General features: G+C 56.1%; 69 protein-coding genes and 1 tRNA gene. 43 read left to right on the top strand and 27 right to left on the bottom strand.

Going from position 1 to position 114,740, the window contains the following annotated elements:
- The 5 genes from BMW31_RS04755 to BMW31_RS04735 form a co-directional block, all read right to left on the bottom strand.
- On the bottom strand, positions 1-340 hold a 340-nt coding region (locus tag BMW31_RS04755), incomplete at its 3' end, for a transposase (protein WP_091821834.1).
- A gap of 121 nt (positions 341-461) precedes the next feature.
- The gene (locus tag BMW31_RS04750; protein WP_091821782.1) at positions 462-2,438 is read right to left on the bottom strand and encodes an IPT/TIG domain-containing protein; all 1,977 of its coding nucleotides are present in this window, start codon (positions 2,436-2,438) and stop codon (positions 462-464) included.
- Positions 2,439-2,460: 22 nt separating this feature from the next.
- Complete coding sequence (locus tag BMW31_RS04745; protein ID WP_091821779.1) at positions 2,461-3,798, bottom strand: glycan-binding surface protein; 1,338 nt, start codon at positions 3,796-3,798, stop codon at positions 2,461-2,463.
- 18 nt (positions 3,799-3,816) lie between these two features.
- Positions 3,817-5,577 carry a RagB/SusD family nutrient uptake outer membrane protein gene (locus tag BMW31_RS04740; RefSeq protein ID WP_091821776.1) on the bottom strand — a complete coding sequence of 587 codons (1,761 nt, stop codon included), beginning with the start codon at positions 5,575-5,577 and terminating at the stop codon, positions 3,817-3,819.
- 21 nt (positions 5,578-5,598) lie between these two features.
- Positions 5,599-8,865, bottom strand: coding sequence for a SusC/RagA family TonB-linked outer membrane protein (locus BMW31_RS04735; protein WP_177166271.1), 3,267 nt, complete (start codon positions 8,863-8,865; stop codon positions 5,599-5,601).
- Positions 8,866-9,913: 1,048 nt separating this feature from the next.
- Between BMW31_RS04735 and BMW31_RS04730 the strand changes: the two genes are divergently transcribed.
- The 8 genes from BMW31_RS04730 (at position 9,914) to BMW31_RS04695 (ending at position 18,976) form a co-directional block, all read left to right on the top strand.
- On the top strand, positions 9,914-11,200 hold the full coding sequence (locus BMW31_RS04730) for an acetylxylan esterase (RefSeq protein ID WP_091821773.1): 1,287 nt from the start codon (positions 9,914-9,916) through the stop codon (positions 11,198-11,200).
- Positions 11,197-13,506 (top strand): glycoside hydrolase family 3 N-terminal domain-containing protein, encoded by a 2,310-nt coding sequence (locus BMW31_RS04725; protein WP_091821770.1) that lies wholly within the window; start codon positions 11,197-11,199, stop codon positions 13,504-13,506. Before BMW31_RS04730 ends, BMW31_RS04725 begins: the two co-directional genes overlap by 4 nt.
- Before the next feature lie 33 nt (positions 13,507-13,539).
- The gene (locus BMW31_RS04720) at positions 13,540-13,806 is read left to right on the top strand and encodes a hypothetical protein (RefSeq protein ID WP_094148877.1); all 267 of its coding nucleotides are present in this window, start codon (positions 13,540-13,542) and stop codon (positions 13,804-13,806) included.
- Between the two features lie 8 nt (positions 13,807-13,814).
- Positions 13,815-14,981, top strand: coding sequence for a glycoside hydrolase family 130 protein (locus BMW31_RS04715; protein WP_091821764.1), 1,167 nt, complete (start codon positions 13,815-13,817; stop codon positions 14,979-14,981).
- The gene (locus BMW31_RS04710) at positions 14,968-16,350 is read left to right on the top strand and encodes an MFS transporter (protein WP_091821761.1); all 1,383 of its coding nucleotides are present in this window, start codon (positions 14,968-14,970) and stop codon (positions 16,348-16,350) included. Before BMW31_RS04715 ends, BMW31_RS04710 begins: the two co-directional genes overlap by 14 nt.
- The gene (locus BMW31_RS04705) at positions 16,347-17,531 is read left to right on the top strand and encodes an AGE family epimerase/isomerase (RefSeq protein WP_218140599.1); all 1,185 of its coding nucleotides are present in this window, start codon (positions 16,347-16,349) and stop codon (positions 17,529-17,531) included. Before BMW31_RS04710 ends, BMW31_RS04705 begins: the two co-directional genes overlap by 4 nt.
- Positions 17,532-17,589: 58 nt before the next feature.
- Positions 17,590-18,474 carry a helix-turn-helix domain-containing protein gene (locus BMW31_RS04700; protein WP_091821758.1) on the top strand — a complete coding sequence of 295 codons (885 nt, stop codon included), beginning with the start codon at positions 17,590-17,592 and terminating at the stop codon, positions 18,472-18,474.
- A gap of 244 nt (positions 18,475-18,718) precedes the next feature.
- Positions 18,719-18,976, top strand: coding sequence for a hypothetical protein (locus tag BMW31_RS04695; RefSeq protein ID WP_091821755.1), 258 nt, complete (start codon positions 18,719-18,721; stop codon positions 18,974-18,976).
- A gap of 229 nt (positions 18,977-19,205) precedes the next feature.
- Here the strand turns inward: BMW31_RS04695 and BMW31_RS04690 are convergent, their stop codons facing one another.
- Positions 19,206-20,375 carry a TlpA disulfide reductase family protein gene (locus BMW31_RS04690; protein ID WP_091821752.1) on the bottom strand — a complete coding sequence of 390 codons (1,170 nt, stop codon included), beginning with the start codon at positions 20,373-20,375 and terminating at the stop codon, positions 19,206-19,208.
- 696 nt (positions 20,376-21,071) lie between these two features.
- Positions 21,072-21,467: a fluoride efflux transporter CrcB gene (crcB, locus tag BMW31_RS04685; RefSeq protein ID WP_255404821.1), complete on the bottom strand. Its 396-nt coding sequence runs from the start codon at positions 21,465-21,467 to the stop codon at positions 21,072-21,074.
- 109 nt (positions 21,468-21,576) lie between these two features.
- On the opposite strand from crcB, the gene pnp reads away from it, so the two are divergent.
- On the top strand, positions 21,577-23,937 hold the full coding sequence (gene pnp / locus BMW31_RS04680; protein ID WP_091821746.1) for a polyribonucleotide nucleotidyltransferase: 2,361 nt from the start codon (positions 21,577-21,579) through the stop codon (positions 23,935-23,937).
- Positions 23,938-24,034: 97 nt separating this feature from the next.
- Here pnp and BMW31_RS04675 read toward each other — a convergent pair whose 3' ends face one another.
- Complete coding sequence (locus BMW31_RS04675; protein WP_091821744.1) at positions 24,035-25,396, bottom strand: alpha-L-fucosidase; 1,362 nt, start codon at positions 25,394-25,396, stop codon at positions 24,035-24,037.
- A gap of 150 nt (positions 25,397-25,546) precedes the next feature.
- Here BMW31_RS04675 and BMW31_RS04670 point away from each other — a divergent pair, with 150 nt between their 5' ends.
- On the top strand, positions 25,547-27,904 hold the full coding sequence (locus BMW31_RS04670) for a glycoside hydrolase family 3 N-terminal domain-containing protein (protein ID WP_091821740.1): 2,358 nt from the start codon (positions 25,547-25,549) through the stop codon (positions 27,902-27,904).
- Here the strand turns inward: BMW31_RS04670 and BMW31_RS04665 are convergent.
- Positions 27,886-28,497 (bottom strand): RNA polymerase sigma-70 factor, encoded by a 612-nt coding sequence (locus tag BMW31_RS04665; protein ID WP_091821738.1) that lies wholly within the window; start codon positions 28,495-28,497, stop codon positions 27,886-27,888. The two genes, BMW31_RS04670 and BMW31_RS04665, sit on opposite strands and share 19 nt — an antisense overlap.
- A 789-nt stretch (positions 28,498-29,286) precedes the next feature.
- Between BMW31_RS04665 and BMW31_RS04660 the strand changes: the two genes are divergently transcribed.
- The 6 genes from BMW31_RS04660 (at position 29,287) to BMW31_RS04635 (ending at position 38,968) form a co-directional block, all read left to right on the top strand.
- Positions 29,287-30,252, top strand: coding sequence for a FecR family protein (locus BMW31_RS04660; RefSeq protein ID WP_091821735.1), 966 nt, complete (start codon positions 29,287-29,289; stop codon positions 30,250-30,252).
- A gap of 100 nt (positions 30,253-30,352) precedes the next feature.
- On the top strand, positions 30,353-33,640 hold the full coding sequence (locus BMW31_RS04655; RefSeq protein ID WP_255404820.1) for a SusC/RagA family TonB-linked outer membrane protein: 3,288 nt from the start codon (positions 30,353-30,355) through the stop codon (positions 33,638-33,640).
- A gap of 13 nt (positions 33,641-33,653) precedes the next feature.
- Entirely contained in the window at positions 33,654-35,249 is a 1,596-nt protein-coding gene (locus BMW31_RS04650; RefSeq protein ID WP_091821729.1) for a SusD/RagB family nutrient-binding outer membrane lipoprotein, read from the top strand.
- A 30-nt stretch (positions 35,250-35,279) separates the two neighbouring features.
- Positions 35,280-36,278: a glycoside hydrolase family 18 gene (locus BMW31_RS04645; RefSeq protein ID WP_091821726.1), complete on the top strand. Its 999-nt coding sequence runs from the start codon at positions 35,280-35,282 to the stop codon at positions 36,276-36,278.
- Between the two features lie 22 nt (positions 36,279-36,300).
- Positions 36,301-37,482, top strand: a complete 1,182-nt coding sequence (locus tag BMW31_RS04640) for a DUF1735 and LamG domain-containing protein (protein ID WP_091821723.1) — start codon at positions 36,301-36,303, stop codon at positions 37,480-37,482.
- Positions 37,483-37,516: 34 nt separating this feature from the next.
- Positions 37,517-38,968 (top strand): BT_3987 domain-containing protein, encoded by a 1,452-nt coding sequence (locus BMW31_RS04635; protein WP_091821720.1) that lies wholly within the window; start codon positions 37,517-37,519, stop codon positions 38,966-38,968.
- A 99-nt stretch (positions 38,969-39,067) separates the two neighbouring features.
- Here BMW31_RS04635 and BMW31_RS04630 read toward each other — a convergent pair whose 3' ends face one another.
- Complete coding sequence (locus tag BMW31_RS04630) at positions 39,068-40,210, bottom strand: AAA family ATPase (protein WP_091821716.1); 1,143 nt, start codon at positions 40,208-40,210, stop codon at positions 39,068-39,070.
- A 723-nt stretch (positions 40,211-40,933) separates the two neighbouring features.
- On the opposite strand from BMW31_RS04630, the gene BMW31_RS04625 reads away from it, so the two are divergent.
- The 6 genes from BMW31_RS04625 to BMW31_RS04600 all read left to right on the top strand — a co-directional run bounded on the left by BMW31_RS04625 (position 40,934) and on the right by BMW31_RS04600 (position 52,709).
- On the top strand, positions 40,934-42,451 hold the full coding sequence (locus BMW31_RS04625) for an arylsulfatase (protein WP_410524426.1): 1,518 nt from the start codon (positions 40,934-40,936) through the stop codon (positions 42,449-42,451).
- Between the two features lie 179 nt (positions 42,452-42,630).
- Complete coding sequence (locus BMW31_RS04620; protein ID WP_091821710.1) at positions 42,631-43,392, top strand: DUF1573 domain-containing protein; 762 nt, start codon at positions 42,631-42,633, stop codon at positions 43,390-43,392.
- 13 nt (positions 43,393-43,405) lie between these two features.
- Positions 43,406-45,226: an alpha-L-fucosidase gene (locus tag BMW31_RS04615; RefSeq protein WP_091821706.1), complete on the top strand. Its 1,821-nt coding sequence runs from the start codon at positions 43,406-43,408 to the stop codon at positions 45,224-45,226.
- Positions 45,227-45,306: 80 nt separating this feature from the next.
- Positions 45,307-48,528 carry a glycoside hydrolase family 2 TIM barrel-domain containing protein gene (locus BMW31_RS04610; protein ID WP_091821703.1) on the top strand — a complete coding sequence of 1,074 codons (3,222 nt, stop codon included), beginning with the start codon at positions 45,307-45,309 and terminating at the stop codon, positions 48,526-48,528.
- Positions 48,529-49,489: 961 nt separating this feature from the next.
- Complete coding sequence (locus tag BMW31_RS04605; protein WP_091821700.1) at positions 49,490-50,788, top strand: alpha-L-fucosidase; 1,299 nt, start codon at positions 49,490-49,492, stop codon at positions 50,786-50,788.
- A gap of 307 nt (positions 50,789-51,095) precedes the next feature.
- On the top strand, positions 51,096-52,709 hold the full coding sequence (locus BMW31_RS04600; RefSeq protein ID WP_317039769.1) for a DUF6377 domain-containing protein: 1,614 nt from the start codon (positions 51,096-51,098) through the stop codon (positions 52,707-52,709).
- Positions 52,710-52,871: 162 nt separating this feature from the next.
- On the opposite strand, the gene BMW31_RS04595 is transcribed toward BMW31_RS04600, so the two are convergent.
- From BMW31_RS04595 to BMW31_RS04545, 11 genes are all read right to left on the bottom strand, one after another.
- Complete coding sequence (locus BMW31_RS04595; protein ID WP_091821697.1) at positions 52,872-54,896, bottom strand: glycoside hydrolase family 97 protein; 2,025 nt, start codon at positions 54,894-54,896, stop codon at positions 52,872-52,874.
- A gap of 7 nt (positions 54,897-54,903) precedes the next feature.
- Positions 54,904-56,106: a glycoside hydrolase family 99 protein gene (locus tag BMW31_RS04590; RefSeq protein ID WP_410524425.1), complete on the bottom strand. Its 1,203-nt coding sequence runs from the start codon at positions 56,104-56,106 to the stop codon at positions 54,904-54,906.
- A gap of 337 nt (positions 56,107-56,443) precedes the next feature.
- Entirely contained in the window at positions 56,444-57,970 is a 1,527-nt protein-coding gene (locus BMW31_RS04585; protein WP_091821694.1) for a RagB/SusD family nutrient uptake outer membrane protein, read from the bottom strand.
- 27 nt (positions 57,971-57,997) lie between these two features.
- A complete protein-coding gene (locus tag BMW31_RS04580) occupies positions 57,998-60,892 on the bottom strand; it encodes a SusC/RagA family TonB-linked outer membrane protein (protein ID WP_410524427.1) in 2,895 nt (964 codons plus the stop codon).
- Between the two features lie 78 nt (positions 60,893-60,970).
- Positions 60,971-62,197, bottom strand: a complete 1,227-nt coding sequence (locus BMW31_RS04575; protein WP_410524424.1) for a hypothetical protein — start codon at positions 62,195-62,197, stop codon at positions 60,971-60,973.
- A 15-nt stretch (positions 62,198-62,212) separates the two neighbouring features.
- On the bottom strand, positions 62,213-62,719 hold the full coding sequence (locus BMW31_RS04570; protein WP_091821685.1) for a DUF5004 domain-containing protein: 507 nt from the start codon (positions 62,717-62,719) through the stop codon (positions 62,213-62,215).
- Between the two features lie 354 nt (positions 62,720-63,073).
- The gene (gene hutI / locus BMW31_RS04565; RefSeq protein WP_091821680.1) at positions 63,074-64,291 is read right to left on the bottom strand and encodes an imidazolonepropionase; all 1,218 of its coding nucleotides are present in this window, start codon (positions 64,289-64,291) and stop codon (positions 63,074-63,076) included.
- Positions 64,292-64,336: 45 nt separating this feature from the next.
- On the bottom strand, positions 64,337-65,848 hold the full coding sequence (hutH, locus tag BMW31_RS04560; RefSeq protein WP_091821677.1) for a histidine ammonia-lyase: 1,512 nt from the start codon (positions 65,846-65,848) through the stop codon (positions 64,337-64,339).
- Positions 65,849-65,878: 30 nt separating this feature from the next.
- Positions 65,879-67,888: a urocanate hydratase gene (locus BMW31_RS04555; protein ID WP_091821817.1), complete on the bottom strand. Its 2,010-nt coding sequence runs from the start codon at positions 67,886-67,888 to the stop codon at positions 65,879-65,881.
- A 29-nt stretch (positions 67,889-67,917) separates the two neighbouring features.
- Entirely contained in the window at positions 67,918-69,621 is a 1,704-nt protein-coding gene (gene ftcD / locus BMW31_RS04550) for a glutamate formimidoyltransferase (protein WP_091821674.1), read from the bottom strand.
- Between the two features lie 225 nt (positions 69,622-69,846).
- Positions 69,847-69,920: transfer RNA gene (locus BMW31_RS04545), tRNA-Asn, on the bottom strand.
- Positions 69,921-70,123: 203 nt separating this feature from the next.
- On the opposite strand from BMW31_RS04545, the gene BMW31_RS04540 reads away from it, so the two are divergent.
- Positions 70,124-71,809: a S41 family peptidase gene (locus BMW31_RS04540; RefSeq protein WP_091821673.1), complete on the top strand. Its 1,686-nt coding sequence runs from the start codon at positions 70,124-70,126 to the stop codon at positions 71,807-71,809.
- 573 nt (positions 71,810-72,382) lie between these two features.
- On the opposite strand, the gene acgM is transcribed toward BMW31_RS04540, so the two are convergent.
- From acgM to BMW31_RS04525, 4 genes are read right to left on the bottom strand one after another with little or no spacing between them, the layout of a single operon-like run.
- Complete coding sequence (acgM, locus tag BMW31_RS04535) at positions 72,383-73,408, bottom strand: radical SAM/SPASM domain protein, ACGX system (protein ID WP_091821814.1); 1,026 nt, start codon at positions 73,406-73,408, stop codon at positions 72,383-72,385.
- A gap of 28 nt (positions 73,409-73,436) precedes the next feature.
- Positions 73,437-73,580, bottom strand: a complete 144-nt coding sequence (locus BMW31_RS13400; protein ID WP_177166270.1) for a hypothetical protein — start codon at positions 73,578-73,580, stop codon at positions 73,437-73,439.
- A 41-nt stretch (positions 73,581-73,621) separates the two neighbouring features.
- The gene (locus BMW31_RS04530) at positions 73,622-73,993 is read right to left on the bottom strand and encodes a winged helix-turn-helix transcriptional regulator (protein WP_091821671.1); all 372 of its coding nucleotides are present in this window, start codon (positions 73,991-73,993) and stop codon (positions 73,622-73,624) included.
- The gene (locus tag BMW31_RS04525; protein ID WP_091821668.1) at positions 73,980-74,960 is read right to left on the bottom strand and encodes an alcohol dehydrogenase catalytic domain-containing protein; all 981 of its coding nucleotides are present in this window, start codon (positions 74,958-74,960) and stop codon (positions 73,980-73,982) included. The genes BMW31_RS04530 and BMW31_RS04525 overlap by 14 nt, the downstream gene beginning before the upstream one ends.
- A 375-nt stretch (positions 74,961-75,335) precedes the next feature.
- Between BMW31_RS04525 and rimP the strand changes: the two genes are divergently transcribed.
- The 7 genes from rimP to BMW31_RS04490 all read left to right on the top strand — a co-directional run bounded on the left by rimP (position 75,336) and on the right by BMW31_RS04490 (position 85,400).
- Positions 75,336-75,803 (top strand): ribosome assembly cofactor RimP, encoded by a 468-nt coding sequence (gene rimP / locus BMW31_RS04520; RefSeq protein WP_091821665.1) that lies wholly within the window; start codon positions 75,336-75,338, stop codon positions 75,801-75,803.
- A gap of 4 nt (positions 75,804-75,807) precedes the next feature.
- Positions 75,808-77,073: a transcription termination factor NusA gene (gene nusA / locus BMW31_RS04515; protein WP_091821662.1), complete on the top strand. Its 1,266-nt coding sequence runs from the start codon at positions 75,808-75,810 to the stop codon at positions 77,071-77,073.
- Positions 77,074-77,228: 155 nt separating this feature from the next.
- Entirely contained in the window at positions 77,229-80,099 is a 2,871-nt protein-coding gene (gene infB / locus BMW31_RS04510; RefSeq protein WP_091821659.1) for a translation initiation factor IF-2, read from the top strand.
- A 257-nt stretch (positions 80,100-80,356) separates the two neighbouring features.
- On the top strand, positions 80,357-81,814 hold the full coding sequence (gene sufB, locus BMW31_RS04505) for a Fe-S cluster assembly protein SufB (RefSeq protein ID WP_091821656.1): 1,458 nt from the start codon (positions 80,357-80,359) through the stop codon (positions 81,812-81,814).
- Positions 81,815-81,965: 151 nt separating this feature from the next.
- Entirely contained in the window at positions 81,966-82,730 is a 765-nt protein-coding gene (gene sufC / locus BMW31_RS04500) for a Fe-S cluster assembly ATPase SufC (RefSeq protein WP_091821811.1), read from the top strand.
- A complete protein-coding gene (gene sufD / locus BMW31_RS04495; protein WP_091821808.1) occupies positions 82,730-84,073 on the top strand; it encodes a Fe-S cluster assembly protein SufD in 1,344 nt (447 codons plus the stop codon). Before sufC ends, sufD begins: the two co-directional genes overlap by 1 nt.
- A 70-nt stretch (positions 84,074-84,143) precedes the next feature.
- On the top strand, positions 84,144-85,400 hold the full coding sequence (locus tag BMW31_RS04490) for an aminotransferase class V-fold PLP-dependent enzyme (protein ID WP_091821804.1): 1,257 nt from the start codon (positions 84,144-84,146) through the stop codon (positions 85,398-85,400).
- On the opposite strand, the gene BMW31_RS04485 is transcribed toward BMW31_RS04490, so the two are convergent.
- Positions 85,397-85,669 carry a hypothetical protein gene (locus tag BMW31_RS04485; protein WP_091821653.1) on the bottom strand — a complete coding sequence of 91 codons (273 nt, stop codon included), beginning with the start codon at positions 85,667-85,669 and terminating at the stop codon, positions 85,397-85,399. The genes BMW31_RS04490 and BMW31_RS04485 overlap by 4 nt on opposite strands.
- Positions 85,670-85,797: 128 nt before the next feature.
- On the opposite strand from BMW31_RS04485, the gene BMW31_RS04480 reads away from it, so the two are divergent.
- The 12 genes from BMW31_RS04480 (at position 85,798) to BMW31_RS04420 (ending at position 109,106) form a co-directional block, all read left to right on the top strand.
- Positions 85,798-86,418: a ribonuclease HII gene (locus tag BMW31_RS04480; RefSeq protein ID WP_091821650.1), complete on the top strand. Its 621-nt coding sequence runs from the start codon at positions 85,798-85,800 to the stop codon at positions 86,416-86,418.
- Positions 86,419-86,430: 12 nt separating this feature from the next.
- Entirely contained in the window at positions 86,431-87,327 is an 897-nt protein-coding gene (locus BMW31_RS04475; RefSeq protein ID WP_091821646.1) for a helix-turn-helix transcriptional regulator, read from the top strand.
- A gap of 1,394 nt (positions 87,328-88,721) precedes the next feature.
- A complete protein-coding gene (locus BMW31_RS04470) occupies positions 88,722-92,036 on the top strand; it encodes a SusC/RagA family TonB-linked outer membrane protein (protein WP_091821643.1) in 3,315 nt (1,104 codons plus the stop codon).
- Between the two features lie 11 nt (positions 92,037-92,047).
- The gene (locus BMW31_RS04465; protein WP_091821640.1) at positions 92,048-93,634 is read left to right on the top strand and encodes a RagB/SusD family nutrient uptake outer membrane protein; all 1,587 of its coding nucleotides are present in this window, start codon (positions 92,048-92,050) and stop codon (positions 93,632-93,634) included.
- A 34-nt stretch (positions 93,635-93,668) separates the two neighbouring features.
- Positions 93,669-94,610, top strand: a complete 942-nt coding sequence (locus tag BMW31_RS04460; protein WP_091821638.1) for a zinc-binding metallopeptidase — start codon at positions 93,669-93,671, stop codon at positions 94,608-94,610.
- Between the two features lie 11 nt (positions 94,611-94,621).
- Positions 94,622-95,944 (top strand): DUF4302 domain-containing protein, encoded by a 1,323-nt coding sequence (locus BMW31_RS04455; RefSeq protein WP_091821635.1) that lies wholly within the window; start codon positions 94,622-94,624, stop codon positions 95,942-95,944.
- A gap of 2 nt (positions 95,945-95,946) precedes the next feature.
- Positions 95,947-97,008, top strand: coding sequence for a BACON domain-containing protein (locus BMW31_RS04450; RefSeq protein ID WP_091821632.1), 1,062 nt, complete (start codon positions 95,947-95,949; stop codon positions 97,006-97,008).
- Positions 97,009-98,021: 1,013 nt separating this feature from the next.
- The gene (locus BMW31_RS04440) at positions 98,022-101,300 is read left to right on the top strand and encodes a SusC/RagA family TonB-linked outer membrane protein (RefSeq protein WP_255404817.1); all 3,279 of its coding nucleotides are present in this window, start codon (positions 98,022-98,024) and stop codon (positions 101,298-101,300) included.
- A 26-nt stretch (positions 101,301-101,326) separates the two neighbouring features.
- Positions 101,327-102,997 carry a RagB/SusD family nutrient uptake outer membrane protein gene (locus tag BMW31_RS04435; RefSeq protein ID WP_091821623.1) on the top strand — a complete coding sequence of 557 codons (1,671 nt, stop codon included), beginning with the start codon at positions 101,327-101,329 and terminating at the stop codon, positions 102,995-102,997.
- Between the two features lie 30 nt (positions 102,998-103,027).
- Positions 103,028-103,780, top strand: a complete 753-nt coding sequence (locus tag BMW31_RS04430; protein WP_091821801.1) for a hypothetical protein — start codon at positions 103,028-103,030, stop codon at positions 103,778-103,780.
- 825 nt (positions 103,781-104,605) lie between these two features.
- Complete coding sequence (locus BMW31_RS04425; RefSeq protein WP_255404816.1) at positions 104,606-107,665, top strand: SusC/RagA family TonB-linked outer membrane protein; 3,060 nt, start codon at positions 104,606-104,608, stop codon at positions 107,663-107,665.
- 22 nt (positions 107,666-107,687) lie between these two features.
- Positions 107,688-109,106 carry a RagB/SusD family nutrient uptake outer membrane protein gene (locus BMW31_RS04420; protein WP_091821617.1) on the top strand — a complete coding sequence of 473 codons (1,419 nt, stop codon included), beginning with the start codon at positions 107,688-107,690 and terminating at the stop codon, positions 109,104-109,106.
- An 874-nt stretch (positions 109,107-109,980) separates the two neighbouring features.
- On the opposite strand, the gene BMW31_RS04410 is transcribed toward BMW31_RS04420, so the two are convergent.
- Complete coding sequence (locus BMW31_RS04410; protein WP_091821611.1) at positions 109,981-113,205, bottom strand: S41 family peptidase; 3,225 nt, start codon at positions 113,203-113,205, stop codon at positions 109,981-109,983.
- A 104-nt stretch (positions 113,206-113,309) separates the two neighbouring features.
- Here BMW31_RS04410 and BMW31_RS04405 point away from each other — a divergent pair, with 104 nt between their 5' ends.
- Positions 113,310-114,530, top strand: a complete 1,221-nt coding sequence (locus BMW31_RS04405) for an SGNH/GDSL hydrolase family protein (protein WP_091821797.1) — start codon at positions 113,310-113,312, stop codon at positions 114,528-114,530.
- Positions 114,531-114,740: the final 210 nt, after the last annotated feature.

The raw sequence follows: 114,740 nt of genomic DNA, 5'->3' as shown, positions 1-114,740 counted from the left end.
GGATGTTGAACTTCTTCTCGGCCAGGTCTATCATCGTGGAATTGGCCAGGCAGCGGAGTTTCTCCTGGGCCAGTTCCTTCTTCAGGCGCTTGAGTTCTGCTTCATGCGCCTTGCGCTCCTCGAGCAGCTGGGCGCGAAGCTCGTCGAGCGTGGTTGGCAGTTCTTCGTGTTTCATAAGCAAGGAAATTGATGAGTTGTCGGGGTGGCCGTACGCGCGGAGGTATCCGAAGAATGTCGCCACGGGAATGCCGGCATTTGCGGAAAAGGCGCGTATCGACAGGCCACTCGTGAGGTACCGACGTAATAACTCTAATTTTTCGATTTCATTGTACTGTTTCATGACTTTTTACTTCTTTTGGTTGATGTAAACTGTCAACTTATTCAGTACAGGTCAAGGGCTGCGCCGGTGAGGCGGAGAGAGGCGTTGCCGGCCAGAAGATGCGGATTCCGGAGGGTGCGGGCTACTTGAGCGTCACCTTGCTGAAGGTGAGGCCGTCGCCCGTGATGACGAGTCCGCCCTTGGTGCGCAGCAGGGTGAGGCCCTCTTCTGTCAGCGTGTAGGTCTTTGTCATTTCGCCTGCGGCGGGCGTAACGTCAATCTGGTTGTTCGGCATGTTGCCCCAGCCGTCGCCGTAGCGCAGGCTGATGCAGGCCCAGCCGGCCGTGGGGTCGTTGCACGTGAAGTAGAAGGTAAGCGTCTGGCCGGCCGTAGCCTTGGTCCAGTCGTAGCCTCCCCAGGCCAAGTCTTGGTTGCCTGACCAGCCTGCGTTGTTAAAGCTGCCGCTCCAGATGGTCTGCTCCGCCGGCTTGGCTGTTATCTTGCCTACGGTGTACTGCTTGCCGCTGTAATCGACCATGATGAGGTTGTACGTGCCTGCCGGTACCGTTGCAGGTATCTGGAAGGTCATGGAGGTGTTGGTGCGGTTGCTGAACTTGACCACTTTCGTGGTGCCTATGTAAATGGTTTCCACGTTGTTGAAGTTCTTGCCGTTCACGGTTGCGTCGGCTCCTATAATGCCTTCGGCATCTGCGGTGAGAGATGGGTCGGTGGAAGGATTGACGGTGAGGCCTGCTGCTTCAATCTTGTCGCCGTTTGCCAGGTTCAGGGTAACGTCCGAACCTGCGGCCGATGCCGGCACGGTAAGGCCGATGGCGGTTTCGGTTTGGGCCGTGAAGTTCTCGGCAGCAACGGTAGGTGCGCCTTCGCCCGGGAAGGTAACGGAGGCCACGAGGTCCAGGTCGGTACCGCGGAGCAGCACCTGGTTGCCTGCTATGAGCGAAGCGGGAGTGAACGAAGTGACCTTAGGCTTAACGAGCGTGTAGGCTACCGTGACGGTTTTTCCGTTGTTCAGGTTGAGCGTAATGTCGCCTTCCTGTGCCGTGGCGGGTACTTCTGCCGTTATCTTAGTGGCGCCGGAGGTTTTCAGCATCGACGGGTCGCAGTTGGGGAAGGTGATGTCCTTCACCAAGTCAAGGTCCTTGCCGCTGATGGTAAGCGTAGCTCCGTTCTTTACGGGAGCAGGCTCCGCCTTCAGTTCCGTTGGCACTACGGTCTCTATGCTGCCTGCAGGAATCTCGACGCCGGAGTAGGTTACGAGCGTTACCTCGCCGTCGGCAGCCGTTTCGGGCACCGTTAAGGTGAGTGTCTTGCCGTCGGCAGCTTTCTTGAGGTCGGCTTCGGGCACGATGGCTCCGTTGAACCTAACGCTCTCTATCTGGTCGAGCGAGGTGCCGCTGATGGTGAGTGTCTGCCCGGCCTTGGGCTTGGCAGGCGACAGTGCCGTGGCGGTAGGCAGGTTGACGGTGAGCGCCTCGTCGGTTTGTATCTCCGTTGCAGGCGTTCCCATGTCGGTAAGTACGAGCTTGCCCGTCTTGGCGGCCTTGGGTATGGCTACCTCGATGGTGTAGCGGTCGTGGGTGGTAAAGCTCTCTTCCTTCACGGTGTCGTTGTCTGCAAATACCACTCCGTGTATCAGGTTCAGGTAGTCGCCCTTGATGGTAACGGTCTGTCCGACGCTTCCGGTCAGGTTTCCGTCGCTTCCCACGTAGAATTTGCTGAGGGTGATGTCCTCTCGGTAGGTTACGGGTGTAACGCTCTTGATTTCTCCACCCTTGGCAGTCTTGAGGGTGACGATGCCCGGTTCGCATTTCTCTGCGGGCACCTGGATGGTGATTTCGCTCTCTCTGCCAGCCTTGATGACTTCAATCTGGGTGATGGGGTCGGCACCGGGAAGGTGAATCTCGGTTATCTGGTCCAGGTTGGTGCCCAGGAAGTGGAGCGTGCCTCCACGCAGAACGGGGCATGGACCGAATGACTGCAGGGAGATGTCGTTGCCGTACTGGTCGGTGTTCAGGTCGTCATCGTCGCTGCAGCTTGTCAGTGATAGCCCGGTAAGGGCTACCACCAACAGGATGAATAGATTATAGTACTTTTTCATAATGGTGCTTGGTTAAATGCGATTATTCTGTGTAAGGCACGAATCTAATGTTGTCAATCTTGATGATAGGCTGGCACTCCTTGCCCGTTACGCCACCACCGGTGATGAAGATGGTGAGCGATGCAAAGTCGGCTGCCGTGAGTGCAGCTCCCGTGGCCTTGCCTCCGGCCATGCCGTAGGCGAACGCCGAGAGCGGTATGGTTACGGTTTGCCACTGGTCGCCGGTGTCATAAGAGCCGGTAGACTGCCATGGCATGTAGACTGCACGCGGCAGCACGTCGTTGTTGAAGAAGGTGTTGTTGGCTCCTGCCACGGTGTTGCCGTACTGGTCGGTGCCGCCTCCGGAGTTGGTAATCTTGTCGGTTCCGGCGCAGATTATCTGCATGGCACCGGCCTGCCACGGGTTGGTGGTGGGGATGAACATGTCGAACTGGATGGACATGTTGGGGAAGTTGGCGAAGCTCGCCACGTCGTTCAGTCGGGCGCTCACGCCGTCGGTATAGGTAACGGGGTCGGTATAGTCGCCCGGCCAGTACTCGAAGGAGAAGGCGCCGTCGTCCCATCCGCCTTCTGCCGTCATCGTTGCACCCTCGCCAAAGACAACGAAGTTGCCCGTAACGGCCGTTGCGTCGGTGGTAATGGTGCGTGCATGCCAGCCGTGGTTGGTGAGTCCGGTCAAGCCGTCAAAGTCGAATACGATGCCTCTCGACTCCAGGTAGTGGAACTTGGAAGTAGTCTTGCCGTAGATGGAGGTCACGGTAACGGGGCCTTCTTCTACCCCTTCGGGAATGGTGAAGGTGAGAGTAGTCTTGGTGATGGACTTGATGTCGGTTACCGGAACGTTGTTCTCGCCGATGGTAACGGTAAGAGGCACGTTGGGATCGTTGATGAAGTAGTCGCCGCTCAGGATCACTTCGCTGCCTGCCGGTGCGTATTGGTACGACATGCGTGTTACCGTCGGGGCAGGTACAATGACGTGGAAGCTGTACGAAGTGGTGTCTCCGGCCTGGTTAACCATGAAGATTTTGTCGGAAACAGTTTGCGGAATGCCGCCCGGAACGTCTACCAAGAGCGTGTGGTCGGTAATGTAGCTGGTGTTGAGGATGGCCTTCTGGTCGTTGAAGTACATCTCCTTGATGCTGGTCAGGTTATGACCTACGAGGCAGATGGTTTGCTTCATGGAGGCCTCTGTTATCAGTGAGTCGCGTGAGTCGAAGCTACCCACTCGTACATAATTAATAGTAGGCGTGCCGTCGGTAAGCTCGAACTTGTCGGGTTCATCCTCGCAGGAAGTCAGCACGGTGCCCGTGAGGAGCAGCGCCAGGTAGGCCAGCAGGTTGATATGTTTGTTCAGTTTCATAATCGGATGCTTTTGGAATTAGTAAGAATAGGTTTCGCGGATGTCGACATGTACCGGGTCCTTCATCAGGTTGCCGTTGAAGACTACGTCCTGGCTTGGTAACGGCAGCGTGAAGCTGGAGGCCGTCACGTTGGGAGCAGGTGTATCGCTGTCGTAGCGGGTAACTTCGGGGTCTACGGTCCAGGTCTTGTAGCCGCTCTCATACCATGCCTTGTGCGGCACGTCGGGTGAGTACCAGGGGTTGCGGTGCTGGGCCTTGAGTTCTGCTATTACTCCGTTCATGTCGTAGTAGCTGCGGCGCACGAAGTCGTACCAGCGGTCGCCCTCCATAGCAAGCTCCAGGCGGCGCTCTTTCCACACGTCGGTAAAGGAAATGGAGGCCGGTCTTTCGTAAGATGTTACGGCGCGATGGCGCACGGCATAGAAGGCATCAATGGCGCTGGCGTCGGTTGTTGAGCCGTTGTTGCCAATGACTGCTTCGGCGTAAACCAAGTAGATATCCGACAGGCGCAGGATATGCGTGGCCAGACTGCTGGCCATGCGCGCTGCTGATGTGCCCGTTCCGGCCACGTGGTCGTCGTTGTTGCCGTAGAGATGTTTCACCTCATTGGCGCCTGCTCCGGTATACTGGCCTGCGGGGCCGCCTTTGCCGTAGCCGTTGGAGTCAAAGAGGAACTGCGTATAGTTGAAGCCGTTGCGCTTCTGGTCGTCCTGTTTCTTGGTCCAGAAGTATTCGTAGAAGTCGCCCGGAAGCATCATCGTAGCCTTGCGGCGAGAGTCTACGTCGTGCCGGTTGGCAGGATCTTCGATGGCGCTCACGCCAAACGCTTCCTGTAAGTCTACCGACGGACCGGCCCACTGGCCCCAAGTATCGCCGAACTCATCAAAACCAACCATGCCGAGGTCGCTCTGCAGGGTGTTTTGTGATGTCCACTGAGCGCTCACCACCCACTGCCAGGAGATGAGACTCTCCTCGTTTTTGTTGTAGGCAAGGCGGAAGTTGTCGGAGTAGTTGGCCAACAGGTTGCGGCCGGAGTTGTCGATAACGTCCTTGGCATATTGTGCGGCCTTGGCCAGGTCTTCGGTGTCGCGCTGTCCGTTGCCGTTGGCATTCACGCCGCTCTTGGTGAGGTACACCTTTGCCAGCAAGCCTTCGGCACTGTAGTAGTCTATGCGGCCGTTGCCGGGAGTCTTTACATCCTTGAGCAAATCCATGGCTTTCTCCAGCGTGAGCACAATGTATTCGTACACGTCGGCCTTCTGCACCTTGAACGTATTGCCGTAGCTGCCGTCGGCGAGCATGGCAGAATTGTCGTGAACGATGGGCACATCGCCGAACGTACGCACCAGATAGAAGTAGGCCATGGCCTTCCAGACGAGGCATTCGCCCATGGTCTGGTTCTTCACGGCTTCGGAGGCGCCGCCTCCCTTGATGTAGTTATATACGGTGTTGGCGTGACCTATCACGGCCCACAGTGAGTACGACATGTTCACCAGGTCTTCGTCGGTGTTGTTGACGGTGAGCGTCAGGTAGGGACTTGAGCCCCAGGTGTAGTTGCCCGACATCACTTCGCCCACCTTGATGAAGCCGCGCTGGAAGTCGTACCAAGGCGAGTTGTACAGATAGTTGACGCCCTGAATGCACTGCTGGTCGTTCAGATAGAAGTTGCCTGCATTGTAGCTGTCTTCTGCCGGGCGGTCAAGGAAGTCCTCGCAGGAAGTAAGGCTCAGTCCCAGAAAAGCCGTCAGCGCGATATATTTGATAGTTGAAAATTTCATATTCGATAGTATTTTAAAGTTTTAGAACGTCAGATTCAAACCGAACGAATAGGTAGTAGGCGACGGATAGCGGCCGTTGTCCAGTCCATAAACGTTGAGGCTGGCCGTGCTGACACCAATTTCAGGGTCGTAGCCGTCGTACGGCGTGATGGTAAAGAGGTTCTGGATGTTGCAGTACACGCGCAGGTTGTCGATGCCGAAGCGCGAGATGAGCTTCTTCGGGAACGTGTAACCCAGCGATATGTTCTTCATTCTCAGGTAGGTGCCGCTCTCTATGTAGCGGTCGCTTATGCGGTCATTGTCGTTTGCATCGGCAATAGTTGCGCGCGGAAGCGTGGCCGACGGGTTCGATACCCGCACGTTGTCCACGTGGTCGTACCAGTGACTGCCGTCTGCATAGACAACGTTCGGGTCGATGGGTTCCAGTATGGAGCGCCCCAGCACGTCAACCAGCTGGTTGCTCCACAGCGAGTTCATGTGCGTGAGTTTCATCTTCATGTAGTTGAATACCTTGTTGCCAACCGATCCGTTGATGAATATGCTCAGGTCAAAGTTCTTGTAACGGAAGGTGTTTGTCCATCCCCAAGTGAACTTAGGCAGCGGAGAGCCGATGTTGGTGAGGTCGTAATCGTCGATGACACCATCGGGTTTGCCCTCCGGACCACTCAGATCCTTGTACTTCACGTCGCCTACCCACACGGTGTTTGAGCGGTTGAAGACGCCGTCGGCGGGATATTTCACGGGCTTGGGGCTGTTCTGCAGGTCGGCCAGATCCTTGTAAATGCCGTCTGTCTTGTAGCCGTAGAAGCTGTAGAGGCTCTCGCCCACGTTCGACATACTTACCACGTCGCTCCACTGGCCGTAGCCTACGATGGCGGCGTTGGCCGTTCCCGAGAGGGCAACGAGCTTGTTCTTGTTGCGGGTAAACTGCACTTCAGAGTCCCACTGGAACTGACCAATGAGCGGATGCGTAGTAACCGTGATTTCGTAACCGGTGTTACGGATGGTTCCATAGTTGCCCCAAGGTGCTGCGAGGGCTGATGAGGCGTTGCCGGAGGTACCCATGTACGAGGGCAACTGCAGCGGCATGAGCATGTCCTTGGACTCCTTGCGATACCAGTCGATAGTAGCATTGATGCGGTCGTTGAGGAATCCGAGGTCCAGACCTACGTTCCACTGTTCCTGCGACTCCCACTGAATGGCCGTGTTGGGAATGTTTGCGGGGCGATAGCCTGAACCCAAGTTGGAGTTCATGATGCTAATGGTGGTTCCCCACTTGTATCCGCCGATGGAGGAGTTACCTGTCTGTCCCCAGCCCAGGCGCAGTTTGCCGTTGCTGAGCCACTTGCCGGCAAAGTCGCGTACGAACTTCTCCTCCGAGAAGCGCCACGAAGCGGCAAAGGAGTGGAAGCCTGCCCAGCGCTTGTCGGGTCCGAAGTTGGAGCTTCCGTCGTAGCGGTAGGTGTAGGTTCCGTTGTATTTGCCCTTGTAGCCGTAGGTGAGACGGGTGAAGAAAGAAGCCATGGCAGCGCTTCCCCAGCCTGCAGTAATCTGCGGGTCGCCCGATCCCAGCTGCGGATTGTGCACCTCGTCGGAGGGCAGACCGGTGTTGTAGATTGACGTGTTCTCCCATTTGCTCTCCCAGGCCTCCTGTCCTACCATGGCCGTAACGGAGTGGTCGCCGAACTGGTTGGCGTAGGTAATGTAGTTCTTAGCCGACCAGTAGGTGTTCTTCGAGTTGGAGATGCGGCTCTCGTTGCTGGCTCTGGACCATCCGCCCAGGTCAACCATCGGCTCGTAGGTCTCGCCCTTGTTCCATCCCAGGTCGAAGCCGAACTCCGTATGCCATGTAATGTGCTTGATAGGCGACACGTCAAAGTAGATGTTACCGTTGAGTTTCTGGCGGCGCAGCTTGATGTCGTTCAGCAGCGCCAGTGCTATCGGGTTGGGGTTGGAGTAACCCTTGCGCACGATAGTGGAGTAGCCGCCCTCTATGTTGTAGATAGGAATGTCGGGAGCCGTAAGCAGCGAGTAGTTGATAACGCCCTCATCGCTGTCGGCCAGCGTAAGGTAATCGTGCGTATGTGTATAGGCTATGTTCACTCCCATCTTGAGCCACTTCTTCAGTTCGGCGTTTAGATTGGTGCGGAACGAGATACGGTTGAAGGCCGAACCAACGATGGTACCCTCCTGGTCCATGTAACCCACCGAGGTGTAGTACTGCACCTTGTCGCTTCCACCCTGTGCCGAGAGCTGGTGCTGGTGCTGGAAGGCCGTCTGGAAAACGGCATCCTGCCAGTTGGTACCCTTGCCCAGGAGTGACGGGTCGCTGTAGTATTCGCTCGGGTTGGCCACCTGTCCGGTCTCCACAAAGTCGTTGTAGAACTGTGCGTACTCACGTAGGTTCATGATATCCAGGCGCTTTGTCTGGCGGTTCCATGCCATCATGCCGTCGTAGGTGAACTTGGCTTCGCCCGCGCGGCCGTGCTTGGTGGTGATGAGCACAACGCCGTTGGCGCCCTGTGCACCGTAGATGGCGGTGGCGGAGGCGTCTTTCAGAATTTCCATGCTCACGATATCGGCCGGGTTAATGGTCGACAGAGGCGAGATGGTGGACGTGGCACCGTTGCCCAGTGCATCGCCCAGACCGAGCGATGCGCCCGACGAGCCGGAGCTCTGCACGATAACGCCGTCGATAACGTACAGCGGTTCGGCGTTTGCATTGATGGTTGCCTGGCCGCGTACGCGTATAGAGGTAGAGGTACCCGGGGCACCTGAGGTGGATACTGCCGTCACACCGGCCGCGCGACCCTGCAATGACTGGTCGAGCGAGGTGATGATGGAGCCCTTCACATCCTTTTCTCCCAAGGATACGGAGGCGCCGGAGATGTCGCTCTTCTTCATCGTACCGTAGCCTACCACCACCACTTCGTCCAGGCTCTGGTTGTCTTCGGAGAGCGTGACGTCGTACGTGGAGGCTGAGCCCACCTTGATTTCCTTGTTCACGTAGCCTATGTACGAGAACTCGAGCGTGGCGCCCTGCGGCACGTTGAGAGAGTAGTTACCGTCCATGTCGGTAACAGTAGCATTCTGGGTACCCTTCACTCTGACCGTAGCACCTATAATCGGGCCTTGGTTATCAGATACAGTACCCGTCACTTTCTTGGTTTGTTGCACTGCTGCCGGCAAGTTTCGCTCGCCAGCTGCATAGAGTTGCGGAGAGTAGCTCAACAAGGTGAGCGTGCACAATCCCGCAAGCAACGTAACTTTACAGCATTTTGGACTCATAGAATTTATTTTGGTTTTTATATTAGGTACGTTTATTCCTCAGTTTGATATTAGTAAGTCTGTAGCTTTTCCGGCTCTCCGTTTCACCTTATTATATATAAGGCAGACAGCGGCATCACGCCGCCGGAGGTCGCGATGGTTCTTGTTTGATAAGCTCCTTTAACGCTTCTTTTGGGTTAGTAATACATTTTGATGCAAAGATATAAAAAATGATAATAAACTGTTTGCACTTTTTTGATAAAGAGTAGTATTATTTTGCCAATTGTGGATTTGTGATAATTTACGCCTGCTTGTTGTACTTTCTTGCTTGATAGGAGTCTACCTTCGTCCCTCCTAAAGAGAGGGATGAGGGTTGAGGACGACCGCGGGCGCTGCGAGAAGGGAAAAACGGCAAGTCTTTTACCGACCTGCAGCTCCGTGTGTGATGACTGATGTAAGGCTTTGAGCTACAATAACTTCCGCATGATTATGTGCTTTTGAAAAGGTGGAGCTATCCTTCAAGCCTCTTGAAGGATAGCTCCAAGCCCCTTGAACGATACCTTCGGCGCGCTTGAAGCATAGCTTCGGCAAACCTGCAGGCAAGCAGGCCGGCCCACGGCAGGGCGAAACGGTCAGAACGCACGTAAACAGAGGCCGGCCGTAACGCGGCCCTATATATAATAAGGTGTAATCATTCGCCCCGCTCCCGTTCCCAATCTTCACTCCTCCCTTTGGGAGGGACGGGGATGGGTCCTTTCTTTTCTCACCCCTCCCTTTGTGAGGAGAGGGGGTAGGCTCCCCAAGGGGAGGGGGTAGGCTTTTATGAATTACGGAGCACTTTTTCCCCTCACACTCTTCGTGAGGGTAGGGGCAGGCTCCCTTGTTTTCCCATAAAGTGTTGTTTTTGAATAAAAAAGTATTAGTTGTTTAGGATATTTTACCCTATCTTTGCATTGTCCTAATGACTATACTTGACAAATTAGAATGGAAAACGAGCGCTCGTTTGCCTTTTTGTGACCCTCAAACACACGGGCACGGCGGGCAGAGCAGCGACGAAAACCAACAATCTATGACAAAGCGTAAACTACTCTTCATGCTGCTTGCGCTGCTGTTTGTGCTCCCTGCAGGGGCGCAGATACGCGGCAATAACATCGTGGTGGCCGTGCAGCCCGACCATGCCGACTGGAACTACGAGGCGGGGCAGACGGCCCGCTTCAGGGTCAGCGTGCTCAAATCGGGCACCCTGATGCCCGGCGTAAAGGTTGACTACGAGGCCGGCCCCGTGATGTATCCCGACTTGAAGCGGCAGGGCGTAACCCTGAACGACGGCACCCTGGAGCTTACCGGCACGATGAACAAGCCCGGCTTCTACCGCCTCAAGGTAACGGCCCGTGTGGGCGGCAAGCGCTACGAGGGCCTCTGCACGGCCGCCTTCTCGCCCCAGCGCATCGTGCCCGCCACCCGCTGTCCGGCCGATTTCGACGAGTTCTGGCGCAAGGCACTCTCCGACGCCCGCACAAACGACCTCGACCCCACGCGCCGATTGCTGCCCGAGCGCTGTACCAAGGACATGAACGTGTACGAGGTGAGCTTTGTCAACAACCGCCCGGGCAGCCGTATGTACGGCATCCTGAGCGTTCCTGTGGCCGCGGGTCGCTATCCCGCCCTGCTTCGGGTACCCGGAGCAGGCGTGCGACCCTATGCAGGCGACACCTATACGGCGCCGGGCAAGGCCATCGTACTGGAGATAGGCATCCACGGCATACCCGTAACGATGGAGCAGCGGGTGTACGACAACCTGCTGGAGGGTGCCCTCAACGGCTACTGGGAAACCAATCTCGACGACCCCAACCGCAACTATTACAAGCGCGTGGTTACCGGCGCAGTGCGCGCAGTGGACTATATAGCCACGCTGCCCCAGTGGAACGGCACCACGCTCGGCGTGACCGGAGCCAGCCAGGGCGGGTTCCTCTCGCTGGCCGTGGCGGCACTCGACAGCCGCGTAACCTTTCTGGCAGCCGTTCATGACGCCATGTGCGACTACGAACAGGAACTGAACGGCGTGGCCGGTGGCTGGCCCCACTACTTCTATCAGCAAGCTGACGTTGACCCCAAGCGGGTAGAAGGCGCCCGCTACTACGACGGGGTGAACTTCGCCCGGCGCATCACTGTGCCGGCGTGGTTCTCCTTCGGCTATAACGACGAGGTGGTTCCGCCCGTCTCCTCTTACGGAGTTTATAATATATTCAAGGGCCGGAAGACCCTCAGTGTGTATCAGATGACCGGACACTACTGGTACCAGGAGCAGTGGGACGAGTGGCAGGACTGGTTGCGTAACGAATTGGGAGTGAAATGAAAAAACTGTTTTTACTGGCTGCAGCCATCGTAACGATTGTAGATATGAATGCAACGACCAACGGGAAGAAGCCCGTTTACAAAGACCCCAAGGCCCCGGTGGAGGCCCGCGTGAGCGACCTCTTGGGGCGAATGACGCTGGAGGAGAAAGTGGGACAGATGAACCAGCTGGTGGGCATCGAGCACTTTAAGCAGAACTCGGCCGCCATGACGGCCGCCGAACTGGCCACCAACACCGCCAACGCCTTTTATCCGGGCGTCACGGTGGCCGACATGGAGGCGTGGACCCGCCAGGGGCTGGTGTCCTCGTTCCTGCATGTGCTCACGCTGGAAGAGGCCAACTACCTGCAGAAACTCAACATGCAGAGCCGCCTGCAGATACCGCTGCTCATCGGCATCGACGCCATCCACGGCAATGCCAAGTGCCGCGACAACACCGTTTACCCAACAAACATAGGCCTGGCCAGCTCATTCGACGTGGAGATGGCCTACAAGATAGCCCGCCAGACGGCACGGGAGATGCGGGCCATGAACATGCACTGGACCTTTAACCCCAACGTAGAGGTGGCCCGCGACGGCCGCTGGGGGCGCTGCGGCGAGACCTTCGGCGAGGACCCTTACCTGGTTTCGCTCCTGGGAGAGGCCACCACGCGCGGCTATCAGGGCAATCTGGACGGCACGGACGATGTGCTGGCCTGCGTCAAACACTTCGTGGGCGGCTCCTACAGCATCAATGGAACCAACGGAGCGCCGTGCGACGTGTCGGAAAGAACGCTGCGCGAGGTGTTCTTCCCGCCCTTCGAGGCCTCGGTGAAGGCCGGCGGGGCGAGCGTGATGATGTCGCACAACGAGCTCAACGGCATTCCCTGCCACACCAACAAGTGGCTCATGGACGGCGTGCTGCGCGGCGAATGGGGCTTCAAGGGCTTCGTGGTGAGCGACTGGATGGACATAGAGCACTGCGTGGACCAGCACCACACGGCCCGCGATAACAAGGAGGCGTTCAGGCAGAGCATCCTGGCAGGCATGGACATGCACATGCACGGGCCCGAATGGATGGACGCCGTGGTGGCTCTGGTCAAGGAGGGAAAGATATCCGAGCAGCGCATCGACGAGAGCGTGCGCCGTATCCTGGCGGTCAAGTTCCGCCTGGGGCTCTTCGAACATCCCTACAGCGACGCCAAGACACGCGACAAGGTAATCAACAGCCCCGAGCATAAGGCAACGGCACTGGAGGCTGCCCGCAACAGCATCGTGCTGCTGAAGAACGACGGTGGGCTGCTGCCGCTCGACAAGAGTAAATATAAAAAGGTGCTGGTAACGGGCATCAACGCCAACGACCAGAACATCATGGGCGACTGGAGCGAGCTGCAGTCCGACGACAAGGTGTGGACGGTGCTCCGCGGACTGCGTGAGGCGGCGCCGGAAACCGACTTCAGCTTCGTTGACCAGGGCTGGGACCCGCGCAACATGAGCCAGGCCAAGGTGGACGAGGCCGTGGAAGCCGCCCGCAACAGCGACCTGAACATTGTTTGCTGCGGCGAGTACATGATGCGTTTCCGCTGGAACGACCGCACCAGTGGCGAGGATACGGACCGCGACAATCTGGATTTGGTGGGCCTGCAGGAGCAGCTCATCCGCCGCATCTGCGAGACCGGGAAGCCCGTGGTGCTGGTTATCATCAGCGGCAGGCCGCTGAGCGTGAACTATGCTGCAGCCCATGTAACGGCCATTCTCAACGCCTGGGAGGCGGGACAGTTCGGCGGCAGGGCCATTGCCGAGATACTCTACGGGCAGGTGAACCCGTCGGCAAAGCTGGCCATGACGATGCCGCGCTCGGCCGGACAAATCAGCACGTGGTACAACCACAAGGCTTCGGCCTTCTTCCATCCCGTGGTCTGCGGCACGTCAGAGCCGCTCTATCCCTTCGGCTACGGCCTCTCGTACACCACCTACAAGTATGCAGGGCTGCAACTCTCGGCCGGCCGCATGGCTGCCGACGGCAGCGTGAAGGCTCAGGTTACCGTAACCAACACGGGTAACCGCGACGGCGTGGAGATTGTGCAGCTGTATGTGCACGACTGCGTGTCGTCGGTGGCACGGCCGGTGAAGGAGCTCAAGGACTTCCGCCGCGTGGAGCTGAAGGCCGGGGAGACCAAGACGGTGGAATTTACCGTCAGCGCCGACAAGCTGGCTTACTACGACATCGACATGAAAAAGATTGTGGAACCGGGCGACTTCGAGATTCTCGTGGGCCCCAGCAGCCGCGACAACGACCTGCAGAAGGCTGTACTGACGGTTGAATAAGATATGAAGAAATTTGCTTTAATAGGTTTTTTGATGTTATCTTCATTAGGTATCACGGCGGGAAGTGACACGCCCGCCGGGCAGCTTGTGGCCCGATTGCAGGCCATCTGCCGCCAAGGTATCATGATTGGTCATCAGGATGACCCCGTCTACGAACGCTCTTGGAAGTGGGATAGGGGCCGCAGCGATGTCAAGGACATCTGCGGCAGCTATCCCGCTGTCATGGGTTTCGAGCTCGGAGCACTGGAACTGGGCGAGGCGAAGAATCTTTTCGTGAACGATATCAAGAATATAAAATAAGCATAACTATGACTGATTTTGAAGAGAAACTGCAGCAGCTGCGTGCCCGTCACGAGCAGTTGCTGACCCGCAAGAACGAGCCCGAGCAGTGGGGTAACGGCATCTATACGCGTTACCGCCATCCCATACTCACGGCGGAGCACACTCCGCTGGAGTGGCGTTACGACTTCAACGAGCACGATAACCCCTACCTGATGCAGCGCATCATGATGAATGCCACCATGAACAGCGGTGCCATGAAGTGGAAAGGCAAGTATCTGCTCGTGGTCAGGGTGGAGGGAGCCGACCGCAAGAGCTTCTTCGCCGTGGCAGAGAGCCCTAACGGCATTGATAACTTCCGTTTCTGGCCCGAGCCCATCACCATGCCAGATGACGTGGTACCGGCTACCAACATCTACGACATGCGCCTCACGGCTCACGAGGACGGCTGGATTTACGGCGTGTTCTGTGCCGAACGCCATGACGACAGCCGTCCCGGCGACCTCAGTGCGGCCACGGCTACGGCCGGCATAGCCCGCACCAAGGACCTTGTACACTGGGACCGGCTGCCTGACCTGAAGTCGAAGAGCCAGCAGCGTAACGTCGTTCTGCATCCCGAATTCGTCAACGGAAAGTACGCTTTCTATACTCGGCCGCAGGACGGGTTTATCGATGCCGGCTCCGGAGGCGGCATCGGCTGGGCTTTGGTGGACGACATCACCCACGCCGAGATTACCGACGAGCGCATCATCAACCGCCGCCACTACCACACCATCATGGAAGTAAAGAACGGCGAAGGCCCTCATCCCATCAAGACTCCGCAGGGATGGCTGCACCTGGCACATGGTGTGAGAGGCTGTGCGAGCGGCTTGCGCTACGTTCTCTATATGTACATGACGGCTCTCGACGACCCTGCGCGCGTCACGGCGCAGCCCGGCGGCTACTTCCTCGTGCCGCAGGAAGGGGAATATATCGGCGATGTAATGAACGTGGTGTTCTCCAGCGGCTGGATTGCTGACCCCGACGGCCGTGTGTTCATCTACTACGCATCGTCCGATACCCGCATGCACGTGGCCACGTCTACCGTCGACCGCCTCGTTGATTACTGCCAGCACACGCCGCAGGACGGCTTTACGACCTCGGCAAGTGTGGAAACCATCAAGCAACTTATCCACAAGAACAATGGCTGCAAGTAAACTTTCGGAGAAGATAGGCTATGGTTTCGGCGACATGGCGTCCTCCATGTTCTGGAAGATATTTTCCTACTATCTGCCCATCTTCTATAGTGACATCTTCGGATTGTCGCTCGGCGCCACCGCCACTCTGATGCTCGTAACCCGAATATGGGACACAGTATCGGACCCGATGATGGGCATCATCGCCGACCGTACGCAAACTCGCTGGGGCAAGTACCGTCCTTATCTGCTGTGGTTTGCGGCACCCTTTGCGCTGTGCGGCATCCTGCTGTTCACTACACCCGATATGGGAGAAACCGGAAAGCTGGTTTGGGCCTATGTGAGTTATATCCTCATGATGACCGTCTACACGGGAATCAACGTGCCCTACGGCTCCATGCTCGGCGTAATGACTAACGACTCGGACGAAAAAACCGTGTTTTCCAGCTTCCGTATGTTCTTTGCCTACGCCGGCTCCTTTATCGCCCTGTTCTCTTGGGAACCGCTTTGCAAGCTCTTTGCCAATGCCGGCAGCTCGGTGCAGGATGCCTGGCAGGGTGCCATGATAGTGATAGCTGTGTTCTGCTTCCTGCTGTTCCTGGCTTGCTTCCGCATGACGAAAGAGCATGTGAAGGTGCAGGCAACGTCGCTGGGGTCCGACCTCTCGTCGCTTGTTCGCAACGCCCCGTGGTGGCTGCTCACCGTAGCAGCCCTCTGTACCAATCTCTTCAATACGGTGAGAGGTGCTACCGTGGCTTACTACTTCAAGTATTACATCGGAGAGCAGGCACATATCGACCTCGGCTTCGCGAGCTTCCTGTTCTTTGCGGGACTGTTTTTAGGCGTGGGCGAGGTGTGCAACATGATTGGCGTTGTGGCCGCCGTGCCCATCAGCCGCAGGCTCGGCAAGCGCACAACCTTCGCTCTTACCGGCGTGGCACTGGCCGTATTGAGCTCCATCTTCTTCTATGTGCCCTGCACCAACGGCGGCTTCATCGTCATGTTGTTGCTGCAGATACTCATCTCCATCTGCACGGGCATCGTCTCGCCGTTGGTTTGGAGCATGTATGCCGACGTGGCCGACTACGCTACGGCCAAAGATGGATCCTCTTCAACAGGGCTCATCTTCTCCTCCGGTTCCATGGCTCAGAAGTTCGGCGGCGCCATTGCAGGCAGCGCGGTGCTGTGGATATTCGCAGCATTCGGGCTGGTTCCGAATGCCGTGCAGCAAACTGACAGCGCCATTCTGGGCATGAAACTCACCATGAGTTGGATACCCGCAGGCGTCGCCTTGCTAATGGTGGGCATCATGATGGTGTACCCGCTCACCAAAACCAGGATGCAGGAGATAAGCAACCGACTGAAAGATATCCGAAAAACTGAAGCATGACAGCAGACCTGAAGAACGAGATGCGCGACCTGGTGGAGCGCAACATCCTGCCCTACTGGATGGAGCGGGCGGTAGACCGTGAGCGTGGAGGCTTCTACGGACGCATCGACGGCCACGACCGTGTGCACCCCGAAGCCCCCAAGGGAGCCGTACTCAACGCCCGCATCCTGTGGACTTTCTCCGCTGCCTACCGCGTACTGGGCCGCAGAGCGTATCTGGAAACGGCCGAAAGGGCCAAGCGCTACGTTATCGACCACTTCATCGACCCCGTTCACGGCGGCGTCTACTGGTCGGTAGACTGCGAGGGACGGCCGCTGGACGATAAGAAGCAGACCTACGCCATAGGCTTTGCCATCTACGGGTTGAGTGAGTTTGCCCGCGCCACGGGCGACGATGAGGCGCTGGATGCAGCCGTGGCGCTGTACCATGACATAGAGCGGCACGCCTTCGACAGCCGCAACAACGGCTACGTTGAGGCCCTGACGCGCCACTGGCAGCCCATAGCAGACATGCGGCTAAGCGATAAGGACGAGAACGGCAGCCGCACCATGAACACCCATCTGCACATCATTGAGCCCTATACCAACCTCTACCGCGTGTGGCCCGAGCCCGAGCTGGAACGCAGTCTGCGGAACCTGCTCGGCATCTTTACCGGCAGGCTGCTCAATCCCCATACCTCTCACCTGGACCTCTTCTTTGATGATGCGTGGCAGGGACGGCGCAACGTGCAGAGCTTCGGCCACGACATAGAGGCCAGCTGGCTGCTGCACGAAACGGCGCTCGTGTTGGGCGATGCGGAAACCGTGGCCCGGATGGAGCCCGTGATACGGCGGATAGCCGCGGCGGCCGACGAAGGTCTGCAGCCCGACGGCTCCATGCTGTACGAACGGTGGACCGATACAGGCCGCACGGACACCCAGCGCCAGTGGTGGGTGATGTGCGAAACCGTAATCGGTCACGTCAATCTCTACCAATACTTCCACGACGAAGAGGCGTTGCAGACGGCCCTGCGTTGCTGGAACTACGTGAAGGAACACCTTGTAGACTGGCATAACGGCGAGTGGCACTGGGGCTGCGACGAAGCCGGAAACGTGAACCTCGCCGACGACAAGGCCGGTTTCTGGAAGTGTCCTTATCATAACAGCAGAATGTGTTTTGAACTGATAGAGCGTGGATTCTAAAAAAAATAATGTATATTTGCAATCGTCTAAGGACAAACAAGCACTTAAACGAATTGCCATGAACGAGAATCATGTACTCCACGAGATTACTCCGCTGATGGAGAAGGACGCCCTCTACATCGCCGACCGCCACAAGAAGGAGTTCTCCTATCCCATCCACAACCACGAAGTCTACGAACTCAACTTCGTGCAGCATGCTGCCGGCGTGCGCCGGATTGTGGGCGACAGCTCCGAAGTGATAGGCGACTACGACCTGGTGCTCATCACCAGCCCCGACCTGGAGCACGTGTGGGAGCAGAACGAATGCCGAAGCGACGACATACGCGAGATTACCGTGCAGTTCAAATTCGGCATGGAGGACGACAGCTTCTTCGACAAGACGCCCTTCTTCAACATCCACCACATGATGAAAGAGGCCCGCAAGGGGCTCGCCTTTCCGCTGGAAGCCATCATGAAGGTGTACAGCGAGCTCGACAGGCTCAGCCTGTTGCAGGATCGCTTCGAGGCACTGATGAGCTTCCTGCGCATACTCAACAGCCTGGCCAACAGCACAGGAGCACGCACCCTGGCCACCAGCAGCTACGCCAAGGTGAACATCGAGGACGACAGCCGCCGCGTGCTGAGGGTTAAAAACTACATCAACGAGAACTACATGTACGAGATAAAGCTCAAGACACTGGCCGAACTGGCCAACATGAGCGAGAGTGCTTTCAGCCGTTTCTTTAAGCTCCACACCGGTCGCACGTTAAGTGACTACATCATCGACATACGCATGGGCTACGCCACCCGCATGCTGATAGACACTACCGACAGCGTTTCGGAGATTTGCTTCAACTGCGGCTACAACAATCTGAGCAACTTCAACCGCATCTTCAAGCGCAAGAAGGGCTGCTCGCCCACCGAGTTCAGGGACAGTTACAAGAAGATTAGGATTATTGTGTAACCTCCCCCCAGCCCCCTCCGAAGGAGGGGGAGCTTTGCTCCTTACTGCTTCCTTTTCTGCTGCTGCGTGAGGTTAAAGACAGAGTAACAAAGTGTTTTTTGCGCTGCCTGCTTGGCTTAAAGACAGAGTAACAGAGTAATTATTCTGCTGCTGCGTGTTTCTTGCTGCTTAGTTCCTCTTGTATAAAGACAGAGTAACAGAGTGTTTTTTCTGTTGCTGTGGGCTTGTTTATAGATAAGAATAGGTGAGAGAAGATAAGGAAGAATACAAACAGGTATCCTCCCCTTGGAAAGGGGAGGCGGAGGAGGGGATGACCAGAAGGCAGCTTATGGCAAAGAAAGAGGATAAATCATCCCCTCCTAACCTCCCCTTTCTAAGGGGAGGATACAGGTTTGCTTTGTTGCTGGGCGGCAACTGCTTGTTGTTACTGATAATCAAGCCCGCCGGCAGCTTTAAAACTACTCTGTTATTTTGTCTCAAAACCACCGCAGCAGCAGAATAATTACTCTGTTACTCTGTCTTAAATCCACAACAGCAGCAGAATAATAACTCTGTTACTTTGTCTCAAAGCCACAACAGCAGCAGAATAATTACTCTGTTACTCTGTCTCAAAGCCACAACAGCAACAGAATTATTACTCTGTTACTCTGTCTTCACACCCCGTAGTCAGCAAAACAAATGCTTTGTTACTTTGTCTTCAAACCGCGGGGATAATCCGCGGAAAAATAAGCTTACTTGCCGCAGAGCGCGCGGATTTCGGCATCCAAGTCCTTGATTTGGGCGTCGCGCTTGTAGAGCGTGTTCTGCTTGTCTATCAGGAAGAACGTCGGCACACCCTGCACATTGTACGTGGCGGCCGTGCTTCCGTCGGCGTCGCGTACGCTAATCCAGGGCAGTGCAGCCGTCTGCGTCTTCCAGAAATGCTCGTCCGGGTCGAGCGAAACCTGGTAGATTTCAAGTCCCAGGGCGTGGTATTTGTCGTATAGACTGCGCAAAGTCATGATGCGCTTGGTGCTGCCTTCGGAGGCAAAGACGTGGAAGTCGAGCAGCACAACCCGTCCCTTGAGGTCGGTCAGGTTGCGGGTGCGGCCCTTGTTGTCGGCCAGCGAGATGTTGATAATGCCCGTCTCGTTCACCTTACTGGCCTCTATGACCTGCTTGGCCTGTGCGTTTTTGATGATGCGCACGTCCTTCATGCCCTCAATGGCGATGTTGTGCAGGTTCTTTCCACGCTCGGCCTTGGGGTAGAAGGTGTCCCAGCTCGTGGCCACAGCAGCAAAAACCTTCACGTCGTCCTCGCTGGAGCGGGGGTTGAAGATAAGGTTCTGGGCGCCGCCGAGGGCGAACGTCTGGAACAGAGCAAAGTAGGCGTAGGCCTTCATGGGCTCTTTGAAGATGTAGTTTCGCTTTACGTTGTCCTTGTAGCTGGCGAGCAGCGCCTCGACGGCCGTCTGCACGCTGTCTGCACCCATGTTGGGATTGTTCACAACGGCATTGATGCGGTTCTGCAGGTCAATCTGCATGAGGGCCAGCTCCTTTATCTTCGAGCAGTTCTCCGACCCGCTCACCTCGTACTGTGACGACATGTTGGGGTAGGAGGCCTTTACGTTAACGGCCTCGGTAGAGTCGATTGAAACGTTGATAATCTGCCCGGCGATGCGCAGGCGATAGAATTCGGGCGCGTCGGGAGTGGCCTCGGAGAACGAGAACTCACCGTTTTCGCCCAGTTTAACAGAGTCTACGACCTGCGGACCGTTAAGGCTCATGTTCTCAAAATACAAGGTCGAGTCCTTGGCGTCGCTGATGGTACCGCTCACCTGGAACTTCTTGTTGTTGCAGGAAGTAATGGCCAACGAGGCCAGGGCAATGATGGCTGCCGCAAAGAGTTTTGATATTCTCATTTTAGTTGATTTTTCTACTCAGATTGCAAAGTTAGTTATTTTAAATGATAATTGGCAAATACGGGTTTGATTTTTTACCGCCACGGTGCGCTATTGCCGTTTTTCGGAGTGCTGCAGATGGTTTTTCATGAGGCGTGAACGGTGCTCCGGAGGCGCCTGATGGGTGCAGTCACGGCAGCGTCCTGCAGGGGTAGTTTTACTGAAGATGCCTTTCAACCTCCCCGGAGGTGATGTTCAAGCGCCCTGAACATGCCCTTCGGCGGCCTTGAATGACACCTTTTCCGCTCTCCCCTTGTAAAGGGCGTTCCGCGGCAGCGTACAAGTTAGCCTGCCGCTTGCTGTTTTCTTGTTTTTAAAGACAGCGTAACAGAGTGTATTTTTGGCTGCAGTAGACCTTTCCGTTTGTAGGAATAAGTGAGAGGATGATAGCGAAAAGTCAAACTGGTATCCTCCCCTTGGAAAGGGGAGGCGGAGGAGGGGATGACCTGATGGCAGCTATTGGCAAAGAAAGTGGATAAATCATCCCCTCCTAACCTCCCCTTTCTAAGGGGAGGAAAAGCCTACCCCGGCCCTCCCAAAGGGAGGGAGACTTTGTCGTATGGATTGAATTGGAACAAAAATACCAGCCTTTCCTCTTATCCACTTCTTATCTATCGCGCCGCTCCATCCCTTTGGGAGGGCTGGGGTAGGTTCCCCTTACAGCCTCGCGAGCTGTGCTCCGGCAAACACGGCGAGCAGACCCAGAAACACGCTGGCTGCCGTGTAGAGGGCTGCGAGCAGGGCCTGGTCGGAACGGAAGAGGGTGAGCCCCTCGTTACAAAAGGTGGAGAAGGTGGTGAACCCGCCGCAGAAGCCCACGGTGAGCAGCAGCTTCAGGTCGGCATTGAGCATGAGGCCGCGGTCGGCCCAGCCGTAAATGAGGCCGATGAGCAGGCATCCGGCCACGTTAATCGTCATGGTTCCCAGGGGCAGCTGGGTAAGCACGCTGCCCACGATGAGCCTGGAGAGCACGAACCGAAGCACCGACCCGGCGGCTCCACCCACGGCTACCAATATCATGTTGCGTATCATACGGGGTGCAAAGGTAATCATAAAAAACGAAAATTATTTCGCTTTCATTCGTTTATTCATAATAAAATAGGTATCTTTGCGCCATATTTTTTTAGATGTAAGACAAAACAATAAAGTTTTAAAGATTTAGATGAACGTAATTACAAAAACAGTTCAATTGCCTGATGGAAGAACCATCACGATTGAAACCGGGAAAGTTGCAAAGCAAGCCGATGGCGCTGCGGTTCTCCGCATGGGCAACACAGTGCTCCTGGCAACCGTTTGTGCAGCCAAAGATGCAGTTCCGGGAACAGATTTCATGCCTTTGCAAGTAGATTATCGCGAGCAGTACAGCGCCGCAGGACGTTTCCCCGGCGGCTTTACCAAGCGCGAAGGCAAGGCTAACGACGACGAGATACTCACGTCGAGGCTGGTGGATCGCGTGCTCCGTCCGCTCTTCCCATCTAACTACCATGCAGAAGTTTATGTACAGGTGATGCTCCTTTCGGCCGATGGTGTTGACCAGCCGGATGCGCTCGCAGGCTTTGCAGCATCCGCAGCCATGGCTTGTTCAGATATTCCTTTTGAGTACCCAATCTCCGAAGTGCGCGTTGCACGCATCGGCGGACAGTATGTTATCAACCCGACCTTCCAACAGATGGAGGCTGCCGACATGGACCTGATGGTTGGAGCCACCAAGGACAACATCATGATGGTAGAGGGCGAGATGAAAGAAGTATCGGAGCAGGACCTCATTGGTGCCCTCAAGGCCGCTGCAGAGGCAATTAAGCCGATGTGCGAGCTGCAGGAAGAGCTCTCGAAAGAGCTGGGCACCGACGTGAAGCGTACCTACGAACACGAAATTAACGACGAGCAGCTGCGCGAACAGATTAAGACAGAGCTCTACCAGCCTGTTTACGACGTGAACAAGCAGGCCCTGGAGAAGCATGCACGCCAGGATGCGTTCGACAAGATACTGGCCGACTTCCTCGAAAAGTACGATGCCGGGCACGCTGACCTTACGCCCGACGAGCTCGAGGAGAAGCATGCAGAGGCCACACGTTACTACGACGACGTGATGCGCGACGCCATGCGCCGCTGCATTCTCGATGAAGGCATCCGCCTCGACGGCCGTAAGACCACCGACATCCGCCCCATCTGGTGCGAGGTTTCGCCGCTGCCCATGCCTCACGGAAGCGCTATCTTCCAGCGCGGTGAGACCATGTCGCTCTCTACCTGCACGCTGGGCACCAAGCTCGACGAGAAACTCGTGGACGATGTTCTGCTCAAGGGCTACCAGCGCTTCTTGCTTCACTACAACTTCCCCCCGTTCTCTACCGGCGAAGCCAAGGCCCAACGAGGCGTAGGCCGGCGTGAGATTGGCCACGGACACCTGGCATGGCGCGGCCTGAAAGACCAGATACCGGCCGACTTCCCCTATACCATCCGCCTGGTAAGCCAGATATTGGAGTCCAACGGATCATCGTCCATGGCCACCGTCTGCGCAGGTACACTGGCGCTGATGGATGCCGGCGTGCCGATGAAGAAGCCCGTATCGGGTATCGCCATGGGCCTGATTAAGAACCCGGGCGAAGACAAATACGCCATTCTCTCCGACATTCTGGGCGATGAGGATCACCTGGGAGACATGGACTTCAAGACAACCGGAACCAAAGATGGCCTCACCGCAACGCAGATGGACATCAAGTGTGACGGCTTGAGCTTCGAGATCTTGGAGAAAGCTCTTATGCAGGCAAAGGCCGGCCGCGAGCATATACTGGGCAAGATGATGGAGACCATCTCCGAACCTCGTGCCGAACTGAAGCCGCAGGTGCCCCGCATCGTGGCCTTCGACATACCCAAGGAGTTCATCGGAGCCGTGATTGGCCCGGGCGGAAAGATTATACAGCAGATGCAGGAAGACACCGGCGCCACCATTACCATCGACGAGAGCGACGGTCAGGGGCATGTTCAGGTGTCGGCGCCCAACAAGGAGAGCATCGACGCTGCTATCGCTAAGATTAAGTCAATCGTTGCAGTACCCGAGGTGGGTGAGGTCTATGAGGGAACCGTTCGCTCCATCATGCCTTACGGTTGCTTTGTAGAGATACTGCCGGGCAAGGACGGTTTGCTCCATATATCAGAGATCGACTGGAAGCGACTCGAAACAGTAGAGGACGCGGGAATACACGAAGGCGACAAGATACAGGTCAAGTTGCTGGAGATAGACCCCAAGACAGGCAAGTACAAGCTGTCTCACCGGGCGCTGCTCCCTAAACCCGAGGGCTACGTTGAGCGTGAGCGCCGTCCGCGCCCCGAACGTGGAGCCGACCGCAGGCCACGCCGCGAGGGCGAACGCCGTGACGACCATCGCCGCGATGAGCGTCCGCGCCGCTTCGAACATCATGACCGCAGCGAGCAGAGCGGTGGCGATGAGTACCATGACCCCATGGCACCACGGGAGCCGAGAGGCTTCACCGATGAGCTCGACCATAACATCGACATCGATTAATCATCGACAGTAGGACAGCAAATAATAAGCCCCTGCATCCGCGAAGGATGCAGGGGCTTTGCTTTTAGCTGATGTTCAGCGTGCTGGGATGTCGCCGTCAGCGGCGGAACTCCATTGCAACCGACTGGCTGATGCCTGCCGGCAACGTCACCGTTACGGTGTTCCCGCTCCGGCGGGTCTTCAGAGTACGGCCCGTGGAGAGCAGCTTCACGCTCCCCTTTGGCAGGTTCTTGCTCCACGAGATGGTGGCAGGAGCCGTCTCGCCCTCCTTTACCATGTAGATTGCATAGAGCTTTCGGCCGTCTTTACTGGCCGTAAACCAGGTGTTGCCATCCTGGTACACGGGCGTTGTAGTGGTGTTGTAGATGGCGCTTCCGTTAGCTTTGAGCCAACGGCCGATGGCCTGCAGTCGGCTTACTGCTTCGGGTTGGATGAGTCCCTCGGGTGTAGGACCCACGCCGAGCACCAGGTTTCCGCCTTTTGCCACAACCTCTATGAGCGTGTTAATGACCTTCTCCGGGCTCTTCCAGGTAGGATGCTGCACCCATCCCCAGTCGTTGCTGAGCGGTATGCAGCTCTCCCACGGGAAGTTGAGCTGCTGCTCCGGGACGGTGCGTTCCGGCGTCTGGTAGTTCTCGTAGGGGCCGTGGATGGTGCGGTCGACCATGATCAGGCCCGGCTGATGCCTCCTCGCCATCTGTGCGATGTGTGGCATGTCGATGTCCTGGTTGTTCTCCTTGCACACCCAACCACCGTCCAGCCACAGTATGTCGACACTTCCGTAGCGCGAGAGTATCTCCTCCATCTGGTTGTAAGTGTACTGCTTGAAGCGTTCCCAGCGCCAAGGCCACTTCTTGATGTCGTAGTTCACGTTGCGTCCACGCTTGGTTGGATAAACGTCCCACCAGTAGTCTTGGCTGTGCCAGTCGGGCTTCGAGAAGTATTCTCCTATCATGAAGCCCTTGCCACGGAAAGCCTCAAGCACGTACTTCAGCACATCCCGCCGGGCGTTATCCCTGAAGGCGTGGTGCGCGATGGAGTAATCGGTGTACTTGCTGTCGAACATACAGAAGCCGTCATGGTGCTTTGTGGTGAATATCATGTACTTCATGCCGGCCTGGCTCATCACGTCCGCCCACTGCCGGGGGTCGAACTTGATGGGATTGAACTTGTCGGCCAGCCCCCAGTACCAATCCTTGTACTGCCTGTAAGACATCGTCGTGTCGCGCGTAACCCAGTCTTCGTCGCAGATGGCCCACGACTCCACCATTCCCGGAACGGCGTAGACACCCCAGTGAAAGAGCACTCCGAACTTCTGGTCCTGCCATTTCCTGAGTTTCTCAACTACCTGTTTGTCGGTCGGCCATTCGTAGGTTTTCGACCGTTCGTACACATCGCCCTGCGCGTTTGCCGTGAGCAGCGCCGCGGCAGCAAGGCATGTAAGCATTAATTTCTTCATGATTTGATGGTTATAGCTATTCTGCCGTAAAATTACAAAAAATAGTTGAAACAGCCGGTGGCAGCGACCTGAAAAGCTGCTTGTTTCTTGGCAATGTGGAGTTTATTACTTACTTTTGCATGAAATGTTCAATCTGTCAACTTCACATACATGAAACGAATAACCATTCTGTTTACATTTTTAAGTCTGATGGCAACCCATGCCGTTGCCAAAAACGTGCTGCCGTACAAGGATTCCACTCTTCCGGTCGAGGCGAGGGTGAGCGATTTGCTCTCCCGAATGACTCTGGAGGAGAAAGTAGGGCAGCTCCGGTGCACCCTGGCATGGAACTATTACACCATCCGCGGCAACCGGGTAGAGCCTTCGGAGCAGTTTAAGAAAGACCTGCAGGAGGGCAACATCGGCATGCTTTGGGCCACTTACCGGGCCGACCCGTGGACACAGAAGTCGCTCGCCAACGGCCTCAATCCCGAGCTGGCTGCCAAGGCAGGCAATGCCTTGCAGCAATACGTCATCAAGCACACCCGCCTCGGCATCCCTCTCTTTCTGGCCGAAGAGGCTCCCCACGGCCACATGGCCATCGGAACGACCGTGTTTCCCACCGGTCTTGGCATGGCCGCAACCTTCTCACCCCAGCTGGCAGAGGCCATGGGGCGCGTCATCGGCCGCGAGATACGCCTGCAGGGAGCCCACATAAGCTATGGTCCGGTGCTCGATTTGTCGCGCGATCCGCGTTGGTCTCGTGTGGAGGAAAGCATGGGAGAAGACCCTGTACTCACGGCCGAGATAGGCTCCGGCATCGTCCGGGGCTTGGGAGCAGGCGACCTGAGCAAGCCCTACAGCACCATTGCCACGCTGAAGCACTTCATTGCCTACGGCACTACGGAGGGCGGACAGAACGGCAACCAGTCCATTGTTGGGCAGCGCGACCTGCTGCAGAACTTCCTGCCGCCGTTCCGTAAGGCCATCGGCGCCGGCGCCCTGTCGGTCATGACGTCCTACAACTCGCTCGACGGCATCCCCTCAACGGCCAGCAGCTATCTCTACACCGACATCCTGCGCAACCGCTGGAAGTTCCGTGGCTTCGTTGTGTCCGACCTTTACAGCATCGACGGCATCTGGGAAACGCACCGCGTGGCGCCCACGTTGCAGGACGCGGCCGTGATGTCGCTGCAGGCCGGAGTTGACGAGGACCTCGGCGGAAAGGCCTATGCGCAGCTGGTGGATGCCGTAAGGCAGGGCAAGGTAAACGAGCAGCTGATAGATACGGCCTGTGCCCGCATCCTGCAGAAGAAGTTCGAGATGGGCCTCTTCGAGCATCCCTACGTCAGCCCGGAGGCAGCCCGCAGCGTGCGCAGCGAGGCCAACAAGGCCGTGGCACTGCAGGCCGCGCAGGCCTCGGTCACGCTGTTGGAGAACAAGAACCACGTGCTTCCGCTCTCCCGTAACGTCAAGGTAGCCGTCATAGGGCCCAATGCCGACAACGTGTACAACATGCTCGGCGACTACACCGCCCCCCAGCAGGACGGCAATGTGAAGACGATATTGGCCGGCATCAGGACCAAGCTGCCCGCTGCCAACGTGGAGTACGTGAAAGGATGCGCCGTTCGCGACACGGCAAACGCCAACATCAGCCAGGCCGTAGCTGCCGCCCGCCGGGCCGATGTGGTGATAGTGGCCGTGGGAGGCTCGTCGGCACGCGACTTCAAGACCAACTACAAGGCTACCGGTGCGGCCGAGGCCGACGTCAAATCGGTAAGTGACATGGACAGCGGCGAGGGCTACGACCGCGCCACCCTCACCCTCCTGGGCCGCCAGCAGCAGCTCCTCGAGGCGCTCAGGCAAACGGGCAAGCCGCTCGTTGTGGTCTACATAGAGGGCCGGCCGCTCGATAAAGCATGGGCATCGGAGCATGCCGACGCCCTGCTTACTGCCTACTATCCCGGCCAGGAGGGCGGACAAGCCATTGCCGACGTGCTCTTCGGCGACTACAACCCCGCCGGGCGCCTGCCCATCTCCGTGCCCCGAAGCGTGGGCCAGCTGCCCGTTTACTACAACAAACGCGTGCCCCGGGCCCACAACTACGTGGAGCAGACGGCCAAGCCGCTCTATGCCTTCGGCTACGGACTAAGCTACACCACCTTCGCTTATTCCAACCTGTCGATAGAGAAGACCGGAGCGCAGCAGGCGCGCGTATCGTTCAGCGTAACCAACACGGGCTGGTGCGACGGCGACGAGGTGCCCCAGCTGTACCTGCACGACGAGGTGGCATCGGTAAGCCAGCCCCTGATGCAGCTCAAGCACTTCGCGCGCGTGCATATAAAGAAAAGAGAAACCAAGCGCATAACCTTCGACCTGACGCCCGAAGACCTCTCGCTTGTTAACCGCGACATGCAGACGGTGGTGGAACCGGGCGACTTCAAGGTCATGGTAGGCAGCTCTTCCGACCGCATCCAGCTAACAGGCACCCTCACCGTGGCCGCCTCCGCTCAGCTTGCCAGCCACTGAAGCAGCGCCAAACCCACCACAGAAGCAGGGCTCTGGCTGATGTTCTTACGGAACAGAGCCAGCGCCTTGCTGATATGACGCTCAACTATCTTGACCGAGATGCCCAGCTGCTGGGCTATTTCCCGGTTCTTCATTCCCTCCGTCCGGCTCATGATGAAGATCTGCCTTGTACGTGGCGAGAGCCTTTCCATGACGTGGTTAATCTGCCGCTGCAGTTCATCATAGAGCAGTTCGGTGTCGGTGGAGTTCAGCATGTCGTAGTTGTACAGCCGCTCCTCGCCCGCAACGTGAGCCAGATGAACTGTCTGGTAGCCGTTTACAATGGCCTGGTGCTTCAGGTAGTTGATGCAGCCGTTGCGCACCATCGTGAAGAGCAGCGCCTGGAGCGACACGTAGGTAAGCGTCTGCCGGCGCTCCCACAGGCGCACGAAGCAGTCCTGCAGAATGTCTTCCGTATCGTCTACATCGGCAACAAAGTGCGAGGCATAGTTTCTGAGGCGGGGATAGAAAGTCTTGAAAACAAATTCATAGGCTTCGGCCTTGCCCTCGCGAACCTCGTCTATCAGCAGTTCATTGTCCGTATAATAGCGCATGTTACCCGGTTAGAGTTTAATCATGCAAATATAATCAATATTCGGTACACCCCCAAAAGTTTGCCTTTCTTTTCATCTAAAAGCATCGTCGCGCCCGTTGGTCAGCTGTTTTGGCAGCGCTGCTGTTACCCTGCTGCTCTGTCTTTCGTCTGTTTCAGACAGAGTAAAGTTATTCTGTTACTGTGTCTTTTGTCTTTTTCAGACAGAGTAACAAAGTAATTTTTTGCAGCTACTGTTATTCTGTTACTCTGTCTTTCGTCTTTTTCAGACAGAGTAAAGTTATTCTGTTACTGTGTCTTTTATCTTTTTCAGACAGAGTAGCAAAGTAGTTTCTCGATAGGAAAGAGGTTTGGCAGAAAGCTGCAAAGCCTGTTCCATTCGCTGCAGATATCATCCCCTCCTCCGCCTCCCCTTCCAAGGGGAGGAACCGTTGGGTATCTATCTGCTTATCAGTAAGGACAAACAGAAGGACTATAGTTGTAAAGTAAACTGGTATCCTCCCCTTGAAAAGGGGAGGCGGAGGAGGGGATGATGCCCCAGCAGCAGGTCTTTTGAAAGTGAACCGGCAAACTGTTGGAAATCAACAGCTTACAAGCAAGGTTGTAAAAGCTGTCATTCAAGGCCCTTGAATGGCACCTTCAAGGTCGTTGAAGGATAGCTTCAGGGAGCTTGAAGCATAGCTCCGGCAAAACCGTCGGGCAGAAGGCAGGCCGCAAGAGAAAAAAACAGCCATGTGGGGGGTGGGTATCGGGACGCCCGGTTGTTATAAGAGTAGACAGTAACCTAAATATGCCAGAAGATATCAAACAATTAGCCGTCAGATATTTCGAGGGAGTCATCACCCGCGACGAGGAAAGCGCGCTGCTTGCTTACGTGGAGCAGAGCGAGGAAAACCGTGCGCGGTTTCGCCAATGTGAGGCGGAGTGGAACGCCCATCAGTCGGTCAGCCTGCCTACCAGGCAGGCGTGGGAACGGCTGCAGGGGCGCCTGATGATGCTGGAAGAGCGCCCGGCTCGTACCGTAAGGCTGTGGCGCCGCGTTGCGGCAGCCGTTGCCGTGGTGCTGTTGCTGGCCGGCACAGCCGCCGTTACGTGGCGGCTGGCAGGCAGCAGGGCCGAGAGCTACTGCACCCTTACGGCCCCCATGGGCAGCAAGTCGCGCCTCGCGCTGCCCGATGGTTCCGTAGTGTGGCTCAACGCCGGCTCTACGCTGCGCTATTCAACCCTCTTCGGCCACAAGAACCGCCGCGTTGAGCTGAGCGGCGAGGGCTACTTTGAGGTGGCAAAGCATAACGGAGCCGAGTTTACCGTGCACACCTCGGGCTACGATGTGGTGGTAAAGGGCACCAAGTTCGACGTCTCCGCCTACAGCGACGACCAGTTCATAACCACCTCGCTCATGGAGGGCAGCGTGCTCATTAACCACGGGCGCGACCACCTGATGATGAAACCCGGCGAGATGGTGACGCTTGACACCGCCACCGGAGAGTTTACCAAGACCGCTGTAACCAGTGACGGCAGGGCCTGGCTGCACAACATGGCCGACTTCGACGACATCACCCTGGCCGACCTGGCCAAAATCCTCTCCCGCCAATACGACGTGCAGATACACATCAAATCGGCCCAGGCAGCTGCTGTAAGGCTCTCAATCTCGCTGCGCAACAAGGAGACCATCGACGAGGTTCTTGATGCCCTGCAGAAGGTAACGGGCACCCGCGTGACGCGGCACGACAAGGATATCTACATCAGTCAGTAGCACCGGCCCCTGCGAAAGCTGCCGGCAAAGCTGACATGAACAGAGATTATACGAACTATCTAACTTAAATTTATTGTAAAACACTATGAAGGAAAAGCAAATGAAATTGCTCAGACTCTTTCTTTTCGCTGCATTGTGTTTCGGCGCTGCAGGCGTTCGGGCCCAGAACGTGACAAAAACGTTCAGGAACGAGACGCTCAGGAACGTGCTGAAGGAAGTGGAACGACAAACAAAGATGTCCGTTATCTACAAGGTAGACGAGGTGAACGCAAACAAGAAAGTTACCGCTACGTTCAGGTCTACGCCTGTTCGCGAGGTGTTGAGTAAGGTTCTGGACGACGGTCTCGACTACGAGATTGACAACCGGATGATTACCATCCACCGCCGCGATGTGCAAACGGCGAGACAGGTTAGGCAGAACGACCGGAACAAAACCGTAAAAGGGCAGGTGCTCGACGAGAAGGGCGAGCCCGTTATCGGCGCCACCATCAAGGTAAAAGGCACCACGCTGGCCACCGTGTCGGATGTAGACGGCAACTTTGCCATCACCGTTCCCGAAGGCAGCAAGCTCACAGTGTCGTACCTGGGTTATGCCGACAAGGAGATTGCGGCCGACCAGAGCAACGTTACTGTCAGCATGTTGCAGGATGAAAAGATGCTTGGAGAGGTTGTGGTAACGGCACTCGGCATACAGAAAGAGGCCAAGGCGCTGTCGTACAACGTACAACAGATAAACAACGACCAGGTTACCGGCGTGAAGGATGCAAGCTTCATGAACGCACTCTCGGGCAAGGTGGCCGGCGTTGAGATAAACTCCAGCTCGTCAGGTATCGGCGGTGGAGTGAAGGTTGTGATGCGTGGTGCCAAGTCAATCAGCAACAATAACAATGCTCTCTACGTAATCGACGGCATTCCCATGCCCTCACTGCAGACGGCGCAGCCATCTGATTATTTCTCTGGTCAGGGCCAGTCGGGCGATGGCGCCTCAATGATTAACCCCGAGGATATAGAGGCTATCTCCGTTCTGAGCGGTGCCGCAGCCTCTGCCCTCTATGGCAGCGAGGCCCAGAACGGCGTCATTATGATTAAGACCCGCCGCGGTCAGGAAGGCCGCACCACGGTAACCTATAGCAACAACACTTCTTTCTTCAGTCCGTTTGTTACGCCCGAGTTTCAGAACACCTATGGTGCTGCAGCAGGCGAGTTCAGCAGCTGGGGCGACAAACTTGGCACTCCAAGCAGTTATGACCCGCTCGACTTCTACCAAACGGGCTACAACGTGGGCAACTCCGTTACCCTTTCAACGGGCACGGAGAAGAACCAGACCTTCGTGTCGCTGGCTTCTACCAATGCCGAGGGCATTGTGCAGAACAACACGCTGGCACGTTACAACTTCGCCATACGCAACAGCACGAGCATGCTGAACGACAAGCTGCACCTTGACTTGAGTGCAATGTACATGAACATACGCGAAAATAACATGGTCTCCGAGGGCCAGTACATGAACCCCATCGTGCCAGTGTACCTGCTCTCGCCCAGCTACAGCCTTGAGACTTACCAGTTGTACGAAATGTACAACGAAAGTAGAAACTTCAAGACCCAGTACTGGCCGTGGGGCAACCAGGGCATCGGCATGCAGAATCCGTACTGGATTACCAACCGCGACAACCTGACCAACCACAAGAACCGCTTCATGGTGAGCGGCGGACTGACCTATGACATCGTTAAGGGACTGTCGTTGGCTGCTCGTGCCAAGATGGATTACACCTCTGCCCGCTATGAGAAAATGTACAGCGCGACCACCGACGGCATCTTTGCTGACAAGTACGGCTACTACGGAAAGGATGATGACACCACCCATCAGCTGTACGGCGACGTGATGTTGAACTTCGATAAGTACTTCGGCGACTTCTCTCTCACGGGCTCGGCCGGTGCCAGCATCCAGGATATCGACTACAAGTTCTTCTCTTTAGGGGGCAACTTGAACTCCGTGCCCAATGAGTTCTCATTCAATAACCTTAACGTGTCGAGCCTCAAACCGGTTGAAACACGGTACCACGACCAGGTGCAGTCGCTCTTTGCCACTGCCCAGGTGGGCTGGCAGAGCAAGCTCTATCTCGACCTGACGGGCCGTATTGACTGGGCTTCGGCACTGGCATGGACCGATGCAAAGTCGGTGGCTTACCCCTCGGTGGGTCTCACCGCCATTCTCACTGACCTCATACCGGGGCTGAAGAACAACGTGCTCTCGTTTCTGAAACTGCGCGGCAGCTACAGCGAAGTAGGTAATGCGCCCAAGCGCTTTGTACCTTACCAGACCTATCCGTTCCAGTCGGGCACGCCCTCAACCACCACTACGTATCCTAACAACGACATCAAACCCGAACGAACCAAGGCTTGGGAAGTGGGAATGGAGTCACACTTCTGGGGCAACAAGGTCAACCTGAACGTTTCGCTCTACAAGACTTCAACCTTTAACCAGCTCTTCAATCCTATGTTACCGAGCACTTCGGGCTACAAGTCCATATATATAAACGGTGGCCGGATAGACAACAAGGGTATTGAGGTGAGCCTCACGCTCAATCAGCCACTTGGTCCGGTCGACTGGTCTTCAACCTTCACCTACTCTCTTAACCGCAATAAGGTAGTCAGGTTGCTCAAACCTACCACGCTGTCAAACGGGCTCACGGTGTCGCAAGACCATCTGGACCTTGTCAGCCTGGGCAATGTGAAGAGCATGATAAAGGAAGGCGGCTCCATGGGGGACTTATATGTAACGGCCCTGAATACTGACTTCCACGGTTTTATTGATGTTGACTTTGTGAACAATACGGTATCAATCGATCACAATGCAGGCCCTTATCACGACGGCTACATTTACGCCGGAAACTCTCAGGCCAAGTATCGCATGGGATGGCGCAATAGCTTCAGCTGGAAAGGTCTGTCGCTCGGCTTCCTCATCAACGCCCGAGTAGGCGGCGTGGGTGTATCCATGACGCAGGCCATGATGGACAACTTCGGCACTTCTAAGGCATCAGCAGATGCGCGCGATGCCGGTGGCGTGTACGTGAATGGCGGCCTGGTACCGGCCGCACAGAAGTGGTTCCAGACCGTTGGTGCAGGCGCCGGTTCTATGTATGTGTACAGTGCAACCAACGTGAGGCTGGCAGAACTCTCGCTGGGTTACGATGTTCCAATCACCCAGTGGGTGCCTTGGATAAAGGGATTGAACCTTGCTTTCACCGGCCGTAACCTGCTGATGTTCTACTGCAAGTCACCTTTCGACCCCGAACTGACGGCCAGCACGGGCACCGGATTTGATGGTATGGACTACTTCATGTTGCCAAGCCTGCGAAACTTAGGCTTCTCTGTACGTGTTAAATTCTAAAAGTAAGAAGATAATGAAAATGAAATCAAGCAATATACGCTCCTTAGGAGGCTTCCTGCTTGCCGGCGGCTTGCTGCTCAGCTCATGTACCGGCGAGTTCGAGAAGTGGAACATCAATCCCGATGAAGCCACGAAGGAAGACATGACACACGACAACCTGAACACCGGCTCCTACTTTTCGCAGATGGAGCGAGGCGTCTTCGTAGTGGGCAAAGACATGGGCGGCGAGTATCAGATTACACAGGCACTGGAGGGAGATCTCTATGCCAGCTATCTTGCTCCTACCATGAAATGGAACAATGACAACCGAAACGACCAGTATGTGCTATACATGCCGTGGTGCAACGCTCCCTTTAACGATGCTTATGAACGAGTGATGCAGCCCTGGCTGGAAATCAGGAAGGTTTCTGAAGATAACTCGCCGGCGCTGGCCATGGCAACAGTCATTAAAGTGCTGGCCATGCAACGCGTCACTGATACATACGGACCAATCCCTTACAGCAAGTTCGGTACGGCCGTGCAGGTTCCCTACGACAGCCAAGAAGAGGTGTACAACCAGATGTTCAAGGAACTGGCAGATGCCATCAACGTGCTCACCGCCTATGCCAATGGTAGCTCCGACAGCTACTTGGCAGACTATGATAACGTCTACTCTGGCAATGTTGTCAAGTGGATAAGGTTGGCCAACACCCTTCGCTTGCGTATGTCCATGCGTATATCTTATGTCAACGAGGACAAAGCCAAGCAGGAAGCACAGGCTGCCATCAACAATACTTACGGCTTAATGCAAACTGCCGATGATGATGCCGTGCTGCACCAGTCAACCAAACTCACATTTATTCATCCGCTCTACGAGATTGGCACCAGCTGGGATGATGAGCATATGAGCGCTACTATGGAGTGTTATCTCAACGGATATGCCGACCCTCGCGTGGCTGCTTATTTCCTTCCGGCCACTGCCACGTCACTTTACAAGGGCATACGCAATGGCAAATCGAACATTCAGAAGAGCCAATACCAGTCTAATACCTCGCGTATGAATTATGGAGCAGGCACAGATATGGAGTGGATGCACGCCGCCGAAGCCTACTTCCTGATGGCAGAAGCCAAGCTGCGGTGGGATATCGGCACGATGACAGCTCGCCAGTATTACGAGCAGGGCATACGAGTATCGTTTGCATCGGCCGGCGTTTCGGGTGCCGACAGTTACCTCTCCAATTCCGAGAGGCTGCCTCTGAGCACCTATGTCGACCCAGCCAGCAACCGGTCTACTGATGTTTCGTCCATGCTCTCCATGCTTCCGGTAGCCTGGGACGATGCTGCCAGCGCTGAAACAAACCTCGAACGTATCGCCATTCAGAAGTGGATAGCCACCTATCCTGATGGTCAGGAAGCCTGGAGCAACATGCGTCGTACGGGCTGGCCGGGCTGGGTTCGCATTGAGACCTACCGTTTCCAGAACGAAGTAAGGGATGGAGAAATGATTAGCCGGCTTAAGTTCCCAACCACTGAATACACCAACAACACCGACAACACGAATGCTGCAGCAAGCCTGCTGAATGGTGCCGATGCGGCCGGTACACGCCTGTGGTGGGATGTCAAGAGATAAACGTCAACGTAATACAAATACAGCAAGAATATGAAAGCAATCAAATATATAATGGCTCTGGTACTGGCAGGGGGCTTGATGGCCGCTTGCGACACGGACGTCGAGAACAGGGAGGTCCAGAAACCCCTGACTTACGACGACCTCTACTACCAGAACCTGCGCGATTATAAGGCCAGTGACCACTCTATCTCGTTCATGTGGTTTGCTCAGTACGGAGCACAGAACTCCATGGCCGTACGTTTTGCCGGTCTGCCCGACAGTCTCGACATCTGCTCCCTGTGGGGTGGAATACCCGCAAAGGAGAACACCAAGCTGTGGGATGAGTTGCGTTTCTGCCAGCAGAAGAAAGGCACAAAGATGCTGGTAGTGGCCATCACGCGTATTGATGCAGAAACTGATGACCACTCGTTCAAGCAGGCCTACAACGAAGCAAAAGCCATGCCGGAAGGTGAAGAACGTGAGGCAGCGCTCAAGAAGGCTGTCGAGATGTACGCCGATTACTTCATCGACCAGGTCTTCGAGAACGATCTTGACGGCTTTGATGCCGACTATGAGCCTGAAGGCGACTTCCTCTCGGGCAACTACTTCAATGAGTTCATGCAGCATATTGCCCTCTACATGGGTCCGAACCCCGAACAGACGAAGGCCGAGAGGTTAAAACTCATCCAGCAGCGTTACGGCAACGGCGTTACCGATACCGACAAGCTGCTCTGCGTAGATGCCCCGGGTTCGCCCTCAACCGAGCTGGTTCCCATCTGCGACTACTACTTCAAGCAGGCTTACGGAGGCGGAACGTCCGAGGGCGTGTGGCCCATCGAGAAAACCGTTTTCTGCGAGAACGTGGGCGACAACTGGGCTACAGCATTGCAGGGACTCATCAACCAGGCCAAATTCCAGCCGCAGCAAGGCCGCAAGGGAGGCTTCGGAGCCTTCTTCGGACACCGCAACTACAATGTAACGACCTACAACCCGGAGCCTTATAAGATATTCCGCGACTGCATACAGTACCAGAATCCGGCTATGCATTAATAGAACCTAAGAACTTAAGACAATGAAGAAATATTTGTTTTTCGCACTAACCATCCTGTTGGGGCTGACCGGATGCAAGGATACACCCGACTTTGGCGACGCCGTCTTCGTTACAGGCACGCTCAGCTCTGCCAATATCCGCTTCCTCGTCGACGGCCAGTCGAGCATGGCCCTCACAGTTTCGTCGAGCGCAAAGGCCACGAGCAACGTCGATATAACCATCTCCGCCGACCCTGGTAAGCTCGCTTCGTACAACGCAACAACCGGGCGCCAGGCCATCTTGCCGCCAGAGGGAAGCTATTCGCTGAGCAGCGACAAGGTAACTATTGAGGCCGGAAAGGCTCAGTCATCATCAGTTGAGATTACGGCCGATGCCGACAAGCTCCAGGAAGGGCAGGCCTACTGCCTCCCTGTGTCTATAACAAAGGTGTCGGGGGGAGATCTCGACGTCCTTGAGGCATCCCGCACGGCTTATATCGTGTTCTCTAAAGTCATCAACATCAAGGCTGCCGACCTCAACAAGAGCGGCTCTTTCGATATTCCAGGCTTTGCCGGAGAGGCCAGCCCGGTACGTGCACTGTCGTCTATGACGCTGGAGATGAAGATTAAACCCGAGTCTTTTGGCGGCATCAGCTCGCTGGTGGGCTGTGAGGAGAACTTCCTCTTCCGCTTTGGTGATGGCGCCGGAAATCCTGACAACAAGCTTCAGCTGGCCAAGGCCTCTATCGGCACGCCCACTCATCCAGACAAGAAGGACCACTACGAGGCATGGGCAGACGATCCGTTCGATACCGGACGCTGGCATCACTTTGCCGCTGTGTACGACGGAACCTATCTGCGCACCTATCTGGATGGTGTTCAGATACAGTCGGTTGAAACCAAGGGCGGCACCATTAACCTGAGTATGGCCTACGACGGGCACTCTTGGGACGATACGTTTGCCATCGGCCGCTCCGTTGGCCATCAACGTCTCTTCGACGGATTGGTAAGTGAGTGCCGCGTGTGGAACGTGGCCCGCACCCAAGCCCAACTGCAGGACGGCATCTGCTACGTCGATCCAAAGTCAGAGGGCCTTATTGCCTACTGGCGCTTTAACGGCCAGCTGCAGGACGACGGCACCGTTCTCGACGAAACAGGTCATGGCTACAACGCCCATCCATGGGGCAACATACAGTGGGTAGACAACCAGAAATGCCCGTTCTAATTAATGACTAACCTACTTAAATCCCAGTAAGAATATGAATATAAGAAACATATTAACGCTTGGCTGCGGACTGTTGGCAGGACTCACTGCCCTCACGGGCTGCAGTGACGACGAGAGCTACGACGTAGTAGGCTCGTCGGCAAACAGGATATTCCTCAATCCCTACGAGCCTGCTACACAGGAGAACCAGATTTACAACACTCCTGCAGGCGTGTTCGGACTGGCTGGTGGAGCCTTCAACGTAAAGGCCCAGTACGCCACCAACGCCACAATAACCGTTGGAGCCGAAGTTGACAACTCGCTTGTCGAGGCCTTCAACGCCAAGAACGGCACCGAGACCAAGGTCTACCATGCCCTGCCGGAACAGGCGCTCAGTGCCCTCCAGGTTACACCTGCTGTCATCCGCCCAGGCCAGTCGGTAGGCGATACCACGCTCATCGTTAACGTTCCCACCGAGGCAGCTGCCTCTCTGACAGAGGAATACTATGTGGTGCCGTTCCGCCTGAAGGTGGAAAACGTAGACAAAGGTGACTCTCCTTACACGCCCCAGCTGCGTGACACCTTCACAACAGCCTATGCCGTTATTCACAATGCAGGCTCCGACTACGTTTACACCGTAGGCAGCTTCACCCAGATCAATGCCATCGTGAACACGCCCGTGGGCGTTTTCGGCGGTGTTGACGCTGAGTTCAACGTTGCCGTACGTGCCAACGGCGATGCCGCCTTCACCGTTCAGGCCGAAGCCGACAACAGTCTGATAGCCTCCTACAATCAGGAACACAACACCAGTTACCAGCAGCTGCCTGCCGATGTGGCAAGTAAACTGCAGATAACCGATGGAAAGATTGATGCCGGAAAGCTGCAAACCAGTCCCGGGGTCAAGGTAACTGACCCCACGGGGGCAGCCAAGAACCTGCAGGGAAGCTACCTGCTGCCGCTCAAGCTCAACTTTGTTTACCCCAACGGAACCAAGGCCGAGCTTCCTGCTGCTTATCTTATCATTGAGACCAAGAACTCATTTATCAAGGATGATGCCTCCGAACTCAAGGGCGCCAAGGGCAATGGCGAAGGCTGGCGGGCCATTGACTGCTCGGCCGACTTTAACCCCGCCACCTTCGGCAGTCTCTTTGCCGGCGGCTGGAACAGTCGGTGGGCTTTGGAGGGCGATGAAGACACGGGCCACTTTACCGTCGACCTGGGAGCCGAAAAGAATCTTGCAGGCTTCTATCTCGACAGCTACGTGCTTGGCAATTATAATGTCGACGTCAGCACCGACAACCAGACATGGACTTCGCTCGGCAATACAGATGGCCATCAGCCAGTGAGCAAGTACGATGAGAACTGGAACCAGCAGAGCGAGTACGTGCTCTACGGCTCGGTCAGGTGCCGCTACGTGCGCTTCAGTATTAACTTCGACACCTCCGGCTGGGCCTGGGGCTACGGCTACTATAAGGCCATCAGCGGGCTGAGCCTGTACTTTGAATGAGCCTCACGATAACTCTCCGGGCCACCCGTGGCCCAGGGCAATGAAACCAAACAACCCGCTTCCTCATCATGCAGGAAGCGGGTTGTTTGGTTCTCGGCATCAGTCCTGCCACGCGAGCCATTCGCCCAGGAACCTGTCGTACACGCTATAGCCGGCCTCGTCGGCATAGAGAAGCTCCTTGTCGGTGAGCGCCGTCAGCATGCCGCTTACGCTGCTGGCCGCTCCCAGCCGGTATTTGGACAGGAAGGCGCTGCCCGTGGGCGCCTTCACCTTGCCCTCCCGGGCCACGGCTTTCAGCAGGGCGGCCTGCTTGTCGGTTATCAAGCGGCGCAGGTGTTCGTAGTAGGGCGTGTTCTCGTTTACTATTTCAAGTATCACCCGGCGGGCCTGTTCCGTCTGCGTAACACTCATGTAGCGCTCGTAGAGGCGGTTTAGCACGGCCTGCACGTACCACGTGTGGCCTTCGTAACGGTTGTAAATCCACTCAAATACCTCGCGTTCGAGCCTGCCGCCGCTGCTGCCGAAGAAGCCTGAAGCAAAGTCCTGGTATGCCGACAGGCCTATGGGGCCCAGGTTAACCAGCTGTGTACTCTGGTAGAAAGGCCGCTTGGCCGAGAGAAACATGTCCGAGATGAGGTGCCTGATGCTGCCCGAGAACACGAAGTGCACGTTGGGCAGAAACTGCATATAGCTGCGCAGCAGGGCCTCGAAGCCCTTTTCGCGGTAGGCGGTAATCTGCTGGAACTCGTCGATGGCAATGAAGAAGTGGCGCCCGTTCTGCTTCAGATAGCCGAAAACCTCATCGAGCGACTGCTCGGTCTGCGTGTGCGCAAAGTCCAGTCGTACCGTCAGTTCGCCCGTCATGCCGTTGGTACTGACGGCAGGCTTGCACGAACGGAACAGCGTTGCGGCCTCCTGCAGAAAGTGCTCCGACCGTGTGAGCGCCTCCTCAATCACCCTCGCGCCGAAAAGTTGTGTAAACTCGTAGGCACTGTTGGTAGAAAAAATGTCGAAATAGATGCACACCGCGTCGGCATACTGGCTGTGCAGCCTGTGGAACACGTTCTTGATGAGCCCCGTCTTGCCCATTCGGCGCGGTGCTATCAGGGTGATGTTGCGGCCGCTGAGCAGTGCCGAAGTTATCAATTCTGTTTCCTGCAGCCTGTCGCAGAAGTATTCCGGACCCTCGTACCCGTACATCAGGAAAGGGTTCTTCATGGCTTTTACGTTTCTTTTTATCATGATTCCGAAGTTTTCGTTACGAGCTTTTCGTAACGCAAATATCGTAATTTTAGCTGATACTTCCAAATTTCGGCCCGCTTTTTTCACTTTTTCCGCCCCAATGGCCGTTGTCTTCAGCCATGCTCCTGCTTGTGTTTGCAGGGGCAGGAAACAGTTGCGAGCCCGGTTTGAGGACCGTATGGCGGCATGAGAGCCCTCCTGGTGGCCCCTCCTGGCATGGGGTCGTGATGGCTGGAGGGCACCCCGTTGCGGGCGCCTTGGGGCCTGCGTGTAACTGGCTGATAATGAGCAGTTCCATTGAACGTATGCTTTGAGCCCCTTGAAGCTATCCTTCGGCGGCCTTGAAGCTATCGGTCAAGAGGCCTGAATGCCACCTCCGGCGTGTCGCCTTCTCCTCCCTCCCGCCGCCGCATGCCCGTATCGCCCCGCCCGCCCTGCACCGGCCAAGGCGCCGGAAGCATCAAAATAAAGCCTGAAATTTTGTGAATATCATTTAAAATACTACCTTTGCGTGCAGTTAGTTGTTTCTGTGTTCAGTTGCGGAACCTATGCTTTTGGGCGGCCATTGCTGCGCGGCGGAAACGCAAAAGCGATGGAGCAGAAACGTAAAAGCGTGGGGGAGGGGGCAAGGAAGTGGCCTGCCAGGGCGGCGGTTCTGATATTTATGCGTATCTTTGCAGTGGAGCGGGGGAGCGATACTCCGGCTTTTAAAATCTTCATGGCATGAAAATGAATCCTGAAACGCTGCTCATGGGGCTCCTCTCCATGACGGCAGCGGGCGGCTACGCTAAGAAGGCGTCGCGCCCAAACATTATTTACATCATGTGCGACGACATGGGCTACGCCGACCTCGGCTGCTACGGGCAGCCTTATATACACACGCCGAACATTGACCGAATGGCCTCCGAGGGCATGCGTTTTACCCAGGCGTACGCCGGCTCGCCCGTGAGCGCTCCGTCGAGGGCCTGCCTCATGACGGGGCAGCACGCGGGTCACACTCTCGTGAGGGGCAACAAGGAGTACTGGGGTGGCTCGCCCAAGGTGATGTACGGCGACAACGAGGACTACAGCATCGTAGGTCAGCACCCCTACGACACGCGCCACGTCATCCTCCCGGAGATACTGAAAGACAACGGATACACAACTGCCATGTTCGGAAAGTGGGCCGGCGGCTACGAAGGTTCGGCCTCTACGCCCGACAAAAGGGGCTTCGACGAGTTCTACGGCTATATCTGCCAGTTCCAGGCTCACCTCTATTATCCCAACTTTCTCAATGAGTTCAGCCGCTTGAGGGGCGACACGGCGGTGCACCGTGTGGTGCTGGAGGACAACATCAGGTACCCGATGTTCGGCCGGGAGTATTCAAAACGCACGCAATACTCGGCCGACCTGATACACCGCAAGGCCTTGGAGTGGCTGCGCGGGCAGGACGGCAAGCGCCCCTTCTTAGGCATCTTCACCTACACGCTGCCGCATGCAGAGCTGGCGCAGCCGGAGGATTCGCTGCTCGAGGGGTACAAGAAGCGGTTTTTTACGGACAAGACGTGGGGCGGACAGCCTAACTCGCGCTACAATGCAGTTGAGCATACGCACGCCCAGTTTGCTGCCATGATAACGCGGCTTGACAAGTACGTGGGCGAGATTATGGCCGAGCTGAAGCGCAAGGGGATGGATGAGAACACCATCGTGATATTTACCAGCGACAACGGCCCGCACGAGGAGGGCGGTGCCGACCCGCAGTTCTTCGGCCGCGACGGCAAGTTGCGCGGCCTGAAACGCCAGTGCTTCGAGGGCGGCATACGCATTCCGTTCATCGTGCGGTGGCCCGGTCACGTGGCTGCCGGCAGCGTGAACGACCATCAGCTGGCGTTTTACGACGTGATGCCTACCTTCTGCGACCTGGCTGGCGTGCGCAACTACGTGAGCCGGTACGCCAACCGCAGCCTGAAGCCCGACTACTTCGACGGCATCTCCTTTGCGCCCACGCTCCTCGGAAAGCCCGGACAGCGGGAGCACGAGTTCCTGTACTGGGAGTTCCACGAGACCGACCAGATGGCCCTGCGCATGGGTAACTGGAAGATGGTGGTGGTCAAGGGCGTGCCCAGACTCTACGACCTGGCCTCCGATTTGCACGAAGACCACGACCTGGCGGCCCAACATCCGGAGCTGGTAAGGCAGATGACGGCCATCATCAGGGCACAGCACACGCCCTCGGAACTGTTCAAGGTAACACTCCCCTGAGGGCTGCCGGCAGCCTGCTGATGTTTTTTCTTTGGCATGGGGCATGAATGTTAGGGTGTTATTCTTGGTCTTGTGACAGATTTTCCGTATTTTTGCAGCGGATATACTGTCCCCGTGCGGCCGGGTGAGGGCGACCTCTTGGCCCGCGGGTTCTGTCTGCATCGAAAACAACAACCTAAATGAAGCGATACCTCTTACTGCTGGCAGCCGTGCTCACCCTCGTCGTGGCGGGGGCGCAGGAGGATGGTCAGCCCCGGCTTCTCAATACTTTCGTACCCGACCGGCGCGTGTTCAACTTCGGCACCATAGCCGAGCGCGACGGCAAGGTGAGCCATGTGTTCAGGTTCCGGAACACGGGCAGGGAGCCTGTTGTCATCACCGCAGCCAATGCCTGGTGCGGTTGTACGACCACGGACTTTACCCGGCAGCCCGTTCGTCCGGGCCAGGAAGGCAGCGTAACGGTAACTTACAACCCCAACTACCGGCCCGGCAAGTTCTCCAAGGAGGTTACACTCATACTCAACAACGGCCGTAACTACGCGCGTTGCTGGGTCAAGGGCAACGTAAAGGGCTATCTGCATCCCGTTACCGAGGACCATCCGTACAGCTTCGGCCGCGGCCTCTACATGAGCCAAAGGGTCATTCCGTTTGCCAGCTTGCAGGCAGGAGAGCGCTCAACGGTAACGCTGCGCGTGGCCAACAACACCCGGCAGCCCATGAAGGTGGTGTTCCGCAAGACACCGAACAATACCGTGCTGAAGCTGCCCGGCCAGCTCTCGCTCAAGCCCCTGGAACGTACGGAGGTGCAGGTAAGCTACCGCCACGTGCGTGCTTATGCCTACAACCGCCACATCTACGTGCAGGTGTACGTGAACGGGCGTAAGGTCAGTCCGCTTAAAGTGGTGTGGTTCGGCACTGAAAACGTACTTCACATGAAATAAACACACAAAAGATATGCTATCGAAGAAACTCTTCCTGTCTCTCGTCCTCATGGCTCTGGGCCTTCATTCCACCGCCCAGCCGGGCGCTCCGGCACCAGTTGCGCCGCTGCCTTCGGCCAATCAGGTTAGCTGGCAGCGGATGGAAACCTACGCATTCATCCACTTCGGGCCCAACACCTTTGGCGACCGCGAATGGGGTTACGGCGATGCTGACCCCATGAAGGAGTTCAACCCCACGCGCCTTGACTGCGAGCAGTGGGCACGCACCGTGAAGGCGGCCGGCATGAAGGGTATCATCCTCACGGCCAAACATCACGACGGCTTCTGTCTCTGGCCCTCCCGGTACACCGACTACAGCGTTCGCAACAGCCCGTACAAGGGCGGCAAGGGCGACATAGTTGGCGAGCTGGCCGCTGCCTGCCGCAAGTACGGGCTCAAACTGGGGCTCTATCTCTCGCCGTGGGACCGTCATCAGGCTTTCTACGGCACGCCGTTGTACGTGGAATACTTCTACGCCCAGCTGCATGAACTGCTCTCCTGTTACGGCGATTTGTTTGAAGTATGGTTCGACGGAGCCAACGGCGGCGACGGCTATTATGGCGGTGCACGCGAAACGAGGACAATAGATCGCCGCACGTACTACGACTTTCCGCGGGCGTGGAAGATGGTGGAGGAGCTTCAACCCAAAGCTGTCATCTTCTCAGACGGCGGCCCCGGCTGCCGCTGGGTAGGCAACGAGAACGGTTTTGCCTATGCTACCAACTGGTCGTTCCTGCGTTCCAAGGAGGTTTATCCGGGCTACAGCAAGCACTGGGAGCTGCAGTCGGGCCATGCCGACGGCGATGCCTGGGTGCCTGCCGAGTGCAACGTGAGCATCCGTCCGGGCTGGTTCTACCACGCCAGAGAGGACAACAAGGTGAAGACAGTTGACCAGCTGGTCGACCTCTACTACCGAAGCGTGGGCCACAACGGCACTCAGCTCATCAATTTCCCAGTCACCAAGGAGGGCATCATTCATCCTACAGACTCTGCAAGGGCAGTGGCAGCGTACCGGCAGATAAGCTCCGAGCTGAAAACCAACCTGCTGCGGCAGGCCCGTTTGCAGGCATCGGCCACGCGGGGCAAGGCCTTCGGCGTGCGCAACTTGACCGATGACGACTTCGATACCTACTGGGCAACGCCCGACGGGGTGGTGAAGGCCGACCTCACCATCCGCTTTTCCAAGCCCCGGAAGCTCAACCGCATGAAGCTGCAGGAGTACATTCCGCTCGGCCAACGTGTCAAGTCGTTCACCGTTGAGTATCTGGACGGCGGCAACTGGCTGCCGGTAAAGCTGAACGAGGAGACCACCACCATCGGCTACCGGCGCCTGCTGCGCTTCAGAACCATTGAGACGCGCCAGCTGCGCATACGCTTTCTCGACGCCCGCGGCCCCTTGTGCATCAACGAACTGGGCGCTTACTACGCCCCCAACGCCCGGGACAGCTACGTTGAGGAGGACGGCGTCCTGGAGAGTTTGCCCTTTACAGCCACGCCGGAGCACGATGCCGTGACGCTCGACCTGGGCAAGGAGCAGCTTGTACGCGCCTTTTTCTACCTGCCCAAGCAAGGAACAATGCCCCAGGGACTGGTCTCCAACTACGAGATTTATGCCGGACAGTCGCTCGACAACATGCAACTGGTCAAGAGCGGCGAGTTCTCCAACATCCGCAACCACCCCGTTATGCAGGATGTCTACTTCACTCCTGTCAACGCACGGTACATCAAACTCAAGGCCACCCGCATGATTCAGCCCGGCGAACCCATGGCTTACGAGAACCTGGCGGTGCAATGACAACAGACCGAAAACAACAATCATCAATAAAACCGGAATCATTTGATTTCTCAAAAACCTTCTAACACGATTAACGTTCTATGACAACGAAGAAACTATTTACCGCCCTCGCCGCCCTGGCCTGTGCGTTGCAGCTGCCGGCCCAGCAGTATCACCTGGACCTGCACACCACCCACGTGAACACCGAGCGGCCCCGCACGGCCTTCATGACCTATGCCGACGCGGCCCGGGCGCATACCTTGCGCTTTGAGCAAAGCCGCTGGTACAGGTCGCTCAACGGTACTTGGAAGTTCTTTTATGCCGACACCGAGAGCCAACTTCCTGCCGATGCAGTGGCCGACAACGTAAATACTGCCGCCTGGCACGACATCACCGTGCCCGGCAACTGGGAGGTGCAGGGCTTCGGAACGGCCATTTACACCAACCAGCCCTACGAGTTCCAGCCCGTTAACCCTAACCCCCCGCACCTGCCGGAGGCCAATCCGGTGGGCGTGTACACCCGCAAGTTCACCGTTCCCGACGACTGGAACGGCCGCGACATCTATCTGAACATCGGCGGAGCCAAGTCGGGCGTGTACGTTTACATGAACGGTCAGGCCGTTGGCTACAGCGAAGATTCCAAGACGCCTGCCGAGTATCTCGTCAACAAATACCTGCACCGGGGCGACAACACGCTCACTCTGAAAATCTACAGGTGGAGCACCGGCTCCTATCTGGAGTGCCAGGACTTCTGGCGAATGAGCGGAATAGAGCGCGATGTGGTGCTTTGGTCGCAGCCGAAGGCCGCCGTGAGCGACTTCAGTGTGAAGTCCACGCTCGACGACAGCTATCGCAACGGCATCTTCCAGCTCACCTGCAGCCTGCGCAACCGCACGCCGAAGGCGGTCAAGATGCGCGTAGACTACGAGCTGACCGATGCCGCCGGCACCCGCGTATGGCAGCACTCGGCCGAGCGGAAGATAGCTGCAGGCGCCGAGCTTACCGACTCAACGGCCGCAGTGACTCTGAACGACGTGAAGACTTGGTCGTCCGAGCACCCCAACCTCTATACCTTATATATACGCACAACGGTGGGCAAGCAGACCGACATCATCCCTTACCACGTCGGCTTCCGCCGTATTGAGATAAAGGAGATTTCCTACAACGCCGGCAACGGCAAGCCTTACGTGTGCCTGTTGGTAAATGGCAGGCTGGTGAAGATGAAGGGCGTGAACATACACGAGCACAACCCCGAGACCGGACACTATGTAACAGAGGAGCTGATGCGCCGCGACTTCGAGCTCATGAAGCAGAACAACATCAATGCAGTGCGCCTTTGTCACTACCCGCAGGGCCACCGTTTCTACGAACTTTGCGATGAGTACGGCCTCTATGTGTACGATGAAGCGAACATAGAGAGCCACGGCATGCACTACGACCTGGGCAAGGGAGGCACCCTGGGCAACAATCCGGAGTGGCTGGAGGCCCACATGTACCGCACGCGCAACATGTTCGAACGCGACAAGAACTATCCCTGCGTAACCTTCTGGTCGCTGGGCAACGAGGCCGGCAACGGCTACAACTTCTACAACACCTACCTCTACGTGAAGCAGGCCGACCGCAACATCATGGCCCGACCTGTTAACTACGAGCGCGCACAGTGGGAGTGGAACTCCGACATGTACGTGCCCCAGTACCCCGGAGCAGGCTGGTTCGAGCACTACGGGCGGCAGGGAGCCGACCGTCCGCTCATGCCTTCGGAGTATGCTCACGCCATGGGCAACTCCACGGGCAACCTCTACGGACAGTGGAAGCCCATCTGGAACTATCCTAACCTTGCCGGTGGCTTCATCTGGGACTGGGTAGACCAGGGCTTGCTCGTTACTCCCGGCGGCCGGCTGAAGGCAAACGACAAGCACGAACGCCCCTTCTACGCCTACGGAGGCGACTTTGGAACCAACGCGCCGAGCGACGGCAACTTCCTTTGTAACGGCATCGTGAACCCCGACCGCACACCTCACCCCGCCATGGCCGAGGTTAAATACTGCCATCAGGACGTGGCTTTCCGCCTCGTAGACGCCCAAGCAGGCAAGTACAGGGTGTACAACCGCTTCTGCTTTACCAACCTCAAGGACTACAGCATCAGCTGGAAAATCATGGCAGAAGATGACTCTATCGCTGGCGGAGAGCTCAACCTGGACGTGGCTCCGCAGGATTCGGCTGACTTCACGCTGCCGGCAGAGGTCGGAACGAACGTAGACTTCGCCGTGCGCAGCCGCAACCAGACCCTCGGCATACCGTCAGGCCACGTGGTGGCGATAGAACAATTGGCCCTTCCTGCTGACATTGCAGTGGCCGACAGCGCCGTAGCAGTGCCCCGGCTGCAGGTGGCCAACGGCGCCGATGCCATCACCCTGAGCTCCAACGGGTTCAGCTTTACCTTCAACAAGCGCAGCGGCGTGGTTACGTCCTACCGCGTGCGCGGCACCGAATACATACACGACGGCTTCGGACTGCAGCCCAACTTCTGGCGTGCTCCTACCGACAACGATTACGGCAACGGCCAACCACGCCGCGCCCACGTGTGGAAGGAAGCCAGCCGAAACTTCAAGGTAGCCTCTGCCCGCTACGATGCAAAGAACGCCAAGCTAAGCATCGTGTACCTTTTACCTGCCGGAAACAAGTTTGAAGTGAGCTATACGTTCGCCTCCGACGGCTCCTTCACCATCGCGGGCCACTACAACGAGGCGCCCAAAGGCACGGCCGAAGTGCCGCGCATCGGCCTCCGCTTCCGCCTGCCTGCTGCCATGCACCGCGTTTCGTACTACGGCCGAGGCCCGCAGGAGAACTACATCGACCGCAACCACGGCACGCTGCTGGGCCGCTACACCGCCACGGCAGAGGAACTCTATTACCCCTACGTGCGCCCGCAGGAGAACGGTCACCACACCGAGGTGTCGGACCTTACCCTCTCCGACGGCACCCACGGGCTCACCATCACGGCCGCGCAGCCCTTTGAGTTCAATGCACTGCGCAACAGCGTAGAGGACTTTGACTCCGAAGAAGCCCTGCCGCGGCTGCGCCAGTGGACCAACTTCAGTGCCGCCGAGATAGCCTCTCACGACGAGAACCAGGCCAAGAACGGCCTGCGCCGCCAGCACCACATTGACGACATCGTACCGCGCGACTTCGTGGAGGTGTGCCTCGACCACCGCATGCAGGGCGTTGGCGGTTACGACAGCTGGGGTTCGCGGCCAGAGCCGGTGTTCCAATTGCCGGCCGATAAGCCCTACAGCTTCCTCTTCCATGTGCGTCCGCAGTAACGGCACAGCCCTTGGGCAAGCGCGCTTGCCGTAGGCAGGCCCTGCTAAGGCCTCTGTCAACAAACCAAAAGTACAATACCATCCCCGTTGGTATTGTACTTTTTTCTTTTCCCCGTTGCCTGTCAGTTCATCCCCTCCTCCGCCTCCCCTTTCCAAGGGGAGGTTACCAGTTAGCCTTCTCGCTGTTTTTCTCGCACTCACTTCTGCTAACAACCAACCCAACAGCAGCTGAAAAATTACTCTGTTACTCTGTCTCAAATCCGCAAAAGCAGCAAAGAGAATACTCTGTTACTCTGTCTTAAAATATCAGAAGCAAAGTTGCAAAGAGATTACAGCAGCGGTTCCTCCCCTTAGAAAGGGGAGGTTAGGAGGGGATGATTACAGCTGGAGTGTGGCAAGGGTTGGCTAATTCATCATCCCCTCCTCCGCCTCCCCTTTCCAAGGGGAGGATACCGGTTAGCCTTCTCGCTGTTTTTCTCGCACTCGCTTCTGCTAACAACCAAGCCAACAGTAGCTGAAAAATTACTCTGTTACTCTGTCTCAAATCCACAAAAGCAGCAAAGAAAACACTCTGTTACTCTGTCTTTAAAAAACAGGAAATAACAGGCAGCCGGCAAACTTGCACGCTGTCGTGGAACGCCCATTGCAAGGGAAGAGCGGAATATGTGTCGTTCAAGCTCCTTGAAAGGCACTTCCAAGCCCCTTGAACGACAGCTCCGAGAGGCTTGAAGGACACGTCCAAGAAAATGATACCAGTGCAGAGCGGGCGAAAGTGGGTTGAAAACGGATTGCGATATGCCCTGCCGCAAGTTCCCGTTGTGGACTTCAGGCACCGTTGATAGCGGCAGAACAAACCGCCGGGGGGCGGCCCAGGGTAAGGCGGAAGCATTTTGGGGGCGGGGCGGCTTTGCGGTTTCAGGATTTTGCCTTATCTTTGCAGCTGTAACTTAAAACGTGTATCATGAAGCGAATCCTACTCTCTCTGCTCGTTGCTGCAGCCTGCCTGCAGGCTTCGGCACAGTATCAGCCGTCGGCGGAAATCAGGAAGGCGCAGGCCGAATTCCGCGACAACAAGTTCGGCATCTTCCTGCACTGGGGCATCTACTCCATGCTGGGCGACGGCGAATGGGTGATGAACAACAAGAACATCAACTATGGCGAGTACACGCATCTGGCTGATGGCTTCTTTCCTTCCAAGTTCAATGCCGACGAGTGGGTGCAGGCCATCAAGGCGGCCGGCGCACGCTACATTACCATCACATCGCGCCACCACGACGGGTTCTCGATGTTCAAAACCTCGACTTCGGCCTACAACATCGTTGACGGCACGCCCTACGGCCGCGATGTGCTCAAGGAAGTGGCCGCGGCGTGCCGCAAGTACGGCGTAAGGCTGCACGTGTACTACTCCCATCTGGACTGGCACAGGCCGGATTATCCGCTCGGCCGCACGGGCCGCAAGCTCGGTCGGCCTACTGACAAGCAAGACTGGAAGAGCTACTACGGCTTCATGAACACGCAGCTACGCGAGCTGCTGACCAACTACGGGCCGCTGGGCGCCATCTGGTTCGACGGCTGGTGGGACCACGACAGCGACCCCAAGCCCTTCGACTGGCAGCTGGAGGGGCAGTACAAGCTCATACACGAGCTGCAGCCTTCGTGCCTGGTGGCCAACAACCATCATGGTACGCCCTACCCGGGCGAGGACATCCAGATTTTTGAACAGGACCTGCCGGGCGAGAACACCTACGGCCTATCGGGGCAGGGCATCAGCCGGCTGCCGCTCGAAACTTGCCTCACCATGAACGATACGTGGGGTTACAGCATTACCGACAAGAACTACAAGACCTCCGACGACCTGATACGCGAGCTCGTGCGGGCTGCCGGCAAGGACTGCAACCTGCTGCTCAACATCGGTCCACGCCCCGACGGGCAGCTTCCTGTTGAGGCTCTGGAGCGGCTCAAGGCCATAGGAAGCTGGCTGAAGCAGAACGGACAGACCATTTACGGCACCCGCGGCGGCCTCGTGGCACCCCATGACTGGGGCGTGACCACGCAGCGCGGCAACACCCTTTACGTGCATCTGCTCAAGGGACAGGACCGTGGACTCTTCCTGCCGCTGGCCAACCGAAAGGTGAAAGGGGCGCGGATGTTTGCCGACGGAGCGCGGGTGAAGGTGGTGCCTGTGAGCAACGGCGTTACGCTCCTGCTGCCTCAGGCTCCCAAGGGCGTAGACACGATAGTGGAACTGCAACTGAAATAGAGCCCGTAAAACGTGCCTCTGTGTTGCGCATGGAGCTTTAACCGCGGTCGGGGTGTTGCTTCTCTGCGAATGCGCGGGCATCTGCGGCTGTGTGGTTACGGGCCTGGCCTGCCCACGGAGGCCGCGAGCCGCCGGCTCTTGGGCTCTATGAGATGGGCGTGAATTTCTTGCTTGAAGAAGCAGTACGCCAAAAGGGAGGAGGATGGAATAAATCGGCTGAATGTTTAGCCGTTAAGGATTTTTTCCCTTATCTTTGCATTACAGCGCCGCGGATGAAACGGCGGGAGAACGAACTAACCATTTGCACATGAAAAGAAAAACATTCTTCCGGATGCTTCTGATGATGTTGATGCTGGCTGCCGCCACCGAAGGCTGGGCAGTAACCAGTGGGAGCAATCCTGAAACGATGCTGATTCAGCTGGACAACAGCCTGAAGGAAAAGAACAAATACGAAAAACAGAAGCTGGAGAACATAGCCCGTATCAAGCAAAAACTCAAGTCGGAAGCCGGAACCGGACGGTATGCTGTCGTCAGACAGCTCTATAGGGAGTATTCTTCATACCAGTACGACTCGGCCTATGTATATGCCCGGGAAATGGGACGGCTGGCCCGGAGCTTGCGCAGTGCCGACTATCAGGTGGAAGGACAGTGTGCCATCGTGTTCTGCCTGCTATCGGCAGGACTCTACAATGAGGGCTCTGATGCCCTCGACTCTATCGATATCAGCCGGGCTTCGGCCCCTTATCGCAAGATATTCTTCACCACGGCAGCCCGTTTCTACTATGATATGGCCGACTTCACCCATGCCAATCCCTATATGGACCGGTATGTCCGCCAGGGTGGCATCTATACCGACTCCCTGTTGCACTATCTCTCGGAGGGCAGCCGAGACTGGCTTTATGCCGTTGGCATGAGGGAAATGAAAGAGCGACACTACGATACCTGCATCCGTTATTTCAATGCCTTGCTGAAACGAACGGACACAGATACCCATCTGAAGGCCATTGTCACGTCGAGCTTAGGATGGATTTGTTTGTTCAAACAGCAGAACGAAGAAGCCGTGAGTTACCTTGCCCGTGCTGCCGTTTACGACAACCAGGCCGCTACACGCGAAACTACGGCTCTGTGTACGCTGGCACGCTTGCTTTATCAGCAGGGCGACATACAGCGTGCTACGGAATATGTAAGGCAGTCGCTTGCCAATGCCAACTTTTACGGAGCCCGCCAGCGGATTATCGAAGTGAGCGGAATTCTGCCCATCATCGAGCAAGACCGTTATAGCATAATGGAGAGTCAGCGCAACGCCATGGCCACAACGGCCGTCATAGCCGTGCTCTTCGTAGTGGCACTTCTTGTGTCTACGTGGCTCATCCGGCGGCAGATGAAGAAACTCAAGCAGGCCCAGAGTGTCATCGCCGAGCGCAAGGCACAGGTTGAACAGAAGAATGCCCAGCTCACGGAAGCAAATAAGATAAAGGATGAATATATCGGGCAATCGTTCTATACCAATGCCGAATACATCAACAAGGTAACGAAACTCTACCGCACCATTGACCAGAAGATTGCTGCCCGGCAGTATCAGGACCTGCGATCTCTGCTGAAAGAGAGTGAACTTATAGCCGAACGCAAGTCGATGTTTGCTGACTTTGACAAGACGTTTCTCAACCTCTTCCCCCATTTCATCGACCAGTATAATTGTCTTTTTGCCGATGCAGGTGACAAGGGCGGTGCCGACAAGTCGAAAACACTTACCACCGAGATGCGTATCTTTGCCCTTATCCGGCTGGGTATCACCGACTCTGAACGCATAGCCAAGTTTCTCAACTACAGCATTCATACTATCAATACCTACAAAACGCGAGTAAAGAACAAGTCGCTTGTAGACAACGACCAGTTTGAGGCACGAATTATGGAAATCTGATGCCCAGTGGACAGACAGGCACTCCTGCCTGTTCAATACGGAAGGTACTATATATAATAATGAGAAACCTCTGCAAACCTCTTTAAAGAACAGTCATCATACCGAAAGGCAAGTGGCAAATGCTGATTTAAAGAGAGCTTGCAGAGGCTTCTGTTTGTGTTCTTACGGTCTCAAAGGCAGTTTCAGGAGCTGTATGGCAAAACCGCCGCTTTTGGCCAGATGAATAGGTAATACCGTGTGGCAGTCGATAGTCAACCGGTCTATGGTCAGCGGATAAGGGTTTGTGTCGTAGGCTGCGGCGGGCCCGTCGCGATAGACAATGGCCTGATACTTGGCATCTTTGTCAAGGAAGTCGAACTTCACAGACAGTTCGCGCGCATCGGCATCGGTCATGCCTCCTACGTACCAGTTCTCACTGTCGCGCTCTTTGCGTGCCGTAACGATATATTTGCCAATGTCGGCCATCAGCACTTGCGATTGCTGCCAGCTGGTTGGCACTTGCTCAATGAAGGTGAAAGCCGGTTGACCTTGATAGTTTTCAATCTCGTCGGCGGCCATCTGCCACGGCGCATAGATGACCACATACGCCGCCAGCTGCTTGGCAAGCGTGGTCTGGGGCCGAGTTTGCGGATGTACACGCCCCTCGATGCGGAAGATACCTGGCGTGAAGTCGAGCGGACCGGCCAGAATGCGGGTAAAAGGCAATACGCACAGATGGTAGGGAGGATTGCCTCCGTCTTCAGACCAAGCATTGTATTCCTGTCCGCGTGCCCCCTCTCCCGAGATTAGATTTGGGTATGTACGCTGCAATCCGGTTGGCATGGCCGGCTCGTGGTTAACCACCATCAGCTGATACTGGGCTGCTTTCTCTACTACTTTGCGGTAGTGGCGCACTCCGTATTGCGAATGCTGCAGTTCCTTATTATCGAGTTTGGGGTTTACATAACCTGTCTTGACGGCCCTGATGCCGAGCCTGTGATAGAGCGAAAAGGCGCTGTCGAGCTGATGCTCGTAGTTGGCAGCTGCCCCGCCCGTCTCGTTGTGGGCAATGAGGCGTACGCCCTTGGACATGGCATACCGCTGCAGCCCCTGCAGGTCGTAGTCGGGATAGGGCTTGGTAAATGAGAACTTGTCGCCCTCTTTGGTCCAGTCGCCGTCCCAACCGTAATTCCACCCTTCCACCAATACGCCCTTCATGCCGTGTGCAGCAGCAAAGTCGATGTACCGGCGCGTGTTTTCGGTGGTGGCTCCATGCTTAGATCCCTGCGCCCAAGACATGTTATTCATGTGCATGCCCCACCAAATACCGACATACTTACCTGTTTCCAACCACGAAGTATCTTTAATCCTGCAAGGCTCGTTGAGGTTCAACATCAGACGCGAAGCCACAAGGCCGGCCGGAGTTTGAGCCACGATGACCGTGCGCCAAGGCGAAACAAACGGCGTGCTGGCAAATACCAGTTCGCCCGTTGACCACGGCACAAGCTGCGCCTTGACCGTTGCCGTGCCCTTGGGCGAGGCTATGGGCTGCAGATTGAGCGAGGAATAATCGGTCAGATTGGCCTCATGGATAACCATGTAGAGGCTGTCGCCTGCCTCCATCGTTACCGGAGTAGACACTTCGGGCTTGCTGCTGAGCGGCGAAGCCGTCCAAAGCGCCTCGTAATAGACCGTTCCCTGCGTTGGCATAGTCCATGCCTTGGCATCGAAAGGGAATGCAAACTGCGTTTCTTCGTCCATGATAACGAAGTCCGTCAGCCGTGGCTGGCGTGGGAACTCATAGCGGAACCCGATGCCGTCATTAAACACACGGAACACCAGCGTGAGCTGCCGGCCCTGCCGTCCGCGCTGTTGCAGGCGCATGGTGAGTTCGTTGTAGTGGTTGCGCACCGTGACTTCCTCGCCCCAGGGCTGTTGCCACGTTTCGTCTTTGGTGCCGGTCGTGAAGCCGAGTATGCGGAAATCTTTATCCAGATTGCCGTCGCGCAGCTTCATGCCCAGGTACGACGGGCTGATGATGGTGCGCTTTCCACGTTGCAACTGGTAAAAAGGCTGCCCGCTGCCGTTCACGCCGGCAGTCAAGATGAGCGTCCCGTCGGGCGACGCCACCTTGCGCTGTAGCCTGCCACTCATCGGAACCGAGAGCAGCAGGGCACACGCAAAGATAACTAACCTGAAACCTTTCATACGCCATTTACTTTAATATATCCTTGGCTTTCTCCACCTGCAGACTCGCAAGAGCTTGGTAAGCGGCCTTTACCCGTGGGTCGGTTGGTGCCGTGATGCGCAGCTGATACCAGCGATAAACAAGCTCGAGCTCGGCCTGCTGATAGCTTACGCCGGTGAACTTCTGCAGCTCAACAAGGTATTTGTAGCCATATTCCAAGGTCGGTTCGATGGTTGTTCCCTCTCCATAATCGTTCCATGTGCTGATTTGGAGCCACTTTAGGCCTGCATTCTTGGCTGCATCAAGCTGGCGCCGGAACAAGGCTCCGTTCTCTGCATCGTAGGTGGTATAGCCGTCGCCGGCACCACCTTCTTTATAATAGTCGTGGAAACCGGGCATGACTCCGCCTATATACATCTTGAAGTCCTTGGCAACGCCGTAGTTGGGCGATGCGTTCACCCACGAGTATTCGCCCTCGGCATTGGTGTATCCGCCGTTGTTGGCACGGCCCGAATGCCCGTTCAGGCAAAGGAAAGTGGGCTTGTTTTTGAGAATGGCAAACGTTCGATACCAGTCTTTGCCCGTGAGTAGCTGCTGCGGACCGAACACCAGCAGCAGCGGCTGGCCGTCGGCCTTCGCGTAATAGTCTTTGTTGAAGAAGGTTTCTGCAAGGTAGCGCATGTCGAGACGGGCTTGTCCCACCTTGTCGGAGGCGTCCGCCAGCGCGTTGTCTTCATAGACAACGGCCATCTTCAGCCCTGCCTTTGCGATGGCGCGGGCCAATGCTTCGGTGTTGCTCTTGTGCTTGGCAACGGTGTTGTCACTGTTCACACCGTACCAGTCTACCATCACACCGTCTACGCCGCTGTACTTCATCAGCAGGCATTGATAGTCGAGGATGGCCTCATCGCCGGAGGCATAAGGCCCGGTGAGGGGATAGTAGTGTGAAGCAATCTGCCGCCGGCCGTCTTGGTCGACCACGTTGGGGTCGCAGTTCTTCATCGTCCAATGGTAGCCCCATGTGCCGCCGTTCGACTCGTTGGTTTCAAACCACGGCATGAAGTGTACGTACACCTGCATGTCGTTTGTCTTGCTGACGGCTTTGGCCACTGATGCCTCTTCCGTCTCATCAGCACTCTTCTTCGGTGCTCCCGGATAGCTGTCCTCGCAGCTGCTCCAGGTCATCATGCTGCATAAAAGCAGCAGGGGTAATATATGTTTTCTCATCATAAATTTATCAATAGGAGCCTCGTTCCATTTAGTCCCGTCTCAGGGTGGAGAAGGATTGGTTACGTGGTGGTGCAAGGCATTCTGTTTTGTGCTGTTTTCATCATCCCGATTTCATACAGCTATGCTTCGGCGTTGTTGGAGCTATCGTTCAAGAGCGTTGAAGCATAGCTTCAAGCGCCTTGAAGGACAGCTCTTCCGCACCGGCCGTAAACAGGCGCCCGGCAGGCCTGCCGTTAATGGCTGTTTAGGCGCTACGGACTGAGCTCCTGGATGCAGGAGGCTGGCACGGCGCAGGTACGTCCGACTGGCCGGATAGCTGTCGTTCGTCGGTCTCATCTTATTTATATCCCGGGTTCTGTACCAAATTGGGGTTCTTCTCCATCTCCTCTTCAGGTATGGGGAAGATGCCCGTGTGCCTGTCAGCTTCGGCAGGTTTGTTCCACCAGGCATCGAAGAATGTGCCGAAACGGATGTTGGTTGTGCGTCTCAGACCTTCGAAGACGAATTCGTGGAGCCACTCCTTGTCGAGTGCGTCGATGGTGAGCGTGGTCAGGTCAGGTAGCCCCGCACGCTTGCGGATTTGGTTGATGTAGGAGAGCGCGTTCTGCTCGTAGCCGAGCCGATAGTTGGCTTCGGCCTGCATCATCAGCACCTCGGCGTAGCGCATCAGCACCCAGTCGTTGTCGCGCTCCCAGGCATCGGTGGGTCCCCATTCGTACTTGTCAAGCCGTGCTCCCTCGTTCTGTGCGGCATTTTCAAAGTTCTTGATGTCCTCGGTGTAGTTCAGCGGCTCCCCGTTGTCCATCAGCACCTCGGCACCTGTGGCCACATTGTACTGCTGACCAATGAGGAGACTGCTGCGGCGCACGTCGTTCTCCTCGAACGATGAGTAGACTCCCGGCTGGGCGCAGATACCGTTGCCGCACCACTGGTACACACCGGCAGGGTCGAAGGCGTACTTCTGGTTGTAGTGATAGGTCATGGAGGCCAGGTAGTTGCCCACGGTGCCCTGCTTGTGGTCGTAGGGAATGGCGAATATAATTTCCGTGGAGCCTTGGTTCTCAATGGCAAAGCTGGCCTTGTAGGCGGGTGTCAGCGAGTAGCCCTTCACCTTGTCGCAGGCATCCAGGCAGTCCTGCCACCGGGCTTTGCCCGTATAGACCTCTGCATTGAGATAGAGACGGGCCAGCAGCGTATAGGCAACATTCTGTGTAAAGCGGCCATACTGAATGCCGGCAGGCAACAGCGGAAGCACTTCCTTGAGCTCCTTCTCAATGAAATCAAACACTTCCTGGCGCGTTGAGTTCTTGGGAAGCTCGCTTTCGGTGAAGTCGGTGGTGATGGGAACGTTGCCGAAGTTGTCGAGCAGGTTGTAGTAATAGTAGGCACGGAGCCCGCGCAGTTCGGCTTCAGCTATCTTCTTTGACTCTTCGCCGAGCTCGCTCTTCTCCACCTGGTAGATGATGCCGTTGACCTTGGAAACGCCTGTGAAGTTGTATCTCCAGATGGAGAGCACGCCCGTGTTCTGTGCATCCCAGGTGTGATATTGCAGTTGCTGGTAGCGCCCACCGTCGTACCAGTCGGTGCCGCGGGTCGGGATGCAGGCCTCGTCGCTTGAGCATTCGGAGGTAAAGAACACATACTCGCATGTAGGGTAGCAGTTCACGCCGTTGCCCTCGGGTGTACCGGAGCCATAGCCACGCAGGGTGGCGTAGGCGCCTCCTACGATGGTGGATATCTCTGTTTCGTTCTTGCCGTAATCGTTCATTGATACTTTGTCGTAAAGATGCTCTTTCAGGTCTGTACATGACGTCATCACGGTTCCTGCCAGCAGGAGTGATGATAGTATATATCTTGCTTTCATAATTTTGCGATATAAGGGTTAATGTGTTTAGAAACCGATGTTTAAGCCTACGGAGAAAGTGCGCGGACGGGGATAGGCATTGAAGAAATCGATGCCCGGAGAGTTCAGCACGTTGTCGGGAATGGCAACCTCGGGGTCAAGTCCCTTGTAGGCAGTGATGCAGAAGAGGTTTTCTCCCGTCACGTAGACACGCAGGCGCGAGAGCCCCAGCCTCTCGGGCTGTGGCAGGCTGTAGCCCAGCGTTACGGACTGGAGCCTGAAGAAGCTGCCGTTCTCGATGAAGTAGTCGCTGAAGGTTGGATTGTCGGTGATGCCGCTGTCCATGAAATCGTCCAGTACATTTTGCGAGGGGAAGCGCGTAGGATCGTACATGGCCATGCGGGTGCAGTTTAGTATCTTCTGCCCGAACATGCCGTAGGCTGCTGCTGCACAGTCAAAGTTGCGCCACGTGGCATTGAGCGACAAGCCCACATTCCATTTCGGCTGGGCAGAACCTAAGTAGCCCTCGGTCACCTTGCCGTCAGCGTCTTTACTGAGCATATACTTCCCGTCTTCACTGATGCCTTCGCAGTGAGGTCCCCAAAAGGCACCGGCCGGATAGCCTTCGCGTATCACCTGGGAATAAGTGTTGGACATGCCGCGTAGATTGTGCAAGGAGCCGGCCTGCAGGCCAACAGCCTGATACTGGCCATTGGAAAGTTTGGTGATTTCCTGCTGATTGTAAGCCAGACTCATGTTGGCATCGAAAGTCCAATCCTTTGTTTGAATGATGTTGGCACCTAAAGTCAATTCAAATCCCTTGTTCACGAGGTCGCCGACATTGGCCAACATGGTTCCGACCAAATAGGGAGGTTGTGGCACAGGATAGGTCCAAAGCAGGTCGGAAGTCTTCTTATGATAGAGTTCCAACGTGCCATTAAAGCGGTTGAAAACAGAGAAATCGATGCCAAGATTCCATTGAGCGGTGCTTTCCCACTTCAAATCAGGATTTACATTCTGGCTTTGCGTGTAGGCATTCTTCCATGTTCCGGTCGTAGCATCATAGTAGGCAGCACCCGAAGCAGAAAGGATTGAGAGGCTCTTGTATTCGCCGATGCCGTTCTGGTTGCCCGTTACACCGTACCCCAGCCGCAGTTTCAGGTTGTCGAGCCAATCCGAGGAGGCCTTCATGAACGGCTCGTCGGAGATACGCCAGGCAAAGGAAACCGACGGGAAAGTGCCCCACTTGTGGTTGTCGCCGAAGCGGCTTGAACCGTCCTGGCGCAGTGTTGCCGTGAGCATATAGCGGTTCAGGTAACTGTAGTTGACACGACCGAAGAACGAAACCAATGTTGCCTCACCTTTATAAGAATATACATCGCTCTGCCTGAAGTCGGTTCCTGCCGCCAGGTTGTTGTATCCGAAGGCGTTGGTATCGAAGCCACTCCGGGTAGAACCGAAGCCTTCGTAAACGTTGTCGAGATAAGAATAACCTGCCATGAGGTTCAGGTGATGGCTTGAGCCCAGCATGCGGTCATAGGTAAGGTAGGCTTCCAGTTGCTTGTTGGTGTAGTCTTCGTAGGTACGTTGTCCCCATCCCTTTTCGCTTTGTCCTTCCATACGAGCATAAGAAGGTTTATAGAGACCTCCCGTAACAGAGTTCTGTTCATAGGATGTGTTCACGGTAGCTTTCAAATCCTTGATGATATCCAGCTCTGCTTTCAGGTAACCCAAGAAGCGGTGACGCTTGTGATCATCCGTACGGTTGCTGTTGAGCTCAACCGGATTTTCGGTATTGGTGCCGTTGAGTTGTGCAAAAGAGCCATCAGAATTATATACAGGGAACGTAGGCTGAAGATTGGTCATGCGCTCGAAGATACGTGTGTCTATGGGATGCCAGCGGTCGAAGTTGGCATTGATGCCCTCGTCAAGGCGTAATCTTCCCTGCCACGCTGTCTGATAAGCCGTCAGCGATCCGGCCAGTCGGTTCATGTTGTTACGCTTGATGACGCCCTGATTATTCGTGTAGGTTGCCGATGCACGATAGCCGTGCTCCTTCTTACTGCTTGAGAAAAGGATGTTGTGGGAGTGGGAAATCGCCGTACGTTCAAGTTCTTTTTGCCAATCGGTATCGGCTCCGTAGTCAAGTGCGTTATAGACATTGCGGTTACGGACGTAGCCTCGCCACTGGTCAGCTGAAAGCAAATCCATGTTCTTTGCCGCCGAGGCAAAAGCTACATAGCCATTGTACTGCAAGTTGTTCTGTTCTTTTTCGCCTCCTTGCCGGTTGGTTGTTACGATAATAACGCCATTGGCACCACGGCTACCATAGATGGCGGCAGCCGATGCGTCCTTGAGGATGTCCATGCTGACTATTTCAGAGGGCTGCACGGAGTTGAAGTCAACTCCCGGTATTCCGTCGACCACAACCAGCGGGCCATTGCTTGCCGACAGCGATGTGCCGCCACGCAGGCGGAGACTTGCTCCGGCTTCGGGTGCGCCACTGCTCTGAACCACCGACAGGCCGGCGACCTTGCCTTGCAGCAACTGTTCGGTACTTGTAATGACACCCTTACGCATGTCCTTGGCACTGACCGAGGCAATGGCGCCAGTGAGATCGCTCTTGCGCATCGTACCGTAACCTACGCCTACGACAACGGTCTCGTTCAGCGTCTTGGCATCTTCGGCCAGCGTGACGTGCATATCTGTTGTTGCTTTTACTCTCTGTGACACATAGCCTATGTAGGAGATGTCGAGCATTGCGCCCTGAGTGCACTCAATGCTGAACCTGCCGTCAGCGTCGGTTACGGTTCCGTCTTTGGTTCCCACCACTTTTATCGTGGCGCCAATCAGCGGCTCCTGGTTGCTGTCCGCCACCGTTCCCGTGGCCATGATGTTCTGTGCCTGCGCCACGACGCACGATAGCAACAGCAGCAGCGTCATTACACTGCCATATATTCGAGTTGATTGATGGTATTTCATAGGTTTTCAGGATTATATTGTTTTATTCCGTTTTGGGGGTTATTTGTCGGGTATTACCAATGGCACCGTAGTGTCGACCACAGTCTGTCCGTTGGCTTTGGTTACGACAATATGGAGTTCGGTTGCTTCGATGCCTTTCAGTTCTTTTACCAAGTTGACTGTTGCCTGCCGTTTGTCACGCACGCCGGCCATCGTACCCGTGATGTTTTTCTGGCCTGCCGTGATGGTATAGCTGAGTTCTCCTGCCGTGCGCTCATTGTATTCGCGGGTAAGCGTGAGAATGTCCTTGGCACTCACGCGCGAAGGGAACAGCGTGAACACCGGGTCGGGGTAGGGTGTGGCCGTTCCTGCCTTCTGTATCTGGTCACCGCTGTTGGCGCCCCAGTCGTTGCCTCCGGTGGCATTGCGTATTACCTCGACAACAAGATAAGTCATGTTTTCCAGTTGAAAGGCAGCCTTATAGTCGGCGTCGGCCAATTCGGTGGGGGTGGTAGAACCGGCATCGTTGGGGTTGGAGGCATAGTATTCAGACGGTATTCCCACGTTCCACGCATAGAGTCCGTTGGACAGTTTCTTTACCTCTGTCTTCTCCAGACAGGCCGGACGCCATACGTCGAGCGTCTGTTGTATCGTCCAGTCGTTGAGACCAGAGTGCACACCGAACTGCACGAAGTTGGCATCCTTGGCTATCTCGGTCATGGTACGGTCGCCTAATTTGTACACATCGGGATTAAAGAGTACGGTCAGCGGCTCGTCTAAGGTAAACTTATCAGTGAATCCTGCCGACTTACGGCCAGAAACGAACCGGAAAGCCGCGCCACTGGTCTTGAAGTCCTGAAACTCCGAACGGGAATCGGGTGCTGCAAACTCTGTGCTCCACAAATCATCGCGCTTGGTCTTCAGTTGCTGCCAGAAGCCTGGCCAGTTGGCATCTTCGAACACAGCGGCATCTACGTGGAAATACTGCGTGGGCACCATCGTCTTGCGATAGATATTGTTACCCAGGTACTCCAGCTTGGCAAATTCCGAAGAGTTATCGCCGTTGCCTGCGTCAGGTTCCGACGGCTGCCATGCCCACAGATATAGGTCTGCGCCTTCGGGAAAGCCCACGTCGGTGACATCATAATAGAAACTCACTTGCTCATCGCCTGTAAAGACGGCCGGGACGGTCCAGCACTTCGGCGTACCTACCTTCTTGCTTGCCAAGGCCATCAGCGGAAACATCAATGCAGCCAGAATGACTGCGCAGCATATATTCTTTTTCATAGTCGTTCAGATTAATTATTCCACTGCCTGCATTAAATTATAGGTGTAGGATACAAACGGCTTGCCGTTTACTTGTCGGGTCAGTCTGAATTCAAGGGTCTGATTGTTGCCCGGCATTGTCGTTATGGTAAGCGCCGGTGCGTCCTCCTCGCCGTTAAGAGTCAGCCGGGCTGCTGTTCCGTCCGACTTGGTAAACGGATGGTCGAGCGTCCATGTACCTTTAATCGGCAGCAATTCGGGGGCCGAGCCTTCCACGGTGAAGTCTGCCGGTTCGCCGCTGGAGTTGCGGTTCAGATGAATGACAAAAGAGTCGAAGTCGAGCATACTCGTGAGCGTCATGGTCTTGCCATTGCTTTCATCGGTCTGTGTCAGGGAATTGATTACCCATTTTCCGTCAATTTTCTCATAAAGCCGGATGGGTTCCACATAGCTGCCGTCGTCCACAGAACTGCATCCGCAGAACACCGTTACCGACAGCAGAACCATAGACAGCGAAGTCCAATAGTTTTTTCTTGTCCTCATAGTAAATTATTTAGTTATTGGAAGTTAAGTTTTATCACATACAAAAATAGCTGAAAAAATGCAGAATAGAAACTTTAATAAGGAATGTATAATCGAAAAACCTTATGCTGATTCCGTCATGTATTGATAATCAGTATGTTATCTGGCAAGGAACGTTCAGGATGTATTATCGATATATAGCCTCGTTTAGGCAGTTTTCCGGTTTCTCCAGGTATCAGAAAGGGGTGCTGAAAGGTAGCTTCGGGAACTTTCGACACTTGTCGAAAGAATGTGCGACAAGTGTCGCACGATTATTTGACAGGTGTCGAAAGTTGCGTGTGATGATAAACATTACCCTGCAAGCATTCTTTTATGTTACAGGAACATCTGCTTCACCAGGTTGGAAGTATAGGCGTAAGGCAGATAGTCGAGTGAGGGAGCGTCGAGCAGCTGCAGGCACGCCCGCTTGCCACGGGTGATGCTGCCGTGCGTGCAACTGGCTCCCATGCTGTAGGCAGCGTTGATGGTGGCGGCGTTGAGCGCCTCCTGCGGCAGCAGCCGCATCTTGATGCAGGCCAGGGAGACAATGAATTTCATGTCGCCCGACGGTGTGGAACCGGGATTGTAGTCGGAAGCCAGGGCTATGCCGAGGCCTGCGTCGATGAGCTTACGGGCCGGTGCATAGGGCATGTTGAGGAAGAACGAGGTGCCGGGCAGCAGTGTGGGCATGGTGTCGGAGCCCTGCAGGAGTGCGATGGACTCATCGGCCATGTGCTCAAGATGGTCTGCCGACAGGGCATGATGCGCCACCGCAACCCGCACGCCGCCCGAGGGAGCCAGCTCCTCGGCGTGTATCTTGGGCCGCAGTCCGTAGCGGGCGCCGGCGCGGAGTATGCGGTCCGTCTCGGTGGGAGTGAAGAATCCCTCGTCGCAGAACACGTCGATGAATTCTGCCAGTCGTTGTTTGCCCACTTCGGGTATCATCTCCCTGACCACCCTGTCAACGTATTCCCCCTGCCGCCCCTGATATTCGCGCGCCACGGCGTGGGCACCCAGAAAGGTAGCGGCAATCCTGATGCCGGCCGTCTCCCTGATGCGGCGCACTACGCGCAGCATCTTCAGCTCGTCGGCTGTGTTGAGTCCGTAGCCGCTCTTTATCTCCACGCAGCCTGTGCCCTTGCTCTTTATTTCCTCCACGCGCCGCATGGCCTGCCGGTAGAGCTCCTCTTCCGAGAGCTGATGCAGCAGGTCGGCGGAGTTCAGGATGCCGCCTCCGCGGCGCGCAATCTCTGCATAGCTGAGGCCGCGTATCTTGTCTACGAACTCCTGTTCACGGCTTCCGGCATAGACCAGATGGGTATGCGGGTCGCAGAAGCAGGGCATGAGGATGGCGCCGTGTGCATGGACGGTATGGCAGTCGGTACAGGTGGGCATCGTGGACATGGGCCCAAAGTCGGTTATCAGTCCGTCGGTGGCCAGCAGCCACGCGTCAGGCAGAGTCTGCATGACGGCCATCTCGCTGCCCGTGAGGCGGAGCTTGCCCGGTGGCAGGATGCCTGCCAGCAGGCCGATGTGGTGGATGAGTGTGCGCATGGGTAAGTTGTTGTTTGTTTGTGTTGCCCGGGCAGCGGCGTGGGGTCACAGTGCCCGGTTCAGGTTTTCCATCTTTTCGGAGTGCAGGAAGTCTACGGAGCGGGCGATGTAGGGGTACATCACCACGTCCTTGTCAATGAAGGGAACCACCTGGCGGTAGTTGGCCACGAGGCTTTCGAGTATGGGCGACGTGCGGAGCGGCCGCCTGAAATCGAGTGCCTGGGCGGCGTTGAAAAGCTCGATGGCCAGCACGCGCTCCGTGTTGAGCACCACCCGGTACAGCTTGGTGCCGGCATTGGCGCCCATGCTCACGTGGTCCTCCTGCCCCTGCGAGGTGGGTATGCTGTCTACCGAGGCCGGTGTACAGAGCCCCTTGCTCTGGCTCACGATAGATGCTGCCGTGTACTGCGTTATCATGAAGCCGCTGTTTACGCCCGGACTGGCCACGAGGAAGCTCGGCAGGCCACGCGTGCCCGACACCAGCTTATAGATGCGGCGCTCGGAGATGTTGGCCAGTTCGGACATGGCAATGGCCAGAAAGTCCATGGGCATGGCAATGGGTTCGCCGTGGAAGTTGCCTGCGGAGATTATCAGGTCATCGTCCGGGCACACCGTGGGGTTGTCGGTGGTGGCGTTAATCTCCACGTCGGTCACCTTTTGCACGTATCTTACGGTGTCTTTCACGGCTCCGTGTACCTGCGGAATGCAGCGGAATGAGTAGGGATCTTGTACGTAGTTCTTGGGCTGGTTCACGATTTCGCTCCCGGCGAGTATCCTGGTAATGTTGGCTGCCGTGTCCAACTGCCCCTTGTGGGGGCGCACGATGTGGACGGCGCGATTGAAGGGTTCGAGCAGTCCTTCATAGGCATCCAGCGACAGAGCGGCGATGTAGTCGGCCCAGTTGCTGAGCTTGGTGGCCTGAATAATGGACCAGCAGCAGAATGCGGCCATGTTCTGCGTGCCGTTGAGCAGGGCCAGGCCCTCCTTTGAAGCTAACCTGATGGGCTGCCATCCTTTGAGTTTCAGCAGGCTGGCGGCGTCCATGCGCTTGCCCTGATATTCCACTTCGCCCAATCCCACCAGAGGAAGGCAGAGGTGGGCCAGCGGCACCAGGTCGCCCGACGAGCCCACGGAGCCCTGTATGTAGACGATGGGGTAGACGTCGTTGTTGAAGAAGTCGATGAGCCGTTCTACCGTATCGAGCTTGCATCCCGAATATCCGTAGCTGAGCGACTGTATCTTGAGCAATATCATGAGCTTCACAATCTCGTTGGGAACGCGCTCGCCGCAGCCGCAGGCATGGCTCATCATGAGGTTGATTTGCAGTTGCGAGAGCTGGTCCTTGCCGATGTTGATGTTGCAGAGCGAGCCGAAGCCGGTGGTGACACCGTAGATGGGAACTTCTGATTCGGCTATCTTGCGGTCCAGATACTTGCGGCAACGGACGATGCGTTCACGGGAGTCGTCGCCCAACCTGAGCTTGTAGTTGTGCCTGATGATTTCAGACACCTTATTTAATGTAAGGTGTCCGGCGCTGATTTCATGAACTTTTTCCATAGTATTCGTTGTGTTCGGACGATTTGAAAGTTAGAAAATACTGGCTGCCTTGTCAATGATTGCCTCGTCGGCTATCTGCGGCAGGGTGACCTGCAGCTGCGGAGTGCGCTCCATCTGGCGCCTGATGGCGTCTATGGAGCCTTGATTGCGGGCCCACGAACGGCGGCTGATGCCGTTGTTTACATCCCAGAACAGCATCTCCCTGATGTGGCGCGCGGCATCTTCGCTGCCGTCTACGACCATGCCGAAGCCGCCGTTGATGACCTCGCCCCAGCCTACGCCGCCACCGTTGTGGATGCTTACCCACGTTGCACCGCGGAAGCTGTCGCCGATAACGTTCTGTATCGCCATGTCGGCACAGAACCGGGAGCCGTCGTAAATGTTGCTGGTCTCGCGGAAGGGTGAGTCGGTTCCCGATACGTCATGATGGTCTCTGCCCAATACGACGGGTGCTTTCAGTTGGCCGTTGCGCACGGCCTCGTTGAAAGCCAGGGCTATCTTGGTGCGTCCCTCACAGTCGGCGTAGAGGATGCGGGCCTGCGAACCTACCACGAGATGGTTGCGGCCAGCCTCCTTTATCCAGTGTATGTTGTCGTCCAACTGGTGCCTGATGTCGGCTGTTGCCGTGGCCCGTTCTTCTTCCAGCACGCGTGCGGCAATCCGGTCGGTCAGTTCCAGGTCGTCAGGGTCGCAGGAGGTGCACACCCATCTGAACGGACCGAAGCCGTAGTCGAAGAACATGGGCCCCATGATGTCCTGCACGTACGACGGATAACGGAACTTACCGTCGGGCAGCAGGATGTCGGCACCGGCACGACTGGCCTGCAGGAGGAAGGCGTTGCCATAGTCGAAGAAGTACATGCCGCGTGCAGTGAGCTTGTTGATGGCGGCCACCTGGCGGCGCAGAGATGCCTGCACGCGTTCTCGGAATTCGTCAGGACGCTCGGCCATCATGTGCTTGCTTTCCTCCAAAGTGAGCCCCACGGGATAGTATCCGCCTGCCCAGGGGTTGTGGAGTGAAGTCTGGTCGGAACCGAGATTTACCTCTATGTCCTCTTCGGCCAATCGTTCCCACAGGTCAACGATGTTGCCCATGTAGGCCATTGACACCGTCCGCCTTTCGGCTACGGCCTTGCGTATGGCCGGTATCAGCTCGTTCAGGTTGTCGTGCAGCTCGTCCACCCATCCCTGGTCGTACCGTTTCTGTGCTGCCAGCGGGTTTATTTCGGCCACAACGCTCACTACCCCGGCTATGTTTCCGGCCTTTGGCTGGGCGCCGCTCATGCCTCCCAATCCGGAGGATACGAAGAGCGGCTTGCCTGTGCGGCCCTGCATGACGCGGCGGGCGGCGTTGAGCACGGTGATGGTGGTGCCGTGAACAATGCCCTGTGGGCCGATGTACATGTACGAACCGGCCGTCATCTGGCCGTATTGGCTTACGCCCAGGGCGTTGTCACGTTCCCAGTCGTCGGGCTTCGAGTAGTTGGGTATCACCATGCCGTTGGTCACCACTACCCGTGGTGCATCCTTGTGCGAGGGGAAGAGGCCGAGCGGATGGCCTGAATACATGACCAGCGTCTGTTCATCCGTCATCTGGCTGAGGTATTGCATCACCAGCCTGTACTGCGCCCAGTTCTGGAAGATGGCGCCGTTTCCGCCGTAGACGATGAGCTCGTGGGGATGTTGGGCCACGCGGGGGTCGAGGTTGTTCTGAATCATAAGCATGATGGCAGCAGCCTGCTCCGAGTGGTGAGGATAGTCGCTGATGGGCCGTGCGTGCATGGCATAGCGTGGACGGTAGCGGTACATGTAGATTCTGCCGTACGTTTTCAGCTCTTCGGCAAATTCGGGAGCCAACACGGCGTGCAGTTCCTTGGGAAAGTAGCGGAGCGCGTTGCGCAGAGCCAGCTTCTTCTCGTCGGGCGTAAGGATGTCCTTACGCTTCGGTGCGTGGTTCACCTGGGGGGCGTAAGGCTGCGCTTCGGGCAACTCTGCGGGGATGCCTTGGCGTATGTCGGCCCTGAATTGTTCCAATGTCATGGTTTCGGGTTTGGTTTCCATTGTGCTGTTCAGATTAAAGATTCAACGATTTTAGTAATTTCCCGTTCCTCACGGTCGGCCTCCTCGGCTATGCGGTTGGCTTCAGCCACCAGGGCATCGGCCGTCTGCCGGTCCTTGAGTGATGCGGCATTGATTTTCACATTCAGGCAGGCGCCTCTCACGGCAGCCCTTGCTGCCAGCGCTCCCACGCCGGCATCCGACACGCTGTTGGGGTTACCTGTCTCGGCCATTCTGCGGCAGAGGCCGAACACTTCGTACGAGGTCTTCATTGTTTGCAGCGGAATCCGGGTGGCGCAGAGCGTAGCCGACTGGATGGCCTCACTGCGCAGGCGCTTCTCCTCGTCGTTTTCCCTGGGCATGGCGAAGGCACTCATGATGCTGTTAAAGGCCTCGGTATCCTCGTCGACCAGTCGGAGCAGGCGCATGATGAGCTGCTGTCCCTTGTCGGCCCATGTGCTGAACTCCTGCCATCGGTCGTCCCATCCGCGTTTGCCGGCCGACAGGTTGGCCACCATTGTGCCCAAGGCAGCTCCCAAGGCACCCATGCAGGCGGCGATGGTGCCGCCGCCCGGGGCCGGCGATTCGCGCGAAGTCTCCTCGACAAAGCCCCTGACGGTGAGGTCTGCGAGGCTGTTCCGCTTCGTGCCGGCATCGAGAAGGTATTCTATCACCTTCTCTTCAGGCTTGAAAGGTCGCAGGTCGTTGAGCCCCATCGACCTGATAGCCATGCGGATAATGTCGGCTTCGGGGATGCCGGTCGACCGCTGTTGCTTCTCCAGAAAATACTTGCCGGCGTCTATGAGCGTTTTTTTCGGGATGAGGCCCACGATTTCCGTGCCCGTTACCCGCACTCCCCGCTCGCGTGCACAGCGGCAAACCTCATCGAAAGCCTTGTGCAGCGGAGTCACGGCGAGGTTGGTCATGTTCATTGAGACCTGTGCGATGCCGTATTCGTCGATATACCATCCGATGGCTTTCGTACACTTCAGCGTGCCCGGCTGCATGCGTACGTTGCCCTGTTCGTCCCTGAGCGGCTTGCCCGTGAGCGTGTTGCCCTCGCGCAGCGGGCGCCCTTTCTCGCGCACGTCGAAGGCAATGGCGTTGGCCCGACGGGTGGAGGTGGTGTTGAGGTTGAAGTTTACGGCGATGAGGAAGTCGCGTGCACCCACGACCGTACAGCCCGTGCGGGCAATGTCCTCGTCGTAAGGACGCGCGCCGAAGTCGGGCGCCTTGCCGGCGTCAGCTAACTTGTCGGGCAGTGCTTCGTATTCTCCTGCCCGGCATACGGCCAGATTTCTGCGCTCCGGTTTGAGCGCCGCCGCCTCGTAACAGTAGGTGGGAATCCGCAGCTCATCAGCTATGCGGCGTGCCAGTCGGCGTGCCAGCTCGGCACATTCAGCTAAGCTGACGCCTGATACGGGAACCAGTGGCAGCACGTCGGTGGCTCCCATGCGCGGATGAGCACCGTGGTGGCGGCGCATGTCAATGAGCCGGGCCGCTTGCTCCACGGCCTTGAAAGCGGCCTCACACACAGCTTCGGGCTCTCCTACAAAGGTGATGACGGTACGGTTGGTGGCCTCGCCGGGGTCAACGTCCAGCAACTTCACGCCCGGGCAGGCTGCAATGGCATTGCCGATGGTGCGAATGGTTTCCTCATTGCGTCCCTCGCTGAAATTGGGAACGCACTCGATGATTCGTTTTTCCTGTTCCATAGTATATCTCCGGTCTAAGTGTATGTTTGTTGTTGTCAAAAGGCAATACGGCCACATGGGGCCAGCAGACTGTTGACCCTCATCTGTGGCAAATATAGCTCATTTTATTTAAAGATGCAAGAAATATGCAGGGAAAAACGCACCGGTCGTTTCCTGTTCCGGTTCAAGATACTTCCGGGCATGCTGATAAAACAAAAGAGGATAACCGAAGTTATCCTCTTTGTGCGCTTCAAGATGGGCTTGAACCAACGACCCCCTGATTAACAGTCAGGTGCTCTAACCAACTGAGCTATTGAAGCATTGATATTGCACGGCCGCCCTGCGGCTTCCGCCGGCGAGGTGCAATGCTGTAATTGCGGTTGCAAAGGTAAGCTGTTTTTCCGAAACCGCCAAACAAATTCCCGTTTTTTTTCGTTTTAGCGCTAAAATACAATAATTTTTTGTTGCTTTTAGCGGTTTACAAGCATAATATCGTACTTTTGTAGCTGCAAAACAACTGTTTATGAAGAAACTCATAGCCTATCTGCTCTTGCTTGTCTCGTGCCCTGTGGCGGCGCAGAACCAAGACCACAACCTGGAGGTTGCCAAGAACCTGGAGGTTTTCAACACCATTTACAAGCAGCTGGACCTGCTCTACGTCGATACGCTCGATGCCGCCGAAGTGGTTGGCAACGGCATTGACGCCATGCTGAACTCGCTCGATCCCTACACCGTTTACTATCCCGAAGACAAGACGAAGGACCTGCGAACGATGATAACGGGCAAGTACGCCGGCATTGGAGCCATCATCAAGTACAACCAAAGGCTCAAGACAGTGGTCATAGAGGAGCCTTATGCGGGCATGCCGGCAGCCGAAGCAGGACTGCGGAAGGGCGACATCATACTCTCCATTGACGGCGAGCAGATGAACGGGAAGACAACTGAGTACGTGAGCGACCGCCTGAAAGGCGACCCCGGAACTACCTTCGAGCTGCGCGCCAGGCGCCCGGGAGAGAAGAAGGAGATGAGCTTCCGCGTTACGCGCCGCGCCATCCAGCTGCCCGCAGTGCCCTATTACGGCATCCAGCAGGGTGGCATCGGCTACATCAACCTCAACCAGTTTACCGAGAACAGTGCCCGAACGGTGCGCAACGCCTTCATCGAGATGAGGCAGAAAGGCATCAAGGGGCTGGTTCTGGACTTGCGAAACAACGGCGGAGGCTCGGAGCCCGAGGCCGTTGACATCGTGAACCTGTTCGTGCCCAAGGGCAAACTCGTGGTGTCGAACCGCGGCAAACTGACCCGTGCCAACCGCGACTACCGTACCACCCTGGAGCCCGTAGACACGCTCATGCCCCTCGTGGTGCTGGTTAACGGCGGCACCGCAAGCGCCAGCGAGATAACGAGCGGCGCCCTGCAGGACATGGACCGCGCCGTGGTGATGGGCACCCGGACCTACGGAAAGGGACTGGTGCAGATGACGACCGACCTGCCCTACAACGGCCGCATGAAGCTCACGACGAGCAAGTACTACATTCCCAGCGGCCGTTGCATACAGGCCGTGAACTACAAACACGCCAACGGCGGCTACACGGAGCATGTACCCGACTCGCTGACCCGCCTCTTTCACACCGCCAACGGCCGTGAGGTGCGCGACGGCGGCGGCATCAAGCCCGACGTGGAGGTAAAGGCCGACACCATACCCAACATAGCCGTGGCCCTTACCAATGGCGACCCCTACGGCATTCTGCGCGACTCGATGGAGGTGCTGCACGACTTCGAGGTGGCCTACATTGCCTCGCATCCGTCCATAGGGCCTGCAGCGAGCTTCGAAATAAGCGATGCAGACTACGAGGAGTTCAAGCAGAAGGTGCTCGAGAGCGGCTTCTCCTACGACCGCGAGAGCGAGAAATACCTCAAGAACATAGTCAAGCTGGCCAAGTTCGAGGGCTATTACGACGTGGCCAAGCCCGAGTTCGACGCGCTGGAGAAGAAACTCACCCACAACGTAGCACGCGACCTGGACTATAACAAGGCCGTAATCAAGCAGATACTGTCCAATGACATCGTTACGGCCTACTACTTCCAGGGCGGCGGAGTGCAGAACAGCCTGCGCGCCGACAAGCAGATGAAGGCCGCCCTGCAGCTGCTCGGCAACCCGGATGAGTACCGCCGCATCCTCAGCCCGGTAAAAACAGCGAAGAAATAAGCACGGACCAAACCCGCCCAGCGCGCGGCTGCCGGAGGCTGAAAACCTCGACAGCCGCGCGTTCTGTTTAGTTGCAGGCCGCAGAAATTACTGACTATAATCATTTACAAACCCCCTCCCGGCGCTTTGCTGCATTTCTTCGGTATCGCCTGCAGGGGCAGAAAACGGCAAAATCTGCCGTTTTCTAAGACTCTGATAATCAAGTGTTTGCTGATTGCGTAAATTCTTCTGCTTTCTTGAAGCTGTCCTTCAAGCCGCTTGAAGATGCCCTTCAAGGAGCTTGAAGCATAGCTCCGGCGCGGCCGGAAGAGGCTTCCGGTGGCGTTGAAAGCATGCTTCGGCCCGCCAGATGGGCGGAAATGAGCCTGAAAAATACAAAAATCAAGGTCCCGGAACGATAAAAACAGCCCGGCAGAAAGGTTTCTGCCACCGGCCTAAGTGTTAAAACCAAGGGCTTTAACAGCCAACTATCCTTACAATCTCCCGCCTCTGCGGCACTCCTGCCGCAGACTCGTTGCAGTTTTGGGGCGGAGTTGTTGTTCCGCCCACAAGCAGGGCGGAGGGGCGAGGAAGCTACGAAATCTCTTTCCAGCACTGCGGGTCGGGGGCGTACATGCTGCCGTGGTAGCCGGCAGCTACGGCGGGACAGCCGCGGCAGAAGCGCAGGAGCTCGCACCGACTGCATTTCTCAAAGTTCTCGTAAATGCGGTATTTGTCCATTTCCGGCCCGGTAAAGAGCGTGTAGAGGTCGTCTGTAAGTGCGTTGCCCACCTTGCTTTCCATGCGCCGGCAGGCGTAGCAGGCGCCATCGCTGAGGATGGTGAAGTGGGCGTTGCCGCAGTTGCATCCGTCGTACACTATCTCGTCGGCCGGATAGTCGGCCGGATTGAAGAGCCCGCGCTCGTACTTGAAGAGCGTCCACAGGTGGTCTTTGAGGCTAAAGTAGGTGGAAGAATCCTTGTAAAGCTGGAATTTTAGCCAGCATTTCTCCATCATGGCGCGGTATTCCTGCGGCGAGCAGCAGGTGTCCTTGCTGTCGGCATCGGGGCAGTAGCGGGCAAAGGCGAAGATGTCGGCCTTGTTTTCAACCGCCACGTCGACCAGAGCAGGTATCTCGTTGCAGTTCCATTTAGACACCGTAGCCATGAGGGCAACCTTTATACCGGCCGCCCGCAGAACGGGAATGGCGGCCAGCGTTTCGTGGTAAGAGCCCGGCCGGCGGATGCGGTCGTGGGTGGCTTCGAGACCGTCGAGCGAGAGCTGGTACTTTCGGCAGCCGTATTCGTGGAGCCGGCGGCAGTTATCGGCGGTGAGATGAAAGGGGTTTCCCAACAGTGCAAATGGAATATTCCGCTCCTTCAGCATGCCGGCCAGCATCCAGAACTGCGGATGCAGGATGGGGTCTCCGCCCGTAATGTAAAGGTAGGGCAGGCGTTCGGCCTTGCGGCAGAAAGTCTGGATGTTGTCCAGAACCTTGACCATCTGGGCCGGTTCCATCTGTTTGAACTTGGCGTGAGAGCCGAGTGCGTAGATGTAGCAGTGCTTGCAGCGCTGGTCGCAGGCCTCGGTGATGTGCCACTGGAAAGCGAAATACTCCATTTGGGGGTTGTTTTGGGTTTGGTGTTTGTTACTTGGTACCTCCGTCGCCGGCACCACATGCGGTTCCGCATGAGGCTGCGATTTGGTTACCACCATCGCCTGTTCCGCAGGCGGTACCGCAAGAAGCGGCCACACGGGTCTGCTTCTTGGCTGCAAATAAATTCTTCAGCATAGTTGATTGTTATTTAAATGATTAAACATACGGCTGCTGTCTCAGCGGACAACGAACCTTTTTCTGTCTTCGATGATGCCCTTGTAGTTGTCTATCGACCACTGCACGAGCTGATTTATCAATGGTATGAGCGTGTGCGTACGCTCCGTGAGGGCGTATTCCACGCGCAAGGGCACCTCCGGGTACACCTTTCGGCTCACCAGGCCGTCGGCCTCCAAGGCCCGCAAGGTGGCGGTGAGCATGCGCTGCGACACGTCGGGAATGGCCCGCGCTATTTGCCCGAAGCGCATGCTCCCTGTGCTTTCGCTCAGTTCGAGCAGCACCAGGAGGGTCCATTTCTCGCCGATACGCGAGAGTATGTTGCGTATGGGGCACTCCGGAAAGAGCGGGTCGGTTATGTTATTTCTGTTCATGGGCGTTGCTGATGTTGAGGATGATTTTGCCTCCTGCACCGCCCCGCTCCAGCAGGGTGTGGGCTTCGGCAATTTCATCGAGAGCGAACACCTTGCTGTATAGCGGGCGGATGTGTGCCCGGGCGATGAGGCCGAACAGCTCGTTGATGACTTGCCGGGTGGGATAGTTGCTGAAGAAGCCCGAGAGAAACACCCCGTTGGGAATTTGCTTGATTGGGTCAAAGTCGGGTAAGGTGAACTGGTTGCCCAGTATTCCCGTGTTGCAAACGTAGCCTGGACGGCTTACGGTGCGCATGGTGTCGGCCAGCGTCTTGGGTCCTACAAGCTCCAGAGCCTTGTTGGGCTTAACGGGCAGGGCGGCGGAGCTGATGTGGGCGTCGTCCGTAACGCAGCAGTCGGCGCCGAGTGCACGCAGTTCGCCGAACGACTGCTCCCTTCGGCAGGCTCCGATAACCGTGGCTCCCATTGCTTTGGCCAGCTGGATGGCCGCTTTGCCCACCGTACTTGTGGCCCCGCGCACCAGCAGCGTGTCACCGGGTTGCAGCAACAGGCACTCCTGCAGCGAGCCGTAGGCAGTGTAGTAGGTTTCGGGAACGGCGGCCAGTGAAATCCAGTCGAGGTCGGTATCCACGCCGAACACGATTTTCTCCGGCAGCAGGGCGTATTCCGCATAGCTGCCGTTGAAGGAGCGCCCCATGCCTCCCATGAGCGCGATGACCCTGTCGCCGTTGCTGAAGCGGCTGTCGGAGGCGTCGGCAATCTCGCCCACGCACTCTATTCCCGGTACCACGGGCGTGTTGATATAGTCGGAGTCGGCCTCGAACTGGCGCATCAGAGCTTCCGAGTGGTTCAGTCCGGCAGCGTGAATCTTGACCAGTACCCAGCCGGGTTTAACCTTTGGCAGGGGCAACTCGCTGACTTTCAGGTCTTCGGCCTTGCAGCAATGGTTAATGACTACAGCTTTCATATAGCGTGAGAGTTGTTCCTTTATTCTTGATAGTTACTTATCTATCCTTTTGTCTGCAAAAATAGGAATTTTTGTTTTACCTCACAAGAACGTACAACGGTATTCCTAACTTACCGAAAGGAAGTAAAGCTGGAAATCAGACACTTGCCCTTACGAGCTTAAATTTATTTAAGAAAATGTGCGCTCTGTGTGGAACGGATGGCTGCTGCCCTGTAACAGTCATGGTATAACAGCCCTAACGGGGTGACGATACAAATAAAATGGCGGAAAATCGACGATTTTCTTGTGTGATAACGAAAATATTCGTAACTTTGCATCGTTCAGTGGAATGAGGGGCTCCGGTAGAGCTCCTCATTCTGTTTTAATACAGATGATATGATAGACAAGAACGTCGTAAAGAAGTTAGTTGACGAGTGGCTGCAAGACAAGGAGTATTTCCTCGTGGACATCGATATCAACCAGGATGACAAAATCATCGTGGAGATTGACCATGTCGATGGAGTGTGGATAGAAGACTGCGTCGCCTTGAGCAAGTTCATTGAGGAGCATCTCAACCGCGACGAAGAAGATTACGAGCTCGAAGTGGGCTCCGCCGGTCTTGGTCAGCCTTTCAAGGTTCCGCAACAGTACGAGAACTTCGTGGGAAAAGAGGTGGAAGTGATGACGGCCGAGGGCACCAAGGTGCGCGGAGTGCTGAAGAGCGTGGCCGGAAACGACTTCGTAGTGACCGTGAGGGAGCGCGTGCAGGTGGAAGGTCGTAAGCGTCCGCAACTGCAGAACGTAGACCACACCTACCAGATGGATAATGTAAAATACACCAAATACTTAATCAGTTTCAAATAAAGCTATGGCAGCAAGAAAGAAAGATGAAGCGACCGTGAGCATGGTCGATACCTTCCGCGAATTTAAGGACACCAAGAATATTGACCGTACAACGCTGGTAAGCGTGTTGGAGGAAAGTTTCCGCAACGTGCTTGCTAAGATTTACGGCAGCGACGAGAACTTTGACGTCATCGTGAACCCCGATAAGGGCGACTTCGAAATCTACCGCAACCGCGTTGTTGTGGCCGACGGAGAGGTGGAAGACGAGAATAAGGAGATTAGTCTCAAGGACGCCCAGAAGATAGAACCCGACTATGAGGTGGGCGAGGACGTATCAGAACGCGTGGACTTTGCCAAGTTCGGCCGCCGTGCCATCCTGACTCTGCGCCAGACTTTGGCATCAAAGATACTGGAACTGGAGCACGATTCGCTCTACAATAAATATAAGGACCGCGTGGGACAGGTTGTTTCGTGCGAGGTGTATCAAATCTGGAAGCGCGAGGTTCTGCTCGTTGACGACGAGAACAACGAGCTTATACTGCCCAAATCGGAGCAGATTCCCTCGGACCAATACCACAAGGGCGAGACCGTGAGGGCCGTTATCCTGCGCGTGGACAACGAGAACAACAACCCCAAGATTATCCTGAGCCGCACCAGCCCCGTGTTCCTGGAGCGCCTGCTGGAGGCCGAGGTGCCCGAAATAAGCGACGGGCTAATCTCCATCAAGAAGATAGCACGCATGCCGGGAGAGCGCGCCAAGATAGCCGTTGAGAGCTACGACGAGCGCATAGACCCCGTAGGAGCCTGCGTGGGCGTAAAGGGCAGCCGCGTACACGGCATCGTCCGCGAGTTGTGCAACGAGAATATTGACGTCATCAACTACACGTCCAACATCAAGCTCTTTATCCAGCGCGCCCTCAGTCCGGCCCGAGTAAACAACATCGAGATAGACGAGGAGGAGCGCAAGGCAGCCGTTTACCTGCAGCCGGAGGAAGTAAGTCTGGCCATAGGTCGCGGCGGACTGAACATCAAACTGGCCTCCATGCTCACCGAGTACACCATAGACGTGTTCCGTGAGGTATCGGAGAACGAGGCCGACGAGGACATCTATCTGGACGAGTTCACCGATGAAATCGACCAGTGGGTCATCGATGCCATCAAGTCCATTGGCCTGGATACGGCCAAGGCCGTGCTCAACGCCCCGCGCGAGATGCTGATTGAGAAAGCCGACCTGGAGGAGGAAACCGTAGACAACGTGCTGCGCATCCTCAAGACAGAGTTCGAACGATAGCAATGAACACACATACAAGTTGATGGTTGTTGGGTGATGGCGGCACGCCGGTAGCTAAAGGGTGTGGCTACACGACTGCTCCATGTCAGGAACCCCAACGCCATTGCGAAACCAACAACCAACAACCCAGCACCCGGCATCTAAATATAAAGTTAATGAGCATCAGATTAAATAAAGCATTACGTGAGTTGAACATAGGACTTCAGACGGCAGTTGAATTCCTGGAGAAGAAAGGCAAGTTGGGTGAAGAGAAGCTGGAACCGACTTCCAAAATCAGTGACGAGCAGTACGAGTTGCTGGTTGAGGGTTTCAGACAGGACGCCGAAGTGCGCAACCAGGCTGAAAAGCTCTTCCAGAAGAAGCCCAAGGAGAAGAAGCGTGCTGCCGAACCGAAGGACTCTTCGGCTAAAGGTGTGCTGTCATCTGCCGGCCAGCAGCAGTACAAACCGCTTGGTAAGATAGACTTGGACAGCATAGGAAAGAAGAAGCCTGTGCTGAAAGAGACTGCTGCTCCGGAGCCACAGAAGGCTCCCGAGGCAGAGGCTGCTGCCGTAAGCCCTGCCACAAAACCCGAAACTCCTGCTCCGGCACAGGCTCCGGAGGCCGCTCCTGAACCGCAGCCTGCCGTAAGCCCCGCCGCCGCAAAGCCCGAACCGCAGCCTGCCCCCGCGCCGGCAGTTAAACCGGAGGCTCCTGAAAAGGCTCCCGCAGAGCCCAAACCGGCCGCTGCTGCAACCGTTCAGGCCGCATCCACGGCTCTAGCCGCCGAGCCAAAGCCGGCAGCAGAGCCCAAGGAGGTGGCAAGCCAGGAGCCCGAAGTATATCAGCTCAAGAGCGAGAAGAAGATTCTGAACACCCCGAAGGTGAACGTTCTGGGCAAGATAGACCTCGATGCCATCAATCAGAGCACCCGTCCGAAGAAGAAATCGAAGGAGGAGAAGCGCAAGGAACGCGAGGAGAAAGCCCAGCAACAGCACAGCGGCGAGCGCAAGAAGCGCACCCGCATCAAGACGGAGCGCGTAGACATCAACGCTGCTGCCAACCAGGCAGCCGCTGCCGGCAAAAAGAAAGGGCAGGCTGCCGGCAAGAACCGCAAGCGCAACCAGAAGCCTCTGGAGGTGAACGAGGAAGATGTGGCACGCCAGGTTAAGGAAACCTTGGCCCGCCTCACCAACAAGCAGAGCCAGAACAAGAAAGGAGCAAAGTACCGAAAGGAGAAACGCGAGGCCGTACAGGAGAAGCTGAACGCCGAGGCCAAGGCCGAGCGCAAGGACAGCAAGACGCTGAAGCTGACCGAATTTGTTACCGTGAGCGAGCTGGCCAACATGATGGACGTAAGCGTAAACCAGATTATAGGCACGCTGATGAGCATCGGCGTCATGGCTTCCATCAACCAGCGCCTCGATGCCGAGACCATTAACATGGTGGCAGAGGAGTTCGGCTACAAGACCGAATACGTGAGTGCTGAGGTTCAGGAAGCCGTAAGCGAGGAACTGGACGACGAGGCCGACCTCGTTCCGCGTGCTCCGATAGTGACCGTGATGGGCCATGTAGACCACGGCAAGACCAGTTTGCTGGACCACATCCGCAACACCAACGTCATAGCCGGCGAGGCCGGAGGCATTACCCAGCACATAGGAGCCTACGGCGTAACGCTGAAGAACGGCCGCAAGGTTACCTTCCTCGACACGCCGGGACACGAAGCATTCACCGCCATGCGTGCCCGCGGCGCCCAGGTAACTGACATTGCCATCATCATCATAGCTGCCGACGACTCCGTGATGCCCACCACCAAGGAGGCCATTGCCCACGCGCAGGCAGCCGGAGTGCCCATGGTGTTTGCCATCAACAAGATAGACAAGCCGGGCGCCAACCCCGACAAGATACGTGAAGACCTTGCCAACATGAACCTGCTCGTAGAAGAGTGGGGCGGCAAGTACCAGTGTCAGGAAATCAGTGCCAAGAAAGGCATCGGCGTGGACGAGCTCATGGAGAAGGTTCTCCTTGAGGCCGACATGCTCGATCTCAAAGCTAATCCGAACCGAAAGGCCACGGGTACGGTCATCGAGTCGTCGCTCGACAAGGGCCGGGGCTACGTGAGCACGGTGCTCGTGAGCAACGGCACACTCCGCGTAGGCGACTACGTGATAGCCGGAACCAGCTGGGGACGCATCAAGGCCATGTTCAACGAGCGCAACCAGCGCATCGACGACGTGCGCCCGGCCGAGCCTGCCATCATCCTGGGACTCAACGGCGCCCCTACCGCAGGCGACGCCTTCCACGTGCTGGAGAGCGAACAGGAGGTGCGCGAGATAGCCAACAAGCGCGAGCAGCTGCAGCGTGAGCAGGGCCTGCGCACGCAGAAGCGCCTCTCGCTCGACGACATCTCGCACCGCATTGCACTGGGTTCGTTCAAGGAACTCAACATTATTGTCAAGGGAGATACCGACGGTTCCATCGAAGCTCTTAGCGACTCGTTCATCAAACTCTCTACGGAGAAGGTGAACGTGAACGTTATCTACAAGGCCGTGGGCCAGATTTCAGAGAGCGACGTCACCCTGGCCGATGCCTCCGATGCCATCATCGTGGGCTTCCAGGTGCGCCCCTCGGCCGCTGCACGCAGGCAGGCCGACCAGGAGGGAGTGGAAATCAACACCTACTCAGTTATCTACGATGCCATCGACGACGTGCATTCGGCCATGGAGGGCATGCTCGACAAGGTGAAGAAGGAAGTCGTTACAGGCCAGCTCGAAGTACGGCAGGTGTACAAGATAAGCAAGGTGGGAACCGTTGCCGGTGCACTGGTAACCGAAGGAAAGGTACACAACAAGGACAAGGTGCACGTGATACGCGACGGCATTGTTGTGAAGACGGCCGACATAGACTCGCTGAAGCGCTACAAGGACGACGTGAAGGAGGTTGTTACCGGACTGGAGTGCGGTATCAGCCTGGTAAACTTCAACGACATACAGACGGGCGACACACTCGAAACCTTTACCGAGATAGAGGTAGAACAGAAGCTGTAGCCCCGGCTGCCTGCCGGCGGGCGTTCCGCAGGAGCTATCGTTCAAGCCCCTTGGAGGTATCCTTCAGGGCCCTTGAACGATAGCTTCAAGCCCCTTGAACGGCACCTCCGCCCGGACGCCTCTTGGCAGGCGGCCCGGCAGAGCGTATGACACGGTAGTGGCACCACTGGCCAAAAGGTCAGGATGTCACTACTGCAATGAATAACAAATGTTACTGTTTGACAGGATGGCACGCCTTTTGCGTGTCGTGTACAGATATGGAAACCAAGGTTCAAGAAACAGAAAAGAATGCCTTTGTCAGAAAAGTGGCCGAACGGAAGTATGAGTTCGGCTTCACTACCGACGTGCATACAGACATCATACCCAAAGGACTTAACGAGGACGTAGTGTGCCTCATCTCGCAGAAGAAGGGCGAACCGGAGTGGCTGCTCAACTTCCGGCTGCAGGCGTTCCGCCACTGGCAGACCATGAAACAGCCCACCTGGGGCCACGTCCACGTGCCGGAGATTGACTACCAGGCCATCTCCTACTATGCCGACCCGCTGGCCCGCAAGCCCAAGAACAGGGAGATAGACCCCGAACTGGAGAAGACTTTCGACAAGCTGGGCATCCCCCTGGAGGAGCGGCTGGCACTGAGCGGAACGGCCGTGGATGCCGTGATGGACTCCGTCTCGGTCAAGACAACCTTCAAGGAGAAGCTGGCAGAGAAGGGAATCATCTTCTGCTCCATCGGCGATGCTGTGAAGAACCACCCCGACTTGGTGCGGCAGTACCTCGGAACGGTGGTTCCCTACCGCGACAACTTCTTCGCCGCACTCAACAGTGCGGTGTTCAGCGACGGCTCCTTCGTGTACATCCCCAAGGGCGTTCGCTGCCCCATGGAGCTCAGCTCCTACTTCCGCATCAACGCACGCAATACCGGACAGTTCGAACGCACGCTCATCGTAGCCGACGATGCGTCGTATGTATCCTATCTGGAGGGCTGCACCGCGCCCATGCGCGACGAGAACCAGCTGCACGCCGCGATAGTTGAAATCATCGTGAACAATGATGCCGAGGTGAAGTATTCCACCGTTCAGAACTGGTATCCGGGCGACGAGCAGGGCCGGGGCGGCGTACTGAACCTGGTGACCAAGCGCGGCGACCTGCGCGGAGTGAACGCCAAACTCTCCTGGACGCAGGTTGAAACGGGCTCGGCCATTACCTGGAAGTACCCTTCCTGTATCCTGCGGGGCGACAACTCGCAGGCCGAGTTCTACTCGGTGGCCGTTACCAACAACTATCAGGAGGCCGACACGGGCACCAAGATGATACACATGGGCAAGAATACCAGGAGCACCATCATCTCCAAAGGCATCTCTGCAGGCCACTCGCAGAACTCCTACCGCGGCCTGGTGCGCGCCACGGCCAACGCCGATGGCGCCCGCAACTACAGCTCCTGCGACTCTTTGCTGCTGGGTTCGGAGTGCGGCGCCCACACGTTCCCGTACATGGACATACACAACCCCACGGCTATCGTGGAGCATGAGGCCACGACCTCCAAGATTTCGGAGGACCAGCTGTTCTACTGCAACCAGCGAGGCATCCCCACGGAGCAGGCCGTAGGCCTCATTGTCAACGGCTACGCAAAGGAAGTGCTCAACAAGTTGCCGATGGAATTTGCCGTCGAGGCGCAGAAGTTATTAAGCGTCAGCCTCGAAGGAACGGTAGGATAGGGGAGCCTCTCCCGGCCTCCCCGAGGGGGAGGAGGGTAGCTGCTGCCACGCAAGAAGAAAGTAATAAAATGATGATAACTGTGTGTCTGCATCCCTTCCATAAACAGGCAGACACTCCTCTCCGCCGGAGAGGCACGGAAGGATGATGAATATGTTAGAGGTAAAGAATCTGCATGCCGCGATTGCAGGCAAAGAAATACTGCGAGGCATCAACCTTACGGTAGGCGCCGGAGAGGTTCATGCCGTGATGGGACCTAACGGTTCGGGTAAGTCAACGCTCTCGGCAGTGCTCACGGGTAACCCGCTCTACGAGGTTACCGAGGGCAGCGCAACCTTCAATGGCAAGGATCTGCTGGCCATGAAACCCGAGGACAGGGCCCACGAAGGACTCTTCCTGAGCTTCCAGTACCCCGTGGAGATACCCGGAGTGAGCATGGTCAACTTCATGAAAGCCGCCGTCAACGCCAAGCGCGAGTATCAGGGGCTGGAACCGCTCAATGCAGCAGAGTTCCTGAAGCTGATGAGGGAGCGCCGCAAGATAGTTGACCTGGACTCCAAGCTGTCGCACCGCTCGGTCAACGAGGGCTTCTCCGGCGGCGAGAAAAAACGCAACGAGATTTTCCAGATGGCCATGCTCGAACCGCAGCTCAGCATCCTCGACGAGACTGACTCCGGCCTCGACGTCGATGCCATGCGTATTGTGGCCGACGGAGTGAACAGACTCTTCACCCCGCAGAAGAGCATCATCGTCATCACTCACTACGAGCGGCTGCTCGACATGATAAAACCCAACGTGGTGCACGTGCTCTACAACGGCCGTATCGTGAAGACCGCCGGCCCTGAACTGGCCAAGGAGATAGAAGCCAAGGGCTATGACTGGATAAAGGAAGAGGCCGACGCTAACTTTGGAGAATGATGAACAGCGAGACACAATACATAAAACTCTATACCGAAGCTCGTGAGCTGATAGCCCAACACTCGGCTGCGCCGCTCAATGCGGTGCGCGAGGAGGCCTTTGCCGACTTCAAGGAGCAGGGCTTCCCCACGCAGAAGGTGGAACGGTACAAGTACACCGACATGCCTGAACTCTTCGAGCCTGACTACGGACTCAACCTTGGAAGGCTCCGGATACCGGTCAATCCCTACAATGCTTTCCGCTGCGACGTGCCCAACCTGAGCACTTCGCTCTACTTCGTGGTCAACGACGCCTTCTACACCGAGGCGCTGCCGCAGGCCCAGTTGCCCGAGGGAGTGATTGTGGACAGCCTCTGCGCTGTGGCCGAAAGCCGCCCCGAGCTGGTTTCGCGCTACTATTCAAGGCTCGCGAAGACCGACGAAGACGCCGTTACTGCACTCAACACGATGCTTGCCCAGGATGGTCTGATGGTCTATGTGCCCAGGAACGTGAAGGTTGACCGCTGCATCCAGGTGGTCAACTTGTTGCGGGCAGACGTCGACCTGATGGTCAATCGCCGCGTGCTGATAGTGATGGAAGAGGGCTCGGAAGCCAAGTTCCTCTTCTGTGACCATACCGCCGACGACCGCAACTTCCTTGCTACGCAGGTCATAGAAGCCTACGTCGGCGCCAATGCCAGCCTCGATTTGTACTGCATGGAGGAAACTCACGCCCGCAACAAGCGCGTGAGCAATGTCTATGTGGAGCAGCTGGAGAACAGCCGCTTCAACCATAACGTCATCACGCTGCACAACGGCATCACCCGCAACAGGCTCGACCTGCTGTTAAAGGGCGAGGGAGCAGAGTGCTGGGTCAACGGCTGCGTGATTGCCGACAAGAACCAGCATGTGGACAACAACACCCTGATAGACCACCAGGTGCCCCACTGCGACAGCCATGAACTGTACAAGTATGTACTCGACGGGCATGCCGTTGGGGCCTTTGCCGGCCGTGTGCTGGTGCGTCACGACGCACAAAAAACAAACTCGATAGAGCGTAACCAGAACCTTTGTGCATCTCCCACGGCCCGCATGTACACCCAACCGATGCTGGAGATTTATGCAGACGACGTGAAGTGTGCACACGGTTCGACCGTCGGACAGCTCAATGACGCGGCCTTGTTCTACATGCGCCAGCGCGGCGTAAGCATGGAGGAAGCCAAGCTCCTGCTCGAGTTCGCCTTCATCAACGAGGTTATCGACCAGATGAAACTCGAGCCTCTGCGCGACCGCCTGCACTATCTTGTCGAGAAGCGCTTCCGCGGCGAGCTCAGCAAATGCGAGGACTGCAAGCTCTGCAGGTAACAGGCAAGCCTCTGCGGGCAAAGCAGCAAGGAGGAAAGAAGCGAGAAGAAAACCACCAGCAAGAATGATTATGGACGACGAACTGAACAGAAGGGAAGACTTCCCGATACTCTCCCGCACCGTTTACGGCAAGCCGTTGGTCTATCTGGACAACGGAGCAACCACGCAGAAACCGCTCTGCGTGCTCGATGCCATGCGCGAGGAGTACCTCAATGTGAATGCTAACGTGCACCGTGGGGTGCACTGGATGAGCCAGCAAGCTACCGAGTTGCACGAACAGGCACGCGAAACGGTGCGCCGGTTCATCAACGCACGCTCCACGACCGAGATTGTTTTTACCCGCGGAACCACCGAAGGACTGAACCTGGTGGCATCGTCCTTCAGCGATGCTTTTCTGGGAGAGGGCGACGAAGTCATCGTTTCGGTGATGGAGCACCACAGCAACATCGTGCCCTGGCAGCTGCAGGCACAGAAGAAAGGCTTCCGTCTGCGCGTCATTCCCATGACCGACGAGGGCGTGCTCCGGCTTGATGAATACGAGCGACTCTTCTCACCACGCACGCAGATAGTAAGCATCACCCACGTAAGTAACGTGCTGGGAACCGTCAACCCCGTGCAGGAGATGATACGCATTGCCCACGAGCACGGCGTGCCGGTGGTAGTAGACGGGGCGCAGAGTGCCCCGCACTTCAAGATTGACGTACAGCAGCTGGACTGCGACTTCTTTGCTTTCAGCGGCCACAAGATGTACGGTCCCACGGGCGTAGGCGTGCTCTATGGCAAGGAGAACTGGCTCGACAGGCTGCCGCCTTACCAGGGCGGGGGCGAAATGATTGAGAACGTGAGCTTTGAGAAGACAACTTTCGAGCGCCCGCCGCTGAAGTTCGAGGCCGGAACACCCGACTACATAGCCACCCACGGGCTTGCTGTGGCCATCGATTACATGACCTCCATCGGCCTCGACCGCATCGAACTGCACGAACAGGAGCTGACCCGATACGCCTTGCAGCAGCTCTCCGCCATCCCCGGCATGACCATCTACGGCCCTCTTGACACCCATCACCCATCACCAACCACCCATCACCCGGCCCCCAACACCCACGACGCCGTCATTTCCTTTAACGTGGGAGCCATTCACCACATGGACATGGGCACCCTGCTCGACCGCCTCGGCATTGCCGTGCGCACCGGTCACCACTGCGCCCAGCCGCTCATGAACCGCCTGGGGGTGCTCGGCACCGTGCGCGCCAGCTTCGCCCTATATAATAATAAGGTGGATGTAGACACACTGGTGGCCGGCATCAGGCGCGTGCAGAAGATGTTCTAAAGCGCCCGCCGGCACCTTACGACGGCGTCCAGCAGCCACGCACAGCACACCAGGCGGGCCGGCAAGGGCGCCTCTACGGGAAAAGCAGTGAACAGAAATGCCGCCTGCGCGTTGAGCAGCAGCATGGTTTGGCGCATGCTGATGTCTCTTTCGAGCACGTGGGCGTAATACCTGCGCAGCATTTCCACGGGCCTTTTGAGCGCGTTTACCACGTCCTGAACATTGAAATCAGCTGATTTCGGCCTTGTAAGAGTCAATTCTTTCTTCATGTCTGTTTATCGTTTAGATTGTTCTTTCTTTGCTGCAAAAGTACCGATGCAGGTTGCACAGAAAGTTCCATTTATAGTTTTAACAGTTAAAAGATGGCCAATTTAAAGATACCTTAACACTTCCGGGAATGAAGAACGTACTGAAACCACATTTTTACACGGACAAGACAGAGGCCGGCTGCGATGAGGCAGGCCGCGGATGCCTGGCCGGCAGCGTGTATGCTGCGGCCGTTATCCTGCCGCCCGACTATGATAACCCGCTGCTGAACGACTCCAAGCAGCTCTCGCCCTCTCGTAGGCAACAACTGCGAAAGCAGATAGAAACCGACGCCCTGGCCTGGGCCGTGGGCGTTGTTACGCCCCGGGAGATTGACGAAATGAACATTCTGCGCGCCAGCTTCCTGGCCATGCACCGCGCGCTCGACCAGCTCCGGGTGCGTCCCCAGGCCGTTATCGTAGACGGCAACCGCTTTGTGCCCTACCACGACCTGCCCTACACCACCATCGTAAAGGGCGACGGCAAGTACCAGTCGATTGCAGCAGCCAGCATTCTGGCCAAAACCTACCGCGACGACTACATGGACGAGCTCGACGCCCGCTACCCCCAGTACGGCTGGAAGCAGAACAAAGGCTACCCCACACGCAGCCACCGCGAGGCCATCAGGCAGTATGGAATCTCGCCGTTCCACCGCCGCAGCTACAATCTGCTTGGCGACGGACAGCTCTCACTCAACTTCGACGACGACTAACTCCCGCCACTCATGCGACACGACAAATTAGACCGCGAGCTGCGGCTCATCCTTCTGCTCACCGAGAACACCAACTACACGGCCGCCGACCTGTGCAGCAAGCTGGGCATCTCGCGCCGGAACCTGTACTACTACCTCGACTTTCTGCGCGAATCCGACTTCCGTCTCATCAAAAGCGGCTACTACTACCGCCTCGACAGGCATTCTCCATTCTTCCGGAGGCTGCACGAGAGCATCGACTTTACGGAGGACGAAGCCGTCCTGATGCGCCGCATGCTGGGCTCGGCCGACGACGCCAATCCCGTTGTCCGCCGCATGAAACGCAAGCTGGAGCGCTTTTACGACCTGCGCATCGTGACCGATCTCAAGTACCAACAGCAGCTGAGCAACAACGTAACGCGGCTGTACGAGGCCATCAAGAACCGCCGCGTGGCCAAGCTCGTTAACTACTCGTCGCCCCACAGCCACACGGTGAGCAGCCGCTACGTGGAACCTTTCAGCTTCATGAACGGCAACAGCGACATCCGCTGCTACGAGATAAGCTCGGGGCTGAACAAGACCTTCAAGGTTGCACGCATGGAGGACGTGGAGATAGTGGACCTGCTGTGGAGCTTTGAGGACCGGCACAGGCAGGTGTTTACGGATGTTTTCATGTTCAGCGGCGAGCAGACGTACACCATCGAGCTGCTGCTCGGCCAGCTCTCGTGCAACCTCCTGAAGGAGGAATATCCGCAGGCAGAGACGTATCTCACCCCCAACGGCGACGGCCGGTGGCGTCTCCGTCTCCAGGTGTGCAGCTTTCTCGGCATCGGCCGCTTTGTTCTCGGCCTCTTGGGCGACATCGAGGTGGTTGGCAGCGAGGAGTTCCGCGAGTACCTCAAGGCGCAAATCAGGGAGATGAAGATATAACTTTAGCCCGCACTCGGCGGGTAATTCATCATTCATCATTCACAATTCACAATTTAGTTGGTGATGATTTTTTACCCTTCTTTACTCATATTTGCTATTTAATCATCCCCTCCTCCGCCTCCCCTTTCTAAGGGGAGGATACCGGTTTGTCTTCTTGTAAAGCGTTGCTTGCTCGCTCCCGCTATGCAGCAAACTTGCAGCAGCAGAAAAAATACTCTGTTACTCTGTCTTTAAAAACCAGCAACTAATCAGCAGAGAGCATGCACCAGCGGTTCCTCCCCTTAGAAAGGGGAGGTTAGGAGGGGATGATTTGAGCAGCAAATAGTAGCAAACGACCCATCGGATGCAACCCTTTTTCTTGATAAAAATGCCTTGTTACTTTGTCTTTACAACCACACCGGCCGCGTAAGAGGTATGCTTCAAGCTCCTTGAACGATACTTTCAAGAGCCTTGAAGATGCCGTTCAAGAGGCTTGAATGACACCTTTTGTTTCCTCGTTTGTAAGTAATTGACTATCAGATGTTTGTATTTATGGTTGACGGAGGGCACCTTTTGTGCCGTTCATCATCCCCTCCTCCGCCTCCCCTTTCCAAGGGGAGGATACCGGTTTGCCTTTTTGCAAACCATTGCTTGCTCATTCCTATAATTCATCTAACCTATAACAGCAGAAAAAATACTCTGTTACTCTGTCTTTAAAAACCAGCAACCAATCAGCAGGGAACATGTACCAGCGGTTCCCCCCCTTAGAAAGGGGAGGTTAGGAGGGGATGATTTGGCAACCAGCAGGCTGCTAATTCATAATTCACAATTCACAATTCACAATTTAGTTGGCGATGATAGGGGAGGCTACCTACAGCAGAACGGGACTGGGAGGGGTGTATATAATAAGGTAAGGAGAGGTCGGAAAGCTGCCTGGAAAGGAAAAAATAATGTATAAAAAAGTAGGTTTCAGCTGACGACAAGCTGTAAACAGCAAAACGGGAGGATGCCTTTTGACTTTGTTAACGAATTGCTCACTTAGACTGAATATCTGTATCAACTGCGCCGTTATGCTTCGTAAGCGCAGTTGTAATGAACGTTTTGATTGCAAACAGACGTGAAAATAAGCCTTTTGATAATATCTTTTAAACTTTGAAACATAATTGTTTAGTTAATTAATGTTTATATTGTAGGCTTTAAGTTTAATTTTATTGCACGACTAACAAATTTAGTTTATTTTTGCGTTTATAACCTAACGGTTGACTGGTGACGGATTGTTAGCCACGTCGTACAATCAACGGGAAACAGTAAGTGTCAGCCATGGGAAGCCTTTCAGTTTTAAACTACATATCAAGTGACGCAGAGACGAAAAATAACTACATTGATTCAAACATACAACTAAAAAGCGAGATTTTATGGAAAGAAGACTAACTCTTATTTTGGCCTCCTTGTTCCTGTGCGTAGGAATGGCGATGGCACAAACAAAGGTTACAGGAACCGTAGTCTCACAGGAAGACGGTGAGCCCATTGTTGGTGCCACTGTTACTCTTGCAGGGACAAAGACGGCCACTGTTACCGATGTGGACGGTCGCTTTACACTGACGGTTCCGTCGGGCGCCAGGCTCACTGTAAGCTACATCGGCAGGGTTACCCAGACCGTTGTAGCCCGCAACGGAATGAAAGTAACGCTATCTGCCGACAACGAAACCCTCGAAGAAGTCGTGGTAACGGGTATGATGAAGGTGGACAAGCGGCTCTTTACCGGTGCCTCGACGAAGCTGAACGCCGAGGATGCTAAGATAGACGGTATGGCCGATATCAGCCGTTCACTCGAAGGAAGGGCGGCAGGCGTGAGCGTTCAGAACGTGACCGGAACCTTCGGTACGGCACCTAAGATACGCGTGCGCGGCGCCACCTCCATCTACGGAAGCTCCAAGCCGCTGTGGGTAGTGGATGGTGTAATCATGGAAGACGTGGTAGACGTGGATGCCGATGCACTCTCTTCGGGCGACGCCTCGACGCTGATTTCATCCGCCATCGCTGGCCTCAATGCCGATGATATCGAGAGTTTCCAGATACTGAAGGATGGTTCGGCCACCTCCATCTACGGTGCCCGCGCCATGGCCGGCGTGATTGTGGTGACCACCAAGAAAGGTCACTCGGGCCAGGCCCACATCAACTATACCGGTGAGTACACCATGCGACTGGTTCCGCGCTACGGAGAATTCAACATCATGAACTCACAGGACCAGATGGCTGTGTACCAGGAGCTGGAGCAGAAGGGCTACCTGCGCTACGCCGAGACGGCCAACGCCGCCAATTCTGGTATCTACGGGCACATGTACCAGCTGCTTAGCGCGTACGATTCTACCACAGGCCAGTTCCTCCTTCCCAACACTCCGGAGGCCAAGGCACAGTATCTGCGCGACGCCGAGTACCGCAACACCGACTGGTTCGACCAGCTGTTCTCTACCTCCATCATGCACAATCACTCGGTATCCATATCCGGCGGTACCGACAAACTGCAGACCCGTGCCTCTCTGAGCGCCATGTTTGACCCGGGATGGACGCGCCAGAGCAAGGTGCAACGCTACACCGCAAACCTCAACACCACGTATAACATCAACCAGAAGGTGAGCGTGAACCTCATCAGCAATGCCTCCTACCGCAAGCAGCGGGCACCGGGCACGCTGAGTTCCACCATCGACGCGGTGAACGGACAGGTTACCCGTAACTTCGACATCAACCCTTATTCGTACGCCCTCAACACCTCGCGTGCGCTCGATGCCAACACCTACTACACGCGCAACTATGCTCCGTTCAACATCCTGCATGAGTTGAACGCCAATTACCTGAACCTCAACGTGACCGATTTCCGTGCACAAGGCCTGTTGACCTATAAGCCCATCACCAAGGTTGAACTCAACCTGCTGGGCGCAGTGAAGTATTCGGCCACCTCGCAGGAGCACAACATCCTCGACGACTCTAACCAGGCAATGGCCTACCGCGCCATGGCAACCTCTACGATACGCGAGAACAACTCCTATCTTTATACCGACCCTGACAACATCTTCGCCCTGCCGGTAACGGTGCTGCCCTACGGCGGTATCTTTGAACGCACGGACAACAGCATGTTCGGATGGGACTTCCGCGCCTCGGCTGCCTATAACGACGTTTTCAACGAGGACCATATCGTGAACCTCTACGCCGCTTTGGAGACCAATTCCTACGACCGTCACCAGACCTGGTTCCGTGGTTGGGGCATGCAATACTCCATGGGCGAGATTGCAAACTACGCCTACGAGGTGTTCAAGAAGAGCAAGGAAGACGGCAACGACTACTATACAATGAGCAATACCCATACCCGCAGCGCCGCCTTTGCAGCCAACGCAACCTATTCCTACAAAGGTCGCTACACGGTGAACGGCACCTTCCGCTACGAAGGAACAAACGGTCTGGGCATGGCCCGCAGCTCCCGATGGCTGCCAACGTGGAACATCTCGGGCGCCTGGAACGCCCACGAGGAGAGCTGGTTCGAGAAACTGCGCCCCACGCTCACGCACCTCACGCTCAAGGCTTCGTACTCGCTGACGGCCGACCGCCCGTCGGTTACCAACGCGCAGGCCGTTATCGGCAGCCAGAACCCGTGGCGTTACATTACCAAGGACAGCGAGTCGAGCCTCTACATACGCGACACCGCCAACCCCGACCTTACCTACGAGAAGAAGCACGAGCTAAACCTGGGGCTGGAAGCAGGCTTCCTCGACAACCGCATCAACTTCGCTTTCGACTGGTACAAGCGTAACAACTACGACCTGATTGGCGTGGCCGACGTTGACGGAACCGACGGTGCAACGCAGAAGTACGGTAACATAGCCTCCATGAAGTCCGACGGTTTCGAGCTCAGTCTGTCCACTACGAACATCAAAACCAAGGACTTCAGCTGGTCAACCAACTTCATCTACTCGCATACTCACAACGAGATTACGGACCTCAACACCTCTACACGCCTCATCGACTTCGTGTCCGGTACCGGCTTTGCACGTGAGGGCTACCCCGTACGCTCGCTGTTCTCCATTCCGTTCAACGGGCTCAACGGCGAGGGTCTGCCCACTTTCCTCAATTCCGACGGCTCTACAACTGTCTCGGGCATCTACTTCCAGACGTCCGACCCCGAGGAGCTGGCCTTCCTGAAGTACGAAGGGCCGACCGATCCCACCAGCACCGGCTCGCTGGGTAACCTCTTCCGGTACAAGGGTTTCAGCCTTAACGTGTTCATCACCTACTCCTTCGGCAACGTTGTTCGTCTGGACCCGGTGTTCAAGAACAGCTATGACGACCTCACGTCGACGCCCAAAGAGTTCAAGAACCGATGGATGCACGCCGGCGACGAGGCCAAAACGAACGTTCCCACCATTGCTACACGCCGCCAGAACTGGAACGACAGCGACCTGAGTATTGCCTACAACTCGTACAACTACTCAACGGCACGCATCGCCAAGGGCGACTTCATCCGCATGAAGGAAATCTCTCTGGGCTACGACTTCCCGCGTACACTCGTTTCGCCGATAGGCATCAGCACGCTCTCTCTGAAACTGCAGGCCACCAATCTCTTCCTGCTTTACGCCGACAAGAAGCTCAACGGACAGGATCCTGAGTTCTTTAACTCCGGCGGTGTGGCCGTTCCGGTGCCCAAGCAGTTTACCCTCACATTAAGATTAGGACTCTAAACGACAAGAAAATGAAAACAAGAAACATACTATACAGCGCCCTGCTCCTGCTCTTGTCGGGGCTTACGTTCACCTCGTGTGACGACTATCTGGACGTTATGCCCGATAACCGCACCGTCATAGACAATGAAGAAAAGGTGAAGAAACTGCTCACCTCCGCCTATGCTGAGAACACTCACGTGCTCTTTACGGAGTATATGTCGGACAACGTAGACGAATTTCCGAACACCAACACAAGCCGGTTCCTCGACCAGATATACCATTGGGAGGACATCACCGAGACCAACAACGAGTCGCCCGAGCGCTACTGGGAGTCCAGCTACGCATCGGCAACGGCCGCCAACATGGCCTTGGAGGGCATTGACAAAGTGGGCGGAGCCACCAACACCACCCTGCGCGAGTGCAAGGCAGAGGCCTTGCTGTGCCGTGCCTATGCCCACTTCATGCTCGTAAACATCTTCTCAAAGGCCTACAACAGCAAGACCAGCGACAAGGACCTGGGCATTTACTACCAGTACGAGACTGCCTCGAAGATAGGAGAGGTGCACGATCGCGGCACCGTAGCAGAGGTTTATGAGAAGATAGACAAGGATATACAGGAGGCGTTGCCGCTCATCGGCGACACCCACTACGACGTTCCGAAGTTCCACTTCAACCAGAAAGCGGCCTACGCCTTTGCTGCCAAGTTCTATCTTTACTACGAGCAGTGGGACAAAGCCATTGAGTACGCCAACAAGTGCTTAGGTTCAGCACCCCGAACCATGCTGCGCGACTGGAGCTACTATACCACTCTGGCCAGCAACCGCGAGGCTTACACGCTGCACTACGTGGCCTCGGAGCTCAACTGCAACCTCCTGCTGCTCACCGGCTACTCCGTTGCAGGCGTGGCATTCGGCAACTGGAGCAGTTACAAGAAGTACACCCACGGCCCTTATACCGACAGCCACGAAACCTCGAAGGCATCGAACATCTGGGGCGATGCCGAGTTCTATGACGGCGGAACGAAGCCTTATACCTCCACGTCGGCAACCTACAACATCTTCTGGCGCCTACCTTACCTCTTCCAGTACACCGATGCAGTGCGCGGAATAGGTTACTACAAGACCATTTACCCGGCCTTTACGACCGACGAGTGCTTGCTGAACCGCGCCGAGGCGTACATACACAAGAAGAACTATGATGCCGCCGCAGCCGACCTGACGATGTGGATGCAGAACATCATCAATACCGGCATGACGCTCACTCCGCAGTCCATCAACGACTTCTACAAGCCTATAGCCTACTCGTACGATGCCGACGGGCTCTCTTCTACCATCAAGAAGCACCTGCACCCCACCTTCGAAATAGGCGAGGAGGGTTCCATTGACGAGACCATGTACCAGTGCCTGCTGGGCTTCAGGCGCATAGAACAGCTGGAAACCGGCCAGCGCTGGTTCGACGTTAAGCGCTTCGGCATCGAAATCCTGCGCCGTCAGATGGGCGCCAACGGTATGCCCGCCAAGGCAACCGACAAGCTCTCCGTTGACGACGAGCGCCGGGCAATCCAGCTGCCGCAGCGCGTCATCGACTCCGGAATGACGCCCAACCCACGTAAGTAATACGCATTCGTCATCAAATAAAGAGTTTTTCATCATGAAGAAATATATCGTTTATTCAGCCGTGGCGCTCATCTTAGGAGCCGGACTCAGTGCCTGTTCCGAGGACGAACTCTCGTCCGAGAGCGTCATCACCGTGGACCAGGTGCAGCCAACCGAGTTCGACAAGTGGCTGCAGGCCAACTATGTAAACACGTACAACGTGGAGGTGATGTACCGCTACTATGATGTACAGTCCGACCACAACTACTACACCATCCCTGCCGACTACGACTCGTCCGTCAAGTTGGCCCACATTATTAAATATGTGTGCCTCGAAGCCTTCGATGAGGCCGGCGGCATAGCCTTTACCCGGGCCAACTTTCCCAAGCTGCTCTACTTCATCGGCGACTGGGAGTACAACAACAACGGAACCTTCATACTCGGAACAGCCGAGGGAGGAAAGAAGATTCTCATGACTGGAGTCAATGAGATAGACAGCCACCTGGACAATGGAGCCGAGCTGAACCACTTCTATCTCAAGACCATCTTCCACGAGTTTACCCACATCATGAACCAAACCAAGGACTACTCGGCCGGCTACAAGCTCGTTACCGGTTCCGGTTACGTGGCCGGAAGCTGGAGTGACCCGCCCTACAACGGTGGGGGCGACGAGGCAAACTACTACCTCCACCACGGCTTCATCTCCAGTTACGCCCAGCACTCGGACTCAGAAGACTTCGCCGAGATGTTCTCCATCTACGTTACCAACACCCCCGAGCAGTGGGAGGCCTGGCTTAAAGAAGCCGAAACGGCACCCTCCGACGGCAAGGATGTAGACGGCCGCGGGGCCATTGAGAGCAAACTCAGCATGGTGAAGGCCTACATGACCGAGTCGTGGGGCATCGACATGGACGAGCTGCGCGACATTGTACTGCGCCGCGAGGCCGATATCGTGGCCGGAAGGGTTAACTTGACCGACATTAGCTTACAACATTAGAGACTACGATTATGAAAAGAAAGAATATACTGTTATACCTGTTGCTCCTTCTCCCGGCGCTGCTCATGCAGTCGTGCCTCAAGGATCAGGAGGACACTTTCGACCAGGCATCCTCCATCCGCCTGCAACAGTACCTCACGGACACGCAGAAAACCCTTACCGGTTCAAAGTACGGATGGGTCTTCGAGGTGTTTCCAGAGCCCAACCAGCAGTACGGCGGCTACGTGTTTACGTGCGAGTTCGACTCGCTGCAGGTACGGGTAGGCTCCGAATTGGGCGACGGCAAGTTCCATACCTCTTATTATAAGATGACCAACGAGGTAGGACCCGCCATCACCTTCGATACCTATAACCCCCTCATGCACTTCTTCTCCGACCCCTCATCGGCGCAGTACCAGGCCTACCAGGGCGACTTTGAGTTCGTGGTAGACAGCATAGGCACCGATGTGGTGAAGGTGCACGGCTACCGAACGGGCAACACGCTCTACATGTACCGCCTCACCAAGCCCGCTGACGAGTACCTGGCGGACGTGGCTGCATTCAAGAAGCAGTTCTCGGACGATACTTACACCCTCTTCGACGGCAGCATCAACGGCGTTGACGTGAGCGGAGAGATTGACGCGAGCAACCTCTATGCCGACATGACGACGGGCGACATAGGCTCCGAACCTTCGTTTGTGTACACCTCTACGGGTCTGCGCTTCTACGAACCCATACAGGTTGGCGACGCTACTTTCCGCGAGTTGACCTACGACAGCGAAAAGAAAGTGTACACGGGTACCGACTCCAAGGGGCAGGCCTTCACCCTCCAGGCTTCCTACCCCGAATGGGTAAAGAAGTTCCTTGAGTGGGCTGGCGACTGGACTATTAGCTTCCACTCCACTTCCAGCAAGACATCGGCCCTGGTGGAGAAGGATGTCAAGCTCGTGCCTCTTGCCGACAAGAGCGGCTTCGAGATGCAGGGACTGAACCCCAACTACAGCATCCTGCTGCGCTATGTCAGAGCAACCAATGTGCTGGAAATCTTCACCCAGGTAGTGGGAGTCCCGCTCGATAACGGCAATGTGGTGCGCCTAACGGGCTGGGATCAGAATGCCGGCTACGTAATCTATACCGATACTCAAGGCATGATGACCCAATGGAACGAGAAAACCCAAAGCTACGACTGGGTTGACAACGGCGTGTGGGGAACCTATAAGGTAACGAGCTTCATCCTCTATGAGTTCACTCCCGACCTTGGAACGCGCATAGGCCCTATCGGAACCAAGTATCCTGCCTACAACATCAATAACCGCGACCGCGTTTACTGGCTCACATCACTTAAAAAGAAGTAATTATGAAAAAGATATTCAGCATTCTGTTCCTGGCTCTGGGGCTGCTGGTCGTCGCCTCGTGTAGCGACGACGAGACGGCCAACCCCTACGCCCATGAGTCTACCATCGCCGTAGACAGCTCGCGGGTGCTCTTCGGCGCCAGCGCTGCTACAGGCTCCGTACACGTAAACAGCCCGCAGGGAGTAACCAAGGTGGAGTCTTCCCAGCCCTGGTGTACGGCCACCGTAAACGGCAGCAAGATAGATGTAACGGTAACGCAGAACGACTCTTACGAGGGCCGTGCCGCCCAGCTGACCATCTACTCCGCAGCAGGCGACTACGTGCAGGTAACGGTACAGCAGATGGGGTTCGTGCTCCAGCTGAGTGCCGGCAACTCCATCAGCGTGGGCGATGAGGCCGCCACCCATGCCTACGGCATGAAGCACAACACCGAGGTTACGTTCTCATCGGATGCCGACTGGATGAGCGCCACCGTTGTTGGCGACAGCCTGAAGATTACCTTCACCGAGAACACCACCCAGAACATGCGCTCGGGCTGGCTCAAATACCAGTCGGGCAGCATCCAAGACTCCATCTTTGTGCGCCAGTTCGACTTCGACAAGGATCTGCTCGGCTACTACGGCCTGATGTACTACACAGCACAAGGCTGGCGGTATCTACTGGCCCAGATGGCTAAAAAGACCGACGGCTCCTACGCGCTGCAGCTTATGAGCGAGCCCTTCAAGACCGCCGGCTTGGAAATTCCATTGACCGTAGACACCCAGAAGGCAACCATCAAGATGTTCAACCTCGCCAATCTGGGCACGTTAGAGGGCAACCAGATACTTGCCATGGCAATGGGAGATACGGGAGAAGAAACCTATTACTTCTACAGTCCCGACATCAGCATGGACGGAACGTACAGCCAAGGCAGCGACGGAACCTGTACCTGGGACTTCACAGCTACCGGACTGGAAGGCTACGAGTTCGTAGGCATGTGGTTTGGCCAGACAACCGACGGAACTTACAAGACCTTGCAAGGTTTCATGTTGTCACTGTACTACTTCTACCTGCAGCGTATTTAGAAAGCGAAAGGTCTCTCTTTATAAACCTCATACTACCAAATGAGTGATACATAAAATCTCTATTACATGACGGAGGCGGCCTGTTGAAGGTCGCCTCCGTTGTGTTTGTGGGGAGAGCCTACCCCAACCCTCCCGAAGAGAGGTGGCAGTGAGAGGGGGAACTCTTCTCTTTCTCCCTTTGGGAGGGTAGGGGTAGGCTCCCCCTCTGCTATCGTTCAAGCCTCTTGAACCTATCCTTCAAGCTCCTTGAACCTATCCATCAAGGGCCTTGAATGGCACCTTTAATCCTGCTGCTTGGTAAGAGCGGGCAAGTAGCTGTCAATCAGCAGCATAACAAACCGGTATCCTCCCCTTGGAAAGGGGAGGCGGAGGAGGGGATGACAGGGAGCCTACCCCTGCCCTCCCAAGGGGAGGGGGCTTTACAAAAGCGATGGTTGAGCAGCAATGCTCCTTCCCTTCGGGAGGGCCGGGGTAGGTTTTCTCTTTGGAAAGGGGAGGCGGAGGAGGGGATGACAGGGAGCCTACCCCTGCCCTCCCAAGGGGAGGGGGCTTTACAAAAGCGATGGTTGAGCAGCAATGCTCCTTCCCTTCGGGAGGGCCGGGGTAGGTTTTCTCTTTGGAAAGGGGAGGCGGAGGAGGGGATGAGAATTGGCAGTAAAAGTGTGAAAAGCAGCTGAAATCATCCCCTCCTAACCTGTGAATTGTGAATTAAGAATTATGAATTAACTGCCTGCTGGTTGCGAACGGCGGCTTGTGACATCCCGTTTAGTTAATTATTGTTTAATCTCCGTAATATTTTGTTTATATCTGTTGCAACATTAATAAATATACTCTAAATTTGCAATAATAGGCATACTGACTGCCATTTGTTTTGTGCATTGAACATGCAGTACACTTACGGGGCAATGCCCCATACTATGGAAAAATTCTGTTAGCCTCCTGAAGTTAACTCAAGTTGCACTAACCGGAGAAAGAAAACATAAACCTATCGTTAAACTTAATAGTGAAATCTTATGGAAAAAAGACTAACGATGTTTCTTGCCTGCCTTTTCCTGAGTTTGGGAATGGCGTTGGCACAGTCAACAGTCAGTGGCACCGTGGTCTCTGCGGAAGACGGTCAGCCCATTCCGGGCGCTGTTATCCGCGTGGCGGGCACCCAGACGGGCACGGTAACTGATGCGAACGGCAAGTTCTCTATCGCTGCGCAGCCGGGTGCCAGGCTCGATGTGTCGTACATAGGAATGCAGTCCAGGCAGGTAAGGGCACAGGCCAACATGCGCATTGTGCTCACTCCAGACAACCGAACACTGGACGAGGTGATGGTTGTTGCCTACGGTACGCAGACCAAGTCGTCGTTCACAGGCTCGGCGGCCGTTATGGGCAAAGACGAGCTGAAGCAGAAGATAGCCACCAACGTGGCCGATGCACTGGTGGGCTCGGTGCCGGGCCTGCAGCTAACGGGCGCCAGCGGCCAGCCCGGCAGCACGCAGGGCAACATCCATATCCGCGGTATATCCTCCATCTATGCCAGTACCGACCCGCTCATTATCGTGGACGGCGCACCTTACACGGCTTCGTTGAGCAATATTCCGCAGGACGACATCGAGAGCGTAACGGTGCTGAAAGATGCTTCCAGCGCCGCCCTCTACGGTGCGCGCGGCGCTTCGGGCGTTATTCTCATTACCACCAAGAAGGGCGAGAGCCAGCAGGCACACATCAATCTGGAAGCAAAATGGGGCAGCACCAGCCGCAGCGTGCAGGAGTACGAGACCTTTACAGACCCCGCGCGCTACATGGAAGCCTACTATACCCAGTTTTACAACTACGCTTTCTACAAGCAGGGCATGACGCGCGAGCAGGCTAACGCCTGGGTAAACAGCCGCCTCTTTACCGACTCAAACATAGGACTGCAGTACAATCCTTTCACCCTTCCCGACGGTGAGAAGCTGATTGGGCTCGACGGCAAGATAAATCCGCAGGCCAAGTTAGGCCGTTCGTACAAGTACGGCGACGAGACTTATTATATCTTGCCCGATAGCTGGAAGGACGCTGCCTACCGCCATGGCTTCCGCCAGGAGTACAATGTGAACGTGAGCGGAGGGACCTCCAAGATAAGTTTCTACTCCAGTCTGGGCTACCTGAAGGAAAAAGGAGTGTTGGAAAACTCTGGCTTCGAGCGCATCACAGCCCGCCTGAAGGCCGACTATCAGGCCACCAACTGGCTGAAGGTGATGGCCAACGTGGGCTTTGTACACTCCACCACGGAGTCTAACCCCAACCTGAGCAACACCGTGAGCAATTCGGCCAACATGGGCTACTATACCATGTACATCGCCCCCATCTACCCGCTCTACGTGCGGGTGCTGGATGCCAACAACAATCCTGTTATCAAGACCGACCGCTACGGGCATCCGATGTACGACTTCGGCGTGCCGTCCACCAACTTCCCCGGTCAGGGTTCGCGGCCGTTCCTCAATACAGGTAACCCCATCGGAGCCAACAAGTACAATCAACTACTGTACAAAGGCGACCAGGTAACGGGCCAGTTGAACTTCGATGTCACCCTGACGCCGTGGCTGAAGTTCACGTCGACCAACTCCTTCAACCTCGGTCTTACGCGCTACTCGCACTATGAGAACCCGTTCATAGGCAGCGCCGCCTCCGAAAACGGTTCCATCGACAAGTACAGTGACGTACCTTTCCGCCAGAATTACGTGCAGACGCTCAACTTCCACAAGCAGTTCGGACAGCATGACTTGCAGGCTATGCTGGGCCACGAGTGGTACAAGAACAAGGAAGGTTACCTGGAGGCATTGGCCCGCGGAGGCTTCTCGCCCGACATCAAGGAAATAAACGCCTTCGCCGACCGCTACGACAGCTACTCCTACAGCACAAAGTACAACGTGGAAGGTTACTTCGGCAATGTGCTCTACAACTACGACCAGCGCTACTTTGCACAGGCTTCGTATCGCCGCGATGCCTCCAGCCGCTTTGCCAAGGAGCACCGCTGGGGCAACTTCTGGAGCGTGGGCGGCGCCTGGATTATCTCGAAGGAGGGCTTCTTCAAGAAGCTGAATGCCGACTGGATTGATAACCTGAAGCTGAAGGTATCGCTCGGTCAGCAGGGCAACGACGGCATCCCGAACTTCTACTTCCTTGAGCGCTACCGCTTGTCAAAGGGCGACAAGGCCATGTTACCGTCGTTCTATTCCATCGGTAATCCTGACATTACATGGGAGACGACCACCAACTTCAACGTCGGACTGGAGTTCGCGTTCCTGCAGAACCGTCTGAGCGGAGAGTTGAACTTCTACAACAAGAAAACCACCGACATGCTTTTCTGGCTCAGCGTGCCTGAGAGCATGGGCGTGCGCGGCTACTACGGCAACCTTGGCGATATTCGCAACACGGGCGTGGAACTCATACTGAACGCCGACATCATCCGCACCAAGGACATCACCTGGAACGTTACGGGCAACATCTCGCACAACTCGGCCAAGGTGCTCAAGCTGGCCGAGAACAAAATCAAGCAGTACGGCGGCTTCTCGCAGGCCGATGTGAACAACGGCTTCAATGTCGCCATGTGGTATGCCGAAGGCCAGCCGCTCTACAATGCAATGCTGGTGGAGTATGCAGGTGTGAGCGACAAGGGCGAACCTCTTTACTGGGTAGACGAGGATATCTACAAAGCCTATCAGGCGGGAACCATGTCCAACTCCAGCAAACCGGGTACCAAGCACTCCTTTACCACCACTAACTGGAGCGAGGCCACCTACTATACCCACTCCATGCTGCCCAAGGCAAGCGGAGGTATATCCACAACGCTGCGCATATATGGCTTCGACGCCAGTGCCACCTTCGACTATCAGATTGGCGGCAAGATATATGACTTCGGCTATGCGGGACTCATGGGCCCCGTATATTCAAAGACTTCCGGCGCTAATTACTCTGTAGACGTGCTCAAGGCATGGACCCCCGACAATACGTCGAGCAACATCCCGCGCTTCATGTACGACGATTCCAACGTCACGTCGCAATCTACCCGCTTCCTGACAAGCGCCCGCTACCTCAACTTCCAGTCGTTCACGGTGGGCTATACCCTGCCTTCCGCCCTTACGCAGAAGCTGATGCTGAGCCGCGTCCGCGTATTTGTACAAGGCGAGAACCTCTGTTTCTGGTCGGCACGCAAGGGCCTCGACCCGCGCTATGACTTCCAGGGAACCCAGGCGTCGGGCCTCAACACCTACGCTCCTATACGCACAATCGTGGGCGGTTTACAAGTTTCTTTCTAATTCATCACTACAATCAGGACAAGAATATGAACAAGATATTTTCAGCAATCGTCATTGCGGGCCTCGGTTCCGGCATGCTCTCAGGCTGTATTGAAGAGGTTACGCCGCAGAACGGATACCCCTCTTTGGAGCAGGTTGCCAACGCTCCGGGCTCTTTTGATAACTTAGTAGCCAACCTGACGGGCAACCTCAGCGGCAAGCGACTTTACTCCCCGGCCGACAATAGGGCGTGGGATTATGGCTACACCTCCCTCTTTCTCACCCGCGATGTGGAGGGGCAGGATGTTGTTCCCGTAGGAGGAGCCAACCAGTACACCTACTGGTATCAGTCCGTACGGTACATGGCAGCCGGGTATAGCATTACTCAGTTGCCCTGGACCTACTACTACGGCTGGATTAACGACTGCAACGTAGTTATCAAGAACGCCGGAGCTACCGACTATGCAGAGCCCCAGGAGGGAAGAAAAGTGGGCGCCGGAATAGCTTATGCCATGCGGGCCATGTACTATCTCGACTTGGCCAGGATGTATGCTTCAAAGCCTTACGGCGAAGATCACAATGCCCTAACCACCATCAAGGCCGACGAACTGCGCACTGCTGATGAGGCCATGCACCAGGAACGCATGACATGGGGCGAGGCGTTCGACTTCATTCTCAAGGATCTTGACTACGCCGAGCAGTATCTGGCCAGCTATAAAAGGACCGATAAGTACACGCCCGACCTGAGCGTTGTGTACGGGCTCAAGGCCCGCACCTACCTGGAAAAGCAAGACTGGGCCAAAGCCGAGGAGTATGCTAAAAAGGCCCAACAGGGCTACACCATGATAAGTCGCGACGAATACCTGAGCCGTGACAACGGGTTTAATACGCCCAACAGCTCCTGGATGTTCGCAACGCAGTTCAAACCTACCGACCCCAACATCCTGACCAACGACGGCGATGACTCCTGGGGAGCCGCCATGATACCGGAGAACGGCTTCGGATGCGGCTATGCCAGCAACTACGGAGGCCTGATGGTGATAGACCGACACCTCTTCGAGACCATTCCCGAGACCGACTTCCGTAAGATGTGCTGGGTTGATTTCAAGCTCGACGACATGTCGAAGGCCGATGCCATCAATGCCCTGAAGGCCTATTCCAACTATCCCGAACGTCTTTACGCGGGCGGAGTGGAGAATGCCAACTACGGATTAGGTGGCTACTGCGTGAAGTTCCGCAATGCAGCAGGCAAGGCCGACGTGAAGTACGACGCCTGGTGCGTGTCGGTTCCGCTCATGCGGATAGAAGAGATGAAGCTCATCGAGGCCGAGGCCGCCGGCATGCAGGATGAGGCCCGCGGCCGCCAGTTGCTCGAAGCGTTTGCCAAGACGCGTGACCCACAGTACATGTACGGCCAGCACAACGAGCCCTATTACAACAACCAGACCTCTGCCTTCCAGAATGAAGTGTGGTGGCAGCGCCGCGTCGAGCTGTGGGGTGAGGGCTTTGCTACTTACGATATCAAGCGTCTCAACAAGGGCATCATACGCAGCTATGCCGGCACCAACCACCTGGAGAGTGCCCGCTGGAACACCAACACGCTGCCCAACTGGATGGTGTGGACGTTCATCAGTACCGAGTCGGATTACAACGGCGGCATGACGCAGAACCCGGACCCCGTACAACCCGCGGAAGACTCGCCCGAATTTAAATGGTAAATGCAGTATCACATAAAGAAAAGCAAGTATATGAAAAAGACTATAGAATATCTGGCTGCATCTCTCTGCTCACTCTTGCTGCTCACAGGATGCACCGACGAACAGGGTACCGAGCCCGGAGGCGACTCTGCACCCATGGCTACCGTCTACCAGTACACGGCAGGCGAGGGCTACAATGCCGACAACGACTGCCTGATACGCGTAGCTACAAACGCTGCGGCCAGGGAAACCTACTACCTTGCAGAGCTCAAGAGTGCCAAGGAGGAGCACAAGATGGACGAGGCGCAGTATGCCGACTACGTGGTTAAAAACGGCACCAAGATAGACGTTTCGCCCTCCGACTACAAAGACCTCTATGTTACCAACCTCCACGGTATGTACGTTATCACGGTGGTAGCGACCAACGGCAGCGCCCGCTCCTCGCAGTCGGTGGAGTTCGCCGGCCTGGATTACAAGCCTTTCGGCACCGGAACGTACGTCTGCGACTTCCTGGGCTTTGCCGATGAGGTCAGCATTGAGTACTCCGAAGTTGGCAACCGCTACCGCATTAGCAGCGTATGGACCGAGGGATACGGCTTCTCCTTTAGTCCTTCGGGCGACAAGGTGACCGTTTACCCCACGCAGATGGAGACCGGATACGTACACCCCACCTACGGCATGGTTAGCGTATCAGACCAAGGCAGCACCTACGACGAGGCCTCCAAGACCTTTACCTTTACTTTTAAGTGGACCGTAGCAGCAGGCAGCTACGGCAATTATGCCGACGTGCTCACACTCAAATAGCACGCTGTCGCGACATGCAACATTCCGGCTCCATGCCAGGGAGAAATCCAAGGCATGGGGCCGTTTTCGTTTCCCGCCTTTTCCGGCCGCCCGGGAGCTGCCCCGCAGCAAGCCGGCATGCTGGCTTTCCCTCTTTTTCCGGCCACACAGCTCCATTGCCGGTCTGCCGGTCGTGTTTCCAAGTGCGCGCCAATCTGTTTGTCGCAGGGCACCCGCCAGCGTGCCGAAAGCATGCTTCGGGAACTTTCGACAAGTGTCGCACGATTATTCGACACTTGTCGTACGATTATTCGACACTTGTCGAAAGTTGTGAAAGATGGCTTTTCGTACCCGTATAGCAGGCAGATGAGGCGCTTGGGGCGGTGGGTTCAGGAGTCAGGTCTTGCCGGTGGCGGTGGCCGGCGGTGTGTTACCTCGTAGATATAGATGTGCAGCCGGTCTACTAACAAATGTAAACGGAGCGGGCGAGAGGTTTCAGTTTTCTTTTTTCGGGGTGCGAGATATGACAGTTTTAAAGGATAACGGGTGCATAATCTTTCACTTTCTACATCGAAAAAGGACTGCAATTGTTAAATAGTATTTAATATCGAGCGGTTTTAATTAATTTTGTTGCATCATTGGTAAATAAGCATTAATTTTGTAACCTGTTAGTAAAGATTGAAACAAAGGGTAACTGCCAGCATTGTGTAAGCAAAAAACGTGAAAACGTAACGGCGTGCCAGCGAGAATTGCTTTAGGTTAGCGGGAATGCTTGCAGCGTGGCAACAGCACCCGATTAGCAAATAGGAATAAAACATTATTATATATTTTAAAGAGAGAGATTTTATGGAAAAAAGACTTATGACATTTTTGGCTTGCCTGTTCCTGAGCTTAGGAATGGCGCTGGCTCAGACCAGGGTGTCCGGTACCGTTGTGTCTCAAGAAGACGGAGAACCCGTTGTGGGGGCCTCCGTCCGCGTTGAGGGCACCAATACTGGTACGGTTACCGATGTTGACGGCCGCTTTTCGCTGTCGGCACCTGCCGGCAGTAAGCTGACCATCTCCTACATCGGCATGGTTTCGCAAACCGTTACGGCGGCTCCGAACATGACCGTTCGCCTGGTTTCTGACAACAAGGTGCTGGACGAGGTGATGGTAGTGGCCTACGGTACAACCACCAAGGCCTCGTTTACTGGTTCGGCCGAGAGCCTGAAGGACAGAGACTTCTCGGCAGAGAAAGGTTCACTCGTCAAGTCGCTCGACGGTAAGATGGCCGGTGTGCGCGTGGGCTCATCCATCGGAGACCCGGGTGCCAACCAGAGCATCTCTATCCGTGGTATCGGCTCCATCAACGGTTCAACACAGCCGCTGTACGTGGTAGACGGTGTTGCACTGACCGACAGCCCTGCCGACATGACATCAGAAATCCGACAGCTGTCGGTACTCTCGTCGCTCAACCCGAACGACATCGAGAGCATGACGGTGCTGAAGGATGCCGCAGCTGCATCACTCTACGGCTCTCGTGCTGCCAACGGCGTGGTTATTATCACCACTAAATCGGGCAAATCGGGCAAGACCCGCGTTACTTACGATGGCTCGGTAGGCTGGACAGGCATTGCCAAACCGTCGGCACTCGAGGCTATGAACGCCTCGGAACTCAAGGAGTATTACACTTATGCACTCAAGGGCTACTTCCAGTACAGGGAAGGCATGGATGCCGCTGCTGCCATGGAGGCCGCCAAGGCCGAAATTCCCAACGGCTGGTTCCGCGACTATGAAGGCACTACTGATACCGACTGGTACAAGGAAGTGTACCGCCACGGCTTCACGACCGACCACCAGTTGAGCATCAACGGCGGCAGCGACAAGACCAAGTTCTTTGTAAGCATGGGCTACAACAACGTGAAGGGAGTGGTTCGCGGTACCGACTTCAACCGCTACAGCGGCCGCATCAACCTGGACCATCAGGTAAACGACTGGTTCAAGATAAGCGCCAAGCAGATGGTTTCGTTCACTGATTCGAAGGGAATACGTGACCAGGGAGACCAGGCTCAGGGCTTCGGCACCACCGCTCCTATGTCTATCCTCTTCTCCATGGACCCAACGGCTACCGTGAAGCTGGAGGACGGCTCCTATAACCCTGACGCCGCATTCAGCGGAAGCAAGATTTCGAACCCGCACCTCATGCTCGGACAGATGACCGGCGACTATGCCGAGACCATCAACTCCGAGATTGTGCGCAGCCTGAGCAACCTGACAGCCGAGGTGAAGCTGCCTTACAACTTCCTCGTTCGCGAGATATTCGGCTTCGACTACGTTGACAACAAGACGCGTGAGTTCTGGTCGCCCAGCAGCGTTAACGGCGAATCCGTCCATGGTATGGGCGAGCGCTGGGGCTTTACCAACAAGACGCTCACCTCATCTACCACACTCAACTATGCCAACGTATGGGGTAAGCACAACTTCGACGCCCTCTTAGGCTACGAGGTTGAGAAGAAGAACCTGCTCGGCCAGTACCTGCAGTCGCACAACTACGCTACAGCCAAGCTGCCGGAGCTCTCCAACGGCGTGGCTTCAGGCAGCGGCAGCTACACTTACGAGGCCAACATGCTCTCCTGGTTGGGCCGTGCAAACTACAACTATGACAACAAGTACTACGCTTCTCTGAGCTTCCGCCGCGACGGTTCTTCCCGTCTGGGCAAGGACAACCGCTGGTCAAACTTCTGGTCGGTATCAGGTGCGTGGCGTATCAGTGGCGAGGAGTTCCTCAAGGACAGCCAACTCTTCTCCGACTTGAAGGTTCGCGCCAGCTACGGAACCAACGGCAACCTGCCTACTGACTACTACGGCTACATGGGAACCTATGCCACAACGGGCGCGTACGGCTCCGATCCCGCCATCTTCTGGGCCAATCGCGAGAACGCCAAGTTAGGTTGGGAGAAGTCGTCGAACTTCAACGTGGGCTTTGACTGGACCCTTTACCACAAGGTAACGCTTACAGTTGAGTACTACAACAAGCTCACCAAGGACCTGCTCTTTATGACTCCGACCTCTTACGTGACCGGTTTCGGCAGCCAGTGGCAGAACCTGGGCCGCTTGAAGAACAGCGGCGTGGAGTTTACTGTCAGCTCTCAGAACTTCCGCAACAAGGACTTTTCATGGGATACCGACTTCAATCTCACCTGGCAAAGCGTCAAGGTAGACAAGCTCCCCAATGGAGACGACGTGCAGTACGGCGATGGCAACATGTATCTTCTGCGTGAAGGAGAGTCTATGCACACGTTCTTCCTGCCCAAATTCAAGGGAGTGAACAGCGAGACAGGTCTGGGTGAGTTCTGGATAGACCCAGAAGATGAGTCCAAGGGCGTAACCAACTACTACTCTCGTGCCGGCAAGACAATCGTTGGCAAGGCAGTACCTGATGTGCTCGGTGGTATCACCAACCGCTTTACTTACAAGGACTTCGACCTCTCGTTTATGATTTCGTACCAGTTCGGAGCCGATATGTTCGACTATCCCGGCTACTTCCTCACCTTTAGTGATGGTGTGCGCGTGGGCAATTTCAACGTATCAAAGAGCGTAGTGGGCAAGTACTGGAAGCAGCCGGGCGACAAGGCAGAGTTCCCGCAGCCCATTTATGCCAACCCGTTCCGTTCCGACCGCTTCTCTTCTCGTGAGATTCGTTCGACCGACAACATCCGTGTTCGCGACTTCACGTTGGGTTACACCGTTCCCGTATCGAAGAACTACATCCAGAACCTGCGCGTTTACTTCCGTGCAACCAATCCTTTCATGATTTACTGTGCTACGAAGGACGTGGATCCTGATGTGGATATCAACGGCTACCGCCAGACGGATACCCCGGCAACGCGCGCCTTCCAGTTCGGTGTAAACTTAACTTTCTAATTTTAAACAGAACATACAGAATATGAAAAAGATATTTTTATTCATGGGATTTGCTGCCGGCATCTTGCTCACTTCGTGCAGCGGCTTCCTCGATACGGAACCTTCCGTTGAATTGAAGGACGATGACGCCATCACTACCGTGCAGGATCTGCAGAACGCAGTGAACGGTGTAGCCTACCGACTGATAGACTACGACAACGGCGTACGCTTCTCCTACACCTCGGAGTTCGGTATTTATGCCGACATACTGACCAACGACTTCAAGGTTGGTGTGGACATGGGACAGACCACGGCCATATCAAACTACCTGGTAACCCAGAACGACAACTACCCCAAGTTTGGCTACAACTATTACTACGGGGCACTGGGAAACGTGAACAAGAGCCTCTCCTACGTGCCGCAGGTAGAGGGTGATGAGGCCGAAATCAATGACCTCAAGGGCCAGCTCCTCACCTGGCGCGCCCTGCTTCACTTCGACCTGGCCCGCATGTTCTGCCACATACCCGCCTCGGTGCAGGATGTTAACGCCGAAAACACGGGCCTGGTGCTCGCCGACCAGGTTTATCCCGCCGACTACAAGGGCAAACGCAGCACGCTGAAGGCAACCTACGACTTCATCATCAAGGACCTCACGGACGCCATGCCCCTGCTCTCAAAGAGCGTGAAGCTGGGTTCGATGAACTACTGGGTGGCCCTCTCGCTCCGTGCACGTGCCTATCTGTACGCCGGCGACTATGCTAACGCCCTCAAGGACGCACAGGAAGTAATCAACAGCAACGTTTACAAGCTCTATACCATCGCCGACTATCCCGGCGTTTGGGATAAGGAAGGAACCAGCGAGGCCATCTTCGAGCTCCGCGTGAACGACAACCACAACAACGACCGCTACTCCGTGGGCTACTACAACAGCCCCGACGGCTATGCCGAGTGTGTGTTCAACGAGAAGAGCCCCTTGTTCCTGTACCTCAGCAATGCTGCCAACAACGACGTGCGCAGCCAGCTCGTGAACGACCAGACCTCACACCCCGACGTGCCCGGTTACTACTCCGGCAAGTATCCCGGCCGCGGTGGAAGCGTCTATGTGAACAACTTTAAGATTGTGCGCCTCTCGGAACTCTACCTCATTGCAGCCGAGGCAGCCTTCCACCTCAACGGTGGAGCAGCCGCAGCTCCGTTCATCAACCAGCTCCGACAGAACCGCATAACCGGTTATACGGATGTATCGAGCGTTACACTGGACGATATTCTCTTCGAATACGAGAAGGAGTTCTTCACCGAAAACCAGATAGCTTTCGCTTACTGGCGCAACAAGCGCAGCGTGACCTCCAGAGGCGGCACCGAAGTTAAGTACAACGACGACCGCACCATCTTGCCAATTCCGCAGCGCGAGATTGACTTCAGTGGCAAGGATGTTCTCATCCAGAACCCCGGCTACGAATAAGCAAGCATCATAAAATCAAGGCCTCTACCCACCGGTAGGGGCCTTTTTTGTTTCCTCCGCACCTCACCGCCGGCCCTCCCCATCGCCCGTTGTCCTCCCGTTCCCAAGGAATGGAACCGCTGGCGCATGCTCCCTGCCGGTTGGCTGCTGGTTTTTAAAGACAGAGTAACAGCGTGTTTTTTCTGCTGCTGCATGCTCCCTGCCGGTTAGCTGCTGGTTTTTAAAGACAGAGTAACAGAGTATTTTTTCTGCTGCTGCAAGTTTGCTGCATAGCGGGAGCGAGCAAGCAACGATTTGCAAAAGGGCAAACCGGTATCCTCCCCTTGGAAAGGGGAGGCGGAGGAGGGGATGACCGGGGAGCCAACCTCTACCCTCGTAACCTGTGAATTGTGAATTATGAATTGTGAATTAGTAGCCTGCAGCCTGCAAAATCATCCCCTCCTAACCTCCCCTTTCTAAGGGAAGGAACCGCTGGCGCCCACAAGCAGACCCCAATTACCTACTTTTATAAATATAGCAAAAGGGCAAACCGGTATCCTCCCCTTGGAAAGGGGAGGCGGAGGAGGGGATGATGAACGGCACAAAAGGCTCCCTCCGCCAACTCTAATTACAAGCAGCTGATAGTCAATTACTTACAAATAAAATGGCAAAAGGTGTCATTCAAGCCTCTTGAATGGCATGTTCAAGGACCTTGAAGGTATCGTTCAAGAGGCTTGAAGCATACCTTTTATGCTGCCGATGGTTTCTAAGGAAGTTGCAACAGCGTATTTTTTGCCAAAGCAAAGGCTTGCATTTGATGGTTCGCTTGCCCTGCCTTGCTGCCAAAAAAAATACCCCGGACGCGGTGCCCGGGGTAGTAATGGTGTGGCGGAGGTTACTTTCGGAGCATCTCCTCCACGGCTTTTTGCAGCTGGCGGTCGGTTCCCGAGAGGTAATCTTCGGGCGAGTTGTAAACCTCGATGTCGGGATTAAGCTGCTGGTTCTCGCCGTAGTGGCCGCGCATGTCACGGCAGCCAACCTGCGGAATGCCGAATATCATACTGCTGTCGATGAGCGTTTCCCACCACACTGCCGTCATGGTGCCGGCCACGGGGGTGCCTATGAGCTTGCCGATGCCCAGTTCCTTGTACACAAAGGGGAAGCCGTGGCCGTTGCTGTAGTCGTCTTCGCAAATCATGACGCACGAGGGTTTCACCCATTTATTCCACGGGTCGTAGCCTATGTACTTGCCATGAGCCACGAAACTCTGGTACTGTCGGCCGCCCAAGAGTGTGGTTAGGTCGTCGTGCAGCCATCCTCCGCCGTTGTGTCGCTCGTCTACTATCACGGCTTCTCGCTGCCTGTTACGGTCGCTCAGCAGCTCACTGAACACGGTGCGGAAGCTCTCGCTGTCCATTGCCTTTACGTGCACGTAGGCCAGCCGGCCGCCGGAGAGGCTGTCAACGGTTGCGCGGTTGCGGTCAACCCACCGTTTGTAGAGCAGTTCCAGCTGTTCGGCTTTGCTGATGGCCTTTACGGTCACGTCGAACCTACGGCCGCTCTTGGGGTCGTAGATGCTCACTCTGACGGGCTTGCCGGCCTTTCCGTCGAGCAGGTAAGAGTAATCCTTGTCCTTTGAGAGTGCCTCGCCGTCAATCTTCTCGATGATGCAGCCGGCCCTGACGCCCGTGTTGCGCACGGCGAAAGGCCCGCGCTTGATGACTTCCTCTATCTGGAGGCCGTCGCCGTTGTACTGCGACTGGAAGAACAGACCTAAGCAGGCAGTCTTCAGCTTGGGCCCTTCGGGGTAGTAGCGGGCGCCCGTATGCGAGCCGTTGAGCTCGCCCAGCAGCTCGCTGAGCATGTCGCGGAAGTCGTAACGGTTGTTGATGTAGGGCAAGAAGCGCTCATACGTCTGCCTGTAACCATCCCAGTCAACGCCGTGCAGCTGCGGGTCGTAGAACTTGTCCTTCACCTGCTGCCAGGCGTGGCTGAACATGTAGCGTCGTTCCTCGTAAGGTCGGTAGTTGAAGCGGGCCTCGTATTCCACGTTCTTAGCCGACCCCTTGGCCACGTCAACCTTCTTGATGCCGCCGCTGGTGTTCACGTACAGCGTCTTAAAGTCTTTGTCGGCCAGCATCTCTCCGGCCCCTACGTTCTTGAGAACTATCTCGGTCTTGTTCTCTCTCAGGTCGTGTCGCCACAGGTCGTAGCCGCCTTCAAAGGCCGCCTGATAGTAAAGTGAGTCGCCGCCGGGGCTGAGCAGGAAGTCGCCCAGGCGCGAGGAGTTGACCGTGAGGCGCACGATGCGGTCGCGGCAGTTGTCGAGGTCGAACTTCAGAGGTTCCTTATCGGCCTTCGGCTTGTCCTTCTTCGGCTTCTTGTCCTTCTTTTCCGTGTCCTTGTCTTTGGCCTCCTTGGCCTCTTCCTTCTTCTTTTCGGCCATGCGTTCCTTCTCCTCCTTGGTCATTTTGAAGTGCTCGTAAGCGTCCAGGTCGAAGAACATGAGGTAGGCGTCGCGCTCGCTTCCCCAGCTTCCATGGCTGCGGTAGCCGGCCCGGTCGCTCTCAAAGAGCATGGCCTTGCCGCCGAGCACCCACTTTGCATTGCCGTCGTTGTAGCCGCTCTGGGTGAGGTTATGGATTTCGCCGCTGCCCGATGCGCTCACCAGGGCAATGTCGGCATTGTTCCATCCGCCGCTACCGATGTAGGAGGAGAGCAGCCATCGGCTGTCCGGACTCCACTCGTACCACACGTCGCCGTCGCTGTAGGAGAAGATGTACTTGCCGTCCATCACCGTTCTTACGGCCTTGCTCTTCACGTCAACCACACGTAACGTGCCCCTGTTCTCCAGGAACGCCACGCTCTTACCGTTGGGGCTGTACTTGGGTTGCAGCGAGGTAAGGGCCGAGGTTACCAGCTGTTCCTCCACCAAGTCGGTGGAGTAGGCGAACTCCTTCTCGTCTTTGAGCTTGATGCTTGTCTGGTATATCTGCCACAATCCGTTACGTTCGGAGGCATAGACGATGGCCCTTCCGTCGGGCGAAAAGTCGATGCTGCGCTCCTGCTCGGGCGTGTCGGTAATCTGCTTGGTGGTCTTGTAGTCGGCCGAAGTAACGTAAACATCGCCGTGCAGCACGAAGGCAATCTCCTTGCCACTGGGCGACAGCTTGATTTCCGTTGCCCCGCTGGTCAGCGTCTGGCGGTCCAGTTCGGTGTCGGTGCGGTCGGTCGTCACGCTGACGTGCACCTTCTGCGGTTGCTGACCGGGGCTTAGGGTGTAGATTTCGCCATCATATCCGAAGCACAGCGTGCTGTTGCGGGCGGCCGTGAGGAAGCGTACCGGGTTGCCCTTGAAGTGCGTGAGCTGCTCTTTTAGGCTGCCGTCGAGGCTGCGGCGGTACACGTTGAAGGTGCCGTCTTCCTCGCTCAGGTAGCAGAAAGCATTGCCGTCGGCCGTCCAAACGGGCGTGCGGTCCTCGCCGTCGAAGCTGGTCAGCCGGCTGAACTTGCCCTGCCGGCAGAGCCAGATGTCGCGTGTGATGGGCGAGCGGTGGTGCTTTCGGAACTCGTCTTCATAGCCTTTCTTGTCGTGATAGAGGATATCGCCGTCGCTGCTGATGCTCAAGTCCTCCATTGTTATGTCCGAGAACTTGCGCGGCCGGCCGCCTTCAGCGCCCACCTCGTATATCTGTGGGAACTGTGCACTGGCAAACAGGGCCGTCCGGGCATCGGGCATGAGGCTTGCCTTAAAGAGTATGTGGCCGTTGTCTCGCCATGTCAGGGGCGTTTCGTCGCCGCTGTCGTAGGTCAGCCGGCGTGGAGCGCCGCCCGTCTTGTCCATCACGTAGACGTCAAGACTGCCCTCCCGGCTCGACATGAAGGCAATCCGCTGCCCGTCGGGGCTCCACACCGGGCGCGCGTCGTAGGCCGCGTTGGTGGTCAGTTGGCGGGCACTGCCGCCCGCAACGGGCACGGTGAAGATGTCGCCCTTGTAGGAGAAAGCGATGGTCTGGCCGTCGGGAGCGATGGCGCTGTACCGCATCCACAGCGGATTCTCTTGCGCCCCGGCCGACAGCCAGCCTGCAAGCGCAAGTGTAAGAAGCGTAAATCGGTTCATTGTATCAGTATAGTTGGTTGTTTTCTCAAAGTTTTTGCAAATATAGCAAATATATTACGGGGTTTGAAAAGATGTGTGTACTTTTGCACGACAAACATGAGATTATGCGCCGAATACTTGCAGCATTTATACTATTTTATACCTTGGCCGTGCCCGCACAGCGCCTGCCGCGCCTCGGCCGGGCAACTACTTACGACAACTGGACGGGCACCTGGGCCGCCGCCCAGCAGACCCCGGTACGCAGCTACATGCCTTACAACAACGAGATGACCAACCGCAGCGTGCGCCAAATCATCAAGGTATCGGCCGGGGGCAGCATTGTGAGGCTGCACCTCTCCAACGAACTCAGCCGCGATACGCTGCGCATACGCTCCGTGTACATAGCCCACGCCAAGGATTCCTTTACCATCGACCCCAAGTCGGCCGAGTACCTGCGCTTCAGTAACCGCCAACGCGTAACGCTGCCCCCCGGCAGCGCCGTGGTTTCCGATGCCGAGCGCTTCGACCTCAGGCCCAATGAGCTGCTGGCCGTAACCATCAACTACAGCGAGGCTCCCAAGCAACCCACCGTTCACATGGGCTCACGTACCACCTCCTACATCCTCAAAGGCTACTCCGGACCGCACACCGACTTCGCCCGCTCGTTCCGTTACGAGAAGTGGTTCAACATCGCCGCCCTCGACGTTTACCGCACCGGCGGCCGCAGCGTGGCCATACTCGGCAACTCGATTACCGACGGCAAGGGGTCTGATACCGACCGCCAGAACCGCTGGCCCGACGTGATGTCAGGCGTGCTCAACTCGCCCCGCGAGCATACTGATGTGGGTGTGCTCAACCTGGGCATAGGTAACAACCGCGTGCTCACCACAGGCTACGGCGCACCGGGCAAGGATCGGTTCGACCGAGACATACTGGGACAGAGCGGAGTGAGGTACATCATCGTCTTTGAGGGCATCAACGACATCGGCGTGAGCACCGACGGCCGCACCACGGCGCGCCAGCTCATCGAGCAGTACAAGCTCATGGTGGCCAAGGCTCACGCCCGCCGGCTGCGCATCTACGGCGCGACCATCACCCCGATGAAGGGCGCCGGCTACTTTACACCCGACCATGAGGCCGGCCGGGAGATGGTGAACGAATGGATAAGAACGAGCGGCGAGTTTGACGGTGTTATCGACTTCGACCGCCTGATGGCCGACCCGGCCGACCGGCAGGCCCTCCGCCCCGAGTGGAGACTGCCCGACTGCCTGCATCCCAACGCCTTGGGATACGAGCAGATGGGCCGCTACGCCGCCGAATTCCTGCTGCGCGAGCTGCGCAAATAGGCAGGGGCGCGGGTGCGATTTTTATGGTTCGGGTTGCTGATTGGTAACTTGCAGTAATTCAATTAATTACAATTGGTGTCCTCGGAGATGCCATTCAAGCCGCTCGGAGGTGCCGTTCAAGCCGCTTGAAGCTATCCTTCAAGGCCCTTGAACCTATGCTTTTGTTTTTCGTGCCCATGCGTTCGGTGAAGAGGAAGGGTAAAAAATAGC

Origin of the sequence: Prevotella sp. kh1p2 (assembly GCF_900111525.1) — a bacterium.
Taxonomy (GTDB): Bacteria; Bacteroidota; Bacteroidia; order Bacteroidales; family Bacteroidaceae; genus Prevotella.
This window is presented reverse-complemented; position numbering and strand designations above follow the sequence as displayed.

Bases quoted from the DNA above. Each gene is read 5' to 3' on its own strand.
- BMW31_RS04750 (WP_091821782.1), bottom strand. From the start codon at position 2,438: ATGAAAAAGTACTATAATCTATTCATCCTGTTGGTGGTAGCCCTTACC.
- BMW31_RS04745 (WP_091821779.1), bottom strand. From the start codon at position 3,798: ATGAAACTGAACAAACATATCAACCTGCTGGCCTACCTGGCGCTGCTC.
- BMW31_RS04740 (WP_091821776.1), bottom strand. From the start codon at position 5,577: ATGAAATTTTCAACTATCAAATATATCGCGCTGACGGCTTTTCTGGGA.
- BMW31_RS04735 (WP_177166271.1), bottom strand. From the start codon at position 8,865: ATGAGTCCAAAATGCTGTAAAGTTACGTTGCTTGCGGGATTGTGCACG.
- BMW31_RS04730 (WP_091821773.1), top strand. From the start codon at position 9,914: ATGACAAAGCGTAAACTACTCTTCATGCTGCTTGCGCTGCTGTTTGTG.
- BMW31_RS04725 (WP_091821770.1), top strand. From the start codon at position 11,197: ATGAAAAAACTGTTTTTACTGGCTGCAGCCATCGTAACGATTGTAGAT.
- BMW31_RS04720 (WP_094148877.1), top strand. From the start codon at position 13,540: ATGTTATCTTCATTAGGTATCACGGCGGGAAGTGACACGCCCGCCGGG.
- BMW31_RS04715 (WP_091821764.1), top strand. From the start codon at position 13,815: ATGACTGATTTTGAAGAGAAACTGCAGCAGCTGCGTGCCCGTCACGAG.
- BMW31_RS04710 (WP_091821761.1), top strand. From the start codon at position 14,968: ATGGCTGCAAGTAAACTTTCGGAGAAGATAGGCTATGGTTTCGGCGAC.
- BMW31_RS04705 (WP_218140599.1), top strand. From the start codon at position 16,347: ATGACAGCAGACCTGAAGAACGAGATGCGCGACCTGGTGGAGCGCAAC.
- BMW31_RS04700 (WP_091821758.1), top strand. From the start codon at position 17,590: ATGAACGAGAATCATGTACTCCACGAGATTACTCCGCTGATGGAGAAG.
- BMW31_RS04690 (WP_091821752.1), bottom strand. From the start codon at position 20,375: ATGAGAATATCAAAACTCTTTGCGGCAGCCATCATTGCCCTGGCCTCG.
- crcB (WP_255404821.1), bottom strand. From the start codon at position 21,467: ATGATTACCTTTGCACCCCGTATGATACGCAACATGATATTGGTAGCC.
- pnp (WP_091821746.1), top strand. From the start codon at position 21,577: ATGAACGTAATTACAAAAACAGTTCAATTGCCTGATGGAAGAACCATC.
- BMW31_RS04675 (WP_091821744.1), bottom strand. From the start codon at position 25,396: ATGAAGAAATTAATGCTTACATGCCTTGCTGCCGCGGCGCTGCTCACG.
- BMW31_RS04670 (WP_091821740.1), top strand. From the start codon at position 25,547: ATGAAACGAATAACCATTCTGTTTACATTTTTAAGTCTGATGGCAACC.
- BMW31_RS04665 (WP_091821738.1), bottom strand. From the start codon at position 28,497: ATGCGCTATTATACGGACAATGAACTGCTGATAGACGAGGTTCGCGAG.
- BMW31_RS04660 (WP_091821735.1), top strand. From the start codon at position 29,287: ATGCCAGAAGATATCAAACAATTAGCCGTCAGATATTTCGAGGGAGTC.
- BMW31_RS04655 (WP_255404820.1), top strand. From the start codon at position 30,353: ATGAAATTGCTCAGACTCTTTCTTTTCGCTGCATTGTGTTTCGGCGCT.
- BMW31_RS04650 (WP_091821729.1), top strand. From the start codon at position 33,654: ATGAAAATGAAATCAAGCAATATACGCTCCTTAGGAGGCTTCCTGCTT.
- BMW31_RS04645 (WP_091821726.1), top strand. From the start codon at position 35,280: ATGAAAGCAATCAAATATATAATGGCTCTGGTACTGGCAGGGGGCTTG.
- BMW31_RS04640 (WP_091821723.1), top strand. From the start codon at position 36,301: ATGAAGAAATATTTGTTTTTCGCACTAACCATCCTGTTGGGGCTGACC.
- BMW31_RS04635 (WP_091821720.1), top strand. From the start codon at position 37,517: ATGAATATAAGAAACATATTAACGCTTGGCTGCGGACTGTTGGCAGGA.
- BMW31_RS04630 (WP_091821716.1), bottom strand. From the start codon at position 40,210: ATGATAAAAAGAAACGTAAAAGCCATGAAGAACCCTTTCCTGATGTAC.
- BMW31_RS04625 (WP_410524426.1), top strand. From the start codon at position 40,934: ATGAAAATGAATCCTGAAACGCTGCTCATGGGGCTCCTCTCCATGACG.
- BMW31_RS04620 (WP_091821710.1), top strand. From the start codon at position 42,631: ATGAAGCGATACCTCTTACTGCTGGCAGCCGTGCTCACCCTCGTCGTG.
- BMW31_RS04615 (WP_091821706.1), top strand. From the start codon at position 43,406: ATGCTATCGAAGAAACTCTTCCTGTCTCTCGTCCTCATGGCTCTGGGC.
- BMW31_RS04610 (WP_091821703.1), top strand. From the start codon at position 45,307: ATGACAACGAAGAAACTATTTACCGCCCTCGCCGCCCTGGCCTGTGCG.
- BMW31_RS04605 (WP_091821700.1), top strand. From the start codon at position 49,490: ATGAAGCGAATCCTACTCTCTCTGCTCGTTGCTGCAGCCTGCCTGCAG.
- BMW31_RS04600 (WP_317039769.1), top strand. From the start codon at position 51,096: ATGAAAAGAAAAACATTCTTCCGGATGCTTCTGATGATGTTGATGCTG.
- BMW31_RS04595 (WP_091821697.1), bottom strand. From the start codon at position 54,896: ATGAAAGGTTTCAGGTTAGTTATCTTTGCGTGTGCCCTGCTGCTCTCG.
- BMW31_RS04590 (WP_410524425.1), bottom strand. From the start codon at position 56,106: ATGATGAGAAAACATATATTACCCCTGCTGCTTTTATGCAGCATGATG.
- BMW31_RS04585 (WP_091821694.1), bottom strand. From the start codon at position 57,970: ATGAAAGCAAGATATATACTATCATCACTCCTGCTGGCAGGAACCGTG.
- BMW31_RS04580 (WP_410524427.1), bottom strand. From the start codon at position 60,892: ATGACGCTGCTGCTGTTGCTATCGTGCGTCGTGGCGCAGGCACAGAAC.
- BMW31_RS04575 (WP_410524424.1), bottom strand. From the start codon at position 62,197: ATGAAAAAGAATATATGCTGCGCAGTCATTCTGGCTGCATTGATGTTT.
- BMW31_RS04570 (WP_091821685.1), bottom strand. From the start codon at position 62,719: ATGAGGACAAGAAAAAACTATTGGACTTCGCTGTCTATGGTTCTGCTG.
- hutI (WP_091821680.1), bottom strand. From the start codon at position 64,291: ATGCGCACACTCATCCACCACATCGGCCTGCTGGCAGGCATCCTGCCA.
- hutH (WP_091821677.1), bottom strand. From the start codon at position 65,848: ATGGAAAAAGTTCATGAAATCAGCGCCGGACACCTTACATTAAATAAG.
- BMW31_RS04555 (WP_091821817.1), bottom strand. From the start codon at position 67,888: ATGACATTGGAACAATTCAGGGCCGACATACGCCAAGGCATCCCCGCA.
- ftcD (WP_091821674.1), bottom strand. From the start codon at position 69,621: ATGGAACAGGAAAAACGAATCATCGAGTGCGTTCCCAATTTCAGCGAG.
- BMW31_RS04540 (WP_091821673.1), top strand. From the start codon at position 70,124: ATGAAGAAACTCATAGCCTATCTGCTCTTGCTTGTCTCGTGCCCTGTG.
- acgM (WP_091821814.1), bottom strand. From the start codon at position 73,408: ATGGAGTATTTCGCTTTCCAGTGGCACATCACCGAGGCCTGCGACCAG.
- BMW31_RS13400 (WP_177166270.1), bottom strand. From the start codon at position 73,580: ATGCTGAAGAATTTATTTGCAGCCAAGAAGCAGACCCGTGTGGCCGCT.
- BMW31_RS04530 (WP_091821671.1), bottom strand. From the start codon at position 73,993: ATGAACAGAAATAACATAACCGACCCGCTCTTTCCGGAGTGCCCCATA.
- BMW31_RS04525 (WP_091821668.1), bottom strand. From the start codon at position 74,960: ATGAAAGCTGTAGTCATTAACCATTGCTGCAAGGCCGAAGACCTGAAA.
- rimP (WP_091821665.1), top strand. From the start codon at position 75,336: ATGATAGACAAGAACGTCGTAAAGAAGTTAGTTGACGAGTGGCTGCAA.
- nusA (WP_091821662.1), top strand. From the start codon at position 75,808: ATGGCAGCAAGAAAGAAAGATGAAGCGACCGTGAGCATGGTCGATACC.
- infB (WP_091821659.1), top strand. From the start codon at position 77,229: ATGAGCATCAGATTAAATAAAGCATTACGTGAGTTGAACATAGGACTT.
- sufB (WP_091821656.1), top strand. From the start codon at position 80,357: ATGGAAACCAAGGTTCAAGAAACAGAAAAGAATGCCTTTGTCAGAAAA.
- sufC (WP_091821811.1), top strand. From the start codon at position 81,966: ATGTTAGAGGTAAAGAATCTGCATGCCGCGATTGCAGGCAAAGAAATA.
- sufD (WP_091821808.1), top strand. From the start codon at position 82,730: ATGAACAGCGAGACACAATACATAAAACTCTATACCGAAGCTCGTGAG.
- BMW31_RS04490 (WP_091821804.1), top strand. From the start codon at position 84,144: ATGGACGACGAACTGAACAGAAGGGAAGACTTCCCGATACTCTCCCGC.
- BMW31_RS04485 (WP_091821653.1), bottom strand. From the start codon at position 85,669: ATGAAGAAAGAATTGACTCTTACAAGGCCGAAATCAGCTGATTTCAAT.
- BMW31_RS04480 (WP_091821650.1), top strand. From the start codon at position 85,798: ATGAAGAACGTACTGAAACCACATTTTTACACGGACAAGACAGAGGCC.
- BMW31_RS04475 (WP_091821646.1), top strand. From the start codon at position 86,431: ATGCGACACGACAAATTAGACCGCGAGCTGCGGCTCATCCTTCTGCTC.
- BMW31_RS04470 (WP_091821643.1), top strand. From the start codon at position 88,722: ATGGAAAGAAGACTAACTCTTATTTTGGCCTCCTTGTTCCTGTGCGTA.
- BMW31_RS04465 (WP_091821640.1), top strand. From the start codon at position 92,048: ATGAAAACAAGAAACATACTATACAGCGCCCTGCTCCTGCTCTTGTCG.
- BMW31_RS04460 (WP_091821638.1), top strand. From the start codon at position 93,669: ATGAAGAAATATATCGTTTATTCAGCCGTGGCGCTCATCTTAGGAGCC.
- BMW31_RS04455 (WP_091821635.1), top strand. From the start codon at position 94,622: ATGAAAAGAAAGAATATACTGTTATACCTGTTGCTCCTTCTCCCGGCG.
- BMW31_RS04450 (WP_091821632.1), top strand. From the start codon at position 95,947: ATGAAAAAGATATTCAGCATTCTGTTCCTGGCTCTGGGGCTGCTGGTC.
- BMW31_RS04440 (WP_255404817.1), top strand. From the start codon at position 98,022: ATGGAAAAAAGACTAACGATGTTTCTTGCCTGCCTTTTCCTGAGTTTG.
- BMW31_RS04435 (WP_091821623.1), top strand. From the start codon at position 101,327: ATGAACAAGATATTTTCAGCAATCGTCATTGCGGGCCTCGGTTCCGGC.
- BMW31_RS04430 (WP_091821801.1), top strand. From the start codon at position 103,028: ATGAAAAAGACTATAGAATATCTGGCTGCATCTCTCTGCTCACTCTTG.
- BMW31_RS04425 (WP_255404816.1), top strand. From the start codon at position 104,606: ATGGAAAAAAGACTTATGACATTTTTGGCTTGCCTGTTCCTGAGCTTA.
- BMW31_RS04420 (WP_091821617.1), top strand. From the start codon at position 107,688: ATGAAAAAGATATTTTTATTCATGGGATTTGCTGCCGGCATCTTGCTC.
- BMW31_RS04410 (WP_091821611.1), bottom strand. From the start codon at position 113,205: ATGAACCGATTTACGCTTCTTACACTTGCGCTTGCAGGCTGGCTGTCG.
- BMW31_RS04405 (WP_091821797.1), top strand. From the start codon at position 113,310: ATGCGCCGAATACTTGCAGCATTTATACTATTTTATACCTTGGCCGTG.